We start from the raw sequence: 111394 nt of genomic DNA, 5'->3' as shown, positions 1-111394 counted from the left end.
GAGTCCTGCGCGGCGCGGTGGCGCCCGGCAGCGACGACCTGTTCATCACGGGGGACCCGCATCAGCGCATCTACGACTCGAAGGTGTCGCTCGGCTCCCTGGGCATCTCGGTGACCGGCCGCACCCACCGCCTGCGCATCAATTACCGGTCGACGGAGGAGATCCTGATCTGGTCGACCGGCATCCTCAGCCCGGTGTCGGTCGACGACCTGGGCGGCGAGGGCTACGACAACCTGACCGGCTACCGCTCACTGCTGCACGGCCGGCAGCCGCATGTCGCCGGGTACGGCTCCGAGCAGGCGGAGGTGGCAGCTCTCGTCGAACGCGTCGCGGACTGGATCGCCCAGGGCATCCGGCCGTCGGAGATAGGCGTCTGCGCCCGCTTCAACGTGCTGCTCGACAAGGCGTACGACAAGCTGGGCGCGGCCGGGATCCCGGTGGTCCGGGTCAGGGACAACCCGGGGCCCGGCACGGACGGGGTGCGGCTTGCCACCATGCATGCCATGAAGGGGCTGGAGTTCCGCTGCGTCGCCGTCCTGGGAGTGACGGCGAGCGCGGTGCCGTTCGCCCGCGAGGTGACACCGGCCTCCGTGGACGCCCTGCAGCGTGAGTCGGATCTGCTGCGGGAGCGGTGTCTGCTGTTCGTGGCGTGCACGCGTGCTCGGGAGGCGTTGGCGGTGACGTGGAGTGGTTCGGCCAGTTCGTTCGTGCCGTAACCGCATCGGCGTGAAGGGACCGGCGATGTGACGCTCCCCGTCAGTTCTCCGGGGCGAGCGCGCCGTTGCCGAGACCGTCCCTTGCCAGGGTTGCCGCGTCCCGGCTCAGCTCGGCGACCCTCCGCGCTCGCTCCTCGAACTCCTGAAGCGCCCGGAACGCCGCCCCGTACCGCCGCTGCTCGGTGATGTCCATCTGTGGGATGCGGGCGCCCTTGCCGTCGAGGCGGAAGGTGCCGCTGGTACTCGTGGAGCGCCGGGTGTTGGCCACACTGCGCAGGAAGCCCTGGAGGTAGTCGGTGTCGAGCTGGTCGCTGACCGAAACCGGTTCCGGATCACCGTACTCCACGAGCCCTGCGCGCGCGAGGTCGGCGACGCTGACGGTAGGCCCGTCAAGAGAGCTGGGGCCGGCGCCTTCGGCCAACGCCGGCAGCAACTCCGCCAGTAGCCTCACCTGCTCCGTCAACTGCCGTCGCAGAGCCTCATACTCAGCCGCGTAGTCGCGATGGGAGTCCTCGACAAAACGGCCGGGCGTGAGGTCCACAGCGTCGTCGAGCAGGTCGATCAGGGGAACTTCCGCCATCTGCTCGGGGTCCGGTTCCAGTGAACCGTCCGGGTCGCCGGCCGTCAGATCGACCATACGGACAGTGGTGACGGCATCCCCCGGGGTCCGCGGGCGACGCAGCTGCCAGAGATGGACGGGAAGCGCATGCGACGCCGCCGTGCCGGACGGCAGGGCGGTGATCTGAGTGAGGACGCCCCGGCGTACGAGCTCGGCGCGGATACGGCGGCCCGCCTTGCGATAGGCGACCGAAGCGGGCAGGACCATGAGAACGCGACCGCCTGGGGCGGTGTGCGCATAGGCGTGCTGCAGCCAGGCGAGTTCGCCTTCGGCACGGGACGGGGTGCCGAACTCCCAGCGGGAGTCGAGCAGCAGATCCTCACGCCCCCAGTCGGATTCTGCGACCGGGGGATCACAGACGACGAGGTCGGCCTCGAGGTTCGTCCACTGGTCGTCGCGCAGGGAGTCCCCCCTGACGATGCCGACACCGGTGTGCCCCGTGAGGTCGGCCCTCAGCTGCGCGAACACGGCGCTTCGGGCGTCGGACTCCTGCCCGCAGCGCCTCGGGCCTCGCTGAGGACCGATGGCGAGCAGGAGAGAGCCGATACCGCAGGCCGGGTCGAAGAGGGTCGCGTCAGGTGCCACCGCACCGGCGAAGTGGCGTACTGCACGGACGACCCTCGAGGAGGTGACCTGGTCCGATCCAGCACGGCGAACGGAGTCGGTGAAGCGCTCCGCGAGGATGCTCACCGCCTCTGCCGCACCATCGCTCTCGGCCAGATTTCGCACGAGCCGCACAATGTCCGCCGGAAGTTCCCCGGGCGCCTCCCTCTCGGCGAGGAGTCCGGCGACGTGAGCGAGGCCGCCGAGCATGTCGTCTCCGTAAACCCCGCGCAGCGCCTGCCACAGCTGCACTTCCACGGACACTTCCTGCCCCTTGCGTTGCTTGGCCAGCCAGGCCCGCACCTCCGCCAGGTCGAACAACGGACTGTTGGCGCCCCCGCCGCTCGGCGTGGGGAAGTCCTCATAACGCCGCCGCCAGTTCGAGACGGCGGCGCGGGTGACGCCCGCCAGCCTGGCGATCTCAGATCCGGTGACCAGCGGACCGGCCTGCGGGGCGGGGGTGTCCGTCATACGGGCAACCGTACACAGGGTCTATGTTGCTATCAACGCTAATTTTGTTGACGTCGTCAACAATAGATGCGTCATACACGTTGTGTATCGCTGTTGTCGCATGCCCGTGCGGAGCCCTGCTGCCGTGCCCACACAGCGCCACCGGCACCTCCGCCACGGGTCCGGTCCACCAGCTCACGTACGCCAGCGCGAACCGGTTGGGGTCCGGCGCTACCCCCAGATGGCGGGCGCCGTAGAGCCCGAAGGCGGTGACCGCCAGGTGGTGGGCCTACAGGTAAACAAGTTGTCATCACCGTGCTTGTCCAGCGCTGCTCGCCCGGATCGACGCGCACGCGGCGGGCATCGGGGCGCTCGCCGACGGGCTGCCCGACACGCAGGGCGCCAATCAGGACCCTGACCTGCAAAGAAACCCAAATGCTAGATCCTGGACTTGTATGTCCGGCTCAGCCCCCCAGATGTCACGCGAGCCACGGCGACTCCTTGTGACGCGTCTGCGGGTTGGCGTCCGTCTCGCCCACGGCCGCCTCCGAACCCGTCGTGCCGGGCGCGGCCGAGTGCCCCAGGTGCCGGTGCACGAAGTGGATGGCCATCGCGCCCTCGCCGGCCGCCGAAGCCACCCGTTTCACCGAGCCGCTGCGCACGTCCCCTACCGCGAACACCCCGGGCAGGCTGGTCTCCAGGGTCATGCACGAGCGCCCGAGGCCGTGCCACATCTCGGGCTGGGCGCAGGCTTCCCGCGCCTCGGGCCCGGTGAGGACGAAGCCGCGGGCGTCCAGGGCGACGCTGCCGGCCAGCCACTGGGTGTGGGGTTCCGCGCCGGTGAAGACGAACAAAGCCCGTGCCGCCAGCCGGCGGTGTTCGCCCGTCCGGTTGTCGACCACGTCGAGCTCCTCCAGCACCTCCTCGCCGATGACCTCGCTGACCTCCGTGTGCAGCATGACCTCCACCCGGGGGTGCCGCTCGACCTGGTCGACCAGGTAGCGGGACATGTTGGCGTCCAGGCTGGGCCCCCGGACCAGCAGGTACACCTTCGGCGCGTACGAGGCGAGGAACAGCACCGCCTGGCCGGCCGAGTTGCCCCCGCCGACGACGGCCACCGGGTCGGCACCGCACTGCTGGGCCTCGTAGACGGTCGCCGAGTAGTGGACGCTCGTTCCCTCCAGGCGTTCGATGCCGGGCACCTTGAGCCGGCGGTAACGGGCTCCCGTGGCCAGGACGACGGCGCGGGCGGTGATCTCGCTGCCGTCGGCGAACGTCACCACGAAGTGGTCCTCGTCCTTGCGGTGGAGACCGGTCGCCTCCATCGGAATGCTGAATCTGGCACCGAACTTGTCGGCCTGGAGCACGGCGCGTTCGGTGAGTTCGGCGCCGGAGATGCCGGCGGGGAAGCCGAGCAGGTTCTCGATGCGCGACGACGTGCCGGCCTGGCCCCCGGTGGCCATCGCCTCCACCACGGTCGTGCTGAGGCCCTCGGAGGCGGCGTACACCGCGGCGGCGAGGCCGCCGGGTCCGGAGCCGACGATCAGGACGTCGCCGTGACGGCTTCCGTCAGGCAGTGTCGGCAGGCCGATGAGCCGGGCCAGTTCCGCGTTGCTGGGGTTGCGCAGCAGGGTGGTGTCCCGCCAGATGACGATCGGTGTCTCCTCCGGGCCGACTCCGAAGCGCCGCAGCAGTTCCTCGGCCTCCTCATCGGTCTCCAGGTCGATCCAGCGGTGCGGCAGACGGTTGCGGATGGCGAACTCGCGCAGCCGTCTGGTGTCGGGTGAGTAGCGCGACCCGATGATGCGGAAACCCGCGCCCTGCCCGACGAGCAGCGCACGACGGCCCAGACAGGCGCGCAGCACGACGTCCGCGAGGGCGGAGTCCTGGGACACCAGGTGGCGCAACTGGTCCAGGGAGACGACCAGGACCTCGCCCGGCTCCCTGACGACAGCGGTGTAGAAGGCCACCTGGTCGTGCAGCAGCCCGAGTTCGCCGATGAAGCGACCGGGGCCGTGCACACGCAGCAGGTGTTCCTCGGGCGTGCCGTAGTCCTCGACGACGGCGACGCTGCCCTCGAGGACGACGAGGAACGTCTCGCAGCGCTCGCCCTCCCGGATCAGCACGTCGTTCGCCGATGTGCTCCGGCGCTGTCCGTGTTCCGCCAGACGGGCTATCTGGTCCTGCGTGAGGCGCGGGTACGCGCCGTAGATGTCCGGGCTCTCCCAGAAGGCGGCCTCGTCCGTGTCCTGCGGTGCCGGTTCCCCGCCCGGCTGCGGCTGGTCGGCGGACATCAGGCGAACGCCTCGTGGACGAAGCACCAGCGCCAGTCCTCGCCGGGCTCGAACGACTGCACGATGGGGTGGGCGTCGGCAGCGGCGTGCCCGCGCGCGTGCTTGTTCGGCGAAGAGTCACAGCATCCGACGTGCCCGCAGGTCAGGCAGAGCCTCAGGTGGACCCACGGGGAGCCGGTCAGGAGACACTCCTGACACCCCTGCGGGGTCAGTGGCTGGACCGGCCGGACAAGCGCGAGGTGGGGGTCTGCGTGCACGGTCATACGGATCACCCTTCCCGGGTCGTGATCGTCTGTTCCACCCACTGGCGCAGAGCGGGGGCGGGCGCCGCCCCCGCCTGCCGCGCGACGGTCTCTCCCTTGTCGAGGATGAGCAGTGTCGGCACCGCCTGCACCTCGAAACGCTGCGACAGTCGCGGGTTCTTGTCGACGTCGACCTTGACGAGCTTGATCCGGCCCGCGAGTTCGGTGGCCACCTGCTCCAGCGCGGGGCTGACCATCCGGCAGGGGCCGCACCAGGTGGCCCACAGGTCGACCACGACGGGGACGTCGGCCCGCTCGGCGACCTCGGTGAAGTCGTCGTCGCCCGCGTCCACCATCCACGGCAGGGGCTGCTTGCAGTGGCCGCACCTGGGGCGGCCCTCCGCGGCCACGGGCACCCTGTTGGTGCGCCCGCAGTGCGGACAACGGACGGTCGTCGCCTGCACCGTGCTCATGCCGCCCGCGCTCCCTTCACGTCCTCGGGCTGGTCGTAGGTGACCACCAGCTCTCCGTTTTCGGCGTCGACGCGGACCGTCGCGCCGTCCTGGACGTCACCGCGCAGCAGGGCGCGCCCGACCATCGTCTCTACCTCGTGGGAGATGTAGCGGCGCAGCGGCCGGGCCCCGTACACCGGGTCGTAGCCCTGGTGGGCGATCAGCTTCCGTGCGTCCTCGGTGAGTTCGACGTTGATGCGGCGTTCGGCGAGCCGGCGGCGCAGCTCGTCGAACTGCAGCTCCACGATCCGCTCGATCTGCCGCTCACCGAGCGGCTTGAACAGCACGATGTCGTCGACGCGGTTGAGGAACTCCGGGCGGAAGTGCCCGCGCAGCTCGCCCATCACCAGGGCGCGGGCGTCCGGCTTGATCTCGCCCTCGGCGGTCACGCCGTCGAGCAGGTGCTCGGAGCCGATGTTGGACGTCATGATGATCACGGTGTTGCGGAAGTCGACGGTGCGGCCCTGGGAGTCGGTGATGCGGCCGTCGTCGAGGACCTGCAGCAGGGTGTTGAAGACATCGGTGTGCGCCTTCTCGATCTCGTCGAACAGCACGACCGAGTAGGGCTTGCGGCGTACGGCCTCGGTGAGCTGGCCGCCTTCCTCATAACCGACGTAGCCGGGCGGTGCGCCCATGAGCCGGCTGACGGTGTGCCGTTCCTGGTACTCACTCATGTCGAGGCGGACGATGTTCTCCTCGGAGTCGAACAGGGCCGCCGCGAGGGTCTTGGCCAGCTCCGTCTTCCCGACGCCGGTGGGGCCGAGGAAGATGAACGAGCCGATGGGGCGGCGCGGGTCGCGGATGCCGGCCCGGGCGCGGATGATGGCGTCGGCGACGAGCTTGACGGCCTCGTCCTGGCCGATGACGCGCTCGCGCAGGATCTCGTCGAGGCGCAGCAGCTTCTCGCGCTCGCCCTCCTGGAGGCGGGCGACGGGGACGCCGGTCCAGGCGGCGACGATCTCGGCGATCTCCTCCTCGGTGACGACCTCGCGCAGCAGCCTGTTCTGCCCTTGCTTGGCGGCCAGTTGCTCCTCCTCCGCGGCGAGCCGGCGCTCCAGGTCCTGGAGGCGGCCGTAGCGGAGTTCGGCGGCGCGGTTGAGATCGTAGGCGCGTTCGGCCTCCTCCGCCTCATGACGGACCTGCTCCAGTTCCTGGCGCAGTTCCTGCACGCGGCGGATGGCCTGCCGTTCGGCCTCCCACTGGGCGCGTTTGGCGTCGGCCTCGCTGCGCAGGTCGGCCAGTTCCTTGCGGAGTTCCTCCAGGCGGGCCTTGCTGGCGGGGTCGGTCTCCTTGGACAGGGCCGCCTCCTCGATCTCCAGGCGGGTGACGCGGCGGGTGATCTCGTCGAGTTCGGCGGGCATCGAGTCGATCTCGGTACGCAGCCGGGCGCACGCCTCGTCGACGAGGTCGATGGCCTTGTCGGGCAGGAACCGGTCGGTGATGTAGCGGTGGCTGAGGGTGGCCGCTGAGACCAGCGCGGTGTCCTGGATCTTCACGCCGTGGAAGACCTCGAGGCGTTCCCGCAGTCCGCGCAGGATGGAGATGGTGTCCTCCACGCTCGGCTCGTCGACCAGCACCTGCTGGAAGCGGCGTTCGAGAGCGGCGTCCTTCTCGATGTACTTGCGGTACTCGTCCAGAGTGGTGGCGCCGATCATGTGGAGTTCGCCGCGGGCGAGCATCGGCTTGAGCATGTTGCCCGCGTCCATGGCCCCTTCGGCGGCGCCCGCCCCTACGACGGTGTGGAGTTCGTCGACGAAGAGCAGGATGCGCCCCTCGGCTGCCTTCACCTCGGACAACACGGCCCTGAGGCGTTCCTCGAACTCACCGCGGTACTTGGCGCCGGCGACCAGGGAACCCATGTCGAGGGCGAACACCGTCTTGTCGCGCAGGCCCTCGGGGACGTCGCCGCGGACGATGCGCTGGGCCAGGCCCTCGACGATGGCGGTCTTGCCGACGCCGGGGTCGCCGATGAGGACGGGGTTGTTCTTGGTCTTGCGGCTCAGGATCTGGGTGACGCGGCGGATCTCCGCGTCCCGGCCGATGACCGGGTCCAGCCGCCCGGTCCGGGCCTCGAGAACCAGGTCGCGGCCGTATTTCTCCAAGGCCTCGTAGGCGACTTCGGGGTTGGCGGAGGTGACTCGCTGGTTGCCGCGGATCTGGGTGAGCGCGCTCAGGAACGACTCCCGGGTCACGCCGTGCTCCTTGAGCAGGCGTCCGGCGGCGGTCGCCGAGCCCTCCTCGGCCAGGGCGAGCAACAGGTGCTCCACCGACACATACTCGTCCTTGAGGCGTTTGGCCTCCCGCTCGGCCGCGTCCAGCAGGCGGGACAGACGCTGGGTGACGAAGACCTGCCCGGGTGACGCGCCGGGGCCGGTGACCTTCGGGCGCCGGGCCAGTTCGCCCCGTACGGCCGTGCTCAGTTCCTCCGGGTCGGTGCCGGCCTGTTGCAGCAACCGCGGGACGATGCCGTCCTCCTGATCGAGGAGAGCGAGCAGCAGGTGTTCCCCGTCGACTTCGGTGTGCCCCATGCCGACGGCCACCGTCTGGGCTTCCTGGAGTGCTTCCTGGGACTTCTGGGTGAGACGGTTCATGTCCATGGCGGTATGTCACTCCTCGTACCGGCGCGGCGCAGGGCGGCTTCGAGCAGGCTGATGCGGTCCAGCAGGTCGAGCACCAGGCCGATGGATGCGTAGTTGAGGCACAGCCCGGTGCGCAGCCGCTGGACGCGGGCAAGGGCGGCCGGGGCCGTGGGTTCGAACAGCAGGCGGCCGGAGGCGTCGCGCTCGGCCTCGACCAGGCCGAGAGCGACGAACCGGCGGATGAGGTCGGGATGGACACCGGCACGGCGGGCCACGGTCTGCAGGGAGAGCCTGGGAATCGGCACGATCGCGTACTGGACGCGTGCCCGTGCGGGAGCGGCCTGGCGTGCCTCGACCGGTCGGTCGCTCATCGTGTCCTCCTGGGGTCGAACGAGGAGACGGCGGCGAGCTCCTCGAACAGTTCGCGCTCCTGGTCGCTGAGCTTGGGCGGCACCATGATCCGGAGTTCGGCGTACAGGTCGCCGTTGGCGCCACGCGGTCCCGGCATGCCCTCGCCGCGCAGCCTCAGCCGTCGGCCGGTGGAGGACCCGGCGGGCACGGTCACCTTGGCCGTCGCCCCGCTCGGCGTGGGCACCGGAACCGTCGCGCCCAGCGCGGCCTCCCAGGGGGCGACCGGAAGCTGCACGTACACGTCCCGGCCGTCGAGCCGGAACACGGGGTGGGGCTGGATCCGCACCCGCAGGTACAGGTCGCCCGCGGGGCCGTCGCCGCTGCCGCGACCGCCCTCGCCCGCCAGCCGGATGCGCTGCCCGTCGGTGACGCCGGGCGGCACGTCCACCTCGTAGCGCCGCTGCCCGGAGGGCCCTTGGAGGGTGACGGTGCGGCGGCCTCCGCGGTAGGCCTCCTCGACGGTGAGCGGCAGTTCGGCCTCCTGGTCCGCTCCCGGCACCCGCATCCGTCCGGCGCCACCGAAGAACGAGCTGAACAGGTCGTCGACGTCGACGCCCTCCGAGCCGAAGCCACTGGTGGCGTACTGGGCCCGGGGACCGCCCCCGGTGGACCAGCGGAAGCCGCCACCGGGTCCCGCACCGGCACCGACCCGCTCCTCCCAGTCCTCGGGGACCTTCCGGAAGTCCTCGCCGAAGCGGTCGTAACGGGCCCGCTGGTCAGGGTCGGACAGGACGCTGAAGGCCTCGTTGATCTCCTTGAACCGCTCCTCCGCCGCGGGGTCCTTGTTGACGTCGGGGTGGTACTTGCGCGCCAGTTTGCGGTACGCCTGCTGGATCTCGTCCCTGTCGGCGTTGCGCGGGACCCCGAGAACCTCGTAGAAGTCGCGTGCCACGGCCGCTCACTCCCGCTTCGCGACGGTCACGGCGGCCGGCCTCAACTGCCGCTCGGCCTCGCCGTAGCCGGGGCGCAGCACCTGTGTCACGGTGTTCGGTTCGGCGTCGGGGTCCTGGACCACGCCGACGACCTCGTGCCGGGAGGGGTCGAACGGGACGCCGGTCTCGGCGTGACGCTCGTAGCCAAGGCGTCCAAGGAGGGATACGGCCTGGTCGCGCACGGCGCGAACCCCCTCGACGATCGCCCCGGCGTCGGAGGCCGCGTGGCTCAGGGCCAGTTCGAGGTTGTCGATGACGGGGAGGAAGGCCGCGGCCGTGCGGGCGCGTTCGGCCCCGCGCTCCCGGTCCAGTTCCCTGGCGTGCCGCTTGCGCAGGTTGTCCAGGTCGGCGAGGGCGCGCCGCCAGCGGTCCTCGACCTCCTTCATCGCCGCCGCGTACTCGTCCTCGGCCCCGGCCGGACCGGTGGCCGCGTCCGGCCCCGGGCCGGTCTCCGTGCCAGGCGGCGCGGGCCCGGGCTCGGGCAGGTCGCCCTGCGGCGGTGGTGCGGCGGCTCCGGGCGGCGGGTCGGACGATCGGTCCTGGGGCGGGGTCGGCATGGCGGGTACCTCAGCCCTTGTCGAACTCGGCGTCGATCACGTCGTCGTCGGCGCCGGGGCCGCCCTGTGCGGAGGCGTCCGGCCCGGTGGTGTCCGACGGACCACTCGCCGCCGCTTCGGTGCGGTGGGCGGCGAGCCCGGCGTGGATCTGCTGGAGTTCGGAGATCAGCGGCCTGACCTTGTCCACTCCGGCCTCGTTCTTGACCGCGTCGCGGGCCTCGGCCACCAGCATCTCGGCACGGGCCTTCTCGTGCGCGGGCGCGGCGTCGCCCAGTTCGGCGAGGAGCTTCTCGACCTGGTAGGCGATCGCGTCCAGTTCGTTGCGGGCGTCGACGGCCTCGCGCAGGGCCTGGTCCTGACCCTGGTTGCGCTCGGCCTCCTCGACCATGCGCTCGACCTCGCTCCGGTCGAGGTTGGAGCTCTCACTGATGGTGATGCCCTGTTCCTTGCCGGTGTCCTTGTCCCGCGCGCTGACGTTGAGGATGCCGTTGGCGTCGACGTCGAAGGTGACGTCGACCTGTGGTTCGCCCCGTGGAGCCGGCCGGATGTCGGTGAGCTGGAACCGGCCGAGCACCCGGTTGTCGGCGGCCCGCTCCCGCTCGCCCTGGAGGACCACCACATCGACGGCCGGCTGGTTGTCCTCGGCGGTGGAGAAGGTCTCGCTGCGGCGCACCGGGATGGTGGTGTTCCGCTCAACGATCTTCGTCATCACTCCGCCACGCGTCTCCACGCCCAGCGACAGTGGGGTGACGTCGAGCAGCAGGACATCCTTGACCTCGCCCTTGAGGACCCCGGCCTGGATCGCGGCGCCCAGCGCCACGACCTCGTCGGGGTTGACGCTCATGTTGGGGTCCTTGCCGCCGGTCAGCCGTCGCACCAGCGCCTGGACGGCGGGGATGCGGGTGGAGCCGCCGACGAGGATGACCTCGTCGATGTCGTTCTCGCCGACCTTGGCGTCGGCCATGGCCTGCTGGACCGGCCCCAGGCAGCGCTCCACCAGGTCGGCGGTGATCTGCTCGAAGGTGGACCGCATGATCGAGTCGGTGAGGTGTTTGGGCCCGGAGGCGTCGGCGGTGATGAACGGCAGGCTCACCTGGGTCTGGGTGACGGAACTGAGCTCGGTCTTGGCCTTCTCCGCCGCCTCGAACAGACGTTGCAGCGCCTGCGGGTCCTTGCGCAGGTCGATGCCGTTCTCCTTCTGGAAGTCGTCCGCGAGGTAATCCACCAGACGCCGGTCGAAGTCGTCGCCGCCCAGATGGCTGTCACCCGCCGTGGAACGCACCTCCACCACGCCGTCACCGACGTCGAGGATGCTCACGTCGAACGTGCCGCCGCCCAGGTCGAAGACGAGCACCGTCTCGTGCTGCTTCTTGTCCATGCCGTAGGCGACGGCGGCCGCCGTCGGCTCGTTGATGATCCGGAGCACTTCCAGGCCCGCTATCCGGCCGGCGTCACGGGTCGCGGTGCGCTGGGCGTCGTTGAAGTAGGCGGGCACGGTGATGACCGCCTCCGTGACCCGCTCCCCCAGCTGCTTGGAGGCGTCGTCGGCGAGTTTGCGCAGCACCTGTGCGCTGATCTCCTCGGGCGCGTACAGCTTGTCGCGCACCTTGAAGCGGGCCTCGCCGTTCTCGCCCGGAACGACGTCGTAGGCGACGGCCTTGGCCTCGTCGGAGACCTCGTCGAAGTGCCGGCCGATGAACCGCTTGGCCGAGTAGATGGTGCCCTTGGGGTTGAGGATCGCCTGGCGCCGGGCCAGCTGGCCCACCAGGCGCTCGCCGGTGTCGGTGAAGGCCACCACGGACGGGGTCGTGCGGTTGCCCTCGCTGTTGGGCACGACGATCGGCTCGCCGCCCTCCCACACGGCGATCACCGAGTTGGTGGTACCCAGGTCGATGCCCACTGCCTTGGCCATGAGGAACTCCTCCCGGTGCGCCTGCGCAATCTCGAGCACTCTCCAGGGTGGCGACCCGCGTTGCTCCGCGCCTGCGCCTGGCGAGTCAGGAATGCACGGGTCCGGTCGCCCCACGAGGACGAGAAAGAATCCGCACCCTCGGGTGAGCCGGTCCGGGAGGGGTACGCGCAATACCGTTCTCTTCCCCGGAGACACAGGGAGAACGGAGTGATCCCATGGCCGACAGTCGGGCGCACAGCCTGTACCGCCGCTACTCCGACCGGAAGGACGGCCTTCCACGGGGCAGCGCCGGGCGGCAGCCCACCCCGGCGCGCACAGGGCCCCGCCCACCCACCCGCACGCCCACCGACCATGCCCTCGACGACCTGATGGTGCTCTCCCAGGCCCTGTTCGACGCCCCGGACGAAGGCGAGATCCTGCGCCTGGCCATGGACCACATAGCCGCCGCCGGGCCGTACAGCGCCGAGGCCGGGTATCTCACGGTGGGCGGAGACCTGGTTCCCAGCCCGGGGAACGGGCGGACACATGCCTCGGCCGTGGGCCGGAGGGTGCGGGAGCTGGCCGGGCAGGACGGCCCCGTGGCCGTCCCCGGCAGGCCCTGGGGCCGGGCCATGGGCCTGCGCGGACTCGAGGGACTCCACGGCTACCTCGTGGTGACGTCCCGCTCCCGGCCCACCGAGGCCGAGCGATCCCTGCTCACCACGCTCGTCGGGCACACCGCCGCCGCACTGTCGGTCGTCTTCGCGCACCGCCGCCGCTGCGAGGACGCGCTGGAGCTGCGCCGGCTGCGGGAGGAACGTACAGCCCTCCAGCGGAAGTTGATCTCTGTGGTGGCCGAGCTGGGCTACGAGCGGGCCGTCCACGCTCTCCTGGCGGGCGTCGCTGCCTCCAGCGGCGGTGACGGCGGCGAGGAAGCCGTCACCCGCGCACTGCACAGGCTGACCGGGCTTCCCGCGCTGGTCGAGGACCGTTTCGGCCGGCTGAGGGCCTGGACCGGCCCCGGCCGCCCCGACCCCTATCCCGAACCCGACCCCGTGCGCCGGGACGCGATGCTGCACGCCGTGGCCCGGGAGGCGGGGCCGGTGCGGATGGAGGACCGGCTGGTAGCCCTGGTCCGTCTGCAGGGCGAGATCCTGGGCGTGCTGGCTCTGGTAGATGTCCGGGACGAGGCCGACGAGCACACCGTGTTCGCGCTCGGGCACGCCGCCAAGTCACTCTCCCTGGAGCTGGCGCACCTGCGCGATCTGGCCGAAGTGGAGCGCAGGCTGCACCGGGAGCTGGTCGACGATCTCCTGGCAGGGACGGCCGGGGCGGGTGCCTACGCGCGGTCCGAGGCAGTCGGACACGACCTGCACCGCAGCCACTACATCGTGGTGGTGCGGTGGTCCAACCGGACGGCGGACGATTCCTTCGCGCAGGCCGTGGGCCGGGCGGCCTCCACCGTGGGCATGCGCTCGCTGCTGACCCGCCGGTCCGGGCACGTCGTCCTTGTCGCCGACGACAGGCCGCCCGCCCGCGCGCTGTACGAGGCGCTCGCCCGGGAGACCGGGACCCGGTCCGGGACGATCGGGGTGAGCGCCCCCTGCGACGCCGTGGACGCCATCCCCCACCACTACCGGGAGGCGCAGCGCGCCCTGGACGTGCGCCGCCACTCCCGGGAGCGCTACGGCGCGACGTTCTTCGACGAGCTGGGCCTCTACCGCATCCTGGGACCCGGCAGCGACTACCGGGAACTGGAGACGTTCGTCCACGAGTGGCTCGGGCGGCTCATCGACTACGACTCCCGGCACCACGCGGCCATGGTGGAGACCCTGTCCCGGTACTTCGACTGCGGCGGCAACTACGACGAGACCGCCGACTCCCTCGCGATCCACCGCAGCACGCTGCGCTACCGGCTCCAGCGCATCCGCGACATCAGCGGCCACGACCTCGCGGACGTCGAGGACCGGCTGAACCTCCAGGTGGCGACCCGGGTGTGGAAGATCGTGCTGGGCGGACCGGGCTGACACCTCGCTGGAACGCGCATGCCGGCCGACGCGCGCCGTCGACCGGCTCGCGGTCAGCCCAGCACCTCTGCGATCGGGGCGTCGGCGTCCACGTAGCGCACGAGCTTGCGGTTCGCGAATTCCACGATGCCCACGTCGCCGAGCTCGCGCCCGTAGCCGGAACGCTTGATGCCGCCGAAGGGCAGTTCCGGCCGGGACGCCGTCGGGTGGTTGATCCACACCATGCCCGCCTCCAGCCGGTCCGCGACCTGGCGAGCACGTTCCGGGTCGGCGGCGAAGACCGCGCCTCCCAGGCCGTAGCGGGAGGTGTTGGCCAGCGCCACGGCCTCGTCCTCGTCGGCGACCCGGTAGACGACGGCGACGGGGCCGAAGAGCTCTTCCCGGTAGGCCCGCATGTCCGGTGTGACGTCGGTGAGGACGGTCGGCTCGACGAACGCCCCCGGCAGGTCGGGCCGCCCGCCGCCCAGCACCACCGTGGCTCCCTTGTCCACCGCGTCACGGACCTGTTCCATCAGGAGTTCGGCCGCGGACTCGGAGGACAGCGGGCCGAGCGTGGTGTCGGGGTCCGCCGGATCTCCCGGCTGGACCTCGCCCATCCGGTCACGCAGCCCGGTGAGGAAGGCGTCGTAGACGTCGGCAAGGGCGATGAAGCGCTTGGCCGCCACGCAGCACTGCCCGGTGTTGCCCATCCGGCCGAGGAACGCCGCGTAGACGGTGCGGTCGAGGTTGTGACCGTCCAGCACGACGAAGGGATCACTGCCGCCCAGCTCGAGGACGGACTTCTTGACATTGCGGCCGGCGATCTCGCCCACGCTCACGCCCGCCCGCTCACTACCGGTCAGGGACGCTCCCTGCACACGGGCGTCATCGATGATCTTCCCTACGTCCCGGCCCCGCACGAAGAGATTGGTGTAGACCCCGGCGGGTACACCCGCATCCCTGAACAGCTGCTCGAGTGCCAGAGCGGACTGGGGGCAACTGCTCGCGTGCTTGAGCAGGATCGTGTTGCCGAGGACGAGGTTCGGACCCGCGAATCGGACCACCTGGTACAGCGGGAAGTTCCAGGGCATCACCCCGAGGAGGACGCCGAGCGGCTCGTTCACCAGCACGGCCGTGCCCTCGGGGACGGGCAGGGGGCGCTCTTGCAGCAGTTCGGGACCGTGCTCGCCGTAGTAGGTGAGGATGTCGGACGCGAGGTCGGCCTCGGCACGGCTGGAGTTGATCAGCTTGCCGACCTCCAGGGTCAGCAGCCCGGCGAGTTCCTCCTTGCGCTCCCTCATGAGCCGGCCGGCGCGTTGCACGACGGCTCCCCGGTCGGCCCTGGACCGGGCACGCCAGTCCTGGAAGCTGCGGTGCGCCGCGTCGATCGCGCGCTCCACCTCCTCCTCGCTCAGCGCCGGGAACTCCCGAACCCGTTCACCGGTGTACGGATTGACGGTGGCTATGGGGCTTTTCTGGGCAGTGACATTGGCGTTCATGACGCCTCCCTGGAGTCGGGGCCCCTCGGGTTTCCACGCCTGGACCCGCTCACACCTGGCGTCAGCGGGCGATGACGTGGAGGTCGACCAGGTCGAGCAGCGCCCGCACCGCCGCGCTGGGCCGCCGGGTCGACGACGTGCCCAGGTGCATGCTCCACCGGAGTACGGTGCCGGGGACATCGAGGACGTGCAGGCCGGGGGTGCGGGCGACGGCGAACGCGGGCAGGAAGGCGATGCCCAGGCCGTGCCGGACCAGTGCCGCCCCCATGTCGATGTCGGGCACTTCCAGGGCCACCCGGCGTACGACGCCCGCCGCCGCGAACGCCCGGTCGACCACCTCGCGGTTGCCGTAGCCCGGCGGGAAGTCCACGAAGGGCTCCCCCACGAGGTCCGCGAGTGTCAACTCCGCCCGCTCCGCGAGCGGATGGGCGGCGCTCACCACCAGGACGAGCGGCACGGTGGCCAGCTCCCGTGCGTCGATCCCGGCGGGCTTGCGCTCGGGCAGCGACAGGAAGGCCACGTCCAGGTCTCCCCTGAGCAGCGCGTGCGCCAGTCCCGCCGAGCCGGTCGTCGCCAGCCGCAGCCGGACGTCGATCCCCGGATGCCGCGCGTGCAGCTGCCCGAGGAGCGCGGGCAGGTCCACCACCTCGACCGAAGCCATCGCGCCCACGTTCACCGTGCCGCGCAGCGTGTCCTGGGCGGCGCGCACGGCGTCCTGGGCCGCCTGGGCGGCGTGCAGGGTGGCCCGGGCCTCCGGCAGCAGCGCCGCGCCCGCCCCGGTGAGCCGGACCTGCTGCGACGTGCGCTCGAACAGCGCGCAGCCGAGCTCGCGCTCCAGGGAGCGGATCGCGGCGGACACCCCCGACTGCACCACGTGCAGCCGACGGGCGGCACGCGTGAAGCTCAGCTCCTCGGCGACCGCGATGAAGTGCTCCAGCTGACGTAGCTCCACAGGAGAAGTATCACTCGCACTGCTGGAGCCCAGCAAAAACATTCGTTGGCATTGATCCTGCCTGGTGAGGAGGATGGAAAACACCATTCGCTTCCGCCCGAGGAGGGGTACCCCTGCCTGCCGCACCGACGCCGCTGAGCCGTCCCACAGCCGACGCTCCCGGCGACCCGACCCACCGGATCCCCTCACCCGCTCCCGCCGGCCTGCCGCCCCGCGCCCCGGCCGGACGCCGTGCCTCGCACGCGACCGGCTTCTGGTTCGTGGCGGTGGCCTTCACCGTGCTGATGGCCTTCGGTACCGCGCCGACCCCGCTGTGGCCGCTGTACGAGGCCCGGGACCACTTCGGCGCGACCACGGTCACGGTGGCGTACGCCTCGATGGTCGTGGGTGCGGCGGCCGCCTTCCTCGGACTGGGGCACCTGTCGGACCGGCTCGGCCGGCGGCGCATCATCGTCCCGGCGCTGCTGGTCGGCATCGTCGCGTCGGTCGTACTCATGGCGTGGCGGGACCTGCCGGGGCTGATCACGGGCAGGATTCTGAACGGTGCCGGACTGGGGCTGATGGCCTCGACCGCGACGACGTACCTGCACGACCTCCACCACGAGGCCCGTCCGGACCGGACGGGTTCGGTGCTGCCCGGCATCGTGGCCACCGCCGCCAACCTCGGCGGCCTGGCCTCGGGACCCCTCATCGCCGGCGCCGCCGCCGAGTGGCTTCCCGCGCCCCTGATCACCACCCAGGCGATCTTCACGCTCGCCATGGCAGGGTGCCTCGCGCTGGTCCTGTCCACCCCGGAGACGGTGGACCTGGAGCTGCCCGCGGCCGAACCGCCCCTCAGGTTCGCCCTGCGCCCCGGCGGACGGCGGACGTTCGCCGCGGCCGGTGCCCTGGGCGCCTTCGCCTTCGCCATCCTCGGCCTGATCTCCTCACTGGGGGCGAGCGTGCTCCACGGCACCCTGCACACCGACTCGCACCTTGTGGCCGGCCTGGCGGCCTTCCTCATGTTCGGTTCCGCGGCGGCCGCCCAACTGGTGCTGGGCCGCCTCCCCCTGCCCCGGGTCATGACCGTGGGGGCCGTGGTCTTCCCGGTCGGCCTGGTCCTGTGCGCCGTCGCCCTCTACCACCCGGCGCTCTGGCTCTACCTGGTCGCCGTGTCCCTGTCGGGAGCCGGCTCCGGGCTGCTGTTCAAGGGAGGCGTCGAACGGGCCGTTTCCGTGGCCGCGCCGGCTTCCCGCGCGGGGGTCCTCGCCGTGTTCTTCGTCGTCGCGTACCTGGGAATGGGCCTGCCGTCCGTCCTGTTCAGCATCGCCCTGCGGCATTTCGCCGTACAGACCGCGATGATCGGCTTCGCGGCGGTCCTCTCCTGCGGCGCCGTCGTGTCGGTCGCCGTCGCGCTGCGCGACCGCGCGCCCGGTTCCGGCGCGCTCCCGGCGCAGTCCCCCGGCCCTTCCTGACCTCTCCGCGGCGCGTGCGACACCGGTTGTCTGGGAGGCGCGTACCTGGGCACTCGGGGCGGGTGCGTGACACGGATTCGCGACGGACGGAGGCCCGGAATGTCTGCGGAATCGGCCGGAACGGTCGCACTCCCCTCCGGCGAGGAGATCTCGGCGCTCGGACAGGGCACCTGGTACCTGGGCGAGAACCCGGCCCGGCGTGAACAGGAGATCGCCGCGCTGCGGCTGGGCGTGGACCTGGGCATGACGGTCGTCGACACGGCGGAGATGTACGGGGACGGCGCGGCCGAGGAGCTCATCGGGGAGGCTCTGCAAGGACGCCGGGAGGAGATCTTCCTCGTCAGCAAGGTGCTGCCCGGCCACGCCGACCGGAGGGGCACCGTCGCCGCCTGTGAGGCGAGTCTGCGGCGCCTCCGGTCGGAGCAGCTGGACCTCTATCTGCTGCACTGGCGGGGACGGTGGCCCCTGGAGGAGACCCTTGCCGGATTCACCGACCTGATGGAGGCGGGGAAGATCCGCTACTGGGGCGTGAGCAATCTGGACGTCGCCGCCATGACCGAGCTGACCGCCCTCCCCGGCGGCGACGCGGTGGCCGTGGACCAGGTGCTGTACAACCTCTCCCGGCGCGGCATCGAGTGGGATCTGCTCCCCTGGTGCCGCGAGGCCGGCGTGACGGTCATGGCCTATTCCCCGATCGAGCAGGGACGGCTGCTGGGCGTCGAGGCACTGGGGGCCGTGGCCCGGGCCCTAGGAGCCACGCCGACCCAGGTGGCACTCGCCTGGGTGCTGCAGCAGGGGGTGGCCGCGATTCCGCGCTCGGGATCACCCGACCATGTCCGGGAGAACCGCGGCGCCGTGGAGCTCCGCCTCCCCTCCGAGGCGCTCGACATCCTCGACCGCGCGTTCCCGCCGCCCAGCGGGCCCACGCCCCTGGAGATGCTCTGAAGGAGTTGACAGCATGGCGCGCCCCCCGCTCGTCGTCGGAATGGGGGGTTCGCTGCGCACCCCGTCGACCAGTCTCACCGCACTGTGCGTGGCGGTCGAAGGGGCAGCCGAGGCGGGCGCCGACACCCGGGTGATCGACCTCAGGCGGCTGGACCTCCCGTTCTACACGTCCGAGGGCGCGGTCCCTCCGTCCGCCCGCCGGCTCGCGGACACCGCTCAGGCCGCCGACGCCCTGCTGTGGAGCAGCCCGACGTACCACGGGTCGGTCAGTGGCGCGTTCAAGAACGCCGTGGACTGGCTCGCCCTCCTGGCCGACCACGACCCGCCTTACCTGAGCAACAAACCCGTGGGCATGCTGACGACCGCCGGTGGAGTGCAGGGCCTGCAGGCGATCAACGCGATGGAGTTCATCGTCCGGTCGCTGCGCGGCTGGGCGGTGCCGCTGGTGTTCGCGGTACCGCGGTCCTCACGGGTCTTCGCCGGCGACGGACGCCTCACCGACCAGGCGGTCGCGGACCAATTGCGCGGCCTCGGCGCGGAGGTGACCAGGGCGGCCCTGCAGTTCCGGGCGGAGGGCACGTGCGACTACGCGCAGGGGCGGCCGTCCGGCGCGGCCCGGGACTGAGGCCGGCCCTGCCACGCACGGGCGCACGCAGGTCGTCCTGCCTCAGGGCCCGGCCCGCCCCACGGGCCGGCGGGGCTCGCCGCGCGCCCCGACGTGCCCGGGCGGGAAGTGCGGCAGCACGTGTTCGGCCAGTTCGTCGATCACGTCGGCGACCGGGCGGCGGCTGTGCTTGAAGTTGATCATCAGCTGGTCGATGCCGATCTCCTGCCAGGTCCGCATCATCCCCAGGAGCGACACCCGGCCCACCGAGAACCCCTGGTGGATGGGCCGGGGCAGGGCCAGTGGGTCCTCGGTCAGGTCCAGATAGGTGGCCTGCGCGTACGGCTTGAACGCACCACCGTCGCCCTGGGTCAGCTCCCGCCACCGCGCGATGTTCGCGGCCTGCTGCTGCAGCGGAGGGGTGTAGTACAGCCAGCCGTCCGTGTGGTCGGCGATCCACCGGACGTCCTGCCTGCCGTGTCCCGTCATCAGTACGGGAATCCGCTGGTACACCGGCTTGGGCAGGAGATCGGTGCCTGCCATCCGGCCGAGCGGCGAGTCCACGTGCGGGAAGCGGTGCTCGAGGACGACACGGAAGTACGCCAGCGACTGCCGGAATCTCGCGGCCCGGCCTTCCAGGTCCTGCCCGAAGGCCGGGAACTCCACGGGCCGGTCACCGGTGGCCACCCCGAGCAGGAGCCGTCCTCCGGACAACTGGTCCACCGAGGCGGCCGCCTTCGCGGTGTGCAGCGGATGCCGCAGCGGCATGACGATGCTGGCGGTGCCCAGTGTGATCGAGGTGGTGCGGGCGGTGAGCTGCCCCAGGTACACCCACGGATCGAAGACCTGCCCGGTGTCCCCGAAGCTGGGGTCCAGCAGCGGCACGTCCCGGACCCACACCGAGGCGAAGCCGGCCCGCTCGGCCTGCTGGATCCGCTCCATGTGCCCGGCCAGAGACGGCACCGGCCCGTCGAAGCCCTCCAGGGGGGTGATGGCACCCACGGTCATCCTGCCGCCGGGATACGCCCTGGCCATGGCCGGATGCTCGGAGAAGGGCCGCTGCTCATCGCCCTGGACGTCCACGGGCGCGCCGGCTGAGGGAACTGTCGGTTCTGTCATGCGATCCTCCGGCGATTCACGCCTGTCCGCGTCCGCGACGTTCGTCTCTAGCCCGGCACGCCCACGAGCTCCTCGAACTCCTTGGGCAGCTGGGACATCACGTCGCGGAACTCGCCCTCACTGACCGCGTCCCTCAGGGTGGTCAGCTCCGCCCGTATGCCCTCGCGGGCCTCGTTCGGGCTCACTCCCGCTCGGCTGCTCACCCGGTTGATGAACTCGTCGAGTCCGAAACGCTGGGCCTCCGGAGTAGGAGAGACCAACTGTTCCTTCAGCGGCTTGGGCAGTTCGGACGCGAGGTCGTGCGCCTCACCTTTGGTGAGCCGCTCGGCCAGGGTTTCCAGGGTGGCGCGCGTGAGGGGTTCCACCTTTTCCGGGGGGACAGGGGCGCGCTGGGTGACGGTGTCGAGGAAGGTGTTGTAGTCCATGAGCCGTCCTTTTTCTCAAGTTTTGCGGTGGGAGGTGGGGTGAGGGGCCACATGTCCATGCTCCGGATGTGGACCGCACCCTGCCTGCTCCCCGCGGGAGGAAAGGCAGCGCGCTCGCTAGCCCTCCGAGCACAAGTCCCGCCTTCATGCTGCTCTGCCAGGGTGGGACGGGCTGTCCCTTTTCGGCCTGGGGTGCGGAGGCGCTCAGCAGGGGGCTCTGCGAATCTCGACCGGGTAAGAGCCGATGGCGGCGCGGGCGGGAGCGAACCGCGCCGTCCGTTCCCGGTGAGGAGGCGAGAGGCATGACCGTGATGGGTGTGTCGAAGTTCGAGAGGTTCTTCCGCGCCGCCGCAAGCCTCGACGTCGACAAGAGCGACCTGAAGCGGTACAGCGACTTCGTCGACGACAAGCTCTACGACCTCCTGGTCATCGGCCAGGCGACGGCCAAGGCCAATGGCAGGGACACCGTCGAACCGTGGGACCTGCCGATCACCAAGGGCCTCCAGGAGAGCATCCACCGGTTCCGGCGGCTCGACGAGGAGGTCGAGCTGAAGCCGATCCTGGAACAGCTCGCCGCGCACCCTCCCCTCGACAGGACACCCACTCAGGAGACCGAAGAGCGCTACCCCGAGATCATCGGCGGTCTCAGCGTCGCCCTCGCCGAGACGTTCAAGATCGTCTATCCCGACGTCAAGAACCCGCAGACCAGCCACTGGGAGGGCGTGACCGCGGTGTTCGACCGGCTGCTGTAGCAGCCGCGCCCCGGTGCATGTCTCTGGACTCCTGACCGGTGCCCGGCTCGCGCCGGGGTCAGGAGTGTGCGAGCCGGGCCGCGAGGTAGGGCGCGGTGGCGCTGCGGCGGGCCTTCGCCACCTTGGCCGGCGGGCCCGCCGCGACCACCCGCCCGCCCGCGTCGCCGCCGCCCGGGCCGAGGTCGATGATCCAGTCGGCGGTGGCGATCGTGGCGAGGTCGTGCTCGACGACGACGACCGTGTTGCCGGCGTCCACGAGCCGGTGGAGCTGTCGCAGCAGCAGTGCGATGTCCGCGGGGTGCAGCCCCGCCGTCGGCTCGTCGAGCAGGTAGAGCGCGTGCCCGCGCCGGGCTCGCTGCAGTTCGGTGGCCAGTTTGATGCGCTGCGCCTCACCACCGCTGAGTTCCGTCGCGGGCTGGCCCAGCCGCAGGTACCCCAGTCCCACCTCGCGCAGCGTCTCCAGGCTGCGCGAGGCGGCCGGGACGGCGGCCAGGAACTCGGCGGCGGCGTCGACGGACAGCGCCAGTACGTCGGCGATGTTCTTGCCGCGGTAGGTGACTTCCAGCGTTTCGGAGTTGTACCGGGCGCCGTGGCAGGTGGGGCACGGCGCGTAGGTGCCGGGCAGGAACAGCAGTTCCACCGCGACGAATCCCTCGCCCTGGCAGGTCTCGCACCGCCCTTCGGGCACGTTGAAGGAGAACCGCCCGGCCGAGTAGCCGCGCGCCCTCGCCTCGTCCGTCGCCGCGTACAGCTTCCGCACGGCGTCGAACATCCCCGTGTACGTGGCCAGGTTGGACCGGGGAGTCCGGCCGATGGGCCGTTGGTCGACCAGGACCAGCCGGTCGAACGACTCGACCCCCGACGCGTCCTGGACGTCGACCTCCAGCAGCGCCTCGTCGGGTTCCTCGGGTGCGAGTCCGAGGTGGCCGCGGACGACTTCGGCGAGCACCTGCGTCACCAGCGTCGACTTTCCGGAACCGGACACGCCCGTCACCGCCGTCAGTACGCACAGCGGTACGTCGACGGACACGTCCCGCAGATTGTGCCGGGAGACGCCGCGCAGGTGCAGCCAGCCGTGCGGGGTGCGTGAGTGGTGATCGAGCGGCTGGGCCCGCCCGAACAGGTACTGGCTCGTGGCCGACTCCCCGACCCGCTCCAGACCGGCGACCGGGCCGCTGTACAGCACGCGGCCGCCGCCCTCGCCCGCACCGGGGCCGATGTCGACCACCCAGTCCGCCCGCCGTACGACGTCCATGTCGTGCTCCACGACGAACAGCGAGTTGCCCGTGGCCTTGAGGCGGTCCAGCGCGTCCAGCAGCGGTTCCGCGTCAGCCGGGTGCAGGCCCGCGGAGGGTTCGTCGAGGACGTAGACGACGCCGAACAGCCCCGAGCGGAGCTGGGTGGCGATCCGCAGGCGCTGCGCCTCGCCGGGCGACAGGGTTGTCGAGCGGCGCCCGAGGCTGAGATATCCGAGGCCCAGGCCGAGCAGCACGTCGATGCGCGCGACCAGGTCGCCGCAGATCCGGACCGCGACCTCGGTCGTCTCCCCGGACCGGGCGGTCGAGGTGGTGGCGTCGGCCTCGGACCGCCCCGCGACGGGCCGCAGCAGCGCCACGACCTCGGTGAGCGGCATCGCGTTGAGCTCGGCGATGGAACGTCCGGCGAAGGTCACGGCGAGCGCCTCGGGCCGCAGTCCGCTGCCGTGGCACTCGGGGCAGGGCACACTCCTGACGAACCGGAGCGCCCGTTCGCGCATCTTCTCGCTCTTGGAGTCGGCGAGAACGTGCATGACGTGCTTGCGGGCGCTCCAGAACTTCCCCTGGTAGCCGTAGTCGATGCGGTCCTCCTCCGGCTCGATGTACACGGAGGGCTGCTCGTCCGTGTACAGCAGCCAGTCCCGGTCCTTCTTCCGGAGCCTGCGCCACGGCCGGTCGATGTCGATCCCCAGGCCGTTCACGACACTGCGCAGGTTGGCGCCCTGCCAGGCGCCCGGCCAGGCGGCGATCGCTCCCTCGCGGATGCTCAGCGAGGGGTCCGGGACCAGCAGGTCCTCGGCGACGTCGTGCACCACGCCCAGTCCGTGGCACTCGGGGCAGGCGCCGGCCGCGGTGTTGGGTGAGAACGCCTCGGCATCCAGCCGTGCGGCCCCGGGCGGATAGGTGCCGGCGCGGGAGTACAGCATGCGCAGCAGATTGGACAGGGTGGTGAGGGTGCCGACCGTCGAGCGCGAGCTGGGCGACCCACGGCGCTGCTGCAGGGCCACGGCCGGTGGCAGTCCGGTGATGTCCTGCACGTGCGGTGCGCCGACCTGCTGCAACAGCCTTCGGGCGTACGGTGCCACGGACTCGAAGTAGCGCCGCTGGGCCTCCGCGTAGAGCGTGCCGAACGCGAGCGAGGACTTGCCCGAACCGGAGACGCCGGTGAAGGCGACCATCGCGTCGCGCGGAAGGTCGACATCGATGTCCCGCAGGTTGTTCTCACCGGCGCCCCGGACGTGCACGAAGGAGTCGGTCGCGTCCTTGTCCATCCTCCCTGACTACCCCGATCGCGCCGGGAACCGCGCGGCGGGCGGGGAGCGGGGCGGCTCCGCGGAACGGGCCGGTGCGTGGGTCGTTTCGCCCCGGCGGCCGACGGGGACCCGGACGGCGGACGGTCAGCAGTGTCCGCCGTAGCAGCACCCGGTCCAGCGGCTGCGGTCGCCGGCGGGTCAACGGACCGTGTGGGAGGCTTCCTTGGCCGACGGCTGCCGCACCTGGACGACGCCGAAGCGACCCGGCAGGGCGTTCCGGCCAGGCGGTCGGCCGTGACGTGGCGGCAGGCCTTCGGCGAGGTCGTGCGATCCGGGCTCAAGATCGAGGAGACCCGGCTGGAGCCACTGCTCGCGCTGCGCGCGGCCGCCGGGCTGGCGATCGTCGTCGGAGCGGCGCTGTGGCTGGCCTCCCCCGCGTATGCGGCGTCCGCCGCCCTCGGCGCCTACTCCGCGGGTGGGGCCACCTTCCAGCGGAGCTGGCGTCCGCGCAAGGTGGTCGCGCTGGGCACGGGCGTGGCTCTGGCGCTCAGCACCTTCGTGGGCTACCTGGCGGCGGGGCGGCTCGTGACGTTCCTCCCGCTGCTGGCCCTGTGGGCCTTCGCCGCGGGGATGGCGTGGGCCGTCGGATCGACCGCCGGGATCATCGCGGCGACGACCGTGGGCAGCATGCTGGTGACCATCACCTTGCCCACGAGCGCCGGGCGGGCTCTGGAGCACGCCGGGGTCATCGCACTCGGAGGCGTGATCCAGGCCATGCTGATCCTGCTGTTCCCGATCCGGCGCTGGGGAGCGCATCGTGACGCGCTCGCCGACGCTCTTGCCGCCGTGGCGGACTACGCCCGCCGGTTGCGGCACGACCCGACCGCCCCCTTCGACCCGGCGCCGTTGATGACGGCACGGGACGCGGCCGCCGTGACCCCGTCGCAGGCCCGCACCCGTCCCCCCGCCCTGCACGGCCCCCGGGGACTCGCCGAGCGCATTCGCCCGGTGATCGCGGCGCTCGCCGACCCGGCCGTGGGCGCCCCGGCGGAGGGACCCGGGCGGGACCGCGCGCGGGAGTTGCTGGACGCGGCGGCCGACGTTCTGGATGCGGCCGCCCGTTCGATCCGGCACGGCACTCCCGCCGAGGTGCGGCCCGAGACCATGGACGCCCTGCGGGTCGACGAGGAGCACGAGGTGCTGGAGGGCCCCGCACGGCAGGCCGCTGAGCGGCTCGTGGAACTGCTCGGCGAGGCGTTGGAGATCGCCGGGAGCGGCTGCCCGCCCGGGAGGACGCCGATGCCGCGCGGCCCCGCCGGCGCCGAGTTCCTGGAGCGCCCGACGATGCTGCGGCTGGTCCCGGTCGTGGTCCGGGCGGTCCGCCGCGAGCTCCGCCCGGACTCGCCCGTGTTCCGGCACGCCGTCCGCCTGGCGGCGGTGGCCACGCTCGGCTATCTGATCGCCGCCCGGCTGCCCCTGGGCCACGGATACTGGGCGCCCCTCGCCTCGGTGCTGGTGATGCGGCCGGACTTCCACCGGACGTACGCGCGTGCGGTGGCCCGTCTCGCCGGCACCGTGGCGGGGGTCGCGCTCGCCACCGGCGTGGTGCGGGCCCTGGACCCGGACCCCTACGTGTCGGGCGCGCTGACGGTGCTCGCGGCGGGCGTGTCGTACACGCTGAACCGCACCGGCTACGCCTACACCCAGTGCTTCACCGCCGCGTACGTCGTCTTCCTGCTCGGCATGGGCGGCCAGGCGTGGGAGCAGACGGTCCCGGAGCGGGTGGTGCTCACCCTGCTGGGCGGGGCCCTGGCGATGCTGGCCTACCTGGTGTTCCCCGCCTGGGAGACACCCCGGCTGCAGGGCCGGCTCGCGGACTGGCTCGCCGCCAACGGCCGCTACGCGGCCGCGGTGCTCCGCGACTACGCCGAACCGACCCGGGAGCATCACGCCGACATGCGCCGGGCGCTGCTGGGGAGCAGGGAGGCACACGCCGCCTGGCAGGAGGCGTACGACCGGGCAAGGCGGGAACCGGTCCGCCCCAGGGGTCTGACGTCGCGCGAGGCGGAGGAGGCCCAGGACGCGCTCAAGGGGTTCGGCCGGGCAGCGATGCTCATGGAGAGCCACCTCCCGCGGGCCGACGGCCGTTCCGTCCCCGAGGCGGAGCGGTTCGCCGAGGCTCTGGAGACGGACACCGCGAAGGCGGCGGTCGCCGTGCGGGAGCGCAGGAATCCGGACTGGGGACGCGTGGAGGAGGCGCTCCACGCGTGGCAGGACGCCGCCGCCGGAAACGGAAGCCCTGTCGTGCGGCGCGAGGCGGAACTGCAGAAACGGGCCTTGGAGGACCTCGCCACAGCCGTGAGCCGTACTCCCCTGGAACGGGACGTCGGCTCCGCTCGCGAGGACCAGCGGGTAAGGGCGACCCTGGCTGCGGCAGGCGACGGATCACCGCGCGCGCACCGGGACGGGTGACGGCGCGGCGGCCGGGTCACGCGAGGGCGTGTTCGCGGTCCGACCGCCTCGTTGTCACCGCGCCGGCTTCACCACTCCGCGAAGGACCCGTCCGGGTGCCGCCACACCGGGTTGTGCCAGCGGTGGCCGCTCCGCGCGGCCTTGGCTACGGCGTCCTCCTCGATCTCGATGCCGAGGCCGGGCGCGGTCAGGCGGGCCATGTGGCCGTCGGTGGTGTCGAAGTCGAATACGGAGGTGTCGACGAGGTGGTCACCGAGGTCGGAGCCGACGGTGTAGTGGATGCCGGGGCTGGTCTCCTGGATGAGCGCGTTCGGGCTGGCGAAGTCCACCTGGAGGCAGGCCGCGAGGGCGATGGGGCCCAGCGGGCAGTGCGAGGCGAGTCCCACGCCGTGCACCTCGGCCTGGGCCGCGATCCGGCGCACCTCGGAGATGCCCCCGGCGTGCGAGAGGTCGGGCTGGGCGAGCGCGATGCCCGACCGCAGTACTGCGTGCGGGTGAGTCAGTGCTTCAGGAGGTCGGCCAGGGAGAGGAGTTGATCCGGGTCGTCGAGGGCCGAGCCGACGGCGACGACCCTGGCGCCCGCCGCCAGGTACGCGGCCGCGTTCGACGCGTCGATGCCGCCGGTGGCGACGAACGGCACCTCGGGGAAGGGCCCGCGCATGGCGCGGAACCAGTCCGGGCCCAGCACGCTCGCCGGGAACGCCTTCAGCCAGTCCAGACCCAGCGCCCGCGCGGCCTGGACATCGGTGGCCGTCGCCACGCCGGGCAGATGCGGCAGCCCGGCGTCGAGGCTGGCCCGCGCCACCCCGGCGTCCAACCCCGGAGCCACGGTGAAGGCCGCTCCGGCAGACACCGCCCACGCCAGCCGCTCCGCCGTGGTGACGGTGCCCGCGCCGACCGGCCTGCCGCGCTCGACGCCCGCCTTCACGACGGCGGCGAGGACCTCCGCGGACTTCCGGCTCTGCACCGGCACCTCGACGCACTCGATACCCAGGTCCCAGGCACGGGTGGCCAGTTCGACGGACTTGTCGAGCGGCATCCCGCGCAGGATCGCCATCACGGGCGCCTTGGCGAAGATCCGGTCGAAGGTCAGGGGGTTCACGGTCGCCATCCCAGCTCCCTGGAGATCGTCTCTGCGGTGGTGGTCAGTTCGGGCAGCACGTCCCGCTCCAGCGCGGTGAGGTCCGCCTTCGCCTTGAGGGCGGTCACGGAGACCGCCGCGATCACCTCGCCGCCGCTGTCCCGTACGGGTACGGCGACGCAGTTCACGTAGTCCTCGTACTCGCCGTCGTCCACGGCGAAGCCGCGTGCGCGGGTCTCGTCCAGCGCCTTCCGGTAGGCGGCCGGGTCGGTGATCGTGGTGCCGGTGTGCGGGGCGAAGTCGCAGCCGGCGAGCAGGGCTTCGGCGGTGGGCCGCGGCAGGTGGGCGAGGATCGCCTTGGCGACACCGGCGGTGTGCAGGGTCACGGGCCGGCCGATCTGGGAGTACAGACGCACTCCGTCCACCGGGTCGATCTTGTCGACGTAGACGATCCGCCCGTCCTCCAGCGCGGCCAGGTGCACGGTGTGGCCGCAGTGTTCGCCCAGCGTGCGCAGATGGCCGGCCGCGATCTCCTTGAGCCCGAACTGCTCCACGGCGAGTTGGGCGAGTCCGGCGAGGCGGTGCCCCACCGCGTACCGCCCGTCGGGCAGCCGCCGCGCGAGTCCGCCCTCGGTCAGCGACTCCAGGATGCGCAGCGCGGTCGACCGGTGCACGCCGAGGTGGTCGCCCACCTCGGTCTGGGTACGGGGTCCGCGGGCGATGAACTCCAGGATGTCGATGGCCCGTCTCACCGTCTGTGACATGGTGTCAGTTCCCTTCCGAGGTGTCGGCGGGCACATAGTCCTCGATACTGCGCAGGGTGCGCCCGGCGAGGCGGTGCCCGAGGGCGAGCCGCTCGGCGGAGTCGGACCCGTGCAGGAGTCCGCTCAGGTATCCGGCGGCGAAGGCGTCTCCGGCGCCGACCGCCTCGACGACCTCGACCGCGGGTGCGGGCACGAACTCCCGTGCCGAGCCGCTGAATTCGGTGGCGCCGACCTCCCCGTCCTTCACGACCAGCGTGCCGCGCGGCGCGAGGTGGGCGTGGATCTCCTCCGCCGTGGCGGTTCCCCACAGCCGCTCGCCCTCGTCCCGGCCGACGAACACGAGGTCGGCCCGGCGGGCCAGGTCGCGCAGCGCCAGACCCGCCTCATCGACCGAACTCCACAGTGCGGGCCGGTGATTGACGTCGAAGGACACCAGCACCCCCGCTCGCGCCGCACGTTCCATCAGCAGCTCCACCAGCTCCGCGCACCCCGCCGACAACGCGGGCGTGATCCCGGTCAGATGCAGCAGCCGCGCCCCGGCCAGGTCGACGCGCTCGGCATCAGCCGGACCCATCCGTGCGGCCGCCGACCCGCGCCGGTAGTAGTGCACACGGGTGCCTTCCGGCCCGGGGTCCTTGAAGTAGACGCCGGTCGGCGCTTCCGGGTCGATCCGGACCCCGCCGACATCCACTCCGCGCCCACCGACAGCCGCGACGATCCGCCGCCCGAGCGGGTCGTCCCCGACCCGGCTCACCCACGCCGACCGGTGCCCCAGGTCGGCCAGATACTGCGCCACCGTCGACTCGGCCCCCGCGGCGGCGAGCCGCAACTCCCGGCTGTGCTCCAGCCCTTCGCCGTCGGCCGGGGTGACCTGCGCCATCGTCTCACCGAGGCAGACCGTCGTTCCGGTCATCGCCGTCCCCTCCATTGACATGCGGCTGTGGCCGCGAAGAACGTTAGCAGCCCTTGCGCAACAGGCGTGCATATGCTGCAACAAGAGGCGCGCGAGTCCCGACCGATGGCGAAGGGGAGTGCGATGAGCCCGCCGACGAGCGCATCCGCCCGCCAGGAATCCGCCCCACCGCGGGCACTGGCCAGGAACGGGATACGCCAGCCCCGGCTGAGGAGATCGTCCTCGGGCAGCGTGGGGACGGCGGCGACCGCGCCGGACGCCATGACCACGCCGATGAACTCGCCCGCGCCGGGCAGCGATCCGTAGAACCCGCGCTTGTGCTCCTGGGCGGCCTCCGTCGACATGACGTACGCGCCGCCGAGTTCGGCGCCGACGCCGAAGCCCTGCATCATCCGGCACAGCACGGGCAGTACCGGGGCCCAGAGCCGTGGCGGATCTACCCGGCGATCACCGTCGCGTTCGCCCTCTTCCTCAACTCGATCTTCGCGGTCGCCGGCACCTTCTACGCCGAGTCGCTGCCACCGAGGTCCGTTACAGCGGGCTGATCTTCGTGCGCGAGATCAACGGCGTCATTTTCGCCGGGACTTCGCCCTGCATCGCCACTCTGCTGGTCGGCGCGGGCGGGGACCGGCGCAGGTATCTGGCCGCGTACATGACGGCGGCCGGGCTCGCCGGCGCGCTGAGCACCTGGCGGCTGCCGGAGACAGCGCCGGTGCGCACCAAGGGCGCTACCGTGCGCGCGTGAGCCCGGCCTCGGCGGCCTCCGGGCTGGCGAAGGTGGGCAGCACCGCGGCGGTGCCGGTGACTTCGAGCATGCGGTCCACGTACCGGTTGGTGCCTATCAGTCCGACCGGGCGCTGCCGCCGGGTGGCGAGAAGGTGGTTGACGAGCAGGGAGTCGGCGAAGTTCAGGTGCTGGAGGTCGTACACGAGCGGGCCGGGGAAGAGCCGCAGGACCTGGGCGGTGGCGCGCTCGACGCGGTCGATGAAGGCCAGGTCGAGTTCGCCGCGCAGCTCCATCACCCACACCGAGCCCCACTGCGCGGAGGCGGACACTCCTGTTCCGCCCTCGTCGTGCTGTTGCTGGGAGTACATGCGCAAGAGCATTCCGTATTGCTTGACCCATGACAACATTGCGTGTCTGTGCGCACGCGCTGCGTCGCCGGCTGGTATGGTCCGCCCCTTTCGTGCGCATTACCCGCTCTCATCAGGGCAGACGGTCCCGGTCCGGGCGCCGAGAGACCCGGATTCGAAGGAATGGATCATGGTGTCAGTGCAGAGCGTGGATGACCGCCGCCCGAGCGGGTCACACGAAAGAGGGACAGCGGCGGAGACACGCCGGACGGACCGCGCGGAAGCGGGCGGCCTGAACGGGCACATGCTGATGGCGGCCGTCGTGTCGGCGATCAGCGGGCTGCTGTACGGCTACGACACCGGCATCATCTCCGGCGCGCTGCTGCAGATCTCCGACGAGTTCCACATCGGCAGCACCATGAAGGAGACCATCGCGGCGGGCATCCTGCTCGGCGCGGTGATCGGCTCGCTGGTGTGCAGCCGGCTGTGCGAGCGCTTCGGGCGGCACCGCACCATCCTGCTGATCTGTGGGATCTTCATCGCGGGCAGCCTGACCTGCGCCTTCGCCCCCAACGCGGTCGGGCTGGCCCTGGCCCGCGTGCTGCTGGGCTTCGCGGTCGGCGGCGCCACCCAGACCGTGCCGATGTACGTGGCGGAGCTGGCCCCCATGGCGATCCGCGGGCGGCTGGTGCTCTGCTTCCAGCTCGCCATCGGCGCGGGCATCGTGATCGCCACGATCGTCGGCGCGAGCGAGGCAGTGTCCTGGCGGGTGGCGATCGGCGCGGCCGCCGTACCGGCCCTGCTGATGCTGCTGGGCCAGTTGCGGCTCCCCGAGAGCCCCCGCTGGCTGATCCTCCGCCACGGGCGGACGGACCGGGCGCGCGAGGTGCTTCAGGAGCTGCGGCCCGAGGGTTACGACGTAGCGGCCGAGCTGGACGAGATCGCCGGCCTGGCCAGGCAGCAGGAGGAAACCGACCGTGCCGAACGGGGCTGGCGCGGGCTGCGGCAGCCGTGGGTGCGCCCGGCGCTGATCGTCGGCTGCGGCATCGCGGCCTTCACCCAGCTCTCCGGCATCGAAATGATCATCTACTACGCCCCGACCATTCTCACCGACAACGGCTTCCCGCAGGCCGACGCACTCCGGATCAGCGTCGCCCTCGGCGTGGTCTATCTGGTGATGATGATCGTCGGCCTGTGGATCGTGGACAAGGTCGGCCGCCGCAGGCTCACCCTGGTCATGGTGCCCGGTGCCGCGCTCAGCCTCTTCGCCCTCGGCGCCCTCTACGTCACCGGCCACGGCACCCGCGCCTACGTCCCGGCGATCGTGGGCTGCCTGCTGGCCTTCATGTTCTTCAACGCCGGCGGCCTCCAGCTCATGGGCTGGCTCACCGGATCGGAGATCCACCCGCTGTCGGTGCGGTCGGCCGCCACCAGCGTGCAGTCGGCCACCCTGTGGAGCACCAACCTGCTGATCACCCTCACCCTGCTGACAATGATCAATGCCTTCGGCGTGGGACAGGTCTTCTGGATCTACGCCCTCTTCAACGTCGCCGCCTGGCTGTTCGTCTGGCGGCGGATGCCGGAACTCACCGGGCGCAGCCTGGAGGACATCGAACGGCATCTGAAGGAACGGAAGTTCCGGCCGCGCGACTTCGCCCGGTCGTGACCGCGGCCGGGGAGGTGCGGCACGCCCGCGCCTCCCCGGTGCACGATGCTTGACCCATGCGTGCCGCCCGTCTGATCCGCATGGCGCTTCTCGTCCAGTCCAGCCCCGGCCTGACCGCCGACGCCCTCGCCCGTGAACTGGACGTCTCCCGGCGTACGGTGATCCGCGACGCCCAGGCGCTCCAGGAGGCGGGCGTCCCCATCCGCGCCGAACGCGGCCGCGCGGGCGGCTACCACCTGGCGCCGGGCCACCGCACCCGGCTCACCACCCTGCACCCCACCGAGGCCGAGACCCTCTACCTCTCCGGCCTGCCGACCGCCCTGCGCGACCTCGGCCTGTCCGACGCGGCGGACACCGCCCGGCTGAAGCTCTCCGCCACCCTGCTCCCCTCGCTCCGCGCGGCGGCCGAGTCCTCGGTGCGCCGCTTCCACCTGGACGCCCCGGCCTGGTTCCGCGAGCCGTCGACCCCCGAGCTGCTGCCGGCGCTGGCCCGCGCGGTGTGGTCCGACCGTACCGTCGAGATCACCTACGCGCGGCCGGGCCGGGACGACACGGTGACCCGCCTGCTCCAGCCGTACGGGCTCGTGCTGAAGGCGGGCGTCTGGTACGTCGTGGGCCGGGTCCCCGACGGGCCGGGCGGTGCCTGGCGCACGTACCGGGTCGACCGGGTCACGGCCCTCTCCCCCAGTGGGGACGGACCCTTCGTACGCGACCCCGGCTTCGACCTGACCGGGTACTGGCGGGCCAATGCGGAGGCGTTCGCCCGCACCCTGCTGCGGACGACGGCCACCCTGCGTCTGACCGAGGGCGGGCTCGCCCGGCTGCCCGCCGTCGCGGACCCGGCCGGCCTCGGCGAGGCGCTGGCGTCCGCGAGCGGGCCGGACGCCGACGGCCGGGTGACGGTCGAGCTGCCGGTGGAGTCGGAGGAGGTCGCGTTCGCGCAGCTCAGCGAGTTGGGCGCGGACATGGAGGTGCTGGCCCCGAAGGGCCTGCGCGAACGCTTCCGCGCGCACGCGAGGGATCTCGCCGCGCTGTACGGCGTGGCCGGTCAGCGGTAGTCGTCGGGAGTGCCCTCCTTGCCGCCGGACTTGACCTCCTCGAAGTAGGCCCAGGCGTCCGGCCGGCTGCCGTCGATGTCCGTGACGTCGTAGGTCCGGGCGAGTTCCGCGCTGGAGGTGGACCTGCCGTTCCAGCGGGCGGCGCGGCCGGGGTCGGCGGCGAGGGCGGCGATGCCGCGGGCGAGGTAGGCGGGGGACTCGGCGGTGGCGAAGTCGGGTTCCCGGGCGATGGCGTCGCGCCAGTTCTCCTCGGTCACGCCGAAGTGGCCGAGCATCTGCTCCGAGCGCAGGAAGCCCGGCGTGACGGCGACGGCCGTGCCGCCGTACTCGGCGAGTTCCTCGCCCAGGCCGAAGGCGATGCGGATGGGGGCGTTCTTGGCGAGGTCGTAGTAGAGGTTCTCCCGGTACCGGCGGTTGTAGACGGCCGTGCCGTCGGTGACCTCCACGTGCAGCGGACCTTCGGAGCGGATCAGGAGCGGAAGCGCGAGCGCGGCGGTGATCACGTGCGAGCGCACCCCGAGTTCCAGGATGCGCAGGCCGTCGTCGAGCGGGGTCTCCCAGCTCTTCTTGCCGAAGACGGAGCCCACCAGCAGGTGTTCGCCGCCCCAGAGGTCGTTGACGAGGATGTCGAGCCGCCCCTGCTCGCGGTCGATCCGCGCGACGAGCGCCCGCACCTGCTCGGGGTCCAAGTGGTCGGTGGGTACGGCGATTCCGGTACCGCCGGCCGCCGTGACCAGATCCGCCGTCTCCTCGATGGTCTCGGTCTGCCGCCCGACTTCGCTGGTCCGCTCGCGGGTGGTGCGTCCGGTGACATAGACGGTGGCTCCGGCCCGGCCCAGCTCGACGGCCATCGCCCGCCCGGCGCCCCGGGTGGCCCCGGCGACGAGAGCGACGCGGTCGGCGAGGGGCGTGGTGAGGTCTTGTGTGGTCATGCTTCCACCGTGCACGCCAAAGGTGACAGTTCTCGTCACCTTTGTTCTCACGTGGCGTCGGATTCCTCGCTGACCACCGAGTACGCCGTGTCCCGGTGCGCCTCGTGCTCCGCCAGGCGGGCCGTCAGGGAGGCGCGGATGTCGTCGTACGTGTCCGGGCCGAGGGGCAGGCGGTCAGGCCGGGTGGATGGACCGCACCTCGTAGGCGACCGCCGGGCTCGGTACGGGGCCCCGGCAGGTGAGCCGGTAGGGGGCCGTGCGGTGGGCGTGCACCTCGATGTCGAACGCGGTCGGGTGCGGCGCGTGCAGTTCGACGCGGACGCGCCAGACGTCGCCGTCGCGGGCCGTGCCGGTGACCGTGTAGTCGTGCCGGCCGGCCGGGCCGAAGCGGGCGAGCAGCGCGGCGACGGCGACCTGCTGGGGCGGGGCGAGGTCGGTGTACCCGCGCAGGAAGTCGGGGTGGACGCGCCCGGCGAGGTGCTCCTCGACCACCCCGACGGCCGAGACGGGGTCGAGGAGGCCGTAGTACGTCCCGTCGGGCACGACGACGACGTTGGCGGCGAACCGGTCCCCGCCCACGTGGGTGCACTCCCAGACGAGGTTGGGCCACCGCTCGCTGAGCGCCCGCGCCACCGGCCGGCCGCGTACCGCGCAGCAGATGTCGTGCTGCCCGTGCGCGCAGACCAGGACGACCGGCGGCTGGTCGAGACGGCCCGGCGACCGGAGGGCCTCGGCGATCTCCACGAGGTCCTGGTCGCTGCTCCAGGTGCCCCAGCGCTGGCGGTAGGCGCCCGACCGCTCGTAGTGCAGTACGGCCCAGCGGCCGGGCCCCTCGGGTCTGGGACGGGCGAGCCGCCGGACGAGGAAGATGCGGGCGCGCACTGCGTGGGCGGCGGCCCAGACGTGGGCCTTGACCACCGGGTCCAGGTCGATGCCGTCGTAGCCGTTGGCCGGCCACGCGCCCCGGTACTCGATCAGCACCCAGACCGCGCCGCGCGGCGCGGTGCCCGCGGGAAAGTCGCCGCGTATCCGGGCGGCGTCGGCGCAGAAGAACCGGTCTGTGGTGGTCACCGGGCCGCTACTGTCCGCCCGGCACCAGCACGCCCGCGCGGAGCAGCCGTCCGGCGAGGGGGAGCCCGAGGTCAGCGGCCGTACGGACCTCGCCGTCGAGCAGGCGGGTCACGGCGGGCAGGTCGGTCGCGGGGAGGTCGAGCCAGCCGACGCGGGTCATCAGGCGGTCCCCCTCCAGCCGGGCTTCCAGGGCTTGGCGCAGGCGTACGGGCGACTGGGGGGCGAGGGCCTCGACGGCGGCGAGCTGGGCCAGCGGGCCGAGCGGTGCCGGACGGCCCTGGCCACGCCGGGTGCGGTGGAACTGGGGGGCGGGGTCGGCGTCGGACAGCGCGGCGGTGAGGCGTTCACGGACGCCGTCGAGCACGTCGGCCGTGGCATCGGCGCCGAGCGGCAGCGTGGCGCGGGTCCAGGGGTCCTCGCGCAGTGCGGCGAGGGCTGCCTCGGCGAGCTGTTCGGCCAGCGCGTACCGGGTCCAGACGTGGACGCCGAGCGTCAGGTGGACGGAGACCTCGCCCTTGGCGCGGGCGGCGTGCAGCCAGCCGCGCGGCAGATAGAGGACGTCGCCGGGCTCCAGCACGGTGTCGATGTACGCGGGCCCCTCCGCCGCCTCGGCGACGGCGGCCCGGTGGCCGGTCCAGGGCTGGTCCCTGAGCGGATCGCGGTGCACGGGCTCGTGGACGAGCCAGCGCTTGCTGCCCTGGATCTGGATGACGAACACGTCGTGGACGTCGTAGTGGTCGTCGAAGCCCTGGCTCTGCGGCGGGGTGATGTAGGCGTTGGCCTGCACGGGGTGCCCCAGTTCGGCGCTCAGAGCGGCGCACAGTTCCCCGGCCGGCGCCCAGGTGCGCTGGAGAGCCTGGAGCACCAGGGTGGCGCCGTCGGCGAACAGCCGCCACAGCGCGGTGTCGTCGAGCTGGTCGGCGATGGTGGCGCCGACTCCACCGGGCGAGGTGAAGGACGACTCGGGGAGCACGGTGCCGTTCTTGGCGACGCGGAGGAAGGGCGTGCGCAGGCCCCGGCGCGCGAGGAGTTCGTCCGCCGCGCCGGCGTCGAACACGTCGGAGAAGTCGCTCGCGTGCCGGGTGAGCAGCGCGGTGCGCGACCAGACGTCCCGTGCGAAGACGTCAGGGCCGAGACCGGTCAGACGGCGCTCCAGAATCCCGGCACCCCCACGGGTGCCGGGATCAGGGAAGTCGCCGGCCGGGCCGGTCAAGCGCTGCCGTCCGCACCGCCGTCGTGGACGCCGGGCTCACCGGCGGCACCGCCGTCGGCCGGGCCCTCGGCACCGCCGTCGGCCCCACCGTCGTGGACGCCGGGAACGCCGGCGGCGCCACCGTCCGCGGGGCCCTCGGCACCCTCGTCCGCGCCACCGTCGGCTCCGCCGTCGTGGACGCCGGGGACACCGGCGGCGCCACCGTCCGCGGGGCCCTCGGCGCTGCCGTCCGCACCGCCGTCGTGCACGCCGGGAACGCCCGCCGCGCCGCCGTCCGCGGGACCTTCGGCGCTGCCGTCCGCACCGCCGTCGTGCACGCCGGGCTCGCCGGCCGCCCCGCCGTCCGCGGGGCCCTCGTGCTGGTGATCAGAAGTAGCCACAGTTCCTCCTCGCCGTCGCCGTGGTGGACCCTCCGACGACGCGCTGCGGGCCGGCGGGCCCCTGCGACTACCGTCACCCAGAAAGCGGCCGTCTGCATCCGGTGGGCCGTTTCGGCGGCCGGCGGCTCAGCCAGCGACCGCGTCCGGGTCGCGCGGCCTGCCGCCCTCGGCCAGCGCGTCGGTGGCCCGGCCCCGGTACTCGCGGTAGCGCCGCAGGTACGACCGCGCCATGGGCCCCGGCGGGACGCCCCGCGCGAAGGCCCGCATGTTCCGTGCGCCCGCGTTGTAGCCGAGGGCGAGCAGTTCGTCGCGGGTGTAGCGGCGCACGTGGGTGCGCGGAAGGGCCCGGTCGAGGTCCTTCAGGTGCAGGGCCGCGACGCGGACGGCGAACGCGGGATCGTCCCGCAGGTCCTCCCACCGCCCCGACAGGCCGTACGCGCGCCGGACCGATTCGAAGGCCGCACGGTGCATGTTGGCCACGCCGAAGGACGCGCCGGGCTTCCACCACTGCCAGAGACGTTCGAGGAGCGGGTGGTGCGGTTTGTACGCCTCGTTGTGCAGGACGGTCATCAGCAGCACCGGCGACACCCCGGCCGTCTCGGCACTGCGGGCGACGGTCCCGGCGTAGTCGGCCGGGTCGTAGCCGCCGGGGAGCAGGGGCGGGGTGGGGGCACGACCGGGATCGTGCGCAGCCCGGGTCGGTCTTCTGTCCATGAGCACGGCCTTTCCCCTGACAGCAGCCGGACGGCGGAACGCCCGCCGTCCTTCTGGCCACCGGGTGCCCGTGCGCCCCGCCCTCAATCCCCTACCCGGCGCTGGTCCGCCCGACCCCGGCGTACACCCAGTACTCGGTCGGGTTGTCCGGGAGCGCCTCGGCCGGGTCGGGACGCCACAGCGGGACGTGGACCAGGCCGGGCTCAGCGAGCTCGAAGCCGTCGAAGAGGCCGAGGATCTCCTCGTACGAGCGGGCGGTCACCGGGGAGGTGGCGCGGGAGCGGTAGAGCTGCCCCACGGCGGCGGCGGTGTCGGGGCGGTCCTGGTTGGTCGCGTGGGACAGCGCCAGCCAGCTCCCCTCGGGCAGCGCGTCCCGGAAGGTGCCCACGAGGGTGTGCGGGTCCTCCTCCGGGGTGATGAAGTGCAGGATCGTGATCATCAGTACGGCGACGGGCTGCTCGAAGTCGATCAGCTTGCGGAGCTGCGGTGCCTCGAGGATGCCGGCGGGCCTGCGGATGTCGCCGTCGACGATGTCCGCGCACGGGTTGTCCGCGAGCAGGGACGCGCTGTGCGCCACGGCGACGGGATCGTTGTCCACGTACACCACGCGGGCGTCCGGGTCGGCCGCCTGGGCCACCTCGTGGACGTTGCCCTGGGTGGGGATGCCGGAGCCGAGGTCGATGAACTGCCGTACCCCGGAGTCGATCAGGAAGCGCACGGCCCGGCCGAGGAAGTCCCGGTTGGCCCGTGCGAGGGTACGCACCCGGGGGTCGATGGCGGTGAAGGCGGCCACCGCCTCCCGGTCGATGGCGAAGTTGTGCTGTCCGCCCAGCATCGCGTCGTACATCCGGGCGACGCTCGCCTTGTCGGGCTCTGCCCCGGAACCCGCAACCGCACTGTCGGACATCGCAACTTCCTTTCCTAGGATGCGACTTGACGATGCATCATATAGTTGCCCGGAACGACGAGCGACGCCCCGCCCCGCCTCCCCGGGCCCGGCGCGCGGTCGGTCGCCCTCACCCCCGGAAAGGCACGACTCTGCGGAACGACCCGCGCAGCCGCATCGGCGAACCGCCCGACGTCCGGACCTCGCCGCGCCGGCCGCTCCTCTCCCCCGCCGCCGACGCGATCGGCTCGGCGCTCGATCTGCCGCTGACCGGCAGCCAGTTCACCCACGCGCTGGCCCCCGCCTTCGCCGACGCGGCCTCGGTGTACCTGCTGGAGCGGTGGCGTCGGGGGGAGCAGGCGGGCATGGCGCCGGACCCGCCGCGGATCGAGGCACACCGGCTGGCGCTGCGGGTGGGGGCGGACGCGCGGGAGGACTGGGAGAAGCTGCTGCCGGTCGGCGAGGTGATCGTCTTCCCCCGCGAGACGCCGTACGCCCGCGCGCTGTCCTCCGGGCAGGCGCAGTTGCTGGACTCGGTGGACCCGCACACCTCCGCGCGGTTGCGCGCGTCTGGCAACGGGGACGCGCGGATGGAGGAGTTGTTACGGACCGCGTCCTTCCTGATCGTGCCGCTGCGGCTGCGGGAGGTCATGATCGGTTTCGTCGCCTGCACGCGCGGCCCGGACCGGGAGCCGTTCGGGTCCACCGAGGTGACGGCCGTGGAGGCCCTGGCGGCGCGGGCCTCGGTCGCCCTGGACAACGCCCGCCGCTACGAGCACGAGCGGCGCACCACGCTGGCCATCCGGGGCAGCCTGCCCTCGGGCACGCTCCAGCGGTTCGAGGGATGCCGGGTGAGCCACGGCTCGCTGCCCGCCGGCGAGGACACGGTGATAGGCGGCGACTGGTACGACGTGCTGCGGCGGCCGGACGGGCGGGTCAGCCTGATCGTGGGCGACGCGATGGGCCACGGCCCGGAGTCCGCCGTCGCCATGCTGCAACTCCGAACGGCCGTGAGGGCGTTCGCCGGGTTCGACATACCGGCGGTGGATCTCGTGCGGCGGCTGGACGCCCTGGCCTGCGACACGCCCGGCGCTTCCTTCGCCACCTGTGTCTACGCCGAGTGGTCGCCGAGGGAGCGCACCTGCACCCTGGTGAGCGCCGGCCATCCGCCCCCGCTGCTGCGCGGCCCGGAGGGGAAGACGGTCCCGGTCCCCCTGACCGAGCCCGGCCTGCCCCTGGGGCTCGGCACCGGCCACTACGAGGCGACCGTGTTCAGCGTTCCGGAGCCCGCGCTGCTGGTGCTGTACAGCGACGGTCTGGTGGAGTCCCGTGACGCCGACATCGACCATCAGATAACCCGCCTGGCCGACTCCCTGGACGCCGCCGCTCCCGGACTGGGCGCCGATCTGCCCGCCCTGTGCGAGCACCTGCTGCACGCACCCTCCGGCACGAACGGCACGGACGACCGGACCCTGCTCCTGGCCGAACTCACGCCCACGGAAGGCTGATCAGGCACTCAGGGTCGCCCAGACCGCGTTGCCGCTGGTGAGCCGGGAGCGGTCGACCCCCCAGGAGTCGGCGAGATGCTCGACGAGCACCAGCCCCCGGCCGCCCTCGTCGTCCGGGCCCGGTTCGCGCCGGGTGAGGCCCTGGCCGGAGTAGTCGTGGTCGTGCACCTCGACGCGCAGGCGGCCGGGGGCGACGATGCCGATCCCGCAGAGGATGCGCACGCTGGAGGTGTGCAGGACGGCGTTGGTGGCCAGCTCGGAGACGAGCAGCACGGCATCCGCGCAGAGCTCTCCCGGCAGCGGCCAGCCGCTCAGCCGGTGCCGCATGGAGCGGCGGGCGATCCGGACGCTGGAATGGTGCGAGAGCAGAGTGATCCAGTGCGTCTGGTCCGGGTCCGCGATGTCCAGCAGGTCCGGTGACGAGGTCGTGGTGGGGGTCACGATGATTGCCTTCCTTGAGGCGTTCACTCAAGTAACTATGCTCGCAAGCGAGTTCAGGCTGCAACCGACTCCCTGATAATTACAGAGAGCCGCTATCCGTCTGGTTGATTCACCAACTCCCTGTCACACTCTTATGAGTGACAGCCCATCAGGAGGTAGGGCGTGAGTGAAGGCCGTTCGAGCGCGGGCAGCGGCGCGAGTGCGCCCACCGTGCTGCGCATGGTCCTGGGCCGCAGGCTGCAGGAGCGGCGCCTGGAGGCGGGTGTCTCGCTGGAGGAGGCGGCGCGGGCGCTCAGGGTCACGGCGCTGACCATCCGCCGGCTGGAGAAGGCCGAGGTGGCGCTCAAGCCGCTCTATGTGGAGAAGCTGCTGGAGACGTACGGCGCCGGCCGGCAGGAGCGGGACGAGTTCGTCGCCTTCGCCGAGCGGGCCAACGAGCCGGGCTGGTGGCACGCCTACCGTGACGTGGTGCCGGGGTGGTTCAGCGCGTACGTGAGCCTGGAGACGGGCGCGAAGACCCTGCGCACCTACGAGCCGCACTATGTGACGGGCCTGCTCCAGACCCACGCGTACGCGCGCGCCGTACTCTCCGGCGGCTTCCCGAACGAGGGCGACGAGGACCTGGCGCGCCGGGTGGACCTGCGGCTGCGCCGCAGCGCCCTGCTGGAGCGGGAAGACTCGCCGACGCTGTGGGTCGTGATGGAGGAGGCCGTGCTGCACCGGGTGGTGGGCGGGCCGGAGGTGATGCGGGAGCAGATCGACCGGCTGCTGGAGTTCTCCGAGCTGCCGCACGTCAGCGTCGATGTGGTGCCGTTCACCGCCGGTGCCCATGTGGGGGCGTGCGCGCCGTTCACGTACTTCCGGTTCGAGGAGCCGGAACTGCCGGACATCGTCTACAGCGAGATCCTCTCCGGCGCGATGTACCTGGACCAGCGCTCCGACGTCGTCGCCCATCTGGAGGCGCACAACCGCATGTCCCTGCTGTCCTCCGACGCGCAGAGCAGGGCACTCCTGAACCGCATGCGCAAGGAGTACTCATGACCACCATCGACGGCCGCGGCCACGCCTACAACGGGATGCCCGCCTCCGACCTCGGCGAGCAGGGGTGGGAGTCCCCCTGGAGCGGCCCCAACGGCGGCCAGTGCGTGCAGACCAAGCGGCTCGCCGACGGCCGGGTGGCGCTGCGCCAGTCGACCGACCCCGCCGGACCCGCGCTGATCTACACCCCGGAGGAGATCACCGCGTTCGTCGCGGGGGTCAAGCGGGGCCTCGCCGACCATCTGACCAACGGCTGACTTCTCCCCCCACGCACACACCGAAAAGGGACAGGATGACCAACTCACACGCGGCGCGGGACATCGACACCAGCAGGCCCCACTCCGCCCGGATGTACGACTACTACCTGGGCGGCAAGGACCACTTCGAGATAGACAAGCACGCCGCCGAGGCGGTGGCGTCCGTCTATCCCGGCATCTTCGTGTGCGCCCGCGAGAACCGCGCCTTCATGCACCGCGCCACCCGCGTCCTCGCCCGGGAGCACGGCATCCGGCAGTGGCTGGACATCGGCACCGGCATCCCCACCGAGCCCAACCTGCACCAGGTCGCCCAGTCCGTGGTGGCCGACGCGCGGGTGGTGTACGCCGACAACGACCCGCTGGTCCTCAAGTACGCCGAGCGCCTGATGCGCAGCACCGCCGAGGGGCGCACCGCGTACATCGAGGCGGACGTCAACGACCCACGGTCGCTGCTGGACGCCCCCGAGCTGACCGACGTGCTGGACATGAAGCGGCCGGTCGCGCTGTCCCTGAACGCCCTGATGCACTTCGTGCCGGACGACCGGGACCCGTACGGCATCGTCAGCCGGCTGCTGGACGTGCTCCCCTCGGGCAGCGCGCTGGCCCTGAGCCACTGCACGCCCGACTTCGACGCGCCGACCTGGCAGAAGGTCGCCGACATCTACAACGGTGCCGGGACCCCGGTGCAGTTCCGCTCCCGCGCGGACGTGGCGCGCTTCTTCGACGGGCTGGAGCTGCTGGAGCCCGGTGTCCAGGTCGGCCACCGCTGGCGCCCGGACGCCGAGCCGACCGCCACGGACGCGGAGGTCAGCCTGTGGACCGCGGTGGGCATCAAGCCGTAGGCCCCGCGGTCCCGGACGACGGAACGCCCCCGTGCCGCGATGGCCGGGGGCGTTCCGTCGTGCGGGGTCCGGTGCGGGTCAGAACCTGGGCGCCGGAGCCTGGGCCTGGACGATCTCCGCGGCCTCCTGCTCCGTCTCCACGGACGGGGGCGAGCCCGCGAGCGGCTTGTTGGCCGTCTCCTTCATGCACAGCACCGCGATCACACCGACGACCGCGGCCGCGGTGGCGTAGTAGGCGGGCATGAGGTTGGTGTGGAAGACGCTGATCAGGTAGGTGATCACCAGCGGGGTCGTGCCGCCGAAGACGGAGGTGGCGAGGTTGTAGGCCACCGACAGGGAGCCGTAGCGCACCTGGGTCGGGAAGATCGCCGGGAGCGCCGCCGACATCGTGCCGAGCATCGCTACCAGGGAGAGGCCCATCATGAGCAGGCCCAGCGCGATGAGGACGACGCTGCCCTGCCGGATGAGCAGGAACGCCGGCACGGACAGGAAGACGAATCCGAGCATCCCGGCCATCAGCAGCGGCTTGCGCCCGAAGCGGTCCGAGAGCCGGCCGACCTGGCTGATGACGCACATCTGGAGCACCATCACCAGCAGCAGGATCAGCAGCCCGTGGTTGGTGGGGTAGCCCAGCTCGTCCGACAGATAGGTCGGCATGTAGGACAGCAGCATGTAGTCGGTGATGTTGTACGCCGCGACGAGCGCGAGGCACAGCACCAGCGGCCGCCAGTACCGGGTGAAGATCTTGCCGAGGTCGGCGGTGGCCGAGGTCTCCACGGCGTCGGCGGCCTCGGTAGCCCGGACGTTGCCGCCCTCCAGCTTCTGGAAGGCGGGGGTCTCGTCGAGCTTGAGCCGCAGGTAGAGGCCGATGAAGCCGAGCGGCGCCGCGACCAGGAACGGGATGCGCCAGCCCCAGTGCAGCATCTGGTCCTCGCTGAACACGGTGCTCAGGACGACGACCAGGCCGGAGGCGCCGACGTAGCCGGCCAGTGTGCCGAACTCCAGGAAGCTGCCGAAGAATCCGCGCCGCTTGTCCGGGGCGTACTCCGCGATGAAGGTGGAGGCGCCGCCGTACTCGCCGCCGGTCGAGAAGCCCTGGATGAGCCGGAAGAGGATCAGCAGGGCCGGGGCCCACAGGCCGATGGCGGCGTGCGAGGGGATCAGACCGATGGCGAAGGTGCCCACCGCCATCATGATCATGGTCATGGACAGGACGCGCTTACGGCCGATCTTGTCGCCGAGCGGGCCGAAGACCATGCCGCCGAGCGGGCGCACCAGGAAGGCGACGGCGAAGGTGGCGAAGGAGCTGAGCAACTGCACCGTGTCGTTCCCCGAGGGGAAGAACACCTTGCCGAGGGTGGCGGCGAGGTAGCTGTAGATGCCGAAGTCGTACCACTCCATGGCGTTGCCGAGCGCGGCCGCCTTGGTGGCGCGCTTCACGGCGGCCTGGTCCGTCACGGTGATGTCGCTGCGTCGCAGCTTGGGATTGCGCCGCCGCTCGATCGCGCGGAACAGCAGACGGTGGCGTCTGACCGCCCCGGGGTCCACCGGATCTTCGTTGTCGAGGGCCGCCATGGGTGTTCCTTTCGCCGTACACGTTTTCAAGCAGAACACCTGCGCAGTCCGCGCGCGCTCAAACGATCCTCTTCACTGCGCGGTCGCGCTGCTACCGAGGGTGATCGAAATGGGGCCGTACGAGTGCCGGTGCGTGACGGGGAGCCTTGGGGGAACTCGCATGCCCGGTGTTCGTCCCCGGTGAGAGGAGCCCTGGTGACTGCGTCGGCGTCGACGGCGGGCGGCGGGCGGCCGTCCGCCCCCGAGGACGGGTACGAGCCGGACCCCCGCCGGTGGCGGGCCCTGTGGGTGACCCTGGTCGCCGGTTTCATGAGCCTGCTGGACGTGACGATCGTCGCGGTCGCGCTCCCCACCATCCAGCGGGATCTGCACGCCACCCCGGCCGAGGTGCAGTGGGTGGTGTCCGGGTACGCCCTGACCTTCGCGCTCGCGCTGGTCACCGCCGGGCGGCTGGGCGACGCGCTGGACCGGCGCCGTATCTTCCTGCTGGCGCTCAGCGGGTTCGTGATCTTCAGCGCGGCGTGCGGCGCGGCGCCGGACATCACGCTGCTGGTGCTGGCGCGGCTCTGCCAGGGGCTGGCGGCGGGGTTCATGGCGCCGCAGAACTCGGCGCTGATCCAGCAGATGTTCCGGGGCGAGGAGCGCGGGCGGGCCTTCGGCTTCTTCGGCGCGACCGTGGGCATATCCTCCGCCGTCGGCCCGATCACCGGCGGCGCCATCCTCGCCCTGGCCTCCGGCGAGCAGGGCTGGCGGTGGATCTTCTACGTCAACGTCCCCATCGGGCTGCTCGCGGTCCTGCTGGGCCGCCGGCTGCTGCCCCGCATCGAACGCAAGGGGCACGGGACCGTCGACGTGCCGGGCATCCTGCTGCTCGGCACCGGGGTGCTGGCGCTGATGTATCCGCTGGTCCAGGCGGATTCGGGCGGCCTCGCGCGGCTGTGGTGGCTGTTCCCGGTCGCGGTGGTGCTGCTGGTCGCCTTCGTGCTGTGGCAGCGGCGCCTGGTCGCCCGTGAGAAGCAGCCGCTGCTCGATCCGCGGCTGTTCAGCACGGTGCGCGGCTACGCGGTCGGCGCGGGGGTGGGCACGCTGTACTTCGTCGGCTTCAGCGGGGTGTGGCTGGTGTTCGCGCTGTTCTACCAGCACGGGCTCGGCTACTCCCCCCTCAAGTCGGGCCTCGCCGTGACGGCTTTCGCGATCGGTTCGGCGAGCGCGGCCGTGCTCGCCGGGCGACTGGTGGAGCGGTTCGGCCGGGTGCTGACGGTGGGCGGCCTGGTGGGGGTGATCCTGGGCCTCGGCGGCACCGCGCTGCTGCTGCGGCTGGCGCCGCTCGGCATCGCGCCCTGGGTGGCCGCGCCGGTGCTGTTCGTCGGCGGTATCGGCTCCGGCTTCGTGGTGTCCCCCAACATCACCATGACGCTGCGCGACGTCCCGGTGCGGATGGCGGGCGCGGCCGGGGGCGCGCTGCAGACCGGGCAACGGCTCGGCGCCGCGGTGGGTACGGCCGCGCTGCCCGGCCTGTTCTACGTGGTGCTCGGCGGCACCCACGGCGACTACCGCACCGCGCTCGTCACGGCCCTGGTCGCCGCGCTGGCCGGCATGGCCGCCTCCCTGGCGCTCGCCGCGTTCGACTGGCGCCGTGACCGGCCGGGGCGGCTGGCCCACCGGAAGTGCCCGGACGAGGTGGCCAACAGCCCGGTGCACGCCCGGCACACCTGAGCCTCCGAGGCCGGCCGGATCAGGGGAAGTAGGACTGCGCCTCGCCCCGGCGCCGGACGTCGAGGGTGGCGCAGTGGAAGGAGCCGCCGAAGGGCGCGTAGTGCAGCAGCTCGCAGGGGATCGTCTCGAACCCCCACTGCTGGAGCGCGCGCACCATGCCGGTGTGGTGGCGCTCGACGACCACTCGCTTCTCGTCGAGCATCAGCACGTTCATGCTGAGCCACTTGCCGCACATCGAGGTGACCTTGAGCAGGGGGTCGTGGATCGGGTCGGGCTCCGGCGCCACGAGCACGTCCCACGACTTCAGCACCTCGGGCAGCCGGTCGACGTCGATGTACTCCGGGTTGACCATCACCTTGCCCGGTGCGAGCAGGACGAAGGTGGTGTCGATGTGCATGGGCGTACGGCAGCGGCTCTCGATCTCGTGGACCCGGTACCGGGGCCCGAGGTGCCGGCGCAGCCACTCGATCCCCATGGCGTTGGTGACGTTGCTGCGGGTCACGAAGAGGTCGTACCCGGCGCGTACGAAGTCCGCCGCGTCGAAGACCGGCTCGAACTCGGTGAGGACGTACCGCATGGGTTCGTCCGGTCCCGGCACCCGGAAGTCCCGTTCGTACAGCTCGTCGGTGAGCTGGGGTCTCGGGGCCGCGGTCCAGCGGGCGCCGCGCCGGAAGTAGTCCTTGAGGAGGCCGCGGTAGGAGTGGGTCTCGAAGTACCGGCAGGGCCAGGCCATCGGCGTCTCGATGATCTCGTCACCGACGACGAGCAGGCTGTCGCGGGGGCAGGTGTTGCAGAAGCCCTTGGCGGACCAGTCGGGGGTGGCGAAGGGTCGCCGGTGCTCGACGGCGTCCGGGCGGGTCACCGTGACGCCCAGGGAGCGCAGCAGGCCGGCGAACTGGTCCAGCTCGCGCTGCGCCCGGCGGATCAGTGTGCGCGGGTATCTTCGCCCGGCCGCGAGCCCCTGGAGTCTGGCGGCCCAGCGGGGCACGTTGCAGGACACCACGGGGTGCCCGGTGGGGATCGTGGCGCCTTCGAGGCGTCCGACGACGATCTCCTCCAGCGGGTCCCACTCGTTGTGGGAGCTGACCGGGGAGACGAGGGAATCGGCGGCGGCCGCGGTCGAAGGTGTCTGCATCACACGAGCTCCTCCAGGCGGCGGCGGGCCGGGTCCAGGGCGTGGCCGCGCAGGGCGGGCCAGGGGTGGGTGCGGGCCTGGTCGACGGCGTCGGCGATGGTCCAGCGGCGGGGGCCGAGGTCCGGGTCGTCGAGCTGGTCCCAGGCGAGCGGGGTGGCGACCGGGGCGCCGGGGCGGGCGCGCACGCCGTAGGGGGCCACGGCGGTCTGGGCGTAGCCGTTGCGCTGCACGTCGAGGTAGAGGCGGTCGCCGCGGTCCCGTTTCCGGGCGGCCGTGGTCAGCCGGTCGGGGTGCCGGGCGACGAGCAGGCCGGCCACGTCACGGGCGAAGCCGCGCACCGCGTCGAAGTCCTGCCTCGGCAGCAGCGGCACGGTGACGTGCAGACCGCGCGAGCCGGTGGTCATCAGCACCGACGGCAGCTTCAGCTCCTGCAGCACCTCGCCGAGCCAGTGGGCCGCCTCGCGCACCCGCCCGAAGTCGTCGGCGCCCTCGGCCGGGTCGAGGTCGAAGACCAGCAGGTCGGGCTCGTCCAGGTGGTCCACCCGGGACAGCCAGCGGTGCGGGGTCACACACGCCTGGTCGGCGAGGTGGAGCAGGGTGGCGACGCTGTCGCACACGGTGTGGCGGACCGTGCCGCCTTCCTTGGGCACCTCGGCCCGCGGGATCCACTCCGGGTAGTGGTCGGGGGTGTTCTTCTGCATGAACCGGGGCCCCTCGATCCCGTCGGGATACCGCTCCAGCATCAGCGGCCGCCCGCGCAGCCCCGGCAGCATGAAGGGCGCCACCTCGCGGTAGTACGCCACGAGGTCCGCCTTGGTGTACGCCGGGTGACCGCCGCCGGCCGGGAAGAGCACCTTGTCCGGCCGGTGCAGCTCGACGGTACGGCGCCCGGCGCGCACCCTGTGGTCCTCGGCGGTCATGCGTCGCCCTCCCTAGCCAGGCTCGGCCCTCGTGTCCCGCCGGGTACCCGAGGGGCGGCGGTCCGTAACCGGGTCACTCGGCGGACGACACCATCTGGTCGGCCAGGCGGTGGGCCTGGGTGAGCAGGGCGCCGTAGACGGCGACGCCGCCGGGGTCGTCGGTGGTGGTGCGGACCAGGTCCTGGCGCAGTGTCCGGAGCGTCTGGCGCATGTCGTGCACCGCGTCGCGCAGCCCGTCGTCGCTCGCGGGTCCGAAGCGGCTGTTGCTGTACAGACGCAGGGCGTGCGCGGTCAGACCGAGGTAGCGGGCGTAGTGCCGGGCCAGGCCCGGCTCCAGCCGGGCGGCCTGGTCCTCGTCGGAGACGGTCTCCAGCACGGTCCGGGTGACGCCCGCGGTGTGCACGGCGGCGTACTCCAGCACGGTGGCCGCGTCGTCGTAGCCCCGGTCGGCCCGGGGTACGGCCCTGCGGCGGTGGCGCAGGTTGACGCGCAGGCTCTCCCGGTTCCAGCCGACGGCGGCCTTGGCCTGTTCGACCAGGGGGTACAGCCGCACGGCGCGGTCGTGCCAGCCGGACGCCTCGTCGGCGTCGAGTTTCCCCTCGGCGAGCCCCTGGGCCACCTCCTGGAGGATGTCGTGGGCCTCGTCGGCCGCGTCCTGGAGCACGGCGCGGGCGTCGCGCAGATAGACGGGCGGCCGGATCAGGGCGTTGACGGCGAGGCCGACCGCCGCGCCGAACAGCGCCTCGCCGAGCCGGGCGGCGGAGGTGATGACGGAGACGGGTCCGGCGGTCAGGCTGAACAGGGCGCCGGTGGCGGCGTAGATGCCCTGGCTGCCGAGCCGGTGCCACTGGCCGAGCAGCAGCACCAGTGGCAGGACGACCGCCATCGCGACCTCGGTGTGCGGGAGCAGCAGCCCCACGGCGGTGGCGACGATGGTGCCCACCGCGATAGCCGCCAGCTGCTGGAGGCCGTGGGTGAGGGAGCGGTAGACGGTGGACTCGACCAGCACCACCGCCACCCAGGGCGCGACGAAGGCCACCGGCGCCTGAAGCCACCAGCCCGCCACCGCCCAGGCCACCCAGGCGGCGAGCGCGGCCTTGAGCACCTGCACCACGAGGTCGCGGTCGCGGCCCGGCCCCGACCAGGCCCGTCGCGCCGCGGCGCCCGCCGCCGAGATGTCCGCCGTCAGCCCTTGCCATGCCGCATGTATCCCTCGCACAGAGGGCGGGTGCCACGCGGACCCGCCTGTCATGCCCGCCTCCCGCGCATCGGCCCCCGTCAGAGAGCGGAGGGAGGCAGCCGCAGGGCGATCAGGGCCACGTCGTCCTGGGCGTCCGGGGCGAGGCCGGTGAGCAGTTCCTCGCACATCACGTCCAGCTCCTGGTCGACCAGGGCGGCCGCGTGCTGGCGCAGCCGGATGAGGCCGTGGTCGAGGGACTCGCCCCGGCGTTCGACCAGGCCGTCGGTGTAGAGCAGCACGGTGCTCGCGGGCGGCAGCACGGTCGTGGCGCCGGTGCGGGGGCTCTCGGGGTCGACGCCGAGCACCAGGCCGCGCCCGGTGTCCAGGTACGTGGTGTCCCCGGCCGGGGTGATCAGCAGTGGCGGCAGATGGCCGGCGGACGCCCAGTCCAGTTGGTAGCGGCCGTTCTCCGGTCCCTTGAGCAGGGCGTAGACGCAAGTGGCGGTCTGTTGCGGGTAGAGGACGGCCATCGCCAGGTCCAGCCGGCGCAGGATGCGGGCGGGCGGCTCCTGGCGGTCGCAGGCGATGCCGCGCAGCATGTTGCGGATCTGGCTCATGGCGACCGCCGCCTGGAGGTCGTGGCCGGTGACGTCGCCGATGATCAGCGCGATGTCACCCTGGGGCAACTCGAAGCTGTCGTACCAGTCGCCGCCCACCTGCGCGGACGAGGCGGCGGGGACGTAGCGGGCGGCGATGCGCAGGCCGTCGATGACGGGCAGCCGGGGCAGCAGCGAGCGCTGCATGCGCTCGGCGATGGTCTGCACCTCGGCGTGCAGCCGGGCGTTGTCCACGGCTAGGGCCACCCGGTGCGCCAGCCCCTCCACCAGCGCCAGGTCCTCCTCCCCGAACGGGGCCCGGCCGGGCTCGCGGACCAGGGTCAGCGCGCCGAGCACCCGCCGCCGGGCACGCAGCGGCGCGACGATGCCCGAGCCGCCGCCCAGCCGCCCGAACAGCTCGTTGTTGAGCGCGTGGAGCGGGTCGGGGGTCTCCGGGTCCGGCTCGAACCGCTCGGCGGACAGCAGCAGCGCGCCCGCTCCCCGCAGCACCCGCGACCACGGGTCGTCGGAGTCCTCCCCGACGCCGGGCAGCACACCGGTCATGGCGACCATCGGGGTGCCCGGTTCCCGGCGGGTGACGCAGACGCGCTCCAGCCGGCCCGCCTCGTCCATCAGGTCGCCCACGCTCCAGTCGGCCAGCGCGGGCACGAGCACCCGGCACACGCGGCTGATCCCCTCCGCCGCGTCGAGCGTGCTCGCCAGTACGGCGGTGGTCTGGTCCAGCAGGGTGAGCCGGTCCAGCGCTTCCCGCAACGCCTGGTCCACGTCGAAGCCGTCCATGCAGGGCACGTACCCGGCCCGCCCGGCCGGAACAACGGGCGGCGTCCGGCGAGAGCCGTTCGGCCCATGGGTACTCGGCCGACGACACGACCCGGCCCAGGAGAGGAGTGGCCGTCATGACGAGTCCCGAACCCGAGCGGCCCCGGGTGCCGCCCACCGAGACCCCGCCCGCCGAGGGCAGCACCTCGGCCGGCATCTCCCACGCCGAGCCGCGCCGGGCCTGGGGGCCGGTCCCGCTCACCCTCATCATGCTGGTGGTGGCCCTGGTCGCGATCGGCCTGCTCGCCATGGCCGTGGCGCTGATGATCTAGGGGTGTCGGAAAAGACCTGCCCGAGTTGATCAGGGCGCCTAGGCTGCGCCGACATGACCACCGCACCGGACTCCGGCATCCGACCGTTCCGCATCGACATCCCGGAGAGCGAGCTGGCCGACCTGCGCCACCGCCTCGACCGCACCCGCTGGCCGGACGAACTGCCGGGGGTGGGCTGGGACTACGGCGTGCCGCGCGACTATCTGCGCGAGCTGGCGGAGTACTGGCGGCACACGTACGACTGGCGGGCGGCGGAGGCCCGGCTGAACGAGTGGCCGCAGTTCATGACGACGGTCGACGGCGCGGACATCCACTTCGCGCACATCCGCTCCCCGGAGCCGGACGCCACCCCGCTGATCGTCACGCACGGCTGGCCCGGTTCCTTCGCCGAGTTCGAGCGGATCGTGGGCCCGCTGACCGACCCCCGCGCGCATGGCGGTGACCCGGCCGACGCCTTCCATCTGGTGCTGCCGAGCATCCCCGGCTTCGGTTTCTCCGGCCCGACCCGTGAGCCCGGCTGGGAGTACCGCAGGACGGCGGCCGCCTTCGCGGAGCTGATGGACCGCCTCGGCTACGAGCGGTACGGCGCGCAGGGCGGTGACTGGGGCGCGGCCGTCTCCCGCGAGCTGGGCCGCATCCGCCCCGAGAACGTGATCGGCGTCCACCTGAATCTCATCCCGGGCGCCGGTGCGACCGCCGAGCCGACCGGCGAGGAACTCGCCGCGCTGAGCCCGGCCGAACGCACCCGCACCCTCGCCTCCTGGGAGCGGATGAAGCAGTGGCGCCGCGAGCAGCAGGGGTACGCCGACATCCAGTCCACCCGCCCGCAGACCCTCTCCTACGCCCTCACCGACTCCCCGGTGGGCCAACTGGCCTGGATCGCGGAGAAGTTCAAGGAGTGGACCGACTCGGTGGACCGCCCCGAGGACGCCGTCGGCCGCGACCATCTGCTCACCGACGTGACGCTGTACTGGCTGACGGGTACGGCGGGTTCGTCCGCGCGCATCTACTACGAGCGTGCCCGCGCGGGCCATGGGGGGCAGTCGCCCGAACCGTCCCGTACGCCGACCGCGTTCGCCGCTTTCCCGCGCGAGAACTTCATCGTGCTGCGGCATCTCGCGGAGCGGAACGACAACATCGTGCGCTGGACGGAGTTCGACCGGGGCGGGCACTTCGCGGCGATGGAGCAGCCGGAACTGCTGGTGGGCGATGTCCGGGCGTTCTTCCGGGAGTTGCAGAAGCGCTGAGCATGCTCGCCGGGCGCGGCCGTCGTGGCGGGGGCGGGCGCGCCCGGTGAGCGGTACGGGTCTCACCTCTCTTCCTCGTCCTCCTCGTCCTCTTCCTCTTCGTCCTCGTAGTCGCCCTCGTAGTCGCCCTCTTCGCCGGGGGCTTCCTCGTCCTCTTCCTCGGCTTCGTACTCGTCCTCGTACTCCTCCTCGTCGCCCTCTCCCTCTTCGCCCTCTTCGCCCTCTTCGCCTTCTTCTCGCTGCTCCTCCTCCACGGCCTCCTCGTGGGTGCGGACCACCTCACCGTCGCGGATCTCGCCGCGCCAGCCCTCCACCTCGTCCGGGTCCTGGAAGCTGACGTAGCGCTGGAAGTGCTTGAAGTCCAGCCGCAGACGGCGGCCCTGGGCGCGCCAGATGTTGCCGGTCTTCTCGAAGAAGCCGGCCGGGAAGTACTCGACGACGAGGACGACACGGGTCAGTGTGGGGGCGAGTTCGTGGAAGGTCACAGCGCCGTGGGTGGTGCCCTTGGGGCCCTCGGAGTTCCAGACGATCCGCTGGTCCGGGATCTGCTCCTGCACGTACGCCTTGTAACCGCGCTTGGAGGGGCCGACCTTCAGCTTCCAGTCGCTGGTGACCTCGTCGTGCTGGGAGACGCTCAGCACGCCCTTGGTGAAGCCGCTGAACTTGTCGTACTGGGTCCACTGGTCGTAGGTGGTGCGCAGCGGCTGTCCGATGTCCAGTACCTCGATGATGTTCGTCATCTTGGGTCTGTCGGACTTCCCCTTGCTCTTGCCGAACAAGCTCTTCGCCCCCTCGACCACCTTGTCCTTGACGTCCCCGGCCTTCTGGGCCACCAGTGCCTTCAGCGGTGACTCGCCCTTGAGGACGCGGCTGCCGACGCCGGTGAGGAAGCCACCGCCGTTGTCGGCCGAGTCGAGGAGCTGCTGGGTGAGGCCGGAGAGCCTTTCCCCCGTCTTCTCCACCAGGTGTTCCGCCTGGGCGCCGAGGAAGTCGACGAGTTCGTCGCGCAACGCGTCGAGGCCGGAGCCGGCCTGCTTCTTGGCGTCACCCTTGTCGGTGTCGGTCTTGGTGTCTGCCATGGCCTACCTCCGCCGCCCGGTGGTCTTCTTGGCGGCCTGCTTCTTGGCCGGGGCCTTCTTCGCGGGAGCCTTCTTCGCCGCCTGCTTCCTGGCCGGGGCCGACTTCTTCGCGGGAGCCTTCTTCGCCGCCTGCTTCTTGGCCGGCGGGGCGGACTTCTTCGCCGGGGCCTTCTTGGCGGGAGCCTTCTTCGCGGCCTGCTTCTTCGCGGGCGCGGACTTCTTGGCGGGCTGCTTCTTCGCGGCGGGCCGACGGCGGGGCGGCTTCTCGGGCTCCTCCTCCGGCTCCTCTTCCTCCTCGGGCTCCTCGGGCTCCTCTTCGGGTTCCTCCTCCTCTTCCTCCCCGAAGTCCTCCTCTTCGCCCTCCTCTTCTTCCTCGGGCCCCTCGGCCTCCTCCTCGGGCCCCTCGGCCTCCTTCTCGGGCCCCTCGGCCTCCTCCTCGGCCTCGAAGTCCTCTTCCTCCTCGGGCTCCTCCTCAGGCTCCTCGGCCTCGTCCTCGTACTCCTCGCCGTTCTCCTCGCCCTCGGCTTCGCCGTTCTCCTCTTCCTCCTCGGGCTCCTCCGACTCCTCGGCCTCTTCCGGCTTCTCGTCCTTCTTCTGGCCGAGGCGCTGGGTGCGCTCGCGGAGGGACTCGGCGAGGTCGCCGAGGCGACGGTCGGCGGCGGCGGTCAGCGCCTTGCGGCCGGCGTTGAGCAGTTCGCCGCGCACCTGTTCGTTGAGTTCCTGCACGCCCGGCACCCCGCCGAGCTTGCCGAGGCCCTCGCTCAGCAGCGCCTGGGGGTTGAGGCCGGTACGGCGGCCGGCGAGATAGGTCGCCAGCGCGAAGGCGAGGCGTCCCTTCTTCGTACGTCCGAGCACATAGCCGCCCGCGACTGCGGTGGCGAGAGCGACCTTGGTCGTGTCATTCATGAACCGGTTCCTTTCGAAAGGGTCAGGAAAGAAACGGGGTTCCGGCCGGCACCCCGACCCGGCCCGCGATCGAGGAAGAAGGGATCGCGCACATCGCGCACATCGCGCACATCGTGCGCCGCGCCGGGACTCCGGCAGAGCCGCGCACGCGGTTGGGGCGGGCCCGCGAAGAGCCGGCCGACGCTGCTGCGACTTATAACCCTATATGCTGAAATTGTATGTTCGCGCGTGGAATCTGGCGCCCGCTCCGGCTCTGCCGGAGAGACCGCTTCGACCACCGGAGAGACCATGGCCGCAGCAGAAGAGCCCGCCAAGCGGCGGACCGGCAGCAGTCGGGCCACCGGCCGGCGACCGGCCGGCGAGCCGCGCCACCGCCCGTCCAAGGGCCCGGCCTGGGCGATGCGGACCGCGGCCGAGCAGCTCACGGAGCTGCTCGGCCGGGCCCCGGATTCCGTCTCGGCGCTGAAACCGACGAACGACGGTTGGGAGGCCGACATAGAGGTGCTCGAACTGGAGCGAGTGCCCGACACGACCAGCGTGATGGCGACCTACCGCGTCTCCCTCGACAAGGAGGGCGACCTCGTGGCCTACGAGCGCACGCGCCGCTACACCCGGGGGCAGATCGACCGGCGCGGCTGAGACCCGCCGGTGAAGGGAGGCACCATGACCGTGGTGCCGCAAGGCGGAGGCGATGTCGCCCGCGGCGGTGGCAGCGGCAGCCTCTACGACGTCCTGGAACTCATCCTGGACCGCGGCCTGGTGATCGACATCTTCGTCCGCGTGTCCCTGGTGGGCATCGAGATACTGAAGATCGACGCCCGTGTCGTCGTGGCCAGCGTGGATACGTACCTGCGCTTCGCGGAGGCGTGCAACCGGCTGGACCTGGAGACCGGGCGCAAGGCTCCGGCCCAGCTCACCGACATCGTCGGCGACACCGTGGAGAGCGGCGCCAAGGGCAAGTCCAAGGGCGCGCTGAGCGGAGCCGCCGAGGCGATCACCGACTCCCTCAAGGCGGTCACCGGTGGTGACAGTGACGACGAGGACGAAGAAGAAGAGGAGCGGGAACCCGTGCGGAAGCGGCGGCCGGCCAAACGTGCCTCCAAGCGGACCTCGACCCGTGAGAGGGAATGAGCGATGGGCGTCTACGTCTACTCCGTCACCGACAAGCAGCACCCGCTGCGCCTCGACGGCCTGCGCGGCGTCGGCGAGTCCCCCGGCCCGCTGCGGGCGGTGACCGCCGGGTCGCTGTGCGCGGTGGTCAGCGACGCGCCCGAGGATCTGCGCCCGAAGCGGCGGGACGTCGGCGCGCATCAGGAGGTGCAGGAACGGCTCATGGCCGACGGCACCGTACTGCCCCTGCGGTTCGGCCTGGTGGCGGCGACCGACGACGAGGTGCGGTCGGCGCTGGAGGAGCGGGCCGAGGAATACACCGACCGGCTCCTGGAGCTGGCGGGCTGCGCCGAGTACAACCTGAAGGTGGCGCAGGACGAGGACTCCCTGCTGCGCCAGATCCTCGCCGAGTCGCCTCCGGCCCGGCAGCTCAACGACGACATCCGCAACGGAACCGCCGACCCGTCGGCGGCGATGCGGCTCGGTGAGCTGGTGGCCCAGGAGGTGCAGGCCCGTCAGGAGGCGCTGGGCGCCGGGGTGGTCGAGGCACTGCGTCCCTTCGCACGTGACGTGGACTCCACGCAGCCGACCGGGTCGGACTTCCTCAACGTGTCCTTCCTGGTGGCCGACGACCAGGAAGAGGCTTTCCTCACCACGGAGCTGAGCGTCGCCCACCAGCTCGGCGAAGGGCTCGACTTCCGGCTGAACGGCCCGCTCCCGCCGTACAGCTTCGTCTGAGAGGCGAGGGGTTCCATGGGCCTGCTCACCCAGATCCTCACCCTCCCGCTGGCGCCGGTGCGCGGCGTCGGCTGGGTGGTCGAACGCGTCCTGGAGGCGGCCGAGGACGAGTACTACGACCCCGCCCCCATCCACGCCGAACTCGCCGCGCTGGAGAAGCGGTTGCTCGCCGGGGAGATCGACGAGGAGACGTTCGACCGGCGGGAGGACGAACTGCTCGACCGGCTGGAGGAGATACGGAACTTCCGCGGACAGCCGTCCTGATCCGGCACTGGGCCTGATCCCGCACTGTCCTGATCCGGCACTTGGGAACGCGAGGCCACCATCGTGAGTGAACCACTGGGCAACCGGCTCGGCCCCACCCCCTCGCGGGCGGCGCAGCCCTACGGGCAGGGCTCGTCCGCCAACCTCGCCGACATCCTCGAACGCGTCCTGGACAAGGGCATCGTGATCGCGGGCGACATCCAGATCAACCTGCTCGACATCGAGCTGCTGACGATCAAACTCCGGCTGCTGGTCGCCTCCGTCGACAAGGCGAAGGAGATGGGCATCGACTGGTGGGAGCACGACCCCTCGCTCTCCTCGCGGGCCAGGGGTGACGAGCGCTCGCTCGCCGAGGAGAACCGCCGCCTGCGGGCCGAACTCGCCGCGCTCAGAGAACCGGAGGAGCTGCTGGAGGTCGAGCCGGAGGACTACACCGAGGAGCCGGAGGAGTACGCCGAGGAGGAAGAGGAGCCCGAAGAGGAAGAGGAGCCCGAAGAGGAAGAGGTGGAAGAGGCAGAGCTGGAGGAAGAGGAACCGGAGCCCGAACCCGAGCCCGAACCCGCTCCGCGCCCCGCCCGCCGCCGGAAGCGGAGCCGCGATGAGTGATCTCATGACGTACGTCTACGGCGTGACCCGCACCGACGACGCCCTGGCGGAGCGGCTGGCCGCGCTGGAGGGCGTGGTCGGCGCCCCCGTGCATCTGATTTCCGATGGCAACGGCCTCGCCCTGCTGGCCAGTTCGGTACCGGCGGAGGACTTCCGGGAGGAGGCGTTGCGCCGCAGGCTGGAGGACCTGGACTGGCTGAGCGCGGTGGCCCGCGCCCACCACGGGGTCGTGGAGGCGGTCGCCGCGTACACCACCGTGCTGCCGCTGCGCCTGGCCACCGTGTATCTGGACGACACCCGGGCGCGCGAAGTGCTGGAGGCGGGACGCGAGTTGTTCACGGACCGGCTGGCACGGCTCGCGGGGCACGTCGAGTGGGGCGTGAAGGTCTACGTGGACCCCTCGGCCGCGCCGGAGCCACCTCCCGCCCCCGCCGACACTCAGTTGAGCCCCGGACGCTCGTACCTGCGCGGCCGCCGGCAGCAGCAGCGCCACCGGGACACCGCCCACCAGGCGGCCCGGCGGGCGGCCGAGGGCATCGAGGCGGCGGGGCGCGCGTACGCCAGTGAGCGGGCCCGGCACCGGGTGCAGCAGGGGGCGCTCGCGGAAGCGGCGGGCGAGAACGTGGTCAACGACGCGTATCTGGTGCCGCTGGAGCGGGGCGAGGCGTTCCGGGCCGAGGTGGCGCGGGCGGCGGACGGGCTCGCGGGGGTGCGGGTCGAGATCACCGGTCCGTGGGCGCCGTACTCGTTCGCCATGGGACCCGAGGAGACCGGCGACGCGGCGGGGGCAGGGCCGTGACCACGCCCGAACGCCGGGCCGCGACCGAGCCGCTGGCGCAGCGGCAGGTCGCGCTCATCGACCTGCTGGACCGCCTGCTGAGCGGCGGGGTGGTCCTCACCGGCGACGTGGTGCTCTCCATCGCCGGCATCGACCTGGTACGGGTCTCGCTGCGGGCGCTGATCGTGTCCATCAGCGCGGAGGTGCCGTCGCCGTTCACGGAGCCGAGGCGGATCGAGGGGCGGGGCGATGACGGCTGACGAGGAGCGCGGCGGCCCGGACCGGCGCAGGGCGGAGGTCGCGGCGGCGGCCGAGCGGGCGTTCCGGCTGCTGCCCGCGGCGCCCGGTGACCTGCCGGCCCCCGACGGGCGGGCGTCCGTACCGGCGCGCCGGATCACCGCCGATCCGGACACGGTGGAGCGGGACCTGATGAAGCTGGTTCTCACCCTGGTCGAGCTGCTGCGTCAGCTCATGGAGCGCCAGGCGCTCAACCGCGTCGACGAGGGCGACCTGACCGAGGAGGAGGAGGAGCGCCTGGGGACGACGCTGATGCTCCTCCACGACCGGATGACCGGTCTGTGTGCGCGCTACGGGCTGACGATGGACGACCTCAACCTCGACCTGGGTCCGCTGGGCACGCTGCTGCCGCCCCCGGAGTGAGGGCGGCAGCGGCGGCGTTCAGTCGTGCCATTCGGTGGGCTTGGTGCCGGGGGGCGGGGTGCCCGGTTCGAGCCGGACCACGATCCCCTTGGAGGTGGGCTGGTTGCTGATCGCCGCGACGCTGTCGAGCGGGACCAGCGGCTGCACCTCCGGGTAGTACGCGGCCGCGCATCCCCGGCTGGTGGGGTAGGGGATGACCTCGAAGCCCTCCACCCGGCGGTCGACGTCGTCGTGCCAGACGCCGATGATGTCCACGAACTGTCCCCGGACCAGGCCCAGATCGACCATGTCCTCCGGGTTGATCATGATGATGTTGCGCCGGCCGTGGATACCGCGGTAGCGGTCGTTGTTGGTGTAGGGGATGGTGTTCCACTGGTCGTGCGAGCGCGTGCTCTGCAGGATCAGATGGCCGGGGGGCGCCGCGGACATGTCCCAGTCGTTGACGGTGAACATGGCCTTGCCGGTGGCGGTGGCGTACACGCCCTCGTTGACCGGGTTGGGCAGCTTGATGCCGCCCGGCCGGGCGACCCGCCGGTTGAAGTCGTAGAAGCCCGGAATGATCTGGGCCACCCGGTCGCGGATGTTGCCGTAGTCCGCCTCGAACTCCAGCCAGGGGATGTCGACCTTGTCGCCGAGGGTGCGATTGGCCAGCCGGCACAGGATGGCGACCTCGCTGAGCAGCAGCCGGGAGGCGGGGCGGAGCTTGCCGAACGAGGTGTGCACCTCGCTGGAGGTGTTCTCCACCGTGACGAACTGGACGCCGCCCGACTGGATGTCGATCTCGGTGCGGCCGAGGCAGGGCAGGATCAGCGCGGTCTCGCCGGTGACGGTGTGCGCCTTGCTGAGCTTGGTGGAGATCTGCGCGGTGATCTTGCAGCGGCGCATGGCCGCGTCGGTGACCTCGGTGTCGGGGGCGGCGCGTACGAAGTTGCCGGCCAGCGAGAGGAAGACCTTGACCTTGCCCTCGGCCATCGCCTTGACGGCCTTCACCGCGTCGTAGCCGTGGTGGCGGGGCGGCTCGAAGCGGAACTCGGACTTCAGGGCGTCCAGGAACTCGTCGGGCATCTGCTCCCACACGCCCATGGTGCGGTCGCCCTGGACGTTGCTGTGCCCGCGCACGGGGCTGGCGCCGCAGCCGACCCGGCCCAGGTTGCCGCGCAGCATCAGGAAGTTGACGATCTCGCGGACGGTCGGCACGCCCTGCCGCTGCTGGGTGACGCCCATGGCCCAGCAGACGATCACGCGGCCCGCGTGCATGACGTGGTCATGGGCCTCCTCGATCTCCTCCCGGGTGAGCTGGGTGGCGGTGAGGATGTCGTCCCACGAGATGCTGCGGGCGTGCTGGGCGAACTCCTCGAAGCCGGAGGTGTACCTGGCGATGAAGTCGTGGTCGAGGACCGTGCCGGGGTTGGCGTCCTCGGCCTCCAGCAGCAGTTTGTTGAGGCCCTGGAAGAGGGCCAGGTCGCCGCCGCTGCGGATGTGCAGGAACTGGTCGGAGATCTGGACGCCGTCGCCGATCACGCCCCGGACCTGCTGCGGGTTCTTGAACCGCATCAGACCGGCCTCGGGCAGGGTGTTCACCGAGATGATCTTGCCGCCGTTGTCCTTGCACTCCTCGAGCGCCGACAACTGGCGCGGGTGGTTCGTCGCCGGGTTCTGGCCGACGAGGAAGATCAGGTCGGACTGGTGGATGTCGTCCAGCGAGACGGTGCCCTTGCCGGTGCCGAGCGTCTCGTGCAGGCCGAAGCCGCTGGTCTCGTGGCACAGGTTGCTGCAGTCGGGCAGGTTGTTGGTGCCGAAGGCGCGGGCGAAGAGCTGGAGCACGAACGCCGACTCGTTGCTGGCCCGGCCCGAGGTGTAGAAGCAGGCTTCGTCCGGCGAGTCCAGGGACTTCAGCTCGTCGGCGAGCAGGTCCAGCGCGTCGGCCCAGCTGATCGGCTCGTAGTAGTCCGAGTCGGCCCGCTTGATCATCGGCTCGGTGAGGCGGCCCTGCTGGTTGAGCCAGAGGTCGGACTGTTCGTTGAGCCAGGAGACGGGGTGGGCGCGGAAGAACTCGCGGGTGACTCGGCGCCCGGTGGCCTCGTCGTTGATGTGCTTGGCACCGTTCTCGCAGTACTCGTTCATGTGCCGGTGGCCCGGTGCCGGGTCGGCCCAGGCGCAGCCGGGACAGTCGATGCCGCCGACCTGGTTCATGGTCAGCAGCGTCGTCGCCGTGGTGCGCAGCGATGTCTGGTCGAGGGAGTACTCCAGGGCGTGCGTCACCGCCGGGACGCCCGCCGCCCACTTCTTGGGCGGGCTGACGGTCAGCGGCTCGTCCGGCTCGTGCTTCGGCGCCTTCTTCATGGGAAATGCCTCTCGCTCTGTCCTGCGGCACGCAGAAGGCCGCTCGGTCGTCCGGGGTGGCGCGTCGGCCAGGGGTCAGCCGACGGGCCACTTGGGGACGCGGCTCCTGGGCGGGTTCGGCTCGGCGGGCGAGACCCGGCCGTTGTGGATGGAGCCCCGCCAGGCGCCGCTGGCGTCGCCGAGGCCCTCGATGAACTCCTTGAAGTTCTCCAGCGACTCGCGGACGAGCTTGCGGGCCCGTTTCGCCGAGTCCGGCAGCCGGCCGCTGAGCCCGTGCGGCTCGATGTGCATGTTCACCGTGATCACGGTGCGGTCCGGAGCGGCCGCGCGGAAGGACACCTGGCCCCACAGCCAGGGTGGGCGTTCCACACTGCGCCAGGCGATGTGCGAATCCGGTTCCTGCTCCACGATCTCGGCCATGAACTCCTTGGTGAGGAGTCCCGTCTTCACCCTCCACCGGGTCATCGCGGGGCCGATCTGGTCCACCCGCTGCACGGCGTTCATGATCCGGGGAAAGCTCTTGAACTGGGTCCACTGGTCGTACGCGGTGCGGACGGGTACTCGGACCTCGACCGACACTTCGATGCTGCTCATGGTCCACCTGCTTCCAGGCACGGATGCGTTCAGTCTCGCCGGACCACGCACCCGTCGCCACAGCGGAAGAGCGCCGCCAAAGCCGCATCTGCGAGCTTCTCAGCGAGAGGTGAGGACATGACGCGGAGCGGAGACACCCTGTCCCAGGGGATGTCCGCGCTGGTCACCGGGGGTTCCCGGGGGCTGGGGCTGTTGATCGCCGGGCAACTCGCGGGCCGCGGATGCGAGGTGACGATACTCGCCAGGGACTCGGAGGAGTTGGGCCGGGCGATGGGCTGGATACGCCACCGCACCGGCCGTACGGTCCGCGCGGTGGTGTGCGACGTACGGGACGAGGAGGCGGTGACGGCGGCGGTCGACGAGGCCGCGGCGGCGCACGGCGGGCTGGACGTGGTGATCGCCAACGCGGGTGTCATCCAGGTCGCCCCGGCCGAGACGGCGGGCAGCCGCGCCTTCCACGACGCCATGGCGACGATCTTCGACGGCACGCTGTACACCTGCCTGGCCGCCCTCCCCCATCTGCGCCGCAGCCCGCACGGCGGCCGCCTGGGCCTGATCGGCTCGGTCGGCGCGCTGGTCTCCCCGCCGCACCTTCTCCCCTACTCCTGCGCCAAGGCGGCGGTACGGGCGCTGGGCGAGGGGCTCCAGGCGGAGACGGCCGGCAGCGCCGTGAGCGTGACCACGGTCCATCCGGGTCTGATGCGCACCGGCTCGCATCTCCAGGCGGAGTTCGGCGGGCAGGCGGAGGAGGAGTACGCATGGTTCTCCACCCTCTCGGGCACGCCGGTGCTGTCCATGGACGCGGAGCGTGCCGCGGAGAAGGTCGTCCAGGCGGTGGAGCGCCGCCGTACCCGCGCGGTCCTCACCCCCGCGGCCCGCCTCGCCTCGGTGGCCCACGGCGTGGCCCCCACCGCGACGACCCGGGCCACCGGCCTGGCCGCCCGCACCCTCCCCCCACCCCCCGGCCGACGACACCCCCCACCCCCTGCGCCAGGGCCATGCCCTCGGCTCTCCCCGGACCCCCTGGCACCGAGCCCTCAACAAGGCCGGCCGAGCCCTGAACGACCGAGCCGCCCACCGCTACAACCAGCGGACACCGGGACCGCCTACCAGCGCGTGAGGGGTTTACGCCAGGTGAGGGAGTACCGGCGCAGCACATGCCGCCGATACCCCACCCCGGGCAACAGCTCCCGCGCGGTGCCGCGCACTTCCCCGTAGCTCATCTCCGCGTCGGCCACCGGCATCCCCTCCGGCGTGGCCGCCCGGCGCAGGGCCTTGGTGACCCGCATGACGGGAGCCGCCGCGAGAAAGGCCGCCCACTCGCCGACGCTCTTCTCCCGCGCGAGCCCCACGATCACCAGGGTGCCGCCAGGTCGCAGCAGCTGCCGCATCCTGAGCAGGGCGCCGGTGAAGTCCATGTGGTGGACGGCGGTCACCGAGCAGATGAAGTCGTACCCCTCGGCGGGGAGATCGGCGGTCAGGAAGTCGCCCTGGACTAACCGCAGGCCCGGCTGCCCGCCGGAGAGCCCGCGGGCGCGGGCGATCATCTCCGGTGACATGTCGACCCCGGTGACGCGCGGCACGCGGGCCGCGAGCTTGCGCGCCAGCAGCCCGTCCCCGCAGCCGACGTCCAGCGCGTCACCGCAGCCCGGCGGCACCTGGCGCAGGACACCGGGGTGGCGGGCGACGTTGGTGTTCCAGTACGGGTCCGGGGTCTGCATGTCGGCATCGTAGGGAGGAAGCGGCCCCGCCGGTGCGGCCGGAGACTACGCCTGCTCGCGCAGCGTGCGTTCCAGGGCTGCCAGTCCCTCGGTGTAGATGCCGTGGAACAGGGCGACGGCCTCCTCGTCCGTGAGTTCCGTCGGGGTGAAGGTGCCGGACCACTCGATGCGGGCCGTGCCCGGGGTCGGGAGGGGGTGGACGGTGAGGGTGGAGAGGTAGTCGGTGACGGCGAAGGGGGCCTTCAGGATGGTGTACGTGTAGGTGCGTGCGGTCTCGTCGAAGGCGGTCAGGCGTTCCACGATGGTGTCGCCGTCGGCGTTGGTGAGGGTGCGGACCCGCCCGCCCTCGCTCAGGGTGCCGGCCGGGATGTAGGGGAGCCAGTCGGGCAGGGAGCCGAAGCCGCCGACGAGGTGCCAGACATGGTCGGGGGTGTGGGGGACGTCGATGTGGGTGCTCGTGCTTGCCATGGTGTCTCTCCCTGCAGGGGTCAGGCGGTGGGGACGGGGGCGGCGGCGGAGATGAGGTTCTCCGCGCGCAGGTCGGTCCAGAACGCGGCCGGGACGGTCTCGTGCAGCGCGGCCACGTCCTCGGCGATACGGCTGGGCCGGGTCGCGCCGGGGACGACCGCGGCGGTGGCGGGGTGGGCCAGGGCGAACTGGAGGGCCGCCGCCTTGATGGACACACCGTGCCGCTCGGCCAGCGCCTTGATCCGGTCGACCTTGTCGAGGATGGCCGGCGGGGCCTCCTGGTACTCGAAGTGCCGCCCGCCCGCGAGCACCCCGGAGCTGTAGGGGCCGCCGACGACCATGTCGACCCCCTGCTCGGCGGCGGCCGGAAGCAGCCGCTGGAGCGCGCGGTCGTGGTCGAGCAGGGTGTAGCGGCCGGCCAGCAGGAACGCGTCCGGGCGCGGCTCGTCGAGATCGAGGGTCAGCTCGATCGGCTCGACCTTGTTGACGCCGAGCCCCCACGCCTTGATGACGCCCTCGTCGCGGAGCTTCTGCAGCACCCGGAACGCGCCGGTGCGGGCACTCTCGTACCGTGCCAGCCACTGGTCGCCGTGGAAGTCCTGCGCGATGTCGTGGACCCAGACGATGTCCAGCCGGTCGGTGCCCAGCCGCTTCAGGCTGTCCTCGATGGACCGGAGGGTGGCGTCGGCCGTGTAGTCGTCGGTCATCCGGTTGGGGCGCCCGTGCTCGAAGAGCCCGCCCTTCTCGCCCAGCTCGCGGGCGGCCGGGTCCTCGACCTCGTCGTGGATGACGCGGCCGACCTTGGTGCTGAGCACGTACGCGTCGCGCGGGCGCCCGGCGAGCGCCTCGCCGAGACGTATCTCCGACAGCCCGGCGCCGTAGAAGGGCGCCGTGTCGAAGTAGCGGATGCCCTGGTCCCAGGCGGCGGCGACGGTCGCGGCGGCCTCTTCCTCGGGGATGGCCCGGAACATGTTGCCGAGCGGGGCGGTGCCGAAGCCCAGGGGGCCGGGGAGGAGGGACTTGATACCCATGTGAGCGTGATCCTTGCCTTTACGGGGTTTCGCGGGCCTTGTGCTGGTCCGCGTTGCTTGCTCTGTCGAGGCTAGGATCGATGCTTGAGACTGTCCAAGACTTGCTTGGACACACTTGAGTCCCTGGAGGTCTCACATGTTGGATCTACGCCAGCTCCGCTATTTCGTGGTCGTCGCCGAGGAGGAACACGTGGGCCGCGCGGCCGAACGCCTGCACATCTCGCAGTCACCGCTCAGCCGCCAGATCGCCCAGTTGGAGAAGAACCTCGGCCTGACCCTGTTCGAGCGCGGTCAGCAGCGTATCCGGCTCACCGCGGACGGGCGGGTCTTCCTCTCCGAGGCGAAGGCCCTGCTCCGGCACGCCGACCGCCTGGAGAACCTGGGCCGCCGGCTCGGCCGGGGCGAGGAGGGCGGACTGTGCATCGGGTACACGGTCGACGCCATGCACACCGGCGTGCTCCCCCGCGCACTCCGGGAACTCCACGACGAACGCCCCGGCATCCACGTCGCCCTCTACAACGTCTCCGCCGCCGAGCAGTTCGAGGGGCTGCGCAGGCGGAGCCTCGACATCGCCCTGGTCCCGGAACCGCCCGCCGAGGACGACCCGGACCTGAAGGCCGCGTTGCTGCTGGACGATCCGCTGCTGCTGGCCGTGCCCACCGGGCACCCGCTCGCGGAGTCGGCCGAGGTGGCCCCGGCCGACCTGGAGGCGCAGCCGTGGATCGCGGTGGAGAACAGCCGACGCCCGGCCTGGCGCGACGAGTTCATCGCCGCCTGCGCCGCCGCCGGGTTCACCCCCGACATCCGGCTGGAGGCGTCCGAGCCGCTGACCGCGCTCGGGCTGGTCGCCTCCGGGCTCGGGGTGGCACTGATCCAGCGGAGCATGCTCCGCGGCCCGGTCGCGGGGGCGACGGTACGCGAACTGCCCTGGCTGGACATGTCCGTTCGGCTGTGGGCGGCCTGGCACCGGATCGATCTCCGGCCCGTGGTCACGGCGTTCCGTACGACCGTGCTGGACACGCGCGACCAGGTCAGTATCTGAGCACGGCCGCCACTCCCCCCGCCTCGGCGAGGGTGCCGTCGGGGACGAACAGGACCTGGGAGTCGGCGTCGACGGCGCGGTCGACCAACTGGTCGACGATGTCGGTGGCCACGCCCAGGGCGTGCGGCGGCGGCTCGACGTCCGGCCTGGGTTCGGGCAGCGTGACCGGCTCGGGCACCTCGACCAGTTCCAGCACCCGGCCGTACTCGGTGATCCGGCCCGCGAGGTCGAGCCCCTCCTCCACGATCAGCAGCGCCACCCGCTTGTCCGCCACGGCCGTCCAGACCTCCTGCGGTCCGCCCGCGTACTTGCCGAGCCCGCGCGCCTCGCCCAGCGCGTCGAGGGCCTCCGCGACCTGCTTCTCACGGAACTCGGCGAGGACCGGCTCCAGCCGTTTCATCAGGTCGGCGGGACGGTCCTTGTCCATCCCGGTCAGCGGCAGCGTGCCCGCGATCATGTCGCCGTGCGTGGTGACGTCCCTGAACGCCGAGAGGGTCTTGTCGCCGCCGATGACGAACAGTGGCAGATCACCCTCGTGCTCCTCGATCGCGTCGCCGAGCCGCTTGTCGACCCTGCGGAGGTACTGCTCGAGCCGCTCCCAGTGCCCCTCGTACGGCGGGGCGTGGGGGATCGGGCCGGGCAGCGCATCCTCCGGCGACGGAATCTCCGGCTCGCACGGGAAGCCGTGGTGCTCGACCTCGTCCAGGCGTTTCACCGAGCCGTGGTAGAGGCGGCACATCTCCTGGTCGAGCACGAGCGCCAGGAACGGCCGGGACCGCTCCTCGGCGGCCACCAGATACCGCGTCAGGAACTCATCGGCGAACTCCACGCGCGGGCGCACCGGCGCGACGGACGTCATCTGCCAGACCTGGACCGGTTCGTCGGTGGCCACGTAGACCACCATGGCGTCGTCCGGGTGGAAGGGGTCGGCCACCTGCTCGATCGCCGCGGTGTCCAGCACATGGTTCCGCAGTTCCAGCCGGGCCTCCCGCGAGACGTCCGGGTCTTCCGCCAGACGGCGCTTGGCCTCGGTGACGAGGTCGCGCAGCATGATGCGGTCCTTCTCGCTGAAGGGGAAGTCCGGGTCGGTCGGCATCACCAGAGTGATGGCGGGATACGGCCTCGGCTCGCTCAGAGCGGCACGGATCTCAGGAGTCAGCTCAGAGGTATGCACCAAGTAAGCGTCGCACCGCGCCCCCGCGCCCGCACCTCGAAACGGGGCGCGACCGGGTCGCCCGAATGGCGGAGCGGGAATACCATGAACCGTAACGAAACGGGCGTTGTAGACCGGTGACTGGACCTCCCTGGACACATCTCCCCGGACACGCAGACCTGATGCGAGCAAGGAGCCGAGTCATGCGCAGGTACTCTCCGATGAAGGGGCAGCGCGGCCTGGGCGCGCGGGGACAGGGCAAGGTGCTCTCCTACCACACCCAGATCCCCGAGGCAGCCGCCCGCCAGGCGAAGGACCAGCAGCAGTACCAGCGCCAGCAGCAGCAGCGCAAGCAGTCCGACGGCCGCTGGACCTGACCGTTCACCCCTGGCGCGAGCCGGGGCGGAACTTCGGGACCCGTACGGTGATCTTCGTGCCGGCACCCACGCCGGTCTCGATGACCAGGCCGTACGGGTCTCCGTACACCTGGCGCAGCCGACGGTCGACGTTGCTCAGGCCGATGCCCGTGTCGGGTCCGGCGGTGCCCCGCAGCAGGGCGCGCAGACGGTCCGGTTCCATGCCCACGCCGTTGTCCTCGATGACCACGCGGGCCTCGGTGCCCTCGTCCTCCGCGACGATCGTGATGCGGCCGCGCTCGGCGGACTCCTCCAGGCCGTGTTTGAGCGCGTTCTCCACGAGCGGCTGCAAGCACAGGAACGGCAGGGTCACCGGCAGCACCTCGGGCGCGATCCGCAGGGTGACCTCGAGGCGGCGGCCGAAGCGGGCGCGGGCGAGTTCGAGGTACTGCTCGATGGAGCGCAACTCCTCGGCGAGCGTGGTGAAGTCGCCGCCCCGGCGGAACGAGTAACGGGTGAAGTCCGCGAACTCCAGCAGGAGTTCGCGCGCCCGCTCGGGGTCGGTGCGCACGAAGGAGGCGATACTGGCCAGGGAGTTGTAGATGAAGTGGGGGGAGATCTGGGCGCGCAGGGCGCGGATCTCGGCCTCGATCACACTGGAGCGGGCCCGGTCCAGATCGACGAGTTCGAGCTGTACGGAGACCCAGCGGGCGACCTCCTCTGCGGCCCGGCGCAGCCCGCCGGAGTCCCCGTCCCCGAACGCGGCGAGCACCCCGGTGACCCGGCCGTCCACGGTCAACGGCGCGAGCACTCCCTGACGTACGGCGCAGCCGGCGTGCGCACAGTCCAGTTCCACCCTCTGGGTACGCCCCGCCCGCACCACGGCGGCCAGCCGCTCGGTGACCTGGGCGCGATGGTGCTCCCCCACCCCGTCCCACGCGAGCACGGCCTCCTCGTCGGCGAGCGCCAGCGCCCCGCTGCCGAGCAGGGGCCGCAGCCGCCGGGCCGCCTTCCGGGCGGTGTCCGGCGTCAGCCCGGCCCGCAGCGGGGGCGCGGCCAGCGAGGCGGTGTGCAGGGTGTGGAAGGTGGCCTGCTCGACGGGGGTACCGGGGCCCGCCGGATTCGCCTGCTGCCGCCGAAGCGCGACATGCCCCAGCGCGGCCCCCAGCACGAACAACCCGAGCCCCGCGACAGCCAGCAGCAACACCCCGAGCACACTCAAGTCCGCCACCTCACACCCGCCCCTCCGGCAGATGCAGCCGTGCCATGGTGGCCGCCGTACCCGCCGGGACCCGGTGCCGGGTCGCCAGCGAGACCAGGAACATCGCGGCGAAGCCGACCGGGACCGACCAGACCGCGGGCCAGGCCAGCAAGGTGTGGGACCAGCCGGGGCGGGTGGTGCCCGTGATGGTCGTGGTGACGGCGGTGAGGGCCGAGCCCCCGCCCAGGAGGAGCCCCGCGATGGCGCCGGGTGGGGTGAGGCCGCGCCACCAGATGCCGAGGATGAGCAGGGGGCAGAAGGAGGAGGCGGAGACGGCGAAGGCAAGGCCGACCGCGTCGGCCACCGGCAGGCCGCCGACCACCGTCCCGGCGGCGGTGGGCACGGCGATGGCGGGGACGACGGCGAGCCGGAAGTGCCGCAGCCCCAGCGCCGGGAGCACGTCCTGCGCGAGCACTCCGGCGACGGACATGGTGAGCCCGGAGGCGGTGGAGAGAAAGGCCGCGCAGGCCCCGCCCGCGACCAGCGCGCCGAGGAGGTCGCCGCCGACCCCGCCGATCAGCCGTTGCGGCAGCACGAGTACGGCGGCGTCGGTGTCGCCGGTGAGCAGCAGGTCGGGCGCGTACAGCCGGGCCAGCGAGCCGTACAGCGGCATGAGCAGGTAGAACGCGCCGAGCAGGCCGAGCACGATGACGGTGGTGCGGCGGGCGGCGCGGCCGTCGGGGTTGGTGTAGAAGCGGACGACCACGTGAGGCAGGCCCATGGTGCCGAGGAAGGTGGCGAGGATCAGCCCGTAGGTGGCGTACAGGCCGTGTTCCGTGCCGCTCGGGGCGAGCGAGGCGGAGCCGGTCGCCCGGTCGGGCAGCGGCACCTGGGCGCCGGGCGGAAAACGGAGGCCGGTGTGCGCCCCGATGTGGTGGCGGCCCTCGGTGAGGGTGAGCACGGCTCCGCGCAGCGGGTGCCCGTCGATGCTGCCGGTGGCGGTGACCCGTACGGCTTCCCGGACGGTGACATTCACCGGGCGGTCGACGCGGACCTCGGTGGACCGGTGGAAGACGGGCCGCTCGTCCCAGGCGGGCAGCGGGGCGCGGTCGGCGTGCCAGGCGGCGAGCAGGAACACCACGGGCACCAGCAGGGCGGTGAGCTTCAGCCAGTACTGGAACGCCTGGACGAAGGTGATGCTGCGCATGCCCCCGGCGGCGACAGCGGCGGTCACCACCAGGGCGACGACCAGCCCGCCGAGCCAGCCGGGCGCACCCGTGAGCAGCCGCAAGGTCAGCCCCGCGCCCCGCAGTTGGGGCAGCAGGTACAGCCAGCCGACCCCCACCACGAGCACCCCGGCGATCCGCCGCACCGCCCGCGACTCCAGCCGGGCCTCGGCGAAGTCGGGCAGCGTATAGGCACCGGACCGGCGCAGCGGGGCGGCGACGAAGGCCAGCAGCACGAGGAACCCGGCGGTGTAGCCGATCGGGAACCAGAGCATGTCGACGCCCTGCGCCAGCAGCAGCCCGGCGATCCCGAGGAAGGAGGCGGCGGACAGGTACTCACCGCTCACCGCGAAGGCGTTGAGCCGGGGCGCGACGGTACGGGAGGCGACGTAGAAGTCCGAGGTGGTCCGGGAGATCCGCAGCCCGAGCGCGCCGACGAGCGCCGTGGCGAGCACCACGACGGACACCCCGGCCATCCCGTAGGTCTGGTTCAACGCCCGTTCACGTCACCCTCGTTGCGCTCGGCACGGCGGACGTACCAGGCGCCGGTGGCGAGCAGGACGGGGTACGGCGCGACGCCCAGCAGCAGCCAGACCGCACCCCGGCTGGTGTCACCGTCCGGCAGGAGGCGGAACACCACGGGGAACAGTCCCAGGGGCAGGGCGAGCAGGGAGCACGCGACGAGGCCGGTGCGCACCTGACGGCGCATCAACTTCCGCACAGCAAGGTCGTCGTGGGCGGAGGAGTCCGGGTACGGGGCCCGCGTACGGCCGGCCGGGGCCCCGGTGACCACCTCCCGGCGCGGGGTGGGTTCCGCACCCATGACGCACCCCCCGAGACCCCGGTGATCACCTTGTTGCGGCGAGTGTACGCAGCGCGTCCGGGGTGAGACAGGGTCCTGGCGGGTTCGGCACAGGGTCGCCACAGCGCGCCGGGCTCAGCGGGCGCGGGCCGCGGTGCCGGTGGCACGGCGGGCCAGCAGATCGCGCAGTTCACGGGCGTTGCGACGGCTGACGGGAAGGACACGGTGACCGACCCGGACGGTCAGGTTGCCACCGTCCAGCCGGAGTTCCTCTATCCGGTCGAGCGCGACCAGATGGCTGCGGTGGATGCGCACGAACCCGTGCGTACGCCACTGTTCCTCCAGCGTGGACAGCGGCACACGGACGAGGTGGCTGCCGCGCGGGGTGTGCAGCCGGGCGTAGTCGCCGTGCGCCTCCGCGTAGGCGATGTCGGCGACCGGCACGAACCGGGTCACGCCGCCCAGTTCCACCGGGACCTGGCCCCCGCCGGGGGGCACGGCCGGCTGGACGCGGGGGCCCTGGCCGGCGTGGGTCAGCTCCGCCACCCGGCGCACGGCCTCCGCGAACCGCTCCTCCCGCAGCGGCTTGAGGAGGTAGTCGACGGCCTTGAGGTCGAAGGCGCGGACGGCGAAGTCCTCGTGCGCGGTGACGAAGACGATGAGCGGTGGAGCGGCGAACCCGCCCAGCAGCCGGGCCAGTTCGAGGCCGTTGAGGCCGGGCATGTTGATGTCGAGGAAGACCACGTCGACCGCGTCCGCGCCGCCCTCCACGGCCCGGCTGAGGGTGCGCAGCGCCTCGGTCGCCTCCAGCGCGGGCAGCACGCTGCCGACCCGGGGGTCCTGGTCGAGCAGGTACAGCAGCTCCGAGAGCGCGGGTTCCTCGTCGTCCACGGCGAGCACCCGCAACAGGCCCTCGCCGCGGCCGCCTTGTGCCTCGCTCTGCCGCGTCCCGCTCATCCCCGCCGGTCCCTCTCTCCGTGTCCGTGGGAGGAATGGTGGGCCCTCGCGGGGGTGGCGTCCAGCACGGGGACGCGGCGATTCACCGGAGCCGGGTCAGGCCACCGTCACCGTCTCGTCGTCCTTTCCGGCGAACTGGGTGCGGTACAGCTCGGCGTACCGGCCCCCGGCCGCGAGGAGCTGGTCGTGGGTGCCGCGTTCCACGATCCGGCCGGCCTCCACGACGAGGATCTGGTCGGCGGCGCGGACGGTGGAGAGCCGGTGGGCGATGACCACGGCGGTGCGGTCCTGGAGCGCCTCGGTGAGGGCCTCCTGCACGGCCGCCTCGGAGGTGTTGTCGAGGTGGGCGGTGGCCTCGTCCAGGATGACGACCCGCTGGCGGGCCAGCAGCAGCCGGGCGATGGTCATGCGCTGGCGTTCGCCGCCGGAGAGCCGGTAGCCGCGCTCGCCGACGACCGTGTCGAGCCCGTCCGGCAGGGACCGTACGACCTCGTCCAGCCGGGCCCGGCCGAGCGCGTCCCACAGCTCGTCATCGCCGGCGTCGGGGCGGGCGAGGAGCAGGTTGGCACGGACGGTGTCGTGGAAGAGGTGGCCGTCCTGGGTGACCATGCCGACCGTGGCCCGCAGCGAGCCGGCGCTCAAGTCGCGTACGTCGACACCGCCGACCCGTACGGCGCCGCTGTCGGTGTCGTACAGCCGGGGCAGGAGCTGGGCGATGGTGGACTTCCCGGCGCCGGAGGAGCCGACCAGAGCGACGGTCTCGCCGGGGGCGGCGCGGAAGGAGACGCCGTGCAGCACCTCGGCGCCGCCGCGTACGTCGAGCGCGGCGACCTCCTCCAGGGAGGCCAGGGAGACCCGGTCGGCGGCGGGGTAGGCGAAGCGCACGTCGTCGAACTCGATGGCGACGGGGCCGTCCGGCACCGCGACGGCGCCGGGCTTCTCCGCGATGAGCGGCTCCAGGTCCAGCACCTCGAAGACCCGCTCGAAACTGACCAGCGCGCTCATCACCTCCACCCTGGCCCCGGCGAGCGCGGTGAGCGGGGCGTAGAGCCGGGTGAGCAGCAGGGCGAGAGAGACGACGGCGCCTGCCTCCAGGGTGCCGCGCAGCGCGAACCAGCCGCCGAGGCCGTAGACGAGGGCGAGCGCGAGGGCGGAGACCAGGGTGAGGGCGGTGATGAACACCGACTGGGCGGTGGCGGTGCGCACGCCGATGTCGCGGACCTGGCCGGCGCGGGCGGCGAACTGGGCCGACTCCTCCTCGGGGCGGCCGAACAGCTTGACGAGGGTGGCGCCGGGCGCGGAGAAGCGTTCCGTCATCCGGGTGCCCATGGCCGCGTTCAGCTCGGCCGCCTCGCGCTGCATCCGGGCCATGCGGCTGCCCATGCGGCGGGCGGGCAGCACGAACACGGGCAGCAGGACCAGGGCGAGGAGGGTGATCTGCCAGGACAGGGTGAGCATGACGGCGAGGGTGAGCAGCAGCGTGACCACGTTGGTGACCACGCCGGACAGGGTGGAGGCGAAGGCCCGCTGGGCGCCGATCACGTCGTTGTTGAGGCGGCTGACCAGGGCGCCGGTGCGGGTGCGGGTGAAGAAGGCGACCGGCATCCGCTGGACGTGGTCGAAGACGGCGGTGCGCAGGTCGAGGATGAGCCCCTCCCCCAGGGTCGCCGACAGCCGCCGGACCAGGATGCCGAGTCCGGCCTCGGCGAGCGCGACCGCCGCGATGAGCAGCGAGAGCCGGACCACCCGGCCGGAGTCGTGGCCCGCCACGATGGCATCGACCACACGTCCGGCGAGCACCGGGGTGGCGACCGCGAGCAGGGCGGTGACGATGCCGAGCAGGACGAATCGGGTGATGCCCGCGCGGTGCGGTCGGGCGAAGGCGGCGATGCGGCGCAGCGTGGCGCGGGCGAGGGGCCGGCGCTGCTGCTGCGCGGTCATCACGCTGTGCAGTTGCGTCCAGGCGGTGGTTTCCATGCTCATGCGTCCAACTTAGGACCTCAAGTTTGCTTGAGGTCAACCGTCCGGGTCCGGGTGCGGCACAGTGGCTCCTCCAGCAGTTCGGCGAGGAGGAGTCCCGGTGGCGGTTCGGGTGGAGACGCGGGGTCATGTGACGACGGTCGTCCTGTCGCGCCCGGCGGCGCGCAACGCGGTCGACGGCCCGACGGCGGCCGAACTGGCCGCCGCGTTCCGGGCGTTCGAGGCGGACGACGAAGCGCGCGCGGCGGTGCTGTGGGGCGAGGGCGGCACGTTCTGCGCGGGCGCCGACCTGAAGGCGATCGGCACCGAGCGCGGCAACCGGGTCGCGCCGGACGGCGACGGCCCGATGGGCCCGACCCGGATGCGGCTGTCCAAACCGGTGATCGCGGCGGTGGCCGGGCACGCGGTGGCGGGCGGTCTGGAGCTGGCCCTGTGGTGCGACCTCCGGGTGGCGGAGGAGGACGCGGTGTTCGGCGTGTTCTGCCGCCGCTGGGGCGTACCCCTGATCGACGGCGGCACGGTACGGCTGCCCCGGCTGATCGGCACCGGCCGCGCCATGGACATGATCCTCACCGGCCGCCCGGTCCCGGCCGCCGAGGCGCACGCCATCGGCCTCGCGGACCGCGTCGTCCCGCCCGGCCGCGCCCGCGTGGAGGCCGAGGAACTGGCGGCGGCCGTCGCCCGCTTCCCCCAGGACTGCCTGCGCTCCGACCGCGCCTCGGTGCTCGACCAGGAGGGGTTGCCCGAGGAGGAGGCGATGCGTCGTGAACTCCGTTACGGAGCGGCGCAATTGGCGGAGGCGAGGGAGGGGGCGGCCCGGTTCACGGGGGGTGCGGGGCGGCACGGGACGTTCGACGAGGCGTGAACTCACGGGCAGCCCACGCCCAACACCGTCGGCACGGACTTCAGTCGAAGGTGATGACCCGTCCGTCCCTGCCGTCGCGCCCCCGTCGCCCCCAGGGGCCCTGGCGGCCGTCGTCGCCGTCGTCGCCGTCGTCGCCGTCCTCTCCCGGCCGGCCCGTGGGCCCGGTGGGGCCGGCATCGCCGGACGGGCCCGAGGGTCCGGGCGGACCGGGCGAACCCTGGTGGGTGCCGACGCCGCCGTCCTCGAGGCTGACACGCTCCATCTCCATCGCGTCGAGCTGCTGTTGATGGACGATGAGCAGGGCCGCCTGCGCGACCAGCACAACGGTCACCGCCGCGCCGGCCGCCATGCGGCGCGGCGAACCACGCAACACCTCTCTCACGCTTCTCACATCGAACCTCACGAGCTCGCCGGCGGGGCGACGGCGTCCTTGCCGTCCTTGCCGTCCTTGCCGTCCTTGCCGGGCGGCCCGTCCTTTCCCTCCTTGCCGTCCTTGCCGTCCTTGCCATCCTTTCCGGGCGGCCCGATGGGACCGGCGGGGCCGGTGGGGCCGGCCGGACCGGAGGGACCGGGAGGCCCGGGCTCCAGGCTCTCCTGGAAGTCGACGGACTGCGTCTGCAACCCCTGGATCTGGAGGTGCTGTTCGACGATGACGGCCGACTGCACGACGAGCGCGATGGTCAGCGAGGCACCGAGCACGATGGGACGCCGCGGGCTGCGCAGCGCTTGAATCACGCTTCTCATATTCATCCTCACGCTGAGTGACGAGCGTAAGTGTAAATGACGATATGTCAGGAAAGGCCAACTCCCACACCGAGTGTCCGCACGGCATTTCAGGACCTCGCGCATGCGGCAGGATGACGGCACGTGCCCTTCGTCGGACCTTCGCACCGAGGGCACGTTCGCACACCCCGGACAGCGAACAGGTGACAACGTGACGAGACTTCACAGCAGGCTCCACACCGCCGTTTCGGTTACCGGAGGCGCCCGGTGAACCGCACGCCGACCCTGGACGACCTCGTCCTCGCCGGTATCGCGCTGGCCGCCGGCCTGGTGCTGGCCTTTCTGTCCCGCACGGTGCTGCGCTGGCTGGCCAAGCACGCCAAGCGGACCCGGTGGAGCGGGGACGACGTCATCGTGGACGCGCTGCGGTCGGTCGTGCCGTGGGCCGCGATAGCGAGCGGCATCGCGGTGGGCGCGGCCGTGCTGCCGCTGACCCGTACGGTGCAGCACCACGTCAATCAGACCCTCCAGGTGTGGCTGATCTTCGTGGTGACGCTGTCGGCGGCCCGGGTGATCGCGGGCCTGGTGCAGAGCGTCACCCAGTCCCGCTCCGGCGTGGCCGGCTCGGCGACCATCTTCGTCAACATCACCCGTGTCCTCGTGCTGGCCATCGGCTTCCTGGTGGTCCTGCAGACCCTCGGCATCTCGATCGCCCCGCTGCTCACCGCCCTGGGCGTCGGCGGTCTGGCGGTGGCGCTGGCGCTCCAGGACACGCTGGCCAACCTGTTCGCCGGCATCCACATCCTCGCCTCCAAGACCGTGCAGCCCGGCGACTACATCCGGCTGAGCAGCGGCGAGGAGGGGTACGTCGTCGACATCAACTGGCGTCAGACGACCGTGCGCCAGCTCTCCAACAACCTGGTGGTCATCCCCAACGGCGAGCTCGCCAAGACGAACATGACCAACTTCACCCGCCCCGAGCAGGAGCTGACGGTGCTGGTGCAGGCCGGGGTGAGCTACGACTCGGACCTGGAGCACGTGGAGCGGGTGACGGCCGAGGTGGTCAACGAGGTGATGACCGAGATCACCGGTGCCGTCCCGGAGCACGAGGCCGCGATCCGCTTCCACACCTTCGGGGACTCCCGGATCGGGTTCACGATCATCCTGGGCGTCGGGGAGTTCAGCGACCAGTTCCGGATCAAGCACGAGTTCATCAAGCGCCTGCACCGCCGCTACCGCGAGGAGGGCATCCGCATCCCGGCCCCGACCCGCACGGTCGCGCTCCAGCAGGGGTCGGTGCTGATACCGCACCAGCGCACGGCCGACGACGTGACGGCACCGTCACCGTCCGAGCAGTGAGCCCGGTGGCGGCGCCCTCCCGGCGCCGCCACCCTTTTCAGTCCTGGTCCGCCCTGCCGCGCGACCAGCCCCGCCGCTCACCCTCGTCGATGAGGTGCCGGCCCGCCGTCCAGAGGGCGGCGGAGGCGTCCCCGATCACCGCCTTGCGGGCCCGGACGTCGTCGGCGGTGACGCCGGGGGTGCGCCAGGTGCCGCCACGGGCCATCCAGTTGAGCAGCAGCGGCTGGAGCCGGTCCATCGCCTTGGCGAACCGGGCCTCGGGGGTGGCCCGCTCCTCGAACTCGTCCCACAGCGCCCGCATCCGCCGGGCCTGGTCGTCCGGGAGCAGCCGGAAGAGGTCGTCGGCCGCGACCGCCTCCCGCTCCTGCTGACCGGCGCCGCCCGCGCTGTCGTACAGCGGGGTGTCACCGGCGTAGATCTCGACCAGGTCGTGCAGCAGCACCAGCTCGACGGTGTGGCCCACATCGATGGGTTCGTCGGAGTGCTCGGCGAGGACCGCGACCATCATGGCCAGGTGCCAGGAGTGCTCGGCGTCGTTCTCCCGGCGGTCCGCCGAGGCGAGCGGCGACTGGCGCAGCACGGTCTTGAGCTGGTCCACCTCCACCAGGAAGGTGAGCTGGGCCCGCAGCCGCTCCTCGATTCCGTCGGGCAGGGGCGTCTTGTCCACGAGCAGCTTCCGGGGTTCTTCACTCACCGGCTCATCGTGGCACGCCCGGTCCGGGGCACCCGCCACCGGGCTAAGCTCGAAATAGTATGACTTCTTCCCGCGATCTCGAGCCAACGCCCGAGCCCGAGCCGACGCCCGGGCCCGAGCCCTTCACCCCGCCCTCCCCCGCGGCCCTCGACGCCCGGCTCGACTCGATCACCCGGCAGCCGTTCCGGGCCAAGTTCCACCTGCGGGGACGCGACCGGGTCACCGCCGAGCTGAAGGGCCCGGCCACCATTCGCTGGCACGCGTACGACCTGATCGCGGGGCGGCTCGCCCCGGCCCGGCCGTACAAGGACGGCAAGCAGACCCCGTACCGGGGCCACCCCGTCTTCGTCGCCCAGCACGCCACCGGGACCTGCTGCCGGACCTGTCTGCTGCGCTGCCACGGCATCCCCAAGGGCCGGGACCTCACCCGCGCCGAGCATGTGTACGTGGTGGAGGTGATCTGCCGCTGGATCGAGCGGGAGATGACCGGTGGCGCACGCTGAGCGGTCGGCACCGGACCCCTGTCGAACCGGACCCGGTCACGAGATATCTTGATGTCGAGCAATGTTGCAGACGTGGAGCGGAGCACCCGGTGACTGACTCGACCATCATCTACACCTACACGGACGAAGCGCCGGCCCTGGCGACCCATTCGTTCCTGCCGGTGATCCAGGCGTACGCCGCGCAGGCCGGGGTCCCCGTGGAGACCCGCGACATCTCGCTGGCCGGGCGCATCATCGCCGTCTTCCCGGAGTACCTGAACGAGGACCAGCGCATCCCGGACGCGCTCGCCGAGCTGGGCGACCTGGCCAAGACGCCGGCCGCGAACATCGTCAAGCTGCCGAACATCTCGGCGTCCATCCCGCAGCTCAAGGCCGCCGTCGCCGAGCTGCAGGCCAAGGGCTACGCGCTGCCGGACTACCCCGAGGACCCGAAGACCGACGAGGAGCGCGAGGTCCGCGCCCGCTACGACAAGATCAAGGGTTCCGCCGTGAACCCGGTCCTGCGTGAGGGCAACTCCGACCGCCGCGCCCCCGCCTCGGTGAAGAACTACGCCAAGACCCACCCGCACCGCATGGGCGCCTGGACCCCCGAGTCCAGGACCGATGTGGCCACCATGGGTGAGAACGACTTCCGCTCCACCGAGAAGTCCGTGGTGATCCCCGAGGACGGCACGCTCCGTATCGAGCTGGTCGCCGAGGACGGCACCACCACCGTGCTGCGCGAGTCGGTACCGGTCCGCAAGGACGAGGTCGTCGACGCCTCGGTCATGCACGTCGCCGAGCTGGAGCAGTTCCTCGCCGCGCAGGTCGCCCGCGCGAAGGAGGAGGGCGTCCTGTTCTCCGTGCACCTGAAGGCCACGATGATGAAGGTCTCCGACCCGATCGTCTTCGGCCACGTGGTGCGCGCCTTCTTCCCGAAGACGTTCGCCAAGTACGGCCAGACCCTGAAGTCGGCCGGCCTGTCCCCCAACGACGGCCTCGGCGGCATCTACAAGGGCCTGGAGAGCCTGCCCGAGGGCCCCGAGATCAAGGCGTCCTTCGACGCCGAGCTGGCCGAGGGCCCCGCGCTCGCCATGGTCGACTCCGACAAGGGCATCTCCAACCTGCACGTCCCCTCGGACGTCATCGTGGACGCCTCCATGCCCGCGATGATCCGCACCTCCGGCCACATGTGGGGCCCGGACGGCGAGGAGCACGACACCCTCGCGGTGATCCCGGACTCCTCCTACGCCGGTGTCTACCAGGCCGTCATCGAGGACTGCCGCGCCAACGGCGCCTACGACCCCTCCACCATGGGCACGGTCCCCAACGTCGGCCTGATGGCGCAGAAGGCCGAGGAGTACGGCTCGCACGACAAGACCTTCGAGGTCGCCGCCGCGGGCACCGTCCGCGTGGTCGACGCCGACGGCAACGTGCTCATCGAGCAGCCGGTCGCCGAGGGTGACATCTTCCGCGCCTGCCAGACCAAGGACGACCCGATCCGCGACTGGGTCAAGCTGGCCGTCACCCGCGCCCGCGCCACCGGCGACCCGGCCGTGTTCTGGCTGGACGAGACCCGCGCGCACGACGCCAACCTGATCGCCAAGGTCAACCAGTACCTCCCGGAGCACGACACCGAGGGCCTGGACATCCGCATCCTGCCGCCGGTCGAGGCCGCCAAGCTGTCGGTGGAGCGCATCCGCCGCGGCGAGAACACCATCTCGGTGACCGGCAACGTACTGCGCGACTACCTGACCGACCTCTTCCCGATCCTGGAGCTGGGCACCAGCGCCAAGATGCTGTCGGTCGTCCCGCTGATGGCGGGCGGCGGCCTGTTCGAGACCGGCGCCGGCGGCTCCGCCCCGAAGCACGTCCAGCAGCTCGTCAAGGAGAACTACCTGCGCTGGGACTCCCTCGGCGAGTTCTTCGCCCTGGTCCCCGCCTTCGAGCAGTACGCCGAGACCACCGGCAACACCCGCGCCAAGGTCCTCGCCGACACCCTGGACCGCGCCACGGCGACCTTCCTCAACGAGGACAAGTCCCCGACCCGTCGCGTCGGCGGCATCGACAACCGCGGCAGCCACTTCTACCTGTCCCTGTACTGGGCGCAGGAGCTGGCCAAGCAGACCGACGACGCCGACCTGGCGAAGGCGTTCGCCCCGTTCGCCGAGGCCCTCGCGGCCGACGAGCAGCGAATCGTCGAGGAGCTGCTCGCGGTGCAGGGCTCCCCGGCCGACATCGGCGGCTACTACCAGCCGGAGAAGGCCAAGGCGGACGCGGTCATGCGCCCGTCGGCCACCTGGAACGCGGCCCTTGGCTCGCTGAGCTGACGTACGCGGTAGCCGTACACGCGTGCCCCGGCCGGACTCCTCCGGCCGGGGCACGGTCGTAACCGGGCTGTGCTGCGGCCGTGTTGCGGGGATGTGGCGTACATGAAGTCCTCGTGTCGGGATTCGTGCCGGGCTGTCCGGAGCTGTCCGGCCGTGCTTTTCTCGTGCCCGAACCCGCGCCCGCACCGCACGAGGAGCACCATGAGCAGCCAGCCCATCGACTCGGTCACCGCCGGTCACACCCCGGACGAACCCTCCGCCGGACCCGACACCTCGGCCTGGTCCTTCGAGACCCGGCAGATCCACGCCGGCGCGGTGCCCGACCCGGCGACCGGGGCGCGTGCCACGCCGATCTACCAGACCACGTCCTTCGTCTTCAAGGACACCCAGCACGCCGCCGACCTGTTCTCGCTCGCCGAGCCCGGCAACATCTACACCCGCATCCACAACCCGACGCAGGACGTGTTCGAGCAGCGGATCGCCGCGCTGGAGGGCGGGGTCGCCGCCGTCGCGCTGGCCTCCGGGCAGGCCGCCGAGACGCTCGCCCTGCTGACCCTGGCGGGCGCGGGCGACCACATCGTCTCCAGTGCCTCGCTGTACGGCGGCACGTACAACCTGTTCCGGCACACCCTGCCGAGGCTGGGCATCGAGGTGTCGTTCGTGGACGACCCGGACGACGTGGACGCCTGGCGGGCCGCGATCCGGCCCGACACCAAGGCGCTGTTCGCGGAGACCCTGGGCAACCCGCGCGGCAACGTGCTCGACGTACGGGCGGTCGCGGACGTGGCGCACGACGCCGGTGTGCCGCTGATCGTGGACAACACGGTGCCGACCCCGTATCTGCTGCGTCCCATCGAGCACGGCGCGGACATCGTGGTGCACTCCGCGACCAAGTTCCTCGGCGGGCACGGCACCGCCATCGCCGGTGTGGTGGTGGACGGCGGCACCTTCGACTTCGGCGCCCACCCCGAGCGCTTCCCCGACTTCTCCGAGCCCGACCCGAGCTACCACGGCCTGCGGTACTGGCCGGCGCTCGGTCCGGGCGCCTTCGCGGTCAAGCTGCGGGTGCAGTTGCTGCGCGACCTGGGCCCGGCGCTGTCCCCGCACTCGGCGTTCCTGCTGCTCCAGGGCGTGGAGACGCTGAGCCTGCGCCTGGAGCGGCACTCCGCCAACGCGCTGGCCCTGGCCGAGTGGCTGGAGGGCCGCGACGAGGTGGCCGCCGTCCACTATCCGGGCCTGGAGTCCAGCCGGTGGTACGAGGCCGGGCGGAAGTACCTCCCGCGCGGCTCCGGCGCCGTCGTCTCCTTCGAGCTGCGGGACGGGGTGGAGGCGGGCAAGCGGTTCGTGGACGCGGTGGAGCTGTTCAGCCACCTCGCCAACATCGGTGACGTACGCAGCCTGATCATCCATCCCGCGTCCACCACCCACAGCCAGCTCGACGAGGAGCAGTTGACGGCGACCGGTACCTCGCCGGGGCTGGTCCGGCTGTCGGTGGGCATCGAGAGCCTGGCCGATCTGAAGGCGGACCTGGAGGCCGGGTTCCGCGCGGCCAAGGGCGCCTCCTGAGCACCGTTCCGCGCGCCCGCCCCGCCCCGCTCCCGCCGGTCACCGGCGCCTGGCGGGACGGGGACCCGGCCGGGCGCCGCCGGTGGCACACGGCCGGTACGCCGCTGCCGCTGGAGGCGGGCGGCGAACTGCCGGGCGTGCGGCTGGCGTTCGAGACCTGGGGGCGGCTCGCGCCGGACCGGTCCAACGCGGTGCTGGTGCTGCACGCGCTGACCGGCGACAGCCATGTGGCCGGTCCGGCCGGTCCGGGGCATCCCACGCCCGGCTGGTGGGACGCGCTGGTCGGTCCGGGCCGGGCGCTGGACACCGACCGCTGGTTCGTGGTCGCGCCGAACGTGCTCGGCGGCTGTCAGGGCAGCACCGGCCCGGCCGCTCCCCGGCCGGGCACCGACCGGGCCTGGGGCGGGGCGTTCCCGTTCCTCACCCAGCGGGACCAGGTGGCGGCGGAGGCGGGGCTCGCGGACGCCCTCGGGATCGAGCGGTGGGCGCTGGTCGTCGGCGGCTCGATGGGCGGGATGCGGGCGGTGGAGTGGGCGGTGTCGTACCCGGAGCGGGTCGGCGCGCTCCTGCTGCTGGCCACGACAGCCTCGGCGAGCGCCGAGCAGATCGCCTGGGCGGAGATCCAGCTGGGGGCCATCCGGGCCGACCGGCACTGGCGGGGCGGTGACTACCACTCCGCCGGCCGCGGCCCGGTGGACGGACTCGGCCTGGCCCGCCGTCTGGCCCACGTGACCTACCGCGCGGAGGCGGAGCTCCAGACCCGGTTCGGCCGGGCTCCGCAGGGTGCGGAGGACCCGTGGCACGGGGGCCGTTACCAGGTGGGCTCGTACTTGGACCACCATGCCGGGAAGCTCGTACGCCGCTTCGACGCGGGGAGTTACGTGGTCCTGACCGAGGCGATGAACGCGCACGACGTGGGGCGCGGGAGAGGCGGTACGCGCTCGGCGCTGGCGGGAGTGCGGGCGCCGGCTCTCGTGGCGGGGGTGGATTCCGACCGGCTCTATCCGCTGTCCCAGCAGCGGGAGTTGGCCGCGTTGATCCCGTCGGCGGACGGGGTGCGGGTGGTGGAGTCGCCGTACGGGCACGACGGGTTCCTGATCGAGACGGAGCAGGTTGGCAGACTGGTGGCCGAGTTGCTGCGCTGATCCCTGGGAGCCGATGTGTCCGAGCCTTCGTTCGAGCTGCTGCCGGGTGACCCGGCATCACCGGTGCTGCTGCACGTACCGCATTCCGCGCGGGCGATCCCGGCGGAGGTGCGGGCGGGGCTGCTGCTCGACGACGTCGCCCTGGAGCGGGAACTGGACCACATCACGGATGCGTACACGGCCGAACTGGCGTCTCTCGCATCCAAGTTGGCAGGAACGCGGCCGTGGCGGTTCGTGAACCGGCTGTCCCGGCTGGTGGTGGACCCGGAGCGGTTCCCGGACGCGCGGGAGGAGATGCGCGCGGTGGGCATGGGCGCGGTGTACACCCGCACCACGCACCGGGAACCCCTGCGGGCCGAGGACGCCGGCCAAGGGCCGCTGATACAGCGGTACTTCGAGCCGTACGCCCGCGCGATCACCGAGGCGGTGTCGGACCGGCTGGCCGCGACCGGGCGGGCGGTGGTGATCGACGTCCACTCCTACCCGTCCCGCCCGCTGCCGTACGAGCTGCACGGCGAGGGGCCGCGCCCGGCGGTGTGCCTCGGTACGGACGCCTTCCACACCCCGCCGGCGCTGACGGCCGCGGCGCGGTCGGCGTTCTCGCCGTACGGAAAGACGGGTCTGGACAGTCCGTTCAGCGGGACGTACGTGCCCCTCGCGCACTACGGCCGGGAGCCGCGGGTGAGCGCGCTGATGGTGGAGATCCGCCGGGACACGTACATGACCGAGCCCGGCGGCCCGCCCGGACCGGGCCTGGACCAGCTGGCGGGCGCCCTGGCCGTTCTGGTGGACGCGGTGGGTTAGGGGGTGTCCCGGGGAGACACCCCCTCGTTCCTCCTGTCGGCGTGGGCCGCCCAGTCGAGGATCTGCACGGCGGCTCCCGCGGCTTCGAGGCCCTGGCAGTGGCCGTGGTGGCGGCGGGCGATGCCGTCGAGGTCGAGGTGGGTGCCGAAGGCGGGGTGGGCGGCGAGGCGACGGGCGTACGACCACAGCGCGGTGAGGCCGGTGATCCGGTGCACCGCGGAGGCGTCGAGGTGGCAGCGGTGCACGGTGTCGAGCTGGACCAGGGAGACCCAGAGGTCGATGTCGGCGGCGGTGAGCCGGCCCCCGGCCAGGTACTCCTCCTCGGTCAGCCAGCGCTCCAGCCGGGACAGGGTGTCGAGGAGCACCTCCAGCGCGGCGGCCCGGCCGGCCGGGTCCTCGTCGGCGCGGCCCGCCCGCTGGGCGGCCTGTTCGATGCCCTCGGCGCAGAGCCGTTCCACGGCGTCGACGGTGGACTCCCAGCCGCAGGGCCGCAGCGGGTCGCCGCCGGCGCGCGGGAAGAGGTCCAGGTCGCGCAGGATGTCCGGCGCGTGGGTGCTGACGATCCGTCCGGACCAGGCGTCGCTGAGCACGGGGGCGGGCGCCGGGCCGGAGTAGCGGTGCGCGCTGGCCTCGTACAGCGGGCGGAGCGCGGTGTGGCTGCCGTCCGGGGCGTCGGGGACGGCGGGGAGCAGGGTGACCGGACAGCTCGCGTCGAGACCGAGCAGGCTGTGGCCGATGGCGAGGCGCAGCCCGTCGGGGTCGGCGGTGGAGAGGTGGAGCCGGTAGCGGTGCGGCACGGCGTAGTGGCCGCTGTGGGGGTCCTGGCCGAGCCGCCCCCGGAAGGCGGAGCTGTGCCGGACGGTCGGAAGGGCGGTCGGCGCGGTGATGGGCATACGTACGTCTCCCCAGGGGCGAGGGCGCGCGCGGGCGCGCGCCTGCGGGAACAGCGGCGGCTGACGTCGGGCGAGGAGTTACGAGGAGGGCGCGTGGACGGGCGGGGGCCCGGGTCAGAGGCGCGGTCCGATGGCGCTGCACACGCGCAGCAGGTCGATGTGCAGGCGGGAGGTGAGGAGGGGAGCGCGCAACGGCGTGCGGCCGCTGCGGCCGGTCACCGTCTCCAGGCGCGTCATGCGTCCCCACCTGTTCGCTGGACTTCCCCGGCTTGGAGTGTCGGCCCGCGCCGGACGCCGCGTCAAGAGGGGGTCCATCCCTGGGACGGGGGCTTACGTACCATCGCCTCCATGAGCCAGATCCTCTCGATCGCCCGCCCCGACAGCGTCCGGAGCGTGCGCCTGGACACCGACCGGGGAACCTTCGCCGCGTTCACGGCCGCTCCCCCGGCCCCGCGCGGTACGGCCCTGCTGGTGCCGGGCTTCAACGGCAGCAAGGAGGACTTCCTGCCGCTGCTGCCCGGCCTGGCCGAGGCGGGGTACCGGGTCGTCGCCATCGACCAGCGGGGCCAGTACGAGACGGGGCCGGCGTCCAAGGCTCCGTCGTACGCGCCGGACGATCTGGCGTCGGACGTGACCGCGCTGGCGGGGGTACTGGGCCCTGTGCATCTGGTGGGGCACTCGTACGGGGGGCTGGTGTCGCGCTTGGCCGTGCTGAACTCTCCGTCCGCCGCGGAGACCTGGGCGTCACTGACGCTGCTGAACTTCGGCCCGGCGGCCGTGTCGGAGTCGACACGGGAGCGTCTGCGCCTCCTGCTGGACGCCCTGCGCACGACTCCGGTCCCGGATCTGTGGCCGTTCCTCCGCCCGGAGGACGGCGGGGTCTCCGAGGAGGTGCTCTCCTTCCTCTCGGACCGCTGGGCCCGCAACGCCCCGGAGGCCCTGCGCCTGGCCGCCGAGCAGATGATCACCGAGCCGGACCGCACCGAGGCGCTGCGCGGCTGCGGCATTCCCCTGTCGGTGGTGTTCGGCACCCCCGAGGAGACCTGGCCGGAGCGTGAAGCCGCCGCGATGGCAAGAAAGTTGGGCGCCCGCTACACGGAGATCATGGGCGGCGGCCATTCACCGAACGTGTACGAACCCGAAGCGGTGATCGAGGCGCTGACCTCGTTCTGGAACGCGTGACGCCTAATGTTCCGAGTCGGGAATTCTGTTCAGATGTATAGGCTTGCTCTATGGCACGGACGGGGCGGCCGAAGGCCGAATTGACACTGTCGGACGAGGAACGAGCCGCACTCGAGGAGTGGGTGCGGCGTCGTTCCACGCCGCAGGCGTGGGCGTTGCGGTGCCGGATCATCCTGGCCTGCGCAACCGGCGCGTCGAACAAGGACGTTGCGGAGCAACTGGGTTCGACACCTCACGCGGTGGGTCGCTGGCGGGCCCGGTTCGTGCGGTACCGGATAGCCGGTCTGGGTGACATGCCACGTCCGGGTGGCCCCAGGACCGTGACGGACGAACAGGTCGCCGCGGTGGTCACCAAGACGCTGGAATCCACTCCGAAGAACGCGACGCACTGGTCGACGCGGTCGATGGCGAAGGAGATGGGCCTCTCGCAGTCGTCGGTGTCACGGATCTGGCGGGCGTTCGGCCTGCAGCCGCACCGGTCGGAGACCTTCAAGCTGTCGACCGATCCGTACTTCGTCGACAAGGGCCACGATGTCGTCGGCCTCTACCTGGACCCGCCCGAGCGGGCCCTGGTGTTCTGCGTCGACGAGAAGTCGCAGATCCAGGCGCTGGACCGGTCCCAGCCCGTGCTGCCGATGATGCCGGGGGTTCCCGAGCGGGCGACTCACGACTACGTCCGCGCCGGCACCACCACCCTGTTCGCCGCCCTCGAGGTCGCCACCGGCAAAGTCATCGGCTCCCTGCACCGCAGGCATCGAGCGGAGGAGTTCAAGAAGTTCCTGGTCAAGCTCGACAAAGAAGTGCCTGCCGACCTGGATATCCACCTGATCTGCGACAACTACGCCACCCACAAGACCCCTGCGATCAAGAAGTGGCTGTTGGCCCACCCGCGGTTCCATCTGCACTTCACGCCGACCGGCTCCTCCTGGCTGAACCTCGTCGAGCGCTGGTTCGCCGAACTGACCAACAAGCAGATACGGCGAGGCGTCCACCGATCCGTCCAGGCCCTGGAGAAGGACATCCGCAACTGGATCGCCGCCTGGAACACCGACCCCAAGCCCTACGTCTGGACGAAGACCGCGGACGAAATCCTCGAACGCCTCGCCTCATATCTGAACAGAATTCCCGACTCAGAAGACTAGCGCTCGCCCCGAGCGGCGACCGTCTCCCGCAACCCCTCGGGCGTGAAACCGAGTTCACGCAGGATCTGGGCCGCTGGGCTGCCCTCGACGCGGATCAGGCCCAGCAGCATGTGCTCGGTACCGACCCAGTCGTGGCCCAGCTCGGCCGCCGCGTCCCGCGCCTGCTCGATGGCCGCCTTGCTCTCCTCGCGGAACGCGATGTGCCCCCGCAGCGCCTTCGCCCCGGCCGGCGGCAGCACCTCCGCGACCGCGTCCCGTACCCGTTGCTCCGACCCGGCCCGCGCCACCAGCGTCTCGTACGCCCGGCCCTGCGGTTCTCCCAGCAGGCCGAGCAGCAGGTGTTCGGTGCCGATCGAGTCGTGCCTGTGCGTCCGCGCGGCCTCCTGCGCCAGCACGATGCCGTGCCGGTTGAGGTTGGTGAACCGCTCGAACGGCGTCGGCGCGTGCCGCTGTTGCGCCGCCTGCTTGGACACCCCGATGGCATCCCCGATCTCGGTCCATGACGCCCCGGACCGCTTGGCCTTGCTCACATAGTGGTCGATGAGCTGATCCCCGAGATCGGACAGGGTCTGTGCCCGCAGCCGCGCTTCGCTGATGTGCGCGAGGTCGCCGGCGTCGGGGAGTTCTTCGTCGAGTCGGGCGATCAGGTCGGCGAGATTGATGTCGAGTGGACTCATGCGTCAAGACTAAGTTGACGGTGGTCGAGCGTCAATGCGAAATTGACGTGCGCCGGAGCGGGTGTCCGGCTTACGGTTCCGGAATGACTCGACGGACCGACACGCCCCCCGCCTGGGACGAGCGCACGCAATTGACCACATTCCTCGACTACGCCCGCGACACCGCGCGAGCCAAGTGCGAGGGCGTCTCCCCCGAAGACGCCCGCCGGGCCCCGCTCCCCGACTCCCCCTTGATGACCCTGTGCGGCCTGATCAGCCACCTGCGCTGGGTCGAACACCACTGGTTCGAGGTCATGTTCCTGGGCGAGGACCCCGCGGGCCCCCTCGCCGAGGCAACCGACGACGACCCCGACCCCGAAATGCGCACAGCGGTCGACATCCCCCTGCCCCAACTCCTCGCCGACTACGAGTCCCAGAGCGCCCGCTACCGCCGCCTGGTCTCCGACCACGACCTGGACACCACCGCCAAACGCCCGATCAGCAACGGCGACCACGTCGACCTCCGCTGGGTCCTCCTCCACCTCATCGAGGAAACGTCCCGGCACAACGGTCACTTGGACGTCGTGCGCGAACTGGTCGACGGACGGACGGGCGTGTAGGGCTTGCGGCCAGCGCCGTGCACAGGGCCGCGAGGGGAAGTTCCGCGAGCACCGCCATGGATACGGCGAGGGCCAGCTCCGGGCCGGGTGGAGAGGTGGCGACGTCGATGCAGGCGTCGGCGAGGAGCAGTACCGCCGCGGCGGCAGCGGGGGCGCGGTGGCGGGGGTCGTGGTGCAGCAGACGGCTCCCGGCGGTGAGCAGGGCGATGGCCTCCAGCGCGTCGAGGGTGACCCAGGCGGCCGCCTCGGCGGGCGGCAGGGTGCCGGCGAGGTAGCCGAGCCAGGGCAGCAGGGCGAGGCCGGCGCCCACGAGTATGCGGGCGGGAACAGCGCTGCTCGTGGAGGCGTGGGAGAGGAGAGCCACGTCCGGGGTTCCTTCCGGCTTCGGCGACCCGACCATCGGGCCCGTGATCAACCCTCTGGTGTCCGCCGGGCGGAGTCAGTAACACCGCTGCCCGTCACTGGGCGGAGCCTCGCCCGAGGTGACCACGCCGGCCGCAACCCCCGAGAAGCCGCCCGGAACACCTCCGGGCGGCCCCTCGACTCGAAAGCGGCATATTGCACAGCTTGAACTGCGCAAGTTAGCCTGTACATATGACCGAGACCGCTGACACCACCGGTGTGTCCGAATCCGCCGTACGCGCCGCACACGAGTTCCGGGTGGTCTTCAGCCGGCTCCGGCGGCGGATGCGGGAGAGCTACGACCCCGGAGACCTGACGCCGTCGCAGACGTCCGTGCTGAGCCGGCTGGACAAGGACGGGGAGGCGTCGGTCAGTGACCTGGCCGCCGCCGAGCGGGTGCGGCACCAGTCGGTGGCCGCGACCGTGTCCGTGCTGGAGGAGCGCGCGCTGGTGTCCCGGCGGCAGGACCCCTCCGACGGGCGGCGCCAGCTGGTGTTCGTCACCGACAGCGGGCACGCCTTCCTGGAGGACCGCAGGCGGGCCGGGGAGAGCTGGCTGACCAGGGCTCTGGAGGACCAGTGCACGGAGTCCGAGCGCCGGACCCTGCTGGAGGCGGCGGCCATACTGGACCGGGTCGTCCGCTCGTGACCCTGCGCCCGCTGCTGCCAGGCCGGGCGAAGAAGAGCGACGGCTTCGACCGGCGCCTGCTCGCCCCGATGATGCTGGGCTCCGTACTCAACCCGGTCAACTCCTCCGTCCTGTCGGTCTCCCTGGTGCCGATCGGCGCCGCCTTCGGGGCGCCGCCCGCGCAGACCGCCTGGCTGGTCTCCGCCCTGTATCTGGCCACGTCCATCGGCCAGCCGGTGGTGGGACGGCTGATCGACCTGTTCGGGCCGCGCCGTCTGTTCCTCACGGGCACCGCGCTCACCGGTGTCGCGGGTGTCGTGGGGATGCTCGCCCCGAACCTCGGCGTGCTCATCGCCGCCCGCGTATCGCTCGGCTTCGGCACCTGTTCCGGCTATCCGGCCGCCATGTACCTGATCCGCAGCGAAGCCCGGCGCACCGGCGAGGAGAGTCCGACGGGCGTACTCACCGCGCTCGCCGTCACCACCCAGACCGTCGCCGTGATCGGCCCCAGCCTCGGCGGACTGCTGATCGGCGTCGGCGGCTGGCGCGCCACCCTCGCCGTCAACATCCCGCTCGCCCTGGCCGGTCTGTACCTCGGCGCCCGCCGTCTCCCCGTCACCCCACCGGCGCCCCGCCGCGAGGACCGGCCCGCCCTCGCCGCACTGGACCTGCCCGGCATGGGCCTCTTCGCGGCGGCCCTCATCTGCCTGCTCCTCTTCCTCATGGAGCCCGGCACCGCCCACTGGTACCTGCCCGTGCCGGCCGCGGTCGCGGGGGCGGCCTTCGCGCGGCGGGAGCTGCGGACCCCGCAGCCCTTCATCGACCTGCGCGTACTGAGCGGCAACCTCCCCCTGCTGGCCACCTACGCCCGCGCGTTGCTCGCGTACATCGTCAGCTACGCCTTCCTGTACGGGTACACCCAGTGGCTGGAGGAGGGCCGGGGGCTGTCGGCCTCGCAGGCGGGGCTGGTCCAACTCCCGCTGTTCGCCACCGCGTTGGTCGTCTCGACGCTCACCGGGCGCCGGCCCGCGATCCGGGCCAAGCTCCTGGTGGGCGCGGCCGGGCAGCTCGCCGCCTGTGCGTTGCTGCTGACGCTGACCGACGCGAGCCCGGTATGGATGCTGCTGGCCGTCGTGTTCGTGCTCGGTGTGCCGCAGGGCCTGAACAGCCTGGCCCTGCAGAACTCCGTCTTCCACCAGGCCGACGCCGAGCGCATGGGCTCCTCCGCCGGGCTGCTGCGCACCTTCGGCTACCTCGGCGCGATCGTCGCCTCCGCCGCGAGCGGCGCCCTCTTCGGGCAGCGCGCCGACACCGGCGGGCTGCACCACCTCTCCTGGCTGATGCTCGCCGTCAGCGCCCTCTTCCTCGCGGTGACCGTAGCCGACCGCTCCCTGCGCGGCCTCGGCGCCAGCCAGGGCGAGCCCGTACCCGAACGAACCCGTGAGCGCCGGTGAAGGCGCCCTCCGGCAGCGGGCCGATCGGGTTCGACCTGGAGGTCACCAGCGTGGACGGCTGGATCGCCGGCCCGTCCTGACTACTCGCCGGTGGCGGTGAGGACGAGCACCGCCTGGTCGTCGTCGATGTCGTGGCCGCCGGTGAAGACGCGTACGGCCTCGGTCAGGGAGTCGATCAGGCGGCCGGCGGCGGGCGGGCGGGGCGAGCCTGCGAGGGCCTGGGCCACGCGTACGTCGCCGAACTGCTCGCCGTCGGGGGCGCGGGCCTCGGTGAGGCCGTCGGTGTAGAGCAACAGGCTCTCGTTCGGGCGCAGTTGCAGCCGACGCGGACTGACGTGCGGGTCGGGCGCGACGCCCAGGAGGAGCCCCGAGGCGTCCACGGCGCGCACGGTGTGCCCCGCGTCGATGACGAGGGGGGCGGTGTGCCCGGCGCGGATCAGCTCGATGTCCAGGCCCGCCGGGGTCGGGGTGAACTGCCCGTAGACGAGCGTGACGAAGCCGGTGCCGTGGCTGCCGGGACGGTCGAACAGGGCACGGTTGACGGCCTCGACCACGGCCTGGGGGCCGGGCAGCAGCGGGGCGACGGCGCGGGCGGTGTGCCGTACCAGGGCGGTGGTGGTCGCGGCGGTGGCACCGCGGCCGCACACGTCACCGAGCATGAACGCCCACCGGCCGTCCCGCAGCGGGAAGACGTCGTAGAAGTCGCCGCCGATGTCGAGTCCCTCACCGGCGGGGTGGTAGTACGTGGCCACGTCGGCGCCCGGTACGTCCGGGACGCCGGGCAGCAGCAGCCCGGCCTGGAGGTCGCGGGCGAGGGTGACCCGGTGGGTGTACTGGCGGGCGTTGCGGGCGGCGGAGGAGGCCCGGCGGGCGAGTTCCTCGGCCAGCGCGACGGTGTGCCCGTCGAAGGTGTGGTCGCCGACGCTGAGCAGGGTCATGGTGCCGAAGGTGTTGCCCCGGTCGAGCAGCGGGACGCACAGGTAGCCGGTGACGCCCAGGTCGTGCCAGGGGCCCGGCCCGGTGGGCGCGCGGCGGGCGACCTCGCTGACCCCGGTGGCCAGCACCCGCGCCACGGCGTCGTCGGCGGCGTCGTAGACCGGGATGTGGGAGGCCAGCAGCGCACCGCGCTCGGCGTCCGGCGCGGCTGTGGCGATACGACGTACCCGGCCGGACTCCACGATGTCGACCGCGCACAGCGGGGCCAGAGTGGGGACGCACGCCTCGGCGAGGCGCTGGAGGGTCTGGGCGGCGTCCAGGTCGTGGGCCAGAGAGGTGCTGGCGTCCAGCAGGAAGCTTAGGTCGGCGCGGGCGGACTTCTCGCGGGCCTCGGCGGCCTGCCGGGCCTGCTCGGCCTGGTGGCGTTCGATGGCCAGGGCCGCGGTGCCCGCGAAGATCCGGGCGAGCGCGAGGTCGTAGTCCTGGGGCGAGCGGGGCGTGCGGTGGTACATGGCGAAGGTGCCGAGCAGCGATCCGTCGCTGCCCAGTACCGGGGTGGACCAGCAGGCGGCGAGCCCGGCCTTCTCGGCCAGGTCCCGGAAGTCGTCCCAGTACTCGTGCGTGGCGATGTCGGAGACGATCACGCTCTGCCGGCGGTGGGCGGCCGTACCGCAGGAGCCCACGCCCTCACCGGCGGCGATGCCGTCGATGGCCTGGTTGTAGAAGTCGGGCAGGCTGGGGGCGGCTCCGTGGCGCAGGTGGCGGCCGTCGGCGTCGGCGAGCAGCACCGACACCAGCACCTCCTCGGGCGCCAGGTCCTCGATGACCCGCGCCATGCCGTGCAGCACGTCGGCCAACGGGGCCTGGCGGGCGATCTGCTCCAGCAGGGCCGCCTGCTCGGCCGTGAGCCGCTGGGCCTGTCTCACCTGCGTGGTCTCGACGCCGATGACCCGTACGCCGGTGACGTTGCCGCCGACGTCGAGCCGGGGCTCGTAGGTGAAGTCGAAGAAGGTCTCGCGGGCGTCGGCGCCCGAGCCGAGGACGATCCGGCGGTCGCGGCCCGTGACGGACCGGCCGGTGCGGTAGACCCGGTCCAGCAGGCCGATGAAACCCTGTTCGACGAGTTCCGGCATCAGTTCCGCGAGGGGCAGGCCGGTGCGGGCGCGCTCGGCGCCGCCGATCGCGGCGAAGAACGCGGGGTTCGCGGACTCCAGCATGTGGGCCGGTCCGGCGAGTGAGGCGAAGACGGCCGTCGACTGCCCGAAGAGGGCGCGCAGATCGTCGTCCAGGCCGCCTCCCGGCCGGCCGGCCTCGGGCTGGTCCAGCCCTGATACGCGCGTCATGCGCTCCGCTCCTGGTTCTGTTGGACCGCCGAGACGACGCCACGTCCGCCCGAGCCTGCGGCAAGCGCCTCAGCAGCGTCCTTGTGCACGGAGAAGAGCTGGTCCAAACCTGTCAGGCTGAACAGACGTGACACCGAGGCGGGTACGGCCGCCAGGCGCAGGGCCCGTTGCTCGGCGGTGAGCTGCTGGTAGAGCCGTAGCAGCGCGCTGATCCCGGAGGAGTCGCAGAAGGTCAGGGCGGCGCAGTCGACCACGACCGGCAGCGTCCCCGTCGATCCGTTCAGTTCGCCGTCGGCAGCCTCGTGCAGTTGCACCACGCTGTCGAAGTCCAGTTCACCGCACAGCACGAACAACACGCCGAGCGCGTGCTGTCTCACATCCACCGAGAACACCCTCAGCTGCCTTCCACTCGGCTACCGCCGCCTGCCTTTCGTCACAGGAAGCGTCTCACGGGGGTGACCGCGGCTTCCTTCAGCCGCTGGAAAGCGGCTCTCCGCCGCCATCTGGCAAGGTCGATGGCGACGCTGCGCTCGAGGTCGGCATCGTAGTCACGGTCGAGTGACGCGGTGAACTCCTCGTCCAGCACGGCGAGCATGACCTCCTCGTCGTGGTCCATGGAGCGGCGGTTGAAGTTGGTGGAGCCGATCAGGGCCGCCACCGAGTCCACGGTGATGATCTTGGCGTGCATCATCGTCGGCTGGTACTGGCGGATGTCGACGCCCGCGCGCAGCAGCTTGGTGTAGTGCTGTTGTCCGGCGAGCTGACAGGCCCGCTGGTCGGTGTACGGACCGGGCAGCAGGATCTCCACCTTGACGCCCCGGCGGGCGGTGCGGCACAGCAGGTCGACGAAGTAGTCGTCGGGGGCGAAGTAGGCCGTGGCCAGGCGGAACCGTTCCTCCGCCGAGGTGAGCATGACCCGGATCAGGGTCTGCATGTCCTGCCAGCCGATACTGGCCGAACCACGCACGACCTGGACGATCGAGCCGCCGATCTGCTCGTGCCCGGTGAAGCGGTCGCGGTCGTCGAAGAGTTCGTCGTGGCATTCGGCCCAGTTCTGGGCGAAGGCGGCGGCGATCCCGTCGACCGCCGGTCCGCGCACCTGGACGTGGGTGTCGCGCCACTCGCCGGGATTGCGGGCGTCGCCGCACCACTCCTCCGCGATGCCGACACCGCCGGTGAAGGCGGTGTCCTCGTCCACGATCAGGGCCTTGCGGTGACAGCGGTGGTTCTGCTTGAAGGGCGAGAGCCAGACGGGCTTGCGGAACCAGGCGACCTGGACGCCGGCCTCGTCCATGAGGTCCAGCAGCCCCCTCTCTATCCGCTTGGCGCCGAACCCGTCGAGCAGCAGCCGCACCCGCACGCCCGCCCGCGCCCGGTCGGCCAGGGCGGCGGCGAAGTCGTGGGCGATCTGGCCGCGCCAGTACACGAAGGTCATCATGTCGATCGTGTGCCTGGCCGAGCCGATGGCCTTGAGCATGGCGGGGAAGATGGCGCTGCCGTTGCGCAGCGGGATCAGCTCGTTCCCCTCGGTGGCGGCCACGCCGATCAGCCGCTCCAGGCGGCGGCGCAGGCGCTGCTTGCGGGCGTCGGCGTCCAGGGCGCCGCCGGGTGCGAGGGCTACCGGTATGCCGTCGAGGGTCACAGCGAATTCTCCAGTTGTGCCATGGGGCGGATCGGATCGGGCGGCCGTTGGACCCCCGAGGACCCTCATGCCCGGCACTCGCCTCATCATCCCGCGCCGGTGAACCACCCCACATGTGACCGGCATCACAGTGCGTTGATCGCTGTCGTCAGGTCATCATATGACCTGTTCGCCGACGGCACTGAAGGCGTCCGGGCGGCCACTGCGAGACAAGGATGTTGCGCGTGAAGGACCAGAAGCCCCGTGTGGGCGTGGTGGGGCTCGGGGCCATGGGCCTCGGGATGGCCCGCAGCCTGCGGACGGCGGGATACGACGTCGGGGTCCACGACCTGCGGCCCGAAGTGGCCGCCGACTTCGCCCGCGAGGGCGGCACCGCCTTCCCCTCCCCCGGTGAACTCGCCGCCACCGTCGATGTCCTGGTCGGCGTGGTCGTCAACTCCGCGCAAGTCGAGCAGGTGCTGTTCGGGGCGGAGGGCGCCGCCGAACGGCTGCGACCGGGGGCCGTGTTCGTGATGTGCTCCACGGTCGACCCCGCCTGGTCCGCCGGACTGGGTTCTCGCCTGGCCGGGTCGGGCCTCCTCTACCTGGACGCCCCGGTCTCCGGCGGTGCCGTGCGCGCGGCGGCCGGTGAGCTGACCATGATGACCTCCGGCGCCCCGGAGGCGTACGCGCTCGCCGGGCCGGTGCTGGAGGCGATGAGCGCGACCGTGCACCGGCTGGGTGACGAGGCCGGGCTCGGCTCCAAGGTCAAGGTGGTCAACCAGTTGCTCGCGGGGGTCCACATCGCCGCAGCCGCCGAGGCGATGGCGCTGGGCATCAAGGCCGGTGTCCCGGCCGGGACGCTGTACGAGGTGATCACCCACAGCGCGGGCAACTCCTGGATGTTCGAGAACCGCATGGCGCACGTACTGGCCGGTGACTACACGCCCCTGTCGGCCGTCGACATCTTCGTGAAGGACCTCGGGATCGTGCTCGACTCCGCCCGCCCGGAGCGCTTCCCGCTGCCGCTGGCCGCCACCGCCCACCAGATGTTCCTCCAGGCGGCGGCCTCGGGCCTGGGCGGCGAGGACGACAGCGCGGTGATCAAGATCTTCCCCGGGATCGACCTGCCGAAGCCGGAGGATGGCTGACATGGGAATCCGGCTCGGCGCCATCGCCGACGACTTCACCGGCGCCACGGACCTGGCGAACAACCTGGTGCGCGCGGGGATGCGCGTGGTCCAGCTCATCGACGTCCCCGAGGACGAGGACGACGGGCAGGGTCTCGCCGGGGACGCGGACGCGGTGGTGATCGCGCTCAAGTCCCGTACCGTGCCCGTCGCGGAGGCGGTGGACGCCTCGCTGCGGGCGCTGGCGTGGCTGCGGGGCGCGGGGGCCGAGCAGGTCTACTTCAAGTACTGCTCGACCTTCGACTCCACCCCGGCCGGGAACATCGGGCCGGTGGCCGAGGCCCTGATGGACGCGCTGGACACCGACTTCACGGTGGCCACCCCGGCGTTCCCGGACAACGGGCGCACCGTGTTCAAGGGTCATCTCTTCGTCGGTGACGTGCTGTTGAGCGAGAGCGGCATGCGGGACCATCCGCTGACGCCGATGACCGACTCCAACCTGGTCGAGGTGCTGGGCGCGCAGACCAGGCGGCCTGTCGGACTCATCGACCACACGGTCGTCGCGGGCGGTGCGGATGCGGTGCGGGCCCGCATCGCTGAACTCCGTGTCCAGAAAGTCGCGTTCGCCGTCGTGGACGCGGTCTCCAATGACGATCTGGTGCGGCTGGGCGAGGCCGTGCGGGATCTGCCGCTGGTGACGGCCGGTTCGGGGCTGGCCATCGGGCTGCCGGCCAACTGGGGTCTTCGACCCTCGACGGAGGCGGCCCAGTTGCCGCCCGCCTCCGGCTACCGGGCCATCGTGTCCGGCTCGGTCTCCACGGCCACCAACGGCCAGGTCCGGGCCTTCCTCGGCACCGGGCGCCCCGCCTTCAGCGTGGACCCCCTCCGTATCGCGGCGGGTGAGGACGTGGCCGGGTCGGCGCTGGCCTTCGCCGAGGCCCACCTCGCCGACGGACCCGTGCTGATCTACTCCACCGAGGCCCCCGAAGCGGTGCGCGGGGTGCAGAGCAGGCTCGGTGCCGCCGAGGCCGGTGAGCTGGTGGAGCGGACCCTGGCCGAGGTGGCGCGGGGGCTCGTGGCGCGCGGGGTGCGGCAGCTCGTCGTCGCCGGGGGCGAGACCTCGGGGGCGGTCGTGCAGGCCCTCGGCGTCACCGGGCTCCGCATCGGCCCGCAGATCGACCCCGGTGTGCCCTGGTGCGCGGCAACTCCGCCCGACGGGCGGACACTTCATCTCGCGCTGAAGTCGGGCAACTTCGGGGGACCCGACTTCTTCTCCGCCGCGTTCGCCCTGCTGGAGCCGGCATGAGCGACCCGGTGGAGGAGGCCCGGCGCGAGATCGTCCGGGTGGGCACGAGCCTGTTCGCGCGGGGCTATGTCCACGCCAGCGCGGGCAACATCAGCGCCCGGGTCGGTGACTCCCACCTGATCACCCCGACCGACGCGGCCCTGGGCTTCCTCGACCCCGGCCGGCTGGCCCTCGTCGACGCCGACGGCGAACAGCTCGCGGGCGACCGCGCCAGCAAGACCCTCACCCTGCACCGCCGTATCCACGCCGCCGATCCCACCGCCCGCTTCATCGTCCACACCCACTCCACGCACCTGGTCGGGCTGACCCTGGCCGGGGTGTGGCGTGCGGACGACGTGCTCCCGCCGATCACCCCGTACTACGTGATGAAGGTCGGGCACGTCCCGCTCGTCCCCTACCACCGGCCCGGCGACCCGCGCGTGGCCGACCTGGTGACCGCCCGCATCGCCGAACGCGCCGCGCGCGGTACGCCGATCCGGGCCGTGCTGCTCGACCGGCTGGGCCCGGTCGTCTGGGGGCCCGACGCGGCCTCCGCACTGGCCGTCCTCGAAGAACTCGAGGAGACGGCACGCCTGTGGCTGCTCACCGAGCGCAGGCCCGCCCCGCTCGCGGAACCCGAACTCGCCGAACTGCGCGCCGTGTTCGGCGCCCGCTGGTGAACCGCCGCACGTCGTCCCGACAATCCCCCTGAGCCGCTCGAAGGATTCGTCATGCCCCTTCCCACGGTCGCCGCCGAAGCCGACCTCACCCGCGAGAACGCCGTCTTCCGCAAGGTCGTCCGGCGCATCGTCCCCTTCCTCGTCCTCGCTTACGTCGTCTCCTACCTCGACCGCGTCAACGTGGGCTTCGCCAAGCTCCAGATGTCCGCCGACCTGGGGTTCAGCGAGGCGTCGTACGGCCTGGGCGCCGGGCTGTTCTTCATCGGGTACTTCCTCTTCGAGGTCCCGTCGAACCTGCTGCTCCAGCGGGTCGGCGCCCGCACCTGGATAGCCCGGATCATGATCAGCTGGGGCGTGGTCTCGGCGGCCTTCGTCTTCGTCACCGACGAGGCGACGTTCTACGTGCTCCGCTTCCTGCTCGGCGCGGCCGAGGCGGGGTTCTACCCCGGTGTCATCCTGTACTGCACCTACTGGTTCCCGTCCCACCGCCGGGCCCGCGTCATCGCGATGTTCATGTCGGCGATCCCGGTGGCGGGCATCTTCGGCAACCCGCTCTCCGGCTGGATTCTGGACACCTTCCACGGCACGGGCGGCTGGCAGGGATGGCAGTGGATGTTCGCGCTGGAGGCGCTGCCGGCCCTCGCGGTCGGTGTGGCCACGCTGTTCTACCTGGACAACGGGGTGCGGGACGCGAAGTGGCTCAGCGACGAGGAGAAGGACGTCGTGGAGCGGGCGCTCACCGAGGACGCGGCGCACCGGACCGTGCACGGCAAGGTCTGGGACGGCTTCCGCGACCCCAAGGTGTGGCTGATGAGCCTGATCTACTTCTGCTTCGTGATGGGCCAGTACGCGCTGACGTTCTGGATGCCCACCTTCGTGGAGTCGACCGGCATCAAGGGCAACCTGGCCATCGGCGTGCTGAGTTCGGTGCCGTTCCTGGCCGCGCTGGTCGCGATGAACCTGTTCGGCCGCTCGGCCGACCGGCGCCGGGAGCGCCGCTGGCACCTGGTCGTCCCGAGCCTCATGGGCGCGGTCGGCTTCACCCTGGCCGCCTCCTGGTCGGGCTCCACCGCGCTGTCCCTGATCGCGCTGTCCTTCGCGGCGGCCGGCGTGCTGACCTGCGCCCCGCTGTTCTGGTCGCTGCCCACCGCCTTCCTGGGCGGTACGGCGGCCGCGGCCGGGCTCGCCCTGATCAACTCGGTCGGCAATCTGGCCGGTTTCGTCAGCCCGTACATGATCGGCGCGCTGAAGGACAGCACGGGTTCGGCGTCCCTGCCGATGTACGTGCTGGCGTTCAGCCTCGTCGTGGGCGCCGCCGCCGTACTCACCACCAAGAAGGACGTCGTCAACCGCTGACCGGCGCCCCCACCGGCGTCATGGGAGTGACCATGCCGAGGTTCGCAGCGAACCTGTCCATGATGTACACCGAGCACCCGTTCCCGGCCCGCTTCGCCGCGGCCGCCGGGGACGGCTTCGAGGCCGTCGAGTACCTCTTCCCGTACGCGTACGACCCCGCCGGGCTGCGCCGCCTGCTGGACGAACACGGCCTGCGGCAGGTGCTGTTCAACGCACCGCCCGGCGACTGGGACGCGGGTGAGCGCGGTACGGCCGCGCTGCCCGGCAGGGAGGCGGAGACGCGGGCCGGGATCGAGCGGGCGCTGGAGTACGCGGCGGCGCTGGACTGTCCGCGTGTGCATGTGATGGCCGGGCTGGTGCCGTCCGGCGCGGCGCGTGACACCTACCTCGGCAACCTCGCCTGGGCCGCCGAGCGGGCAGGAGCGGTGGGGGTGGACCTCCTGATCGAGCCGATCAACCACCGTGACATGCCCGGCTACTTCCTGAACCGGCAGGCCGAAGCGCACGCTGTGGTCCGGGAATTGGGCTCCGACCACGTCAAGGTCCAACTGGACCTCTATCACTGCCAGATCACCGAGGGCGACCTGACCACGGTCCTGCGCCGGGACCTGCCGACCGGCCGGGTCGGGCATCTCCAGATCGCGGGCGTGCCCGACCGGGCGGAACCCCACGCGGGCGAACTGAACATCGGCCATCTCTTCGACCTGATCGACGAGTTGGCCTTCGAAGGGTGGATCGGCTGCGAGTACCGCCCACGTGCCGGGACGAGCGAGGGGCTCGGCTGGCTGCGCGACTACCGAGGAGCAGACGCATGAGGATCGTCATCACCGGGGGCTTCGGCTTCCTGGGCCGCCAGGTGGCCGAACGGCTGCTGGAGACACGGAAGTTCGCCGGTGTGCCCGTGGACCGGCTGGTGCTGGCCGACCTGTTCGTACCGGACGCGTCACCGCTCGCCACCGACCCGCTGGTGGAGGTCGTCCGGGGTGATCTCACGGAGCGGCTGGGCGAGTTGTTCGCCGAGCCGGTGGACGCGGTGGTCCATCTGGCGTCCGCCGTGTCGGCCGAGTGCGAGGCCGACTTCGATCTCGGCATGGCCGCCAACGTGGACACCACCCGCGCCCTGCTCGAAGCGGCCCGCGCCCAGGCGGCCGCCGGGGGTCCGGTCGTACGGCTGCTCTTCTCCAGCAGTGTCGCGGTGTACGGCTCGGACCCGGCGCTGCCGCTGCCGGAGGTGGTCAGCGAGGCCACGCTGCCGACGCCTCGATCCAGTTACGGGGTGCAGAAGTTCGTCTGCGAGCAGCTCGTCGCGGAGTACACGCGCCGGGGGTTCGTGGACGGGCGGGTGGCCCGGCTGATGACCGTGTCGGTGCGGCCGGGCAGGCCCAACGCCGCCGCGTCCGGGTTCCTGTCCGGTGTCGTCCGGGAGCCGCTGGCCGGGCTGCCGGCCGTCTGCCCCGTCGACCCCGGCCTGCGGGTGGCCCTGGCCTCCCCCCGGCGCACGGTCACGGGCATCCTCCGGGTCGCTGAGCTGGAGCGCGGCGAGGGCCCCGGTCAGCTCGACGGCCGGCTCCCGGTCAACCTGCCCGCCCTGACGGTCTCGGTCTCGGACATGCTCCGGACTCTTCGCCGGGTGGCCGGGGACGCCGTGGCGGACCTCGTGACCGTCGCGCCCGAACCCGCCGTGGAGGCCATCGTGGGGTCCTGGCCGGCCGACTTCGACAACGCCCGCGCCGCCACGCTCGGGCTGGCCGCCGACCCGGACTTCGAGTCGGTCGTCCGGGAGTACCTGGCCGACCACGCCGACGCGGTGACCGCCGTCACCGCGCTGCGGGCGGGGCCGCGGAGCGCCGGTCGATAGACTGAAAAGCATGTTTTCCAAGGTGAGCGGTCCGATACGGCTCGCGGACCGGGTCGCCGCGATACTCGCGGAGGAGATCGAGTCCGGGCGGCTCGCCGAGGGCGACAAACTGCCGACCGAGGTCGCGCTGGTCAAGCAGCTCGGCGTGAGCCGTACGGTCGTCCGCGAGGCGGTGTCCCGGCTGCGCAACGCGGGCCTGGTCGAGCCGCGCCAGGGCCTCGGCGTCTTCGTCCTGCCCCGGCGCACCAGGCCGCTCGACCTGGAGGGCGAGTCCCCTGGCACCAAGTCCAAGGTGCTCCAGATCGTCGAGGTCCGCGCGGCCCTGGAGGACGAGGCGGCGGCCCTGGCCGCCACCCGTGCCACGCCGGACGACATCGCCCGGATGCGCCTCGCGCTGGCCGCGCTGGACACGGCGGTCGCCGCCGACGGCGACGGTGTGGACGAGGACCTCGCCTTCCACCGCACCATCGCCGAGTCCACCGGCAACCCGGTCCTCGTCCAGACGGTCCGCTACCTCGGCGAGGTCGCCCGCGGCGGCATCCGCGTCACCCGCGCCAACGAGGCCCGCCGCACCGACTTCATCGAGGCGGTCCGCCAGGAACACCACGCCATCCTCGCCGCCATCGAGTCCCACGACCCCGAAGCCGCCCGGGCCGCCGCCCGCCTCCACCTCCGCCACGCCGCGTCCCGCCTCCAGGACGCGGACGAACACTTCTGGACGGAGACCGACGGGCTGGACGTGCGGTTGGGGTCGGACACCTGACAGCCAGGGCCGGTGCGGCCCTTTCGCGTACACGCCGTGATCTACGTCATTCCGGGCGATCCACGGAATGTGTTCCGTCCTCTGAAAGGTTGGTGTTTACATCTGATCGTCGAGGATGCGAGGCACCCGTGAACCACTCCCCCACCGAGCAGGCCGCCGACACCGTGGCCCGGCTGCGCCGCACGTTCCGGACCGGGCGGACCAAGTCCGTCGAGTGGCGTACGGAGCAGTTGCGCCGGCTGCGCGCGATGCTGACCGAGCACGGGGACGACCTCGCCGCCGCCCTCCACGCCGACCTGGGCAAGAGCGCCACCGAGGCGTACCGTACGGAGATCGACTTCACGGTCCGCGAGATCGACCACACCCTGGAGCACCTGGCGGAGTGGCTCCGCCCCGAGCCGGCTCCGGTCCCCGCACACCTCGGTGCCGACGCCACGGCCTGGACCCAGTACGACCCGCTCGGCGTCGTCCTCGTCATCGCCCCCTGGAACTACCCCGCCCAGCTCCTCCTCGCCCCCGTGGTCGGCGCCCTCGCGTCGGGCAACGCGGTCGTGGCGAAGCCGAGCGAGCTGGCCCCGGCGACCTCGGCCGCGCTGGCCGAGCTGATCCCGGCCTACCTCGACACCGACGCGGTCGCGGTGGTCGAGGGCGGCATCCCCGAGACGACGGCCCTGCTGGCCCAGCGCTTCGACCACATCTTCTACACCGGCAACGGCACGGTGGGCCGCGTCGTCATGCGTGCGGCCGCCGAGCACCTCACCCCCGTCACCCTCGAACTCGGCGGCAAGTCACCCGCGTTCGTGGACCGGGACACCGACCTCGACGTGGTCGCCGACCGGCTGGCGCGCGGCAAGTTCCTCAACGCCGGACAGACCTGCGTCGCCCCCGACTACGTCCTCACCGACCCGGAGACCGCCCCCGCCCTGGAGGCGGCGCTCGTCCGCGCGGTCGAGGGCATCTACGGCGCCGAGCCGGCTGCCTCCCCGGAGTACGGCCGCATCGTCAACGAGCGCCACTTCGACCGGCTTTCCGGCCTGCTCGGCTCCGGCCGGGTGGCGGTCGGCGGGGACAGCGACCGTACGGAGAAGTACATCGCGCCGACCGTGCTGGCCGACGTGGCGCCGGACGCACCGGTGATGCAGGAGGAGATCTTCGGGCCCATCCTCCCGATCGTCACCGTGCCGGACCTGGACGCGGCGGTGGACTTCATCAACGACCGCGACAAGCCTCTCGCGCTGTACGTCTTCACCGACTCCGACACCACCCGCGACCGCATCGCCGCCGAGACCTCCTCCGGCGGCCTCGGCCACGGCCTCCCCCTCGCCCACCTCACCGTCTCCGACCTCCCCTTCGGCGGTGTCGGCGAGAGCGGCATGGGCAGCTACCACGGCCGCTACTCCCTGGACACCTTCAGCCACCGCAAGGCGGTACTGAGCAAGCCGCTGGCCTAGCGCCATCGCCGCGCCGCCCCCGCCCCTGGGGTTGAAGGCGAGGGCGGCGCGGCGGGCGGCGTCACGCAGCTCCCTTGGGCGACAACTCCCCTCCCCCACCCCCCCCGGACGGCAATTTCACAGCGGCGCGAACACGCTGACACCGCCCGTGAATGGCACTAGCTTCCTGGCTTGAGTTCATGCCTTCGCATGAGCCGACAGGGGAGGAATCTTCGGTGTTTTCCAGGAAAGTGCTGCCCAGAGGGCTGGGGAGAGCGGCGGCCGCGGTGACGGCGATGACGGTCGTCGGCGTGATGGGTTCGGCCACCACCGCCAGTGCCGGGGCGAGTTGCGGTATCGGGGGATGTTCGTCCTCCGTGAACGACACCGCTCTGGGCGCGACCGCGCTCAAGAACTGGTGCCGTTCCGGGGACAGCACCGGCTCGTGGACGGCCACGCAGCCGACCTGCTCGAGCGACGGCGTGGCGCAGACCACGTACTACCTGTCGCCCAACGGGGGTCACACCCCGTACAAGGAGGACTGGGACACCCTGCGCATCGACGCCGGGTACTGCTACAAGGTCAAGTTCGTCATCGACCTGGCCCCCGACTTCACCAAGACCTACGACCGCCGGGGCACGTCGGCCGCCTACGTGAAGGCGGCGGACAACGCGGACGCCCACGTGGTCGGCCAGAGCTCCAGCTCCTGTCCCTGACCGTGCGGGCCGGCGAGTAGGCCCGCCGTCGGCGGACGGCCGGTGATCCGTCCGCCGACGGCGGTCAGTGGACAGCAACCCGCGCCTCGCCGTGCGGAGTCGCCTCGTGCCTCCGCACCGACGGCACCGCCAGCACCACCCCCACCGCCGTCACCTGCCACAGCACCCCGAACCCCAGCAGCCGCTCCGCGGGGCGAAGGCACCGCCAGGCTCCTCCCCCTCCTCCTCGCCGGCCGCACCGCGGGCCCCGTGTTCGTCACCGCTCGCCGGGCCCCCGCCACCACGCCCCCGGCCGACCGGTGCCCGGTGACCGGACGGGGCCGTCTCTCCTACCGCCGGGCGGCGGAACTCTTCACCGCCGCGACCCGGCCGCTCGACCCGTCCGGCCACGGCTGGACCCTGCTGGCCCTGCGCGACCGCGACGGAACGGCGACGCCCTGACCTACCCCGGCCCGTCCAGCACCGCCCTCAACTGGTGCAGTCGTACCGCCAGATGGAGCCCCAGCGCGGAGTCCGCCGAGCGCCAGTCGTCGCCGAGGAGGGCCGTGATGCGGTCCAGGCGCTTCAGGAGGGTATTGGTGTGCACATGGAGGGCGTGGGCGGTCCGGCTGAGGTTTCCGGAGTGCGCGAAGTAGGCGGCGACAGTGCTCACGAGGTCGGTCGAGCGGCGCCGGTCGTAGTCGAGCAGGGGTCCGAGGGAGTCGGTGACGAACCCCTCCAGCTCCTGTGCGCGCCGGGGGTCGAAGACGAGCCCGTACATCGCGTACCGCCGTGTGCCGGCGCCCCGGTCGGTCTCGCCGAGGCTGCGCATGACGTCCAGGCAGCGGACGGCCAGGGTGTAGGAGTGCGCGCGGTCGTGCCCGGTGATCCGGTCGGCGACCACGAGCACCGGGGCACCGAGCCTGCGGCGGAGCCGTTGGTGCAGCGTCCGTGCCACGGCCTCGGGGTCGTCGGCGCGGAGCAGCATCGTCGCCCGGCCCAGGTATTCACCCGCGAGGCCGGAGAACTCCGCTGAGAAGGCGTGCAGTTCGCGCACCACGTCGGCGGTGGACCGGTCGTGGCAGTCGGCCGTGGCCAGGACGTCCAGCCGGTCGACGTCGACGCCCCGCGCGAGCGCGCGGTCGCGCAGCGCCGGATGGACGGGCTGCAGTGGCGGGTGGGACAGCAGCTCCATCAGCAGTTCGCCCCGTACCCGCTCCTCGGCCTCCACGCGGGCGTCCCGCAGGAGCGCGAGCAGGCCGGTGATCTGGGCCGAGCGCTCCAGCATCCGGACGTCCGCCGACTCGGTGACCGCCCGCCGCCTGAGCGACAGGGAGCCGAGGTGGCTGCCCCCGGCCTGGATGGCGGCCACGCTGAGGACCGTGCCGTCGGCTCCCTCGCCGTGGACGCACCGGCCGGTCCGGCGCGCCTCCGCCAGCAACTCCCTTTCCAGGGAGGGGTCTTCCCCTGCGGTCACCGCTCCGGCGGGCCGCGTGGCCACGACCTCGTCGTCCCGGTCCCGGATGGTGACCACGCCCTCCAGGTGATCGACCAACGACTGCGCGATGTCACCCGGCCCGCCTCCGGTCAGTACCACATGGGTCAGCGCCTCGTGCACGGCGGCGGCCCGTTCCATGGTGGCGACCTGGCCCTCGATGACGCGGTAGGCGTCCTGGAGCCGCTGGAGCGCCACTCGGCTCTCGTCGTACAGCCGGGCGTTGTTGAGCGCTATCGCGGCATGGTCGGCGAAGGCACTGAAGAGGGCGACCTCGTCCTTCTCGAAGGGGCGCTCGGTGCGGTCGGCGGCGAAGAGGACGCCGATCACGCGGTCGCCGACCAGGAGGGGGACGCCGAGCAGTGCCACGAGCCCCTCGTCGGAGACGAGCCGGTCGAAGACGGGATCACGGTGGAAGCTGTCGGCGCGGCGGTAGTCGCTGACCCAGACGGGCGCCCTGGTCTCGATCACCCAGCCGCCGAGCCCGGCCCCGGCGGGCATGCGCGCGGAGGAGAACTCGGACGAGATGGTGCCGGCCGACGCGCTGAGGGCGAGAGCGCCGCCCGTGTCGCGGAGCGAGAGATAGACGAAGTCGCTGCCGATCAGCTCGTGCGCCTCCCGGACGATCGACGGCAGCACCTCGTCGACCTCGCCCAGCACGGTGAGCGAGCGGGCCGTCGCGTACAGGCTGCTCAGCTCGCGTTCGCGGCGCAGCCGGTAGGCGGCGAGTTCGCCCTGGCCGCCCTCGCCCACCGGCTCGGAATCGCTGTGTGCCATCGCTCGCCTTCAACGGGAAGGGAGGTGGTGGATTCATCCACCCCTGAGGTGCGAGGAGTGTAGCGAATTCCCATCTCTCAAAGCGCTTGCTCAGCCCTACTCTCGCCCCACACAGAGCTGTGGCACATGTCCCGACCGGCCGGCGGGCGTCCCCGCACATACCCCTGACCAGAACCGGAGGGATGCCTCCCATGGCCTCATCCGCGCAGGCCCACGTCCAGGGCAACGGCTCCGATCCCGCCACCGCGCCCGTACGCCGTACCAACTGGAAGCTGCTGGCGGCCGGGCTGACCGGCAGCTCGATCGAGTGGTACGACTTCTTCCTCTACGGCACGGCGGCGGCGCTGGTCTTCCCGCACGTCTTCTTTCCGCACTCGTCCGCGTTCATGGGCACGCTGCTGTCCTTCAGCACCTTCTGGGCGGGGTTCGTGGCCCGGCCGCTGGGCGGGCTGCTCGCCGGTCACTTCGGTGACAAGCACGGCCGCAAGCCCACGGTCGTGGCGTGTCTGATCGGCATGGCCACCGCGACGTTCCTCATCGGCTGTCTGCCGAGCGCGGCGAGCGTCGGGGTGCTCGCACCGGTGCTGCTGGTGCTGCTCCGCTTCGTGCAGGGCGCGGCGGCGGGTGGCCAGTGGGGCGGCATCGCGCTGCTGCTCACGGAGTCGGCGCACCCCAAACGCCGCGGTTTCGCGGGCACGTTCGGCCAGACCAGCGTCCCGGTCGCGGTCATCATCGTGAACCTCATCTTCACCACGACCGGCTCGGTCATCTCCAGCGACGCGTTCCTCGACTGGGGCTGGCGCATCCCGTTCCTGCTCAGCGCGGTCATGTTCCCGGTCGTCCTGCACATCCAGAACAAGGTCGAGGACACCCCGGACTTCCGCGAACTCCAGGAAGCGGCGGCCCGCCGGCCGGAGGCGAGCGTGGTCCGGGCTCCGCTGACCGAGGCCGTACGCCGCAACTGGCGCACCATCCTGCTCGGCTGCGGCACCCTGTCCGCCACCAACAGCCTCTTCTACGTGAGCATCACCGGCCTGCTCAGCTACGGCACGACGACCCTGCACATGGACCGCGACTCCCTGCTCACGGTCACCCTGCTCAGCTCGGCCCTGATGGCCGGGATACTCCCCTACGCGGGCCACCTCTCCGACCGCTTCGGCCGCCGCAAGCTGATCCTGGTCGGCGGACTCGGCGTGGCCGCCTGGGCGTTCCCGTACTTCGCCCTGGTGAATACGGCCTCGGCGCCGCTGGTCTTCGTCGCGATCGCCGTCGGTTTCCTCTTCCAGGGACTCACGTACGGCCCGATGGCGGCCTTCCTCGGTGAGCTGTTCGCGCCCAACGTCCGCTATTCCAGCGCCTCCCTGGCCTACCAGCTCTCCGCCATCGTGGTCAGCGGCGGTACGCCGATCCTGATGACCGCCGTCATCGCGAAGACCGGGACGACCACGCTGGTCGCCGCGTACATCGCCCTGATGGGCCTGATCACCTTCGCCAGCGCGTGGTTCCTGCCCGAGACGAACCCGGCCGAGGTGCGCCGCGACCCCGACGTACTGCCCGGAGCGCAGCTCTACTCCTGACCGGCCGGATTCCCCCACGACGAGGAGCCACAGTCATGTTCACCCCCGAACCGGGGTTCCCACTCGGTGACATCCCCGCCGCCCACGCGGCCGAACGCCCCGACTCCACAGCGGTCCGCGCCGGCGACGCGGAACTGACCTGGGCGGAGCTGTACCGGGCGAGCGACGCCGTCGCACGCGGCATGAAACTCTCCGGCGTCAGCCGCGGACACATCGTCCCCCTCATGCTGCCGAATGGCCTGGACATCGTCGTGGCGGCCTTCGCCTGCCTCAAACTCGGTGCGGTACCACAGCCGTTGTCGACCAGGCTGGCACCGGCCGAGGAGCGGGCGATCCTCGCCCTGTCCGAGCCGCCGGTCGTGATCGGCCTCAAGGAGGGTGTGGCCGACCGGTCCACGACCGTGGCCGAGCTGCGCCGGCTGGGCGCCGGTGAGGCCGAGTTGCCCACCGAGATCGGCCCCTCGTGGAAGGCGCCCACCTCGGGCGGATCGACCGGCCGACCGAAGATCATCCTGTCGGGGGCGGAAGGGGCGTTCAACCCATTCGACATGGAGGCGTGGGGACTGCGCCCCGGCGAACAGTCCCTCGTCACCGCCCCCGTCCACCACAACGCCCCGTTTTCCACGGCCATGACGACGCTGTTCAACGGCGGCACGGTCACGCTCCTGGAGCGGTTCGACGCCGAGCGGGTGCTGTCCGAGGTGGAACGGCACGCGATCACCTGGGTGTATCTGGTGCCGACCATGATGCGCCGCATCCTGGCCCTCCCGGAACCGGTCCGCGCGCGCTACGACCTCTCCTCCCTCGTCTCGGTCTGGCACTGCGCCGAACCCTGCCCGCCCGCGACCAAGCAGGCATGGATCGACTGGCTGGGCGCGGACCGGATCTGGGAGCTGTACGCGGGCACCGAGGCCCAGGCCGGCTGCACGATCTCCGGCACGGAGTGGCTGGCGCACCGGGGCTCGGTGGGCCGTCCCACCTGGGGTGAGATCAAGATCGTGGGTCTGGACGGCACACCGGTCACCGAGCCCGGAGTCCCCGGTGAGATCTTCATGCGGGTCGCGGAGGGCAAGCCGCCCGCCTTCCGGTATCTGGGGGCCGAGGTCCAGGAGACCGACGGCTGGTCGACCCTCGGCGACATCGGTGAATTCGACGCGGACGGCTATCTGTACCTCCACGACCGCCGGTCCGACATGCTCCTGGTCGGCGGGGTGAACGTCTACCCGGCCGAGATCGAGGGCGCCCTCACCGAGCACCCCCACGTCCTGTCCAGCGCGGTCATCGGCCTGCCGGACCCGGACCGGGGCAACCGCGTCCACGCCATCGTGCAGATCGAGGAGGGACGTACGACCACCCCCGAGGAGATCACCGACTTCCTGGCCACCCGGCTGTCGCCCCACAAGCGGCCCAGGTCGGTCGAGTTGGTGACGGACCCGCTGCGCAGCGCGGCCGGCAAGCTCAGGCGCTCGGCCTTGCGCGCGGAGCGTCTGGACCAAGGGCTGTCCCGGAATGATCAACGAGCCCTTTGACTCCGGTCATCCTGCAGGTTGGCGGCGGGCGCTGTGGAGTGGTGTCGAAGCTCTGCTCGCGGGCTGATGCACGTCCCAGTCCGGCGGATACGCCCCCGCCGACCAGGGTCAGCAGCGTGTCGCCGACGTCCCGCATCAGTGCGGTGAGGTAGAAGACGCGGCGCACGTTGCCCCCCGAGCCGGAGGCCCGGCTCAGGGGACAGCCGCCGCGAGGGCTCGGCAGCGTCGGCTCTCGGCCCCGACCTGCTCGACCACGAGGCGGTGCGCACGGCCGCCCTCGTCCACTTCACCGGCATCACACCAGCCCTGTCTGCGCCCTGCCGCGAGCTGGTCACCCGCGCCCTCTCCGTCCCTGCCGGTCGTCTTGGTCAGGACAGCAGCAGCGTGATGCCGGCGGCAGCCATGACCGCGGCGGTGCCGCCGTGAATGCCGTAGTACGCCGTGGCGGGCCCGCCGCCGCGCTTGACGGTGAACGCATCACCGAGGGCTATCAGTGAGCCGGCCAGCATCATCCAGCCGCGAAGGTGGGTGTCGCCACCCAGCAGCACGATCAGCAGGAAGAGTCCGGAGCAGATGTCACGGACGCCTTTGACGGACAGCCAGGAGCTGACAGCAGGAGTGGGGTGGGTGGTGGGCAGCCCGAAGTCTGCTGCGGCTCGCTGCGGCGCCCACAGGAAGCGGGTGCCGAGAAGGATGATGCCGACGGCGATCGCCCAGGTGATGACCGTGGCGGTGGTGGTGGCAGCGGTGGGCATGGCGAAGCATCTCCCTCTGTCCGGCGGCACCGGCTGTTCCGGTCACCGCTCGATCTGCTAGCAATGCTAGGTCTAGCGGCGACCGCCTGTCTAGCAGTGCTAGAATTTCAGGCATGTCTGTTACCCGAGACCGCCGCGAACGCGAACGCGCCCAACGTCATCGCCTGATCCTCATGGCAGCCCGCGAGCTGGCCGAGGCCGAGGGCTGGGAGGCGCTCACCACCCGCCGCCTCGCCGAGCGAGTGGAGTACAGCCAGCCCGTCCTCTACAGCCACTTCAAGGGCAAGGACGCGATCGTCGCGGCCGTCGCCCAGGAAGGCTTCACCGAACTGGCCAAACTGCTGCGCACTGCACGTACCGCCACCGACGGGCAGGAGCCCAGAAGGCGCCTGCGAGCCGTGTGCCAGGCCTACCTGCGCTTCGCCGTCGAACGTCCGGCGCTCTATCAGGCGATGTTCGTTCTCCCCACACGGTTGGAGTTCGCCGGCGAGGAGACACCGACGGCGCTGCGGGCCGCCTTCGACGCCTTTATGGAGGCGCTGCCGGAAGCGGCCCCCGAACGCGAGGCCCGCGCCGAACTGCTGTGGGCCGCCCTGCACGGAATCTCCACCCTGTCGGCCACCGACCGCATCCCCGCACAGGGCGGGGCGACCCGGCTTGACCTCCTCATCGAAGGCATCCTCCCGCGCGGCTGACAACGCACCGGCGGCCCCCCGGCACTACCCCTCTACCTCACGGCCGCCGCGCTGGCCGTGCTGGCTGCTACCCCCAGGGCGGGTCGGTGATCTGCATGTTGGTCCTGCCGGTTTGCGAACAGCCGGGTGCTGCCTGGTGGAAGGCGGGGAAACAGTGCAGGAGCCGCCCCAGTCCGTCCATCACGCCAACATCAACACCAACATGGGCTGCCACGCGGTCCACCCCACCGAGACCACGTACACCCGCTCGGCCGTACGCCTGGAGCGCGGCTCCTCGGCCACCCGTGCCCGATCAGCGCACGGCCAGGGCCGGGGCGCTCCTCGCCACGGCCGTCAGCCAGCACAGTGGATCTCGGGCGCGTCACCGGTTCCGGCGCGAGTCTGGAGGCGTGGCCGGCGGCGAGGCGAGGAGTGGTCATGGACAGGGTGTGGCTGGTGACCGGCGCGAGCAGCGGCTTCGGCCGGGCGATCAGCGAGGCGGCGCTGGCCGCCGGCGACGTCGTGGTGGGCGCGGCCCGGCGGACCGAGGCGCTGCAGGACCTGGTGGCCGCCCGGCCCGGCCGGATGGAGGCGCTGCGTCTGGACGTCACCGACACGGGCGCGGCCGAGACGGCGGTACGGGATGTGGTGGCGCGGCACGGGCGGATCGACGTCCTGGTCAACAACGCCGGCTGGACGCACGTCGGCGCCGTCGAGGAGACGACCGACCAGGAGCTGCGCCGCCCGTTCGACGTGCACGTCCTCGGGCCCGCCGCGCTCGTCCGCGCGGTCCTGCCGCACATGCGCGAGCGGCGCTCGGGTGCGATCGTGCAGATGAGCAGCATGGGCGGACAGACGTCCTTCGCGGGCTTCGGCGGGTACAGCGCGGCGAAGTTCGCCCTGGAGGGGCTCTCGGAGGCGCTCGCCGACGAGGTCGCCGAGTACGGCATCAGGGTGCTGATCGTCGAACCGGGCGCGTTCCGGACCTCGGTGTTCGCGGCGAGCAGGGCCGGCGTCAGCCCGGACAGCGGCGTGTACGAGAAGGTGGCCCGCAGTCGCGCATGGGTGTCCGGGGGCGACGGCACCCAGCCCGGCGACCCCGCGAAGGCGGCAGCGCTCATCCTCGCCGCCCTGGACGCGGACGACGCCCCGCTGCGGCTGCCCCTGGGCGAGGACGCGGTCACGGGTGTGCTCGAACACCTCGACGACATCCGCGGCGACGTCGCCGCCTGGGAGGAGCGCGCCCGCGCCACCGCCATCGGCGACTGACCGCCGGGCATTCCCGGCGCCGCCCGGCGGCGCCGGAGCCGGACAGGGAGCGAACGCCCCCTGAGGCGCCCCGCACTTCGGGCCGGAGGCGCCGGACGCGGCCGGACGCCGGGGTGCGGCCTGGCGCGACTGCAGCCCCGCCCCGCCAGCCGAGCTGCAACGCCCTTACCCACACAGAACCGCAGGACGGTGACCAACTGACTCACGTCTTCGACGCCCCGTAGTAGGACGGGGTCGCTGTCGTCAGTCCGACGTTGGTCGAGCCGTGCCACTAAGACATCGTTTCTTTTGGCGGCTGGGGTCGTTGTGTTGGTATGACGAGCCTTGCTGAGCGCCTGGTGCCAGATGAGTTGTGGGAGTTGTTCCGGCGGGTGGTGCCGGAGACGGTGGTCATACGGCCA

Annotated in this window: 111 protein-coding genes and 1 pseudogene (1 of these 112 cut by a window edge); 54 read left to right on the top strand and 58 right to left on the bottom strand. The window is 71.9% G+C overall.

Annotation, left to right across the window (positions count from 1 at the left end; genetic code table 11):
- On the top strand, positions 1-716 hold the final stretch of the coding sequence (locus E5082_RS21995) for a UvrD-helicase domain-containing protein (protein WP_135792966.1). It extends 1411 nt beyond the left edge of the window; the window shows 716 of its 2127 coding nt (coding positions 1412-2127); its start codon lies beyond the left edge, outside the window; its stop codon occupies positions 714-716.
- Between the two features lie 40 nt (positions 717-756).
- Here the strand turns inward: E5082_RS21995 and E5082_RS21990 are convergent, their stop codons facing one another.
- The 10 genes from E5082_RS21990 to dnaK all read right to left on the bottom strand — a co-directional run bounded on the left by E5082_RS21990 (position 757) and on the right by dnaK (position 11827).
- A complete protein-coding gene (locus E5082_RS21990; RefSeq protein WP_135792965.1) occupies positions 757-2409 on the bottom strand; it encodes an N-6 DNA methylase in 1653 nt (550 codons plus the stop codon).
- Complete coding sequence (locus tag E5082_RS21985) at positions 2360-2668, bottom strand: DUF2397 family protein (protein ID WP_135793217.1); 309 nt, start codon at positions 2666-2668, stop codon at positions 2360-2362. Before E5082_RS21985 ends, E5082_RS21990 begins: the two co-directional genes overlap by 50 nt.
- 199 nt (positions 2669-2867) lie before the next feature.
- Positions 2868-4682, bottom strand: coding sequence for an FAD-dependent oxidoreductase (locus E5082_RS21980; RefSeq protein ID WP_135792964.1), 1815 nt, complete (start codon positions 4680-4682; stop codon positions 2868-2870).
- Complete coding sequence (locus tag E5082_RS21975; protein ID WP_135792963.1) at positions 4682-4945, bottom strand: UBP-type zinc finger domain-containing protein; 264 nt, start codon at positions 4943-4945, stop codon at positions 4682-4684. Before E5082_RS21975 ends, E5082_RS21980 begins: the two co-directional genes overlap by 1 nt.
- A 5-nt stretch (positions 4946-4950) precedes the next feature.
- Positions 4951-5397: a thioredoxin gene (gene trxA / locus E5082_RS21970; RefSeq protein WP_135792962.1), complete on the bottom strand. Its 447-nt coding sequence runs from the start codon at positions 5395-5397 to the stop codon at positions 4951-4953.
- Positions 5394-8033 (bottom strand): ATP-dependent chaperone ClpB, encoded by a 2640-nt coding sequence (clpB, locus tag E5082_RS21965; protein WP_135792961.1) that lies wholly within the window; start codon positions 8031-8033, stop codon positions 5394-5396. The genes trxA and clpB overlap by 4 nt, the downstream gene beginning before the upstream one ends.
- On the bottom strand, positions 8024-8386 hold the full coding sequence (locus E5082_RS21960; protein WP_190045431.1) for a chaperone modulator CbpM: 363 nt from the start codon (positions 8384-8386) through the stop codon (positions 8024-8026). Before E5082_RS21960 ends, clpB begins: the two co-directional genes overlap by 10 nt.
- Positions 8383-9318: a DnaJ C-terminal domain-containing protein gene (locus E5082_RS21955; RefSeq protein ID WP_135792960.1), complete on the bottom strand. Its 936-nt coding sequence runs from the start codon at positions 9316-9318 to the stop codon at positions 8383-8385. The genes E5082_RS21960 and E5082_RS21955 overlap by 4 nt, the downstream gene beginning before the upstream one ends.
- Positions 9319-9324: 6 nt before the next feature.
- A complete protein-coding gene (locus E5082_RS21950) occupies positions 9325-9915 on the bottom strand; it encodes a nucleotide exchange factor GrpE (protein WP_135792959.1) in 591 nt (196 codons plus the stop codon).
- 10 nt (positions 9916-9925) lie between these two features.
- The gene (gene dnaK / locus E5082_RS21945) at positions 9926-11827 is read right to left on the bottom strand and encodes a molecular chaperone DnaK (protein WP_135792958.1); all 1902 of its coding nucleotides are present in this window, start codon (positions 11825-11827) and stop codon (positions 9926-9928) included.
- A gap of 368 nt (positions 11828-12195) precedes the next feature.
- On the opposite strand from dnaK, the gene E5082_RS21940 reads away from it, so the two are divergent.
- Complete coding sequence (locus tag E5082_RS21940; RefSeq protein WP_373310125.1) at positions 12196-13833, top strand: PucR family transcriptional regulator; 1638 nt, start codon at positions 12196-12198, stop codon at positions 13831-13833.
- Positions 13834-13886: 53 nt separating this feature from the next.
- Here E5082_RS21940 and E5082_RS21935 read toward each other — a convergent pair whose 3' ends face one another.
- On the bottom strand, positions 13887-15311 hold the full coding sequence (locus tag E5082_RS21935) for an NAD-dependent succinate-semialdehyde dehydrogenase (protein ID WP_135792956.1): 1425 nt from the start codon (positions 15309-15311) through the stop codon (positions 13887-13889).
- Between the two features lie 61 nt (positions 15312-15372).
- Positions 15373-16263, bottom strand: a complete 891-nt coding sequence (locus E5082_RS21930) for a LysR family transcriptional regulator (protein WP_135792955.1) — start codon at positions 16261-16263, stop codon at positions 15373-15375.
- Between the two features lie 260 nt (positions 16264-16523).
- Between E5082_RS21930 and E5082_RS21925 the strand changes: the two genes are divergently transcribed.
- From E5082_RS21925 to E5082_RS21915, 3 genes are all read left to right on the top strand, one after another.
- Positions 16524-17717 carry an MFS transporter gene (locus tag E5082_RS21925; protein ID WP_135792954.1) on the top strand — a complete coding sequence of 398 codons (1194 nt, stop codon included), beginning with the start codon at positions 16524-16526 and terminating at the stop codon, positions 17715-17717.
- A gap of 99 nt (positions 17718-17816) precedes the next feature.
- Positions 17817-18662 (top strand): aldo/keto reductase, encoded by an 846-nt coding sequence (locus tag E5082_RS21920; RefSeq protein WP_135792953.1) that lies wholly within the window; start codon positions 17817-17819, stop codon positions 18660-18662.
- Positions 18663-18675: 13 nt separating this feature from the next.
- The gene (locus E5082_RS21915) at positions 18676-19287 is read left to right on the top strand and encodes an NADPH-dependent FMN reductase (RefSeq protein WP_135792952.1); all 612 of its coding nucleotides are present in this window, start codon (positions 18676-18678) and stop codon (positions 19285-19287) included.
- A 42-nt stretch (positions 19288-19329) separates the two neighbouring features.
- Here E5082_RS21915 and E5082_RS21910 read toward each other — a convergent pair whose 3' ends face one another.
- Entirely contained in the window at positions 19330-20385 is a 1056-nt protein-coding gene (locus tag E5082_RS21910; protein WP_229919020.1) for an LLM class oxidoreductase, read from the bottom strand.
- A gap of 47 nt (positions 20386-20432) precedes the next feature.
- Positions 20433-20810: a DUF2267 domain-containing protein gene (locus tag E5082_RS21905; protein WP_135792951.1), complete on the bottom strand. Its 378-nt coding sequence runs from the start codon at positions 20808-20810 to the stop codon at positions 20433-20435.
- A gap of 302 nt (positions 20811-21112) precedes the next feature.
- Here E5082_RS21905 and E5082_RS21900 point away from each other — a divergent pair, with 302 nt between their 5' ends.
- Entirely contained in the window at positions 21113-21562 is a 450-nt protein-coding gene (locus tag E5082_RS21900; protein WP_135792950.1) for a DUF1931 family protein, read from the top strand.
- Between the two features lie 58 nt (positions 21563-21620).
- Here the strand turns inward: E5082_RS21900 and uvrA are convergent, their stop codons facing one another.
- On the bottom strand, positions 21621-24089 hold the full coding sequence (gene uvrA, locus E5082_RS21895; RefSeq protein WP_135792949.1) for an excinuclease ABC subunit UvrA: 2469 nt from the start codon (positions 24087-24089) through the stop codon (positions 21621-21623).
- Positions 24090-24365: 276 nt separating this feature from the next.
- Here uvrA and E5082_RS21890 point away from each other — a divergent pair, with 276 nt between their 5' ends.
- Positions 24366-26543, top strand: coding sequence for an FUSC family protein (locus E5082_RS21890; RefSeq protein ID WP_135792948.1), 2178 nt, complete (start codon positions 24366-24368; stop codon positions 26541-26543).
- A gap of 68 nt (positions 26544-26611) precedes the next feature.
- On the opposite strand, the pseudogene E5082_RS21885 reads toward E5082_RS21890, so the two are convergent.
- The 5 genes and pseudogenes from E5082_RS21885 to E5082_RS21865 all read right to left on the bottom strand — a co-directional run.
- Positions 26612-27028 (bottom strand): annotated as a pseudogene (locus E5082_RS21885) (enolase C-terminal domain-like protein); the annotation flags it as partial.
- Between the two features lie 14 nt (positions 27029-27042).
- Positions 27043-27654: a bifunctional 4-hydroxy-2-oxoglutarate aldolase/2-dehydro-3-deoxy-phosphogluconate aldolase gene (locus tag E5082_RS21880; protein ID WP_135792947.1), complete on the bottom strand. Its 612-nt coding sequence runs from the start codon at positions 27652-27654 to the stop codon at positions 27043-27045.
- On the bottom strand, positions 27642-28388 hold the full coding sequence (locus E5082_RS21875; RefSeq protein ID WP_135792946.1) for an IclR family transcriptional regulator: 747 nt from the start codon (positions 28386-28388) through the stop codon (positions 27642-27644). Before E5082_RS21875 ends, E5082_RS21880 begins: the two co-directional genes overlap by 13 nt.
- A gap of 4 nt (positions 28389-28392) precedes the next feature.
- Positions 28393-29301 (bottom strand): sugar kinase, encoded by a 909-nt coding sequence (locus E5082_RS21870; protein ID WP_135792945.1) that lies wholly within the window; start codon positions 29299-29301, stop codon positions 28393-28395.
- Entirely contained in the window at positions 29298-29693 is a 396-nt protein-coding gene (locus E5082_RS21865; RefSeq protein WP_135792944.1) for an MHS family MFS transporter, read from the bottom strand. Before E5082_RS21865 ends, E5082_RS21870 begins: the two co-directional genes overlap by 4 nt.
- Positions 29694-29851: 158 nt before the next feature.
- Here E5082_RS21865 and E5082_RS21860 point away from each other — a divergent pair, with 158 nt between their 5' ends.
- The gene (locus E5082_RS21860) at positions 29852-30046 is read left to right on the top strand and encodes a hypothetical protein (protein ID WP_135792943.1); all 195 of its coding nucleotides are present in this window, start codon (positions 29852-29854) and stop codon (positions 30044-30046) included.
- On the opposite strand, the gene E5082_RS21855 is transcribed toward E5082_RS21860, so the two are convergent.
- Positions 30030-30395 (bottom strand): STAS domain-containing protein, encoded by a 366-nt coding sequence (locus tag E5082_RS21855; RefSeq protein ID WP_135792942.1) that lies wholly within the window; start codon positions 30393-30395, stop codon positions 30030-30032. The genes E5082_RS21860 and E5082_RS21855 overlap by 17 nt on opposite strands.
- 271 nt (positions 30396-30666) lie before the next feature.
- On the opposite strand from E5082_RS21855, the gene E5082_RS21850 reads away from it, so the two are divergent.
- Together E5082_RS21850 and E5082_RS21845 are read left to right on the top strand one after the other, a co-directional pair.
- The gene (locus E5082_RS21850) at positions 30667-32040 is read left to right on the top strand and encodes a sugar porter family MFS transporter (RefSeq protein ID WP_268255648.1); all 1374 of its coding nucleotides are present in this window, start codon (positions 30667-30669) and stop codon (positions 32038-32040) included.
- Positions 32041-32096: 56 nt separating this feature from the next.
- Positions 32097-33098: a helix-turn-helix transcriptional regulator gene (locus E5082_RS21845; RefSeq protein ID WP_135792940.1), complete on the top strand. Its 1002-nt coding sequence runs from the start codon at positions 32097-32099 to the stop codon at positions 33096-33098.
- On the opposite strand, the gene E5082_RS21840 is transcribed toward E5082_RS21845, so the two are convergent.
- From E5082_RS21840 to E5082_RS21815, 6 genes are all read right to left on the bottom strand, one after another.
- Complete coding sequence (locus tag E5082_RS21840; RefSeq protein WP_135792939.1) at positions 33089-34030, bottom strand: SDR family oxidoreductase; 942 nt, start codon at positions 34028-34030, stop codon at positions 33089-33091. The two genes, E5082_RS21845 and E5082_RS21840, sit on opposite strands and share 10 nt — an antisense overlap.
- Positions 34031-34204: 174 nt before the next feature.
- Complete coding sequence (locus E5082_RS21835) at positions 34205-35101, bottom strand: sucrase ferredoxin (protein WP_135792938.1); 897 nt, start codon at positions 35099-35101, stop codon at positions 34205-34207.
- A 7-nt stretch (positions 35102-35108) separates the two neighbouring features.
- Positions 35109-36314, bottom strand: coding sequence for a cupin domain-containing protein (locus tag E5082_RS21830; RefSeq protein WP_135792937.1), 1206 nt, complete (start codon positions 36312-36314; stop codon positions 35109-35111).
- Entirely contained in the window at positions 36311-36631 is a 321-nt protein-coding gene (locus E5082_RS21825) for a hypothetical protein (protein ID WP_308437584.1), read from the bottom strand. Before E5082_RS21825 ends, E5082_RS21830 begins: the two co-directional genes overlap by 4 nt.
- A 189-nt stretch (positions 36632-36820) precedes the next feature.
- On the bottom strand, positions 36821-37408 hold the full coding sequence (locus E5082_RS21820) for a lytic transglycosylase domain-containing protein (RefSeq protein ID WP_135792935.1): 588 nt from the start codon (positions 37406-37408) through the stop codon (positions 36821-36823).
- Positions 37409-37499: 91 nt separating this feature from the next.
- The gene (locus E5082_RS21815; RefSeq protein WP_135792934.1) at positions 37500-38315 is read right to left on the bottom strand and encodes an SAM-dependent methyltransferase; all 816 of its coding nucleotides are present in this window, start codon (positions 38313-38315) and stop codon (positions 37500-37502) included.
- A 32-nt stretch (positions 38316-38347) separates the two neighbouring features.
- On the opposite strand from E5082_RS21815, the gene E5082_RS21810 reads away from it, so the two are divergent.
- On the top strand, positions 38348-39802 hold the full coding sequence (locus E5082_RS21810; RefSeq protein WP_135792933.1) for a PP2C family protein-serine/threonine phosphatase: 1455 nt from the start codon (positions 38348-38350) through the stop codon (positions 39800-39802).
- On the opposite strand, the gene E5082_RS21805 is transcribed toward E5082_RS21810, so the two are convergent.
- Positions 39803-40243 carry an ATP-binding protein gene (locus tag E5082_RS21805; protein WP_135792932.1) on the bottom strand — a complete coding sequence of 147 codons (441 nt, stop codon included), beginning with the start codon at positions 40241-40243 and terminating at the stop codon, positions 39803-39805.
- A gap of 162 nt (positions 40244-40405) precedes the next feature.
- Here E5082_RS21805 and E5082_RS21800 point away from each other — a divergent pair, with 162 nt between their 5' ends.
- From E5082_RS21800 to E5082_RS21790, 3 genes are read left to right on the top strand one after another with little or no spacing between them, the layout of a single operon-like run.
- Positions 40406-41284, top strand: a complete 879-nt coding sequence (locus tag E5082_RS21800) for a helix-turn-helix domain-containing protein (RefSeq protein WP_135792931.1) — start codon at positions 40406-40408, stop codon at positions 41282-41284.
- Positions 41281-41538, top strand: coding sequence for a DUF397 domain-containing protein (locus E5082_RS21795; RefSeq protein ID WP_030816380.1), 258 nt, complete (start codon positions 41281-41283; stop codon positions 41536-41538). Before E5082_RS21800 ends, E5082_RS21795 begins: the two co-directional genes overlap by 4 nt.
- A 35-nt stretch (positions 41539-41573) precedes the next feature.
- On the top strand, positions 41574-42380 hold the full coding sequence (locus E5082_RS21790; RefSeq protein ID WP_135792930.1) for an SAM-dependent methyltransferase: 807 nt from the start codon (positions 41574-41576) through the stop codon (positions 42378-42380).
- A 78-nt stretch (positions 42381-42458) separates the two neighbouring features.
- Here the strand turns inward: E5082_RS21790 and proP are convergent, their stop codons facing one another.
- Entirely contained in the window at positions 42459-43955 is a 1497-nt protein-coding gene (gene proP / locus E5082_RS21785; protein WP_135792929.1) for a glycine betaine/L-proline transporter ProP, read from the bottom strand.
- Between the two features lie 195 nt (positions 43956-44150).
- Between proP and E5082_RS21780 the strand changes: the two genes are divergently transcribed.
- Positions 44151-45671 (top strand): MFS transporter, encoded by a 1521-nt coding sequence (locus E5082_RS21780; RefSeq protein ID WP_135792928.1) that lies wholly within the window; start codon positions 44151-44153, stop codon positions 45669-45671.
- A 19-nt stretch (positions 45672-45690) separates the two neighbouring features.
- Here E5082_RS21780 and E5082_RS21775 read toward each other — a convergent pair whose 3' ends face one another.
- The 4 genes from E5082_RS21775 to E5082_RS21760 form a co-directional block, all read right to left on the bottom strand.
- Positions 45691-46806 (bottom strand): amidinotransferase, encoded by a 1116-nt coding sequence (locus E5082_RS21775; protein WP_135792927.1) that lies wholly within the window; start codon positions 46804-46806, stop codon positions 45691-45693.
- Positions 46806-47726: a non-homologous end-joining DNA ligase gene (gene ligD / locus E5082_RS21770; protein WP_135792926.1), complete on the bottom strand. Its 921-nt coding sequence runs from the start codon at positions 47724-47726 to the stop codon at positions 46806-46808. Before ligD ends, E5082_RS21775 begins: the two co-directional genes overlap by 1 nt.
- A 73-nt stretch (positions 47727-47799) precedes the next feature.
- Positions 47800-48945 (bottom strand): FUSC family protein, encoded by a 1146-nt coding sequence (locus tag E5082_RS21765; RefSeq protein WP_308437582.1) that lies wholly within the window; start codon positions 48943-48945, stop codon positions 47800-47802.
- A gap of 59 nt (positions 48946-49004) precedes the next feature.
- Positions 49005-50303, bottom strand: coding sequence for a PP2C family protein-serine/threonine phosphatase (locus tag E5082_RS21760; protein WP_135792925.1), 1299 nt, complete (start codon positions 50301-50303; stop codon positions 49005-49007).
- A gap of 116 nt (positions 50304-50419) precedes the next feature.
- Here E5082_RS21760 and E5082_RS21755 point away from each other — a divergent pair, with 116 nt between their 5' ends.
- Positions 50420-50614 carry a DUF6480 family protein gene (locus E5082_RS21755; protein WP_135792924.1) on the top strand — a complete coding sequence of 65 codons (195 nt, stop codon included), beginning with the start codon at positions 50420-50422 and terminating at the stop codon, positions 50612-50614.
- A gap of 53 nt (positions 50615-50667) precedes the next feature.
- On the top strand, positions 50668-51861 hold the full coding sequence (locus E5082_RS21750; RefSeq protein WP_135792923.1) for an epoxide hydrolase family protein: 1194 nt from the start codon (positions 50668-50670) through the stop codon (positions 51859-51861).
- 62 nt (positions 51862-51923) lie between these two features.
- On the opposite strand, the gene E5082_RS21745 is transcribed toward E5082_RS21750, so the two are convergent.
- Both E5082_RS21745 and E5082_RS21740 read right to left on the bottom strand, forming a co-directional pair.
- A complete protein-coding gene (locus E5082_RS21745) occupies positions 51924-52940 on the bottom strand; it encodes an SRPBCC family protein (RefSeq protein WP_135792922.1) in 1017 nt (338 codons plus the stop codon).
- Between the two features lie 3 nt (positions 52941-52943).
- Positions 52944-53846, bottom strand: coding sequence for a histone protein (locus E5082_RS21740; RefSeq protein WP_135792921.1), 903 nt, complete (start codon positions 53844-53846; stop codon positions 52944-52946).
- A gap of 288 nt (positions 53847-54134) precedes the next feature.
- Here E5082_RS21740 and E5082_RS21735 point away from each other — a divergent pair, with 288 nt between their 5' ends.
- The 8 genes from E5082_RS21735 to E5082_RS21700 all read left to right on the top strand — a co-directional run bounded on the left by E5082_RS21735 (position 54135) and on the right by E5082_RS21700 (position 58002).
- On the top strand, positions 54135-54485 hold the full coding sequence (locus tag E5082_RS21735) for a gas vesicle protein GvpO (RefSeq protein WP_135792920.1): 351 nt from the start codon (positions 54135-54137) through the stop codon (positions 54483-54485).
- 24 nt (positions 54486-54509) lie between these two features.
- Positions 54510-54977, top strand: a complete 468-nt coding sequence (locus tag E5082_RS21730) for a gas vesicle structural protein GvpA (protein WP_190045428.1) — start codon at positions 54510-54512, stop codon at positions 54975-54977.
- Positions 54978-54980: 3 nt separating this feature from the next.
- Positions 54981-55694: a GvpL/GvpF family gas vesicle protein gene (locus E5082_RS21725; protein ID WP_135792919.1), complete on the top strand. Its 714-nt coding sequence runs from the start codon at positions 54981-54983 to the stop codon at positions 55692-55694.
- A 15-nt stretch (positions 55695-55709) separates the two neighbouring features.
- Positions 55710-55958 (top strand): gas vesicle protein GvpG, encoded by a 249-nt coding sequence (locus tag E5082_RS21720; RefSeq protein ID WP_135792918.1) that lies wholly within the window; start codon positions 55710-55712, stop codon positions 55956-55958.
- 63 nt (positions 55959-56021) lie between these two features.
- Positions 56022-56564 carry a gas vesicle protein gene (locus E5082_RS33005; RefSeq protein WP_229919019.1) on the top strand — a complete coding sequence of 181 codons (543 nt, stop codon included), beginning with the start codon at positions 56022-56024 and terminating at the stop codon, positions 56562-56564.
- A complete protein-coding gene (locus E5082_RS21710; protein WP_135792917.1) occupies positions 56557-57363 on the top strand; it encodes a GvpL/GvpF family gas vesicle protein in 807 nt (268 codons plus the stop codon). The genes E5082_RS33005 and E5082_RS21710 overlap by 8 nt, the downstream gene beginning before the upstream one ends.
- Complete coding sequence (locus tag E5082_RS21705) at positions 57360-57602, top strand: gas vesicle protein (protein WP_086691471.1); 243 nt, start codon at positions 57360-57362, stop codon at positions 57600-57602. The genes E5082_RS21710 and E5082_RS21705 overlap by 4 nt, the downstream gene beginning before the upstream one ends.
- The gene (locus E5082_RS21700) at positions 57592-58002 is read left to right on the top strand and encodes a gas vesicle protein K (protein ID WP_135792916.1); all 411 of its coding nucleotides are present in this window, start codon (positions 57592-57594) and stop codon (positions 58000-58002) included. Before E5082_RS21705 ends, E5082_RS21700 begins: the two co-directional genes overlap by 11 nt.
- Positions 58003-58020: 18 nt before the next feature.
- Here the strand turns inward: E5082_RS21700 and E5082_RS21695 are convergent, their stop codons facing one another.
- Positions 58021-60345 carry an FdhF/YdeP family oxidoreductase gene (locus tag E5082_RS21695; protein WP_135792915.1) on the bottom strand — a complete coding sequence of 775 codons (2325 nt, stop codon included), beginning with the start codon at positions 60343-60345 and terminating at the stop codon, positions 58021-58023.
- 75 nt (positions 60346-60420) lie between these two features.
- Positions 60421-60939, bottom strand: coding sequence for an SRPBCC family protein (locus tag E5082_RS21690; protein ID WP_135792914.1), 519 nt, complete (start codon positions 60937-60939; stop codon positions 60421-60423).
- A 117-nt stretch (positions 60940-61056) separates the two neighbouring features.
- On the opposite strand from E5082_RS21690, the gene E5082_RS21685 reads away from it, so the two are divergent.
- On the top strand, positions 61057-62157 hold the full coding sequence (locus E5082_RS21685; RefSeq protein ID WP_135792913.1) for an SDR family NAD(P)-dependent oxidoreductase: 1101 nt from the start codon (positions 61057-61059) through the stop codon (positions 62155-62157).
- Here the strand turns inward: E5082_RS21685 and E5082_RS21680 are convergent.
- Genes E5082_RS21680 through E5082_RS21670 form a run of 3 tightly spaced genes read right to left on the bottom strand, consistent with a single transcriptional unit; the run spans position 62046 to position 64159 of the window.
- Positions 62046-62660 (bottom strand): class I SAM-dependent methyltransferase, encoded by a 615-nt coding sequence (locus E5082_RS21680; protein ID WP_135792912.1) that lies wholly within the window; start codon positions 62658-62660, stop codon positions 62046-62048. The two genes, E5082_RS21685 and E5082_RS21680, sit on opposite strands and share 112 nt — an antisense overlap.
- 45 nt (positions 62661-62705) lie before the next feature.
- Positions 62706-63128 carry an SRPBCC family protein gene (locus tag E5082_RS21675; RefSeq protein WP_135792911.1) on the bottom strand — a complete coding sequence of 141 codons (423 nt, stop codon included), beginning with the start codon at positions 63126-63128 and terminating at the stop codon, positions 62706-62708.
- 20 nt (positions 63129-63148) lie between these two features.
- Positions 63149-64159: an aldo/keto reductase gene (locus E5082_RS21670; RefSeq protein ID WP_135792910.1), complete on the bottom strand. Its 1011-nt coding sequence runs from the start codon at positions 64157-64159 to the stop codon at positions 63149-63151.
- Positions 64160-64295: 136 nt separating this feature from the next.
- Here E5082_RS21670 and E5082_RS21665 point away from each other — a divergent pair, with 136 nt between their 5' ends.
- Positions 64296-65201: a LysR substrate-binding domain-containing protein gene (locus tag E5082_RS21665; protein ID WP_135792909.1), complete on the top strand. Its 906-nt coding sequence runs from the start codon at positions 64296-64298 to the stop codon at positions 65199-65201.
- On the opposite strand, the gene E5082_RS21660 is transcribed toward E5082_RS21665, so the two are convergent.
- Positions 65191-66375, bottom strand: a complete 1185-nt coding sequence (locus E5082_RS21660; RefSeq protein ID WP_135792908.1) for a baeRF3 domain-containing protein — start codon at positions 66373-66375, stop codon at positions 65191-65193. The two genes, E5082_RS21665 and E5082_RS21660, sit on opposite strands and share 11 nt — an antisense overlap.
- Before the next feature lie 182 nt (positions 66376-66557).
- Here E5082_RS21660 and E5082_RS32450 point away from each other — a divergent pair, with 182 nt between their 5' ends.
- Positions 66558-66731 (top strand): hypothetical protein, encoded by a 174-nt coding sequence (locus tag E5082_RS32450; protein ID WP_167514114.1) that lies wholly within the window; start codon positions 66558-66560, stop codon positions 66729-66731.
- A gap of 4 nt (positions 66732-66735) precedes the next feature.
- On the opposite strand, the gene E5082_RS21655 is transcribed toward E5082_RS32450, so the two are convergent.
- The 5 genes from E5082_RS21655 to E5082_RS21635 form a co-directional block, all read right to left on the bottom strand.
- Positions 66736-67932, bottom strand: a complete 1197-nt coding sequence (locus E5082_RS21655; RefSeq protein ID WP_190045433.1) for a sensor histidine kinase — start codon at positions 67930-67932, stop codon at positions 66736-66738.
- A 10-nt stretch (positions 67933-67942) separates the two neighbouring features.
- Entirely contained in the window at positions 67943-69613 is a 1671-nt protein-coding gene (locus E5082_RS21650) for a sodium/solute symporter (protein ID WP_135793209.1), read from the bottom strand.
- A gap of 14 nt (positions 69614-69627) precedes the next feature.
- Positions 69628-69960, bottom strand: coding sequence for a hypothetical protein (locus tag E5082_RS21645; protein WP_135792907.1), 333 nt, complete (start codon positions 69958-69960; stop codon positions 69628-69630).
- Between the two features lie 114 nt (positions 69961-70074).
- Positions 70075-70896 (bottom strand): LytR/AlgR family response regulator transcription factor, encoded by an 822-nt coding sequence (locus E5082_RS21640; RefSeq protein ID WP_190045426.1) that lies wholly within the window; start codon positions 70894-70896, stop codon positions 70075-70077.
- A gap of 96 nt (positions 70897-70992) precedes the next feature.
- Entirely contained in the window at positions 70993-72873 is a 1881-nt protein-coding gene (locus tag E5082_RS21635) for an ABC transporter ATP-binding protein (protein ID WP_190045432.1), read from the bottom strand.
- A 103-nt stretch (positions 72874-72976) separates the two neighbouring features.
- Between E5082_RS21635 and E5082_RS21630 the strand changes: the two genes are divergently transcribed.
- Positions 72977-73741 (top strand): crotonase/enoyl-CoA hydratase family protein, encoded by a 765-nt coding sequence (locus tag E5082_RS21630; protein WP_135792905.1) that lies wholly within the window; start codon positions 72977-72979, stop codon positions 73739-73741.
- Between the two features lie 40 nt (positions 73742-73781).
- On the opposite strand, the gene E5082_RS21625 is transcribed toward E5082_RS21630, so the two are convergent.
- Positions 73782-74123 carry a hypothetical protein gene (locus tag E5082_RS21625; RefSeq protein ID WP_135792904.1) on the bottom strand — a complete coding sequence of 114 codons (342 nt, stop codon included), beginning with the start codon at positions 74121-74123 and terminating at the stop codon, positions 73782-73784.
- A 17-nt stretch (positions 74124-74140) separates the two neighbouring features.
- Positions 74141-74476: a hypothetical protein gene (locus tag E5082_RS32670; RefSeq protein ID WP_135792903.1), complete on the bottom strand. Its 336-nt coding sequence runs from the start codon at positions 74474-74476 to the stop codon at positions 74141-74143.
- A gap of 255 nt (positions 74477-74731) precedes the next feature.
- On the opposite strand from E5082_RS32670, the gene E5082_RS21615 reads away from it, so the two are divergent.
- Entirely contained in the window at positions 74732-75823 is a 1092-nt protein-coding gene (locus tag E5082_RS21615; RefSeq protein ID WP_135792902.1) for a mechanosensitive ion channel family protein, read from the top strand.
- A gap of 37 nt (positions 75824-75860) precedes the next feature.
- On the opposite strand, the gene E5082_RS21610 is transcribed toward E5082_RS21615, so the two are convergent.
- Complete coding sequence (locus E5082_RS21610; protein WP_135792901.1) at positions 75861-76517, bottom strand: HD domain-containing protein; 657 nt, start codon at positions 76515-76517, stop codon at positions 75861-75863.
- Positions 76518-76576: 59 nt separating this feature from the next.
- On the opposite strand from E5082_RS21610, the gene E5082_RS21605 reads away from it, so the two are divergent.
- The 5 genes from E5082_RS21605 to E5082_RS21585 all read left to right on the top strand — a co-directional run bounded on the left by E5082_RS21605 (position 76577) and on the right by E5082_RS21585 (position 82844).
- Positions 76577-77020 (top strand): DUF4186 domain-containing protein, encoded by a 444-nt coding sequence (locus E5082_RS21605; RefSeq protein WP_208766246.1) that lies wholly within the window; start codon positions 76577-76579, stop codon positions 77018-77020.
- A gap of 89 nt (positions 77021-77109) precedes the next feature.
- Positions 77110-79329 (top strand): NADP-dependent isocitrate dehydrogenase, encoded by a 2220-nt coding sequence (locus E5082_RS21600; RefSeq protein ID WP_135792900.1) that lies wholly within the window; start codon positions 77110-77112, stop codon positions 79327-79329.
- 201 nt (positions 79330-79530) lie between these two features.
- Positions 79531-80895: a bifunctional o-acetylhomoserine/o-acetylserine sulfhydrylase gene (locus tag E5082_RS21595; RefSeq protein WP_135792899.1), complete on the top strand. Its 1365-nt coding sequence runs from the start codon at positions 79531-79533 to the stop codon at positions 80893-80895.
- Complete coding sequence (gene metX, locus E5082_RS21590) at positions 80892-82040, top strand: homoserine O-acetyltransferase MetX (protein WP_135792898.1); 1149 nt, start codon at positions 80892-80894, stop codon at positions 82038-82040. The genes E5082_RS21595 and metX overlap by 4 nt, the downstream gene beginning before the upstream one ends.
- Positions 82041-82055: 15 nt before the next feature.
- Complete coding sequence (locus E5082_RS21585; RefSeq protein ID WP_135792897.1) at positions 82056-82844, top strand: N-formylglutamate amidohydrolase; 789 nt, start codon at positions 82056-82058, stop codon at positions 82842-82844.
- Here E5082_RS21585 and E5082_RS21580 read toward each other — a convergent pair.
- Positions 82841-83737: a glutathione S-transferase C-terminal domain-containing protein gene (locus E5082_RS21580; protein ID WP_135792896.1), complete on the bottom strand. Its 897-nt coding sequence runs from the start codon at positions 83735-83737 to the stop codon at positions 82841-82843. The two genes, E5082_RS21585 and E5082_RS21580, sit on opposite strands and share 4 nt — an antisense overlap.
- A 114-nt stretch (positions 83738-83851) precedes the next feature.
- Positions 83852-83974 (bottom strand): putative leader peptide, encoded by a 123-nt coding sequence (locus E5082_RS33455; RefSeq protein ID WP_267881274.1) that lies wholly within the window; start codon positions 83972-83974, stop codon positions 83852-83854.
- Between the two features lie 111 nt (positions 83975-84085).
- Between E5082_RS33455 and E5082_RS21575 the strand changes: the two genes are divergently transcribed.
- Entirely contained in the window at positions 84086-84919 is an 834-nt protein-coding gene (locus E5082_RS21575; RefSeq protein WP_135792895.1) for an alpha/beta fold hydrolase, read from the top strand.
- 50 nt (positions 84920-84969) lie between these two features.
- Positions 84970-86061: an IS630 family transposase gene (locus E5082_RS21570; protein ID WP_135792894.1), complete on the top strand. Its 1092-nt coding sequence runs from the start codon at positions 84970-84972 to the stop codon at positions 86059-86061.
- Here E5082_RS21570 and E5082_RS21565 read toward each other — a convergent pair.
- Entirely contained in the window at positions 86058-86738 is a 681-nt protein-coding gene (locus E5082_RS21565; protein WP_135792893.1) for a Clp protease N-terminal domain-containing protein, read from the bottom strand. The genes E5082_RS21570 and E5082_RS21565 overlap by 4 nt on opposite strands.
- A gap of 83 nt (positions 86739-86821) precedes the next feature.
- Between E5082_RS21565 and E5082_RS21560 the strand changes: the two genes are divergently transcribed.
- The gene (locus tag E5082_RS21560; RefSeq protein WP_135792892.1) at positions 86822-87337 is read left to right on the top strand and encodes a DinB family protein; all 516 of its coding nucleotides are present in this window, start codon (positions 86822-86824) and stop codon (positions 87335-87337) included.
- Here E5082_RS21560 and E5082_RS21555 read toward each other — a convergent pair.
- Entirely contained in the window at positions 87261-87701 is a 441-nt protein-coding gene (locus tag E5082_RS21555) for a hypothetical protein (protein ID WP_229919018.1), read from the bottom strand. The two genes, E5082_RS21560 and E5082_RS21555, sit on opposite strands and share 77 nt — an antisense overlap.
- 230 nt (positions 87702-87931) lie before the next feature.
- On the opposite strand from E5082_RS21555, the gene E5082_RS21550 reads away from it, so the two are divergent.
- Together E5082_RS21550 and E5082_RS21545 are read left to right on the top strand one after the other, a co-directional pair.
- Positions 87932-88387 carry a MarR family winged helix-turn-helix transcriptional regulator gene (locus tag E5082_RS21550; protein WP_135792891.1) on the top strand — a complete coding sequence of 152 codons (456 nt, stop codon included), beginning with the start codon at positions 87932-87934 and terminating at the stop codon, positions 88385-88387.
- A gap of 68 nt (positions 88388-88455) precedes the next feature.
- Positions 88456-89820 carry an MFS transporter gene (locus tag E5082_RS21545; RefSeq protein WP_135793206.1) on the top strand — a complete coding sequence of 455 codons (1365 nt, stop codon included), beginning with the start codon at positions 88456-88458 and terminating at the stop codon, positions 89818-89820.
- 80 nt (positions 89821-89900) lie between these two features.
- Here E5082_RS21545 and E5082_RS21540 read toward each other — a convergent pair whose 3' ends face one another.
- Genes E5082_RS21540 through E5082_RS21530 form a run of 3 tightly spaced genes read right to left on the bottom strand, consistent with a single transcriptional unit; the run spans position 89901 to position 93741 of the window.
- Positions 89901-92099, bottom strand: a complete 2199-nt coding sequence (locus tag E5082_RS21540; RefSeq protein ID WP_135792890.1) for a SpoIIE family protein phosphatase — start codon at positions 92097-92099, stop codon at positions 89901-89903.
- The gene (locus tag E5082_RS21535) at positions 92096-92482 is read right to left on the bottom strand and encodes an STAS domain-containing protein (RefSeq protein WP_229919016.1); all 387 of its coding nucleotides are present in this window, start codon (positions 92480-92482) and stop codon (positions 92096-92098) included. The genes E5082_RS21540 and E5082_RS21535 overlap by 4 nt, the downstream gene beginning before the upstream one ends.
- A gap of 50 nt (positions 92483-92532) precedes the next feature.
- A complete protein-coding gene (locus E5082_RS21530) occupies positions 92533-93741 on the bottom strand; it encodes a phospholipase D-like domain-containing protein (RefSeq protein ID WP_229919015.1) in 1209 nt (402 codons plus the stop codon).
- Between the two features lie 224 nt (positions 93742-93965).
- On the opposite strand from E5082_RS21530, the gene ltnD reads away from it, so the two are divergent.
- From ltnD to E5082_RS21480, 10 genes are all read left to right on the top strand, one after another.
- A complete protein-coding gene (gene ltnD, locus E5082_RS21525) occupies positions 93966-94871 on the top strand; it encodes an L-threonate dehydrogenase (RefSeq protein ID WP_135792887.1) in 906 nt (301 codons plus the stop codon).
- Position 94872: 1 nt separating this feature from the next.
- Complete coding sequence (gene otnK / locus E5082_RS21520) at positions 94873-96156, top strand: 3-oxo-tetronate kinase (RefSeq protein WP_135792886.1); 1284 nt, start codon at positions 94873-94875, stop codon at positions 96154-96156.
- On the top strand, positions 96153-96815 hold the full coding sequence (locus E5082_RS21515; protein WP_135792885.1) for a class II aldolase/adducin family protein: 663 nt from the start codon (positions 96153-96155) through the stop codon (positions 96813-96815). Before otnK ends, E5082_RS21515 begins: the two co-directional genes overlap by 4 nt.
- Positions 96816-96866: 51 nt before the next feature.
- Positions 96867-98171: an MFS transporter gene (locus E5082_RS21510; RefSeq protein WP_135792884.1), complete on the top strand. Its 1305-nt coding sequence runs from the start codon at positions 96867-96869 to the stop codon at positions 98169-98171.
- Between the two features lie 32 nt (positions 98172-98203).
- On the top strand, positions 98204-98986 hold the full coding sequence (gene otnI / locus E5082_RS21505) for a 2-oxo-tetronate isomerase (RefSeq protein WP_135792883.1): 783 nt from the start codon (positions 98204-98206) through the stop codon (positions 98984-98986).
- Complete coding sequence (gene denD, locus E5082_RS21500; RefSeq protein WP_135792882.1) at positions 98983-100029, top strand: D-erythronate dehydrogenase; 1047 nt, start codon at positions 98983-98985, stop codon at positions 100027-100029. The genes otnI and denD overlap by 4 nt, the downstream gene beginning before the upstream one ends.
- Positions 100030-100039: 10 nt before the next feature.
- Entirely contained in the window at positions 100040-100792 is a 753-nt protein-coding gene (locus E5082_RS21495; RefSeq protein WP_135792881.1) for a FadR/GntR family transcriptional regulator, read from the top strand.
- Between the two features lie 128 nt (positions 100793-100920).
- Positions 100921-102243: an aldehyde dehydrogenase family protein gene (locus E5082_RS21490; RefSeq protein ID WP_135792880.1), complete on the top strand. Its 1323-nt coding sequence runs from the start codon at positions 100921-100923 to the stop codon at positions 102241-102243.
- A 356-nt stretch (positions 102244-102599) separates the two neighbouring features.
- Positions 102600-102938 (top strand): hypothetical protein, encoded by a 339-nt coding sequence (locus E5082_RS21485; protein WP_135792879.1) that lies wholly within the window; start codon positions 102600-102602, stop codon positions 102936-102938.
- A gap of 249 nt (positions 102939-103187) precedes the next feature.
- Complete coding sequence (locus E5082_RS21480; protein ID WP_229919014.1) at positions 103188-103379, top strand: hypothetical protein; 192 nt, start codon at positions 103188-103190, stop codon at positions 103377-103379.
- Between the two features lies 1 nt (position 103380).
- Here the strand turns inward: E5082_RS21480 and E5082_RS21475 are convergent, their stop codons facing one another.
- Positions 103381-105189: a helix-turn-helix domain-containing protein gene (locus E5082_RS21475; RefSeq protein ID WP_135792878.1), complete on the bottom strand. Its 1809-nt coding sequence runs from the start codon at positions 105187-105189 to the stop codon at positions 103381-103383.
- Positions 105190-105380: 191 nt separating this feature from the next.
- On the opposite strand from E5082_RS21475, the gene E5082_RS21470 reads away from it, so the two are divergent.
- A complete protein-coding gene (locus E5082_RS21470) occupies positions 105381-106766 on the top strand; it encodes an MFS transporter (RefSeq protein WP_135792877.1) in 1386 nt (461 codons plus the stop codon).
- Positions 106767-106801: 35 nt separating this feature from the next.
- Entirely contained in the window at positions 106802-108295 is a 1494-nt protein-coding gene (locus E5082_RS21465; RefSeq protein WP_135792876.1) for an AMP-binding protein, read from the top strand.
- Between the two features lie 368 nt (positions 108296-108663).
- Here the strand turns inward: E5082_RS21465 and E5082_RS21455 are convergent, their stop codons facing one another.
- The gene (locus E5082_RS21455) at positions 108664-109050 is read right to left on the bottom strand and encodes a DUF4267 domain-containing protein (protein ID WP_135792875.1); all 387 of its coding nucleotides are present in this window, start codon (positions 109048-109050) and stop codon (positions 108664-108666) included.
- Positions 109051-109163: 113 nt separating this feature from the next.
- Between E5082_RS21455 and E5082_RS21450 the strand changes: the two genes are divergently transcribed.
- Positions 109164-109745, top strand: a complete 582-nt coding sequence (locus tag E5082_RS21450) for a TetR/AcrR family transcriptional regulator (protein WP_135792874.1) — start codon at positions 109164-109166, stop codon at positions 109743-109745.
- A gap of 417 nt (positions 109746-110162) precedes the next feature.
- Complete coding sequence (locus E5082_RS21445) at positions 110163-110993, top strand: SDR family NAD(P)-dependent oxidoreductase (RefSeq protein ID WP_135792873.1); 831 nt, start codon at positions 110163-110165, stop codon at positions 110991-110993.
- Positions 110994-111394: the final 401 nt, after the last annotated feature.

The sequence above is a fragment of the Streptomyces griseoluteus genome, from assembly GCF_004784465.1.
GTDB classification, from domain to species: Bacteria; Actinomycetota; Actinomycetes; order Streptomycetales; family Streptomycetaceae; genus Streptomyces; species Streptomyces griseoluteus.
Note: the sequence above shows the minus strand (reverse complement) of the source record. Positions and strands in the feature narration are given on the sequence as shown.

Excerpts from the sequence above, each read along its gene's own strand:
- E5082_RS21990 (WP_135792965.1), bottom strand. The coding sequence starts at position 2,409 with ATGACGGACACCCCCGCCCCGCAGGCCGGTCCGCTGGTCACCGGATCT.
- E5082_RS21980 (WP_135792964.1), bottom strand. The coding sequence starts at position 4,682 with ATGTCCGCCGACCAGCCGCAGCCGGGCGGGGAACCGGCACCGCAGGAC.
- E5082_RS21975 (WP_135792963.1), bottom strand. The coding sequence starts at position 4,945 with ATGACCGTGCACGCAGACCCCCACCTCGCGCTTGTCCGGCCGGTCCAG.
- trxA (WP_135792962.1), bottom strand. The coding sequence starts at position 5,397 with ATGAGCACGGTGCAGGCGACGACCGTCCGTTGTCCGCACTGCGGGCGC.
- clpB (WP_135792961.1), bottom strand. The coding sequence starts at position 8,033 with ATGGACATGAACCGTCTCACCCAGAAGTCCCAGGAAGCACTCCAGGAA.
- E5082_RS21960 (WP_190045431.1), bottom strand. The coding sequence starts at position 8,386 with ATGAGCGACCGACCGGTCGAGGCACGCCAGGCCGCTCCCGCACGGGCA.
- E5082_RS21950 (WP_135792959.1), bottom strand. The coding sequence starts at position 9,915 with ATGCCGACCCCGCCCCAGGACCGATCGTCCGACCCGCCGCCCGGAGCC.
- dnaK (WP_135792958.1), bottom strand. The coding sequence starts at position 11,827 with ATGGCCAAGGCAGTGGGCATCGACCTGGGTACCACCAACTCGGTGATC.
- E5082_RS21940 (WP_373310125.1), top strand. The coding sequence starts at position 12,196 with ATGGTGCTCTCCCAGGCCCTGTTCGACGCCCCGGACGAAGGCGAGATC.
- E5082_RS21935 (WP_135792956.1), bottom strand. The coding sequence starts at position 15,311 with ATGAACGCCAATGTCACTGCCCAGAAAAGCCCCATAGCCACCGTCAAT.
- E5082_RS21920 (WP_135792953.1), top strand. The coding sequence starts at position 17,817 with ATGTCTGCGGAATCGGCCGGAACGGTCGCACTCCCCTCCGGCGAGGAG.
- E5082_RS21915 (WP_135792952.1), top strand. The coding sequence starts at position 18,676 with ATGGCGCGCCCCCCGCTCGTCGTCGGAATGGGGGGTTCGCTGCGCACC.
- E5082_RS21910 (WP_229919020.1), bottom strand. The coding sequence starts at position 20,385 with ATGACAGAACCGACAGTTCCCTCAGCCGGCGCGCCCGTGGACGTCCAG.
- E5082_RS21905 (WP_135792951.1), bottom strand. The coding sequence starts at position 20,810 with ATGGACTACAACACCTTCCTCGACACCGTCACCCAGCGCGCCCCTGTC.
- E5082_RS21900 (WP_135792950.1), top strand. The coding sequence starts at position 21,113 with ATGACCGTGATGGGTGTGTCGAAGTTCGAGAGGTTCTTCCGCGCCGCC.
- uvrA (WP_135792949.1), bottom strand. The coding sequence starts at position 24,089 with ATGGACAAGGACGCGACCGACTCCTTCGTGCACGTCCGGGGCGCCGGT.
- E5082_RS21880 (WP_135792947.1), bottom strand. The coding sequence starts at position 27,654 with ATGGCGACCGTGAACCCCCTGACCTTCGACCGGATCTTCGCCAAGGCG.
- E5082_RS21875 (WP_135792946.1), bottom strand. The coding sequence starts at position 28,388 with ATGTCACAGACGGTGAGACGGGCCATCGACATCCTGGAGTTCATCGCC.
- E5082_RS21870 (WP_135792945.1), bottom strand. The coding sequence starts at position 29,301 with ATGACCGGAACGACGGTCTGCCTCGGTGAGACGATGGCGCAGGTCACC.
- E5082_RS21865 (WP_135792944.1), bottom strand. The coding sequence starts at position 29,693 with ATGATGCAGGGCTTCGGCGTCGGCGCCGAACTCGGCGGCGCGTACGTC.
- E5082_RS21855 (WP_135792942.1), bottom strand. The coding sequence starts at position 30,395 with ATGTACTCCCAGCAACAGCACGACGAGGGCGGAACAGGAGTGTCCGCC.
- E5082_RS21845 (WP_135792940.1), top strand. The coding sequence starts at position 32,097 with ATGCGTGCCGCCCGTCTGATCCGCATGGCGCTTCTCGTCCAGTCCAGC.
- E5082_RS21840 (WP_135792939.1), bottom strand. The coding sequence starts at position 34,030 with ATGACCACACAAGACCTCACCACGCCCCTCGCCGACCGCGTCGCTCTC.
- E5082_RS21820 (WP_135792935.1), bottom strand. The coding sequence starts at position 37,408 with ATGGACAGAAGACCGACCCGGGCTGCGCACGATCCCGGTCGTGCCCCC.
- E5082_RS21815 (WP_135792934.1), bottom strand. The coding sequence starts at position 38,315 with ATGTCCGACAGTGCGGTTGCGGGTTCCGGGGCAGAGCCCGACAAGGCG.
- E5082_RS21810 (WP_135792933.1), top strand. The coding sequence starts at position 38,348 with ATGCATCATATAGTTGCCCGGAACGACGAGCGACGCCCCGCCCCGCCT.
- E5082_RS21795 (WP_030816380.1), top strand. The coding sequence starts at position 41,281 with ATGACCACCATCGACGGCCGCGGCCACGCCTACAACGGGATGCCCGCC.
- E5082_RS21790 (WP_135792930.1), top strand. The coding sequence starts at position 41,574 with ATGACCAACTCACACGCGGCGCGGGACATCGACACCAGCAGGCCCCAC.
- proP (WP_135792929.1), bottom strand. The coding sequence starts at position 43,955 with ATGGCGGCCCTCGACAACGAAGATCCGGTGGACCCCGGGGCGGTCAGA.
- E5082_RS21775 (WP_135792927.1), bottom strand. The coding sequence starts at position 46,806 with ATGCAGACACCTTCGACCGCGGCCGCCGCCGATTCCCTCGTCTCCCCG.
- ligD (WP_135792926.1), bottom strand. The coding sequence starts at position 47,726 with ATGACCGCCGAGGACCACAGGGTGCGCGCCGGGCGCCGTACCGTCGAG.
- E5082_RS21760 (WP_135792925.1), bottom strand. The coding sequence starts at position 50,303 with ATGGACGGCTTCGACGTGGACCAGGCGTTGCGGGAAGCGCTGGACCGG.
- E5082_RS21755 (WP_135792924.1), top strand. The coding sequence starts at position 50,420 with ATGACGAGTCCCGAACCCGAGCGGCCCCGGGTGCCGCCCACCGAGACC.
- E5082_RS21750 (WP_135792923.1), top strand. The coding sequence starts at position 50,668 with ATGACCACCGCACCGGACTCCGGCATCCGACCGTTCCGCATCGACATC.
- E5082_RS21745 (WP_135792922.1), bottom strand. The coding sequence starts at position 52,940 with ATGGCAGACACCAAGACCGACACCGACAAGGGTGACGCCAAGAAGCAG.
- E5082_RS21740 (WP_135792921.1), bottom strand. The coding sequence starts at position 53,846 with ATGAATGACACGACCAAGGTCGCTCTCGCCACCGCAGTCGCGGGCGGC.
- E5082_RS21735 (WP_135792920.1), top strand. The coding sequence starts at position 54,135 with ATGGCCGCAGCAGAAGAGCCCGCCAAGCGGCGGACCGGCAGCAGTCGG.
- E5082_RS21730 (WP_190045428.1), top strand. The coding sequence starts at position 54,510 with ATGACCGTGGTGCCGCAAGGCGGAGGCGATGTCGCCCGCGGCGGTGGC.
- E5082_RS21725 (WP_135792919.1), top strand. The coding sequence starts at position 54,981 with ATGGGCGTCTACGTCTACTCCGTCACCGACAAGCAGCACCCGCTGCGC.
- E5082_RS21720 (WP_135792918.1), top strand. The coding sequence starts at position 55,710 with ATGGGCCTGCTCACCCAGATCCTCACCCTCCCGCTGGCGCCGGTGCGC.
- E5082_RS21710 (WP_135792917.1), top strand. The coding sequence starts at position 56,557 with ATGAGTGATCTCATGACGTACGTCTACGGCGTGACCCGCACCGACGAC.
- E5082_RS21700 (WP_135792916.1), top strand. The coding sequence starts at position 57,592 with ATGACGGCTGACGAGGAGCGCGGCGGCCCGGACCGGCGCAGGGCGGAG.
- E5082_RS21695 (WP_135792915.1), bottom strand. The coding sequence starts at position 60,345 with ATGAAGAAGGCGCCGAAGCACGAGCCGGACGAGCCGCTGACCGTCAGC.
- E5082_RS21690 (WP_135792914.1), bottom strand. The coding sequence starts at position 60,939 with ATGAGCAGCATCGAAGTGTCGGTCGAGGTCCGAGTACCCGTCCGCACC.
- E5082_RS21685 (WP_135792913.1), top strand. The coding sequence starts at position 61,057 with ATGACGCGGAGCGGAGACACCCTGTCCCAGGGGATGTCCGCGCTGGTC.
- E5082_RS21680 (WP_135792912.1), bottom strand. The coding sequence starts at position 62,660 with ATGCAGACCCCGGACCCGTACTGGAACACCAACGTCGCCCGCCACCCC.
- E5082_RS21675 (WP_135792911.1), bottom strand. The coding sequence starts at position 63,128 with ATGGCAAGCACGAGCACCCACATCGACGTCCCCCACACCCCCGACCAT.
- E5082_RS21670 (WP_135792910.1), bottom strand. The coding sequence starts at position 64,159 with ATGGGTATCAAGTCCCTCCTCCCCGGCCCCCTGGGCTTCGGCACCGCC.
- E5082_RS21665 (WP_135792909.1), top strand. The coding sequence starts at position 64,296 with ATGTTGGATCTACGCCAGCTCCGCTATTTCGTGGTCGTCGCCGAGGAG.
- E5082_RS32450 (WP_167514114.1), top strand. The coding sequence starts at position 66,558 with ATGCGCAGGTACTCTCCGATGAAGGGGCAGCGCGGCCTGGGCGCGCGG.
- E5082_RS21650 (WP_135793209.1), bottom strand. The coding sequence starts at position 69,613 with ATGGCCGGGGTGTCCGTCGTGGTGCTCGCCACGGCGCTCGTCGGCGCG.
- E5082_RS21645 (WP_135792907.1), bottom strand. The coding sequence starts at position 69,960 with ATGGGTGCGGAACCCACCCCGCGCCGGGAGGTGGTCACCGGGGCCCCG.
- E5082_RS21640 (WP_190045426.1), bottom strand. The coding sequence starts at position 70,896 with ATGAGCGGGACGCGGCAGAGCGAGGCACAAGGCGGCCGCGGCGAGGGC.
- E5082_RS21635 (WP_190045432.1), bottom strand. The coding sequence starts at position 72,873 with ATGGAAACCACCGCCTGGACGCAACTGCACAGCGTGATGACCGCGCAG.
- E5082_RS21605 (WP_208766246.1), top strand. The coding sequence starts at position 76,577 with ATGACTTCTTCCCGCGATCTCGAGCCAACGCCCGAGCCCGAGCCGACG.
- E5082_RS21595 (WP_135792899.1), top strand. The coding sequence starts at position 79,531 with ATGAGCAGCCAGCCCATCGACTCGGTCACCGCCGGTCACACCCCGGAC.
- E5082_RS21580 (WP_135792896.1), bottom strand. The coding sequence starts at position 83,737 with ATGCCCATCACCGCGCCGACCGCCCTTCCGACCGTCCGGCACAGCTCC.
- E5082_RS33455 (WP_267881274.1), bottom strand. The coding sequence starts at position 83,974 with ATGACGCGCCTGGAGACGGTGACCGGCCGCAGCGGCCGCACGCCGTTG.
- E5082_RS21575 (WP_135792895.1), top strand. The coding sequence starts at position 84,086 with ATGAGCCAGATCCTCTCGATCGCCCGCCCCGACAGCGTCCGGAGCGTG.
- E5082_RS21570 (WP_135792894.1), top strand. The coding sequence starts at position 84,970 with ATGGCACGGACGGGGCGGCCGAAGGCCGAATTGACACTGTCGGACGAG.
- E5082_RS21565 (WP_135792893.1), bottom strand. The coding sequence starts at position 86,738 with ATGAGTCCACTCGACATCAATCTCGCCGACCTGATCGCCCGACTCGAC.
- E5082_RS21560 (WP_135792892.1), top strand. The coding sequence starts at position 86,822 with ATGACTCGACGGACCGACACGCCCCCCGCCTGGGACGAGCGCACGCAA.
- E5082_RS21550 (WP_135792891.1), top strand. The coding sequence starts at position 87,932 with ATGACCGAGACCGCTGACACCACCGGTGTGTCCGAATCCGCCGTACGC.
- E5082_RS21545 (WP_135793206.1), top strand. The coding sequence starts at position 88,456 with ATGATGCTGGGCTCCGTACTCAACCCGGTCAACTCCTCCGTCCTGTCG.
- E5082_RS21540 (WP_135792890.1), bottom strand. The coding sequence starts at position 92,099 with ATGACGCGCGTATCAGGGCTGGACCAGCCCGAGGCCGGCCGGCCGGGA.
- otnK (WP_135792886.1), top strand. The coding sequence starts at position 94,873 with ATGGGAATCCGGCTCGGCGCCATCGCCGACGACTTCACCGGCGCCACG.
- E5082_RS21515 (WP_135792885.1), top strand. The coding sequence starts at position 96,153 with ATGAGCGACCCGGTGGAGGAGGCCCGGCGCGAGATCGTCCGGGTGGGC.
- E5082_RS21510 (WP_135792884.1), top strand. The coding sequence starts at position 96,867 with ATGCCCCTTCCCACGGTCGCCGCCGAAGCCGACCTCACCCGCGAGAAC.
- otnI (WP_135792883.1), top strand. The coding sequence starts at position 98,204 with ATGCCGAGGTTCGCAGCGAACCTGTCCATGATGTACACCGAGCACCCG.
- denD (WP_135792882.1), top strand. The coding sequence starts at position 98,983 with ATGAGGATCGTCATCACCGGGGGCTTCGGCTTCCTGGGCCGCCAGGTG.
- E5082_RS21495 (WP_135792881.1), top strand. The coding sequence starts at position 100,040 with ATGTTTTCCAAGGTGAGCGGTCCGATACGGCTCGCGGACCGGGTCGCC.
- E5082_RS21475 (WP_135792878.1), bottom strand. The coding sequence starts at position 105,189 with ATGGCACACAGCGATTCCGAGCCGGTGGGCGAGGGCGGCCAGGGCGAA.
- E5082_RS21470 (WP_135792877.1), top strand. The coding sequence starts at position 105,381 with ATGGCCTCATCCGCGCAGGCCCACGTCCAGGGCAACGGCTCCGATCCC.
- E5082_RS21465 (WP_135792876.1), top strand. The coding sequence starts at position 106,802 with ATGTTCACCCCCGAACCGGGGTTCCCACTCGGTGACATCCCCGCCGCC.
- E5082_RS21455 (WP_135792875.1), bottom strand. The coding sequence starts at position 109,050 with ATGCCCACCGCTGCCACCACCACCGCCACGGTCATCACCTGGGCGATC.
- E5082_RS21450 (WP_135792874.1), top strand. The coding sequence starts at position 109,164 with ATGTCTGTTACCCGAGACCGCCGCGAACGCGAACGCGCCCAACGTCAT.
- E5082_RS21445 (WP_135792873.1), top strand. The coding sequence starts at position 110,163 with ATGGACAGGGTGTGGCTGGTGACCGGCGCGAGCAGCGGCTTCGGCCGG.